Genomic DNA, 92,053 nt, shown 5'->3' on the forward strand with positions numbered 1-92,053 from the left:
GCTTCATTTTATCTCCTTCTCATCTCCTTGTATGCAATCACTCTGCCCTTTAAGCCTTTATTTTTGGTATTCATAGATATAAGGGACAAATTTAATCAAACCCGAATCAGATATTTTTTTGGTAATATTTTCGACCTTTTGGATCTCTTTTTGGGGCTGTTCTTTTGGCTCATAGGTGGTTGCATAGATTTGTTTGAGGATTTGGATTTTTTCTGCAGGTGTTTTGGCTGTTTTGATTTTTTCTAAAATCAAAGCCGATTTGACAACAGATTTCTGTCCCAAAAAGCCCACAGGAATCATTTTAACATTTGTTTCTTTGAGCCTAGAATCGATCTCTCTGAGCTCGCTTTGACAATGGGGACACATTGGATCTGAAACAATATAAGTGAGCTTGGTCACGCCCTTTGTTGTAGATGGCAAGAAAATTGCATAATCATCAGGGATCGTATCAAACAACGCATTGAGCTTGGCACTATTTTTCTGCTGTGAATTATAAGACTGCGTATCTTCATATATTTTATTGACCAAAGCAGTATCTTTTTTTTCATTACTAAAAAACACATTACTCAAACCGATGATGATATTACCATCTTTGCTAGTAAAAATAGGGATTTGATACTTGCTATCAGGGTCTTGGATAATAGCGATTTTGAGTTCGGGATTGGATTGCAAGGCTTCTATTTTAAGCACAGAAACCTTTTTGCCCGTCTGTTTTTGGACAATATTGATAATATTTTGTTCCACGCCTGCTTGCGCGATTCCAAAGGCGAGCAAAGCCGATAATACAGCAAACACGATTCTTTTCATAGTTTCTCCTAACAAATCAGATAAAATTGCATTTTATAGAAACTTTGTCAATCAAATATGATGCAAGGAGTAATTATTGGGCTATTTCGCTATTTTTTTCAGCATATTTTTGGGGCTTTGTCCGCTTATTTATCTGCTTTGGCGCTTAGCAATGGGGCAATATGGAGCAGCCCCCATTGAGGTGATATTGCATTTTTTGGGGCTTTGGGGGATTTATTTTTTGTTAGGGATTTTGGTCGCACTAGGCCTTGGGGGATTATTAGGACAATATAAAAAATACAGAAAAAAACATACCCAAAAGCCCAAGGCGCACGCAAAAACTCTCTCTTATATCGCTAAAATCTTGGGACTTTATGGGCTTTTTTACACAAGTGGGCATATATTTTTTTATGTAGTTTTTATACAAGGACTCCAATGGGGGCATATCATCAATGAACTTTTGAATAGGATTTATTTATTTTTAGGGCTGATGGGCTTTTTGTGTCTTGTTGTTTTGGGGATTTTCTCGATTTTTTTCTCTCGTTTATTTCGCTATGTATCGCCTTTATTTTATCTGGCCGGACTCTTAGGGAGTATCCATTATCTCATCGGTCAAAAAATCCCCTCCCCCTCTTCTTATGCTATTTTTCTAGTATTTTTTGCCTTTGTTTGTGTTAAGCTTTTAGAAAAAAATAAGGACAAACAATGATTATTATCCCCGCAAGACTTGATTCTACGCGTTTCCCTCGCAAAATCTTAGCACCTATCCAAGGTGTCCCTATGGTTGTTGCCACAGCGCGCAATGCCCAAAAAGTCGATGAAACTATCGTTGCTTGCGATAGCCAAGAAGTCCTTGAAATCTGTCAAAAACACAACATCAAAGCTATCCTCACAGACACAACACACACAAGTGGGACAGATCGCTGCGCCCAAGCAGCCAAAAAGCTAAACTTACCCCCTGATGCAATCATCATCAATGTCCAAGCTGATGAACCATTTTTAGAAACTTCAGTTATCGCACTACTCAAAGAAAAAATGCGTCATGCCCCTTTTATGGGGACTTGTGCTAAGGCTATCGATACAACCCAAATCGCCAATCCCAATCTTGTCAAAGTCGTCTGTGCGCGCTCTTTTGAAGCGATTTATTTCTCAAGACTCCCTATCCCCTATAGCCGCGATGGACTAGAAAATCCCTTACTCAAAGACCACCCCTATTACGGACACATAGGTATCTATGGCTTCCATACACAGAGTTTAGAAGAATTCTGCTCCTTAGAGAAAAGCCCCCTAGAAGATATCGAAAAGCTCGAACAACTCCGAGCTATCTACCACCAAAAGCCTATTTTTGTCTGTATCACAGAAAGCAAAAGTATCGGAATTGACACCCCTGAAGACCTCCAAAACGCTCTAAAATCTACCTTGCAAACTCCACAGAACGGCTCTCACGGATCACATTGATTTTGATTTCACCCGGATATTGCAAAGAAGTTTCAACTTCCTTGGCGATATCGCGTGCAAGCACGATACTTTGAGCGTCATCAACCAAATCAGCACGCACAATCACACGCACTTCTCTACCTGCATTGATTGCATAAGCTTGCTTGACACCCATTTTATCCATCGCAATGCGCTCGAGTTCTTGCATACGATTCAAAAAGCTCTCTAGCACCTCTCGCCTAGCCCCTGGACGCGCTGCTGAGAGCGTATCAGCTGTGCATACAGCAGCTGCCTCAATGCTCTGAATATCTTCATCGCCGTGGTGTGCCATGATTGCATTGATAACAGCGGGGTGCTCTTTATAGCGCCTACAGACTTCTGCTCCCAAATGCACATGATTGCCCCCTGATTCTTGCGTGAGCGCTTTGCCTATATCGTGTAAAAGCCCTGCACGTCTAGCAAGCTTCTCATCTCCGCCCAACTCCCCTGCAATCACCCCTGCTAGATTGGCCACTTCGATAGAATGCCCCAAGGCATTTTGCCCAAAGCTCGCACGATATTTCATCTTGCCTACAAGCTTTTTGAGCTCAGGGTGCATATAGCCTAGTCCAAGATCTAAAATCGTATTTTCTCCATCTTGGAGGATTTTTTCTTCCATTTCTGCATAAACTCTCTCATAAACCTCTTCGATTCTAGCAGGCTGGATACGCCCGTCCTCGACTAAAAGCTCGATAGTCCTAGTCGCAATTGCTCGCCTATAGAGATTGAAACTGCTTAAAATAATTGTGCCTGGGGTGTCATCGATGATAACATCAACACCACTAATCATTTCAAGTGCCTTGATATTTCTCCCCTCTTTACCGATAATCCTGCCTTTGAGCTCATCATCAGGCAAATGCACGACATTGATCAAACGCTCAGTAGCAAACTCCCCTGCAAACCTCGTGGTAGCTTGTGCGATGATGTAATTAGCGCGTTTGAGTGCTTCTTCTCTGGCTTCGTGTTCATATCTTCGGATCAAGGCTGATTTTTGTGCGATGAGCTCATCTTGGAGATATTCTAAAATCAAAGCCTTGGCTTCTTCTTTGGTATAGCCTGTGTATTCAGTGAGTGTATTGAGGGCTTTTTGCTTGATATTTTGGTATTCTTTGATGAGTTTATTTTGTGCTTCATACTCTAAAAATAGCTGATTTTTGAGGTCTGAAACTTTTTGCTTTTCTTCTTCAAGAAAGCCGATTTCTCGCTCAATTTTTTGCTGCATTCTATCTTCTTGCACCCGCAAGGTCGTGCATTTATCTTGATATTCTTTTTGTGTTTTTGAAGCTTGGGATTCATACTTTTTTTTCAGCTCTAATTCTAGCTCTTTGATTCTGATTTGTTCGCTTTTTAGGAGTGTCTGGGCTTCATATTCGATCGCTTGGGCTTTGGCTTTTGCTTGTTCGATGATGATATTTGCATTGGTGTTAAAGATCTTTTTAGAGATAAAAAAAACACTAACCCCTACCATCAAACCAAATATTATACACCCTATCACTAAGTATTCTATCATCAAACCCTCTTTTTACAATACAACGACTATGGATAAATTTATCGCCTAAAATATCGTGGCTTTGGGTGATGATATTTCTAGCTACCATCACCTTTTTACTCAAAAAAATCATATGCGGGCGATAAGAGAGTGTCTGGAAAAACCGATCATACATTCCCTTGCCAAACCCCACGCGCCTAAAACTCCTATCGATTCCTAAAACTGGGATAATTGCTGTGTCAATTTTTGCCCAATAAAATAAAGATTTTTCAGCTTCTAAAATATTATATTGATTCTTATGCAAAGGCATCCGAAATGCTACCATTTTAAAACTAACTCCATTTATATGGGGGACAAATATCCGTATGCCCCTGCGGGATTTGAGCCAATAAATCAAAGGATAAATATTGACCTCAGTATCCATCGGGCAATAAAGCAAAATATTTTTACTCCCCAAGGCTAGGAGCTCTTTTTTTAAGAGTCTTACAATCTTTTTATCAGCAAAATCTATCCTTTTAGCTGCCAAAGGACGCAAAAGATGTCTTTTGCAAATTTCACGAAATTGTGCTTTTATCCTCACTCCTTAATCTCTCTTTATGTATAATAAAGTATTTTAAATCGTTAGAACTTACAAAAGGGTAATTATGAAATATTTCTATGGGCTTATGGTGTGTTTGGTGCTTTTTTGGGGCTGTTCTGCAGGGGGTGGGCATAAAAACCAGACCCAATACACCTTCAGTGATTCAAAAGGGCAGACCTTTAAATTCTGGAGTGATTTTGAGAATTTAGAGCTTGCAGATAAAAGCAACGATCCCCAAGATGATGGGAAAATTATTTTATTGATGTTTTTAGACTTACAATCCCAAGACTCCAAAGATTATATTTTAAATATCGACCATCTTTTGCTGACTTTCCCTCAAATCCATATCTTTGGAATCCTCACAAAGCCCTATCCTAAAGAACAAATCACTGCTTATATCGCAGAAAATCAAGTCAATTTCCCCTTGCTCTATCCTAGCGATTCTAAAAATATGCTCCAAGATTTCATACGCCAATCTGAAAAATCCCAAGACCAAACCCCAAACCCCCAAGCAGACTCCAATATCTCCCCTGAAATCCCTTATTTTGTCCTCTATGGCAAACACGGGAAAAAATATCAAACTTACTCAGGTATCGTGATGGAAGAGATGTTTGCACACGATATCAGCACCCTACTCAAAGCACACTAAAGGCAAGTATGATGTTTGAAATCTTTAAAAAAACTGCCCAAAATATCTCCTCGCTTATTGGGACAAAAGCCCCGACCATAGACAAAGATTGCCTAGAAACAGCACTCATAGAAGCCGATATTGACTATGCAATCATCGACTCCCTCCTAGCCCACCTCCCCCAAACTATCAAGAGAAATCAGCTAGAAGTCGCTTTGGAGCGATTTTTTAGAGGTGAAAGCTATTATGATAAAGTCGTGCTCAAGCCGATTGCAATCAAGCCACTTGTAGAGCTCATCATCGGTGTCAATGGAGCGGGCAAAACTACCACAATTGCCAAACTTGCCAAAAGATATATCACACAAGGCAAAAAAGTCCTTTTAGGGGCTGGGGATACATTTAGGGCTGCAGCTACTGAGCAACTCAAGCTCTGGAGTGCCAAGCTAGGCACAGATATTATCACCACACAGCACGGAGGCGATCCTAGTGCCCTTGCATTTGACACAATCCAAGCAGGTATCGCCCGAGGGGTCGATCACATCATCATCGACACTGCTGGCAGACTCCATAACCAGACCAATCTCAAAAATGAACTAGTAAAAATCTCACAAGTATGCTCCAAAGCGCTCAACCACCAAGAATTCCGAAAAATCCTAATTCTCGATGGCACGCAAGGAAGCTCTGCAATCACGCAAGCAAAGGTATTCCACGAAAATATCCATATTGATGGCATCATCATCACCAAATTAGATGGCACAAGCAAAGGTGGGGCGATTTTGAGTATTATTCATGAGCTCAAACTCCCTATTTTGTTTCTTGGTATCGGAGAAAAGGCCGATGATTTGGTGCCTTTTGATGAAAATTCCTTTATCCAAAGTCTTTTAGATTCGATTTTTGAGTGATTGATGGCAAAAAAACCGATAACACTTTTTGAGTGCCAACATTGTGGATTCCAAAGCTCTAAATGGCTAGGTAAATGCAGTAGTTGTGGGGCGTGGGAGAGTTTAGTAGAGCTCAATGGCCATCAAATCCAATCCCTCAAAGATACCAAAACCCTGCATACAAGCACTCTAGCAACCCCTATCACAGCCATCAAGCACGAAAGTATCATCAAATTCTCCTCCACGCAAGAAGAGTTTGACATTGTCCTTGGTGGGGGGATTGCAGCTGGGGGGCTCTATCTGATTGGAGGGAGTCCGGGTGTAGGGAAATCTACATTATTACTCAAAGTCGCTGGAGGGCTTGCTAAAGAGGGCAAAAAGGTGCTTTATGTCAGTGGTGAGGAGAGCGCTGGACAGATCAAGCTCAGAGCCCAAAGGCTTGATTGCGTAGAAGACAATCTCTTTTTACTCAATGAAATCGACCTCAACTCCATCAAAGCCAACCTCACCACAAAAGCCTATGCTGTGTGTATCATCGATTCTATCCAAACAATCTACTCCCCTCAAATCACCTCAGCCCCTGGCTCAATCTCGCAAGTGCGTGAAATCACATTTGAACTGATGCGTTTAGCCAAAGAATACAATATCGCTATATTTATCATCGGCCATATCACCAAAGAAGGGTCGATTGCAGGCCCTAGAGTGCTTGAACATATGGTCGATACGGTATTGTATTTTGAGGGCGATCCGAGTCGAGAGCTCCGAATGCTCAGAGGCTTTAAAAATCGCTTTGGCACGACAAGTGAAGTAGGGATATTTGAAATGCAAGATACGGGGCTTATCAGCGCTAAAAATGCCTCTAAAATGTTTTTTTCACACAAGCAAGCTATGGCCGGAAGTGCTATCACTGTGGTCTTAGAGGGCTCTAGGGCTTTGGTGCTTGAAATACAGGCTTTAGTGAGTGAAATCAGCTTTGGCACGCCCAAGCGATCGGCCACAGGCTTTGATACCAATCGCTTGAGTATGCTCCTAGCCCTCTTAGAAAAAAAGATCGAAATCCCACTCAAAGGCTATGATGTTTTTGTCAATGTGACAGGAGGTATCAAAATCACAGAAACAAGCGCAGACCTCGCAGTGATTGCTAGTATCCTCTCTAGCTTCAAAAATCGCCCCTTATCCAACAAAACTGCTTTTATCGGAGAAGTGAGCCTTACAGGAGATATCAGAGAAGTGAGTAATATCGATCTCAGACTCAAAGAAATGGAAAGCTATGGATTTGAAAAAGCAATCCTCCCCAAAAAACCCAACACAAAAAGCCCCATCAAATGCTTTGAAGCCACAGAAGTAACAAAAATCCTAGATTGGATGTGAGCCTTTTAAATTCTATCCCATATCCCCACACAAGGCAAACAAAAGAATCCAACAAGCACATAACCCAATAACTTCAGTCACAATCGCTTGTGTTTTATCTTTTGTAAAATCCTCTCACTCAAAGCTTGCGGAGTCAGCCCCAAATGCTCTTCTACCATCGCAGTATTGCCGTGCAAAATATAGCTATCAGGGATTTCAAAGCTCTCCATATCAAGCCTTAGTCCCATCTCCATTGCGTATTCAAGCAGCGCTGATGTGACACCATTGATTTTATAGCTATCACTAAAGACAAAAATAAACCGATACGCAGCAAGAATTTCACTCAAATCTTTATCCAAAGGCTTGAGAAAGCGCAAATCAAGCAACCCACAAGACAAGCCCTCTGCTGCAAGCAACTCCTGCACACCATGAGCCCGACCCACGCCATTACCATAGCCCACTAAAAGAATCTCTTCCCCCTCTTTTAATAGCTCAGACTTACCGATAACAAACCCTCCATCAGCAAAGACCCCCTCTTTGAGCGCAAACTTCCCTCTAGGGTATCGAAAAGCACAAGGGGACTGATCCCAGCTAATAGCAAAATCAATCGCGCTTTTTAAAGAAGCATTATCCCTAGGGGCAAAAAGAACCATATGCGGGACAGAGCGCAGATAAGACAAATCTAGCAAGCCCTGATGGGTTTCCCCATCTTCCCCTACAATCCCAGCCCTATCGATAGCAAATCGCACAGGCAAGGACATAATCCCCACATCATGGACTATCTGATCATAGGCGCGTTGCAAAAAAGTCGAATAAATACTCACAAAAGGCTTAAAACCCTCCTTTGCCATCGCTGCCATCGAAGTCACAGCATGCTGTTCAGCGATAGCCACATCCCAAAAACGTTCCGGATACTCATCGATCAAAGCCCCCAAGCCCGTACCACCTGGCATTGCTGCTGTCACACCGACAATTTTTTTGTCTTGACTTGCGCGCTCTAAAAGCACTTGAGAATACACATCAGTGGGGCTCTGGATACTGCTTGTCTTTTTGGACTGCCCTGTATGGATATCAAAAGGTCCGACCCCGTGCCATTTTTCATATTTGCCCTCAGCAATCTCATAGCCCTTGCCCTTGGTGGTTTGCGCGTGGATAATGACTGGCTCTCTCATATCTCTAGCTAGCTTGAGTGAATGCATGATTCCCTCAAGATCGTGCCCATCAATCGGGCCTATATAATTGATCCCCATTTCTTCAAACAAAATCCCTGGTGTGATGAGCTTGAAAGATTCTTCAAAACGTTTGGCGATATAAGAAGCACTATCGGGCATTTTGCCTAAGATTTTTTTGATTCTGTCTTTGAGAGATTGATACAAAGGCCCTGCAATCAGATGAGAAAGGTATTTACTGATAGCACCAATGGGTTTAGCGATACTCATTTCATTGTCATTGAGGAGAATAATCATCGGATATTTTCTATCGCCTAGTTCATTGAGAGCTTCATAGACTAGCCCTGCGCTCATACTCCCATCACCGATCAATGCAATCGGTATGCCTGATTTCCCCTCCAAAGCAAAAGCTTTAGCAACCCCCACGCCAATAGAAATAGAAGTGGAGCTATGCCCAGCGACAAAATAATCATAAGGGGATTCAGAGGGCTTGATAAACCCACTCAGCCCGCCAAACTGCCTGAGTGTATCAAAAGCCTCCCATCTGCCCGTAACTAGCTTATGCGCATAAGCTTGATGGCTCACATCATAGATAAAAGGATTTTCTCTGCAATCAAACACTGCATGCATTGCTACAATCAGCTCCACAGCCCCCAAAGTAGAGCTCAAATGCCCCCCATTGACACTCACGACCTCTAAAATCCTCTTGCGTATATCCTCGCAAACTTGGCGTAAATCAGTAATATCTCGCCCCATAAGACTCTGATATTTTGGCGATACACAGAGTTCCATTTCAGGCCTTTAGATTGTCTAAAACACTTTGTTTGAGGGTCTTGTATCGTGCCATCAGACTCCCATCTATCGTGCCATTATCACACACCACAACCACACCTCCTTTAGTGATGGCCCCATCAGCTTCAATCTTGATTTTAGGGGTGTCTTTGAGATTTTCGACCAGATAGGGATAGTCCATTGTATTGACCTTGATATGGATATCTGTCGCTTCCATCACTTGGGATAAAAGCTCCTTAGAGAGAGCAAAAGCAATCTTTTGGCTATCAGCTTCTACTTCTTTGATGATGACTTCTTTGGCAATATCAAGCGCGATCGCACTCAGCTCCTTTTCAAGCTTTTCAAAGTTTTTTTGAGATTTTTGCATTTCTTTATCAAATGTAACCATCGAGTGCACAAGGTTTGTCTTTTCTTTTTCCACACTAGCAAGTAACTCTTTTTTTGTCTTTTCCTCGCCCTCCTTAAGGCCATCTTTATAAGCCTCATTGCGTGCAGTATTGACCCGCTCTTCCATTTCGATTTGTTGCTTTTCAAATTGTATCTGGAGCTTGGCTAGATTGCTAGAGAGTTCATCAGTCTTTTGGAGCAGCCGTTCGATAAGGTCTTTTTCAAGCGAGGGGGCAATGGCTGCAGAAGTGGGTTTATTTTCTGTAAAATCTTGCACAGGCAGGGGCATATCTTTTGGTGCATAGACCTCTTCTTTGAAATCCCCATCAAGGTTTTTAGCGATGGATTTGAATTCATATTTTTGCACATTATGCTTGGGTAATTCAGATTTTACAATCAGATTTTCTTCTTCAAAATTACTCAACGACATCCTCCTCCTCGCCGATTTGTATCAAGCCCCTATCAGAAAGGGATTGCACAACTTCAACAATTTTTCTCTGAGCACCCTCAACATCTTTGACTTTCACAGCACCCAAAAACTGCATTTCTTCGACAAACTGCTCACTCGCACGCGTAGACATATTATCCAAAAATTTCTGTTTCAAGTCATCAGGAGAAGATTTGAGCGCTAAAATCAAGTCTTTTTTGTCTGCGATTTTTAAGATTTCACGGATAGCATTTTTATCAAGCTTAGAAATATCTTCAAAAGTAAACATCATCTCTTTGATTTCATTGGCCAGCTGCTCATCGATTTGTTCGATATAAGTGATAGTAGCTCGCGCAGCCTTTTGTCCCAATCGATTAAACATTTCAGCAACTGCCCTAGGGCCACCGACTTCGACTTTATAGCTTGTGAGGGATTCTAGTTTGTTTTCTAAGACCGTAGAAACTCGCTTGACAACATTGGGTGAAATATCTCCAAGATTTGCCATTCTGATAGAAATCTCAGCACGCATATCATCTTGAAAATATCCCAAAGTTTCTGCTGCGCTTGAAGAATCCATATGTGCTAGAATCAATGCGATGGTCTGGGGGTGTTCATTGACGATAAAATCTGCAAGCTGCTGGGGTCTGACTTTCATCAAATACGAGAAATTTTTAGTCGATTGCACGCTTTTGCCCAGCTTGTCTAGCACCTTTTTAGCCTCTTCAGGCCCTAAAGTCTTATTCAATAGCTCCCGTGCATAGTCCAAGCCCCCGCTATTGATGTATTGGTTGGATTGAAAGATCGCATAAAATTCCTCCAAAACAGCCCCGCCAATCGCTTTATCCGTGCCATTGAGCTGCATGATTTGCTTGCTGATTTCTGTAATGCTCTCAATATCTAGATGTCTGAAAACCTCGCTTGTCCCCTCCTCGCCGACTTGTATCAGCAAAATTGCGATTTTTTCTGCCATCGATAGCTCATCATATTGAGCCCTTTGCTTTGCAGTAAGTTTTGTAGCCATCGCTCGCTCCTATGTCCTGCCCTCAGGCAGTATCTCATCTTTGACTAAAGTTTTAAACAAAGCAGCTATCTCTTCAGGCTTTTCTTCAATATTTGCTTTGATTTTTTCTAGCAACACATCATATTTTACTTCATCTTCGTTGAAATTACTCCCAATCCCTAGCTGGTCTTCGACTCGCTTACGCATTTCACTGAATTTATTGAGATCTGTGTCATCTTCATCATTGATTTCAAACAAAGATTCCACCTTGTCTTCTTGCACCTCCTGCACCTCAAGCATACGCTCAGCAAAAGGCGAGATAACCTTTTTGTAAAAAATAAATATCACCACAACCACAAGCAAATATTTCAAAAGCGGCATGAAAGGGCCTAAATATTTTTCCACACTCAAAGAAAACTTATCAAAAGCACTCATTGGGGCATAACTCTGAGCTTTTGCATCAAACTCAAAATTACTCACCGTTACATTATCCCCGCGACTTTGATTATAACCAATAGCTTGTTTGACTAAGGCATCGATTTTTTGCATTTCATCTTCGCTCAAAGGAACATATTGGATCGTTTCTCCATCGCCTTGTGTGTCCTTTTTGTATCGCCCATCGACCACAACAGCTGCACTCAAGCGAGAGAGCACGCCAAATTCCCCTTTGATTTCACTGATAGTCTTGCCGACTTCATAATTGGTGGTATTTTGTGATTTTTCATATTTTTCTTTGAGCTTATCATCATCAAGCCCTTGGACAGGCCCTATGTTACTCACAGCCCCAGGAACACCACCTATTTGCTTGGGCTGGGCTCCCTCGCGCTTTTCCTCAAGATTTTGCTCACTGCGGACAACATTATTGGGGTCATAGGTTTCTTGGGTGCTTTTTTTCTGACTGAAATCAAAATCAGCATTGATACGCGCAACCACCTTATCAGGGCCCCCGACAATGGGCGAGAGGATATTGACAATTTTATTTTCTAAGATATTTTCAAAGTTCTGCTTGTATTTGAGCTGTGTGGCCGCAATCTCTTTGGAAGTGCTGAAATCATCGCCCTCACCAAGTGGCTCACCATTTTCATTGACAAGCTTGACATTATCTGGCGTGAGCTTGCTGACAGAAGCAGCTACAAGGTTTTTGATTCCAACAATTTGGGCTGGCAATAGGCGTTTATCGGGTTTGATTTTTAGCATTACTGAAGCTGTGGGCGCTACTTCTTTGCTCACAAAAACACTATCTTTGGGGATAGCAATATGCACATTGGCCTTGTCTATGGGATTAAGACTCTCAATCGTCCTAGAAAGCTCGCCCTCAGTCGCACGAATCAGTTTGATATTTTGGTCAAAATCAGTCGCCCCAAAGTCTTTCACATCAAAGATTTCAAAACCTACTTTGCTTGTCTTGGGGATACCTTGGGAAGCCAATGCAATGCGCTCTTCATAAACACGATCTTTAGGGATTAAAATCGTATCATCTTTGGGAACTTTATAAGGGATTTGATTTTGCTGGAGATATTGCAAGACTAGGGCATTATCGCTAGGATTCATGCCCTCAAACAAAACCCCATAGCCACTGCTGTATTTATCGCCTTTGAGTGGGAAAATCAACAAAAACATAATAAAAGTTACAATCAAAATAACAGAGGCAATGATGACAATTTTTTGCTTTTTATTGAACCGAGCAAAAAGGGTGGCAACTTGCTGAAATAGGGCTTTGATATCCAAACTCAATCCTCTGAAATTTTATTTTGACTTTTTATGTCAGAAAGTATTGCATTTTTGTTGCAAAAACTCTTCGAGTAATGCCAACACTCGTGTATTCTGCTCTTGTGTGCCGATAGTGATCCTAACAGCATTGATACCATAAGACCTAAGATCCCGCACGATCACGCCTCTTTGCAAGAGCCAATGGGATATCTGCGTGCTAGGATTTGTATCATTTAAGATATAAGTGATAAAGTTTGTCCAAGATGGGATAAAAGCAATATTATGCTTTTGGGCAAAGCCCTCATATCGGATCATTTCTTTGGCATTATTCTGGATACAAGCTTGCACAAAATCTTCATCTTTGAGTGCTTCAACAGCCCCAAGCAAGCTCAAAACCCCGATATTAAAAGGCGGGCGCACCTTATGCAAAGCCTTGATAATCCCCTCTGGGGCCACCCCATAGCCCACGCGCATTCCACCTAATCCATAGGCTTTAGAAAAAGTTCCCAAATAAATCACATTTTCAAAACGTTCTAAAAGCTCTTTTGGGGCTATGGCCTTGCTTTTGTCTTTGAAGCAAGCAAATTCTTGATACGCCCCATCAATAATGACCAATGTATCAGGGTGGGTTTGGGAGATAAATTCAAACACATCACTTTTATCCAAACACTCACCCAAGGGGTTATTAGGCAGACACAAAAATACTATATCAGGCTGGTATTGGGCATAGAGCTGCTTGAATTCTAAAATTTCATGGCTATGGCTGGGAGTCTTGATAATCTCTGCTCCAACTTGTTTGGCATAGATTTCATACATCGCAAAAGTCGTTTTTGCCATCAAGACCCTGCTATTGCCCTTAGCGCATTTAGCGTGGATACAAAACTCGATCACCTGATCGCTCCCTGAACCAATAATAATATTGCTTGGAGCAAGATGATATTTTTGTGCTAACCCCTCTTTGAGCTCAAACATCGAATCATCTGGATAATAGCTCGCCATTTTGGCGTTTTGAGCGATAGCTGCACTGACCTTTGGTGAGCAGCCATAGGGATTTTCATTGCTCCCTAGTTTGATGATCTCACTAGGAGAAATCCCAAATTCCCTAACCACAAGCTCAATAGGCTTCCCTGCCTCATACACAACTAGTTCGTCCAACTCTGGATTAAAATTCATTCAAGCCTTCTTCATAAATCTATTTTGCATAAATTGTATCTAAATTCACATAAAAATTAAAATTTTTCAAGCAAGATAAAAAGATCCCCCTAAAACCTATATAACCCAAACACCCCACTGCCATCGCGCCTAAGCCCTCCCAAGCCTTATAGAGGGCTTAATAGCAGCTTTGAGAGTCAAGAGGTCTTAAAAAACAATCCATACAGCCCAAGAGATAAAAAGCACAAAAATCCTCCGAGCAAAAATCCTCCCAAAACATCAGTAGGGAAATGCACACCCAAATAAACACGAGCATACATCATCAGCAAAATAAACAACAAACACAAAAGCCCCACAAGCACCTTCAGCCATATTTTTTGCGAACCCATCACAACAAAAAGCAAGCCAATCAATCCATAAAAAAGAGCTGAGCCCAATGAGTGCCCAGAGGGATAGCTATAGCCAGAAGCTTCAATGAGCCACTCATACGCAGGCGGGCGCGGGCGATGGATTATTTCTTTTAAGGCCTTAAGCAGCACCCCTCCAATCACCATACTCCCGCCAAACCACGCACCCAAAAGAAATCTACGTCGATAAAACAATCCCCCCACTACCAAAAGAGTCATCACCAATATCAGCTTTGTTGAGCCAAGATGTGTGAGTAGCTTTAAAATCGATGTCTTTAATGGGTCCATACCCCCTCGGACAGAGGCTATCACAGAAGTATCTAGCAGCCCCACCCAAGTAGCCCCACCAAAAACTGCAGCCATCTCCCATAAAAATAACACCAACAGCACGCCACTAATCCCTAGCAATACATAAGATTTTTTAGCCATCAAAACCCTCCTTATCGAGCAAATTTACAGACACAAATCAAGATCGCAATGTATAAGCGATAGGGATTTTGATTCTAACGCGTTGTTTGGGTAATGGAAAGTCTTTAGAAGCACTCAGCACAGCCTTGAGCGCGTTGTCATTGAGTATATCACCTGCAGTGCTTTGAATAATTTTTAGTCCTTGCATACTGCCATCTTCATTGAGTATAAATTCAATGATTACTTCGCCCTCTAAGCCCCTAATTCTAGCGATTCTAGGGTATTTATTTTTCTTACTGATAGCTGATTGGATTTTAGCTAAAAATTCATCACTCACACCCTCATTATAAGCTAAAGCCTCAGCTTGCGCCCCCTCTGAAGTGGTGTTAGAGGCTTCTTGCTTTTCATCAGGAGTATCTTGCTGACTGACTTCTTTGACATCTTCTTCGGGCTTGACTTCAGGCTCTTCTTTGACAGGTTTAGGAGCAGGCTTTTTGGGTGTGGGTTTTGGTTTTGGCTTGGGTTTTGGTTTGGTCTTTGGCTTGGGAGCAGCTGTTGAATGCGTCTTTTGCACTGCAGAGGTGTCAATACTTGCCAAACTCATCGTGACTTGATTGACTCCGTTTTGCTTGACTTCCATACTCTTGAGCGATCCAAAAATCAAGGCAATCGCTACCAAATGGATCGCAGCAGAAATCAAAAATCCCATTTTAGAGGGAGATTTAATTTGTTTTTGTAGATATTGCAAAATTTTCATGATTCTTTTCTTTCAGTAAATCTATAATCTTTACAAAAGTCTCAAATTTTGAATCTTTATCACTCTTGAGCTCAATGAGTGTCTTAGCATCCGTGCTATCCACCAAAGATTTGAGCTCTTCTAGTGTGGTGGGCTTATCATCGACATAGATTTGATTTTGGGCATCGACAACGATGGATACTTTTTTGTCATCATTTTGTTTTTGTGCAGAGTTTGCCTCAGGCAAATCAATAGAGATTTTGCCCTGTGCGATAAAAGTAGAAATACTCAAAACAATTGCTAGCAACACTAGCATAATATCAATAAAGGGGACAATATTTAAGCCCTCACCTTTTTTTATTTTCATTTTTTCAGTGCCTTATAACGATTTGCAATCACATCAGCCTTCCGCAACAATGCATTATAAATCATCAGTGTTGGAATAGCCACCACCAAGCCTAGCGCTGTAGCTTTCAGGGCTAAAGACAGACCCACCATAATTGTCTTAGCGTCCATTCCTCCACTCATACCCATATCATAAAAGGTAATCATGATTCCAATAACAGTCCCCAAAAGTCCTACATATGGGGCATTAGAATAGATAATATAGAGTGTGGTGAGGTTTTTGGTCAAATCCATCTCTAGCACATCAACATCTTTGTATTGACTCACATCTACCCGCCAATAAAACAAAATGCGCTCTATCGTAAACCAAATAGCCAAAAAGCTCATAAACCCCAAGACTATAAACACCAAATGATCGATTTGTGATTTTAAAAACTCCATTTTTGCTCCAAACTCCTCTGTATTTTGATCGCCTAAACCCTATCTGAAAGCTCCTTTAGCAAGCCTTAGTCAAACAAGTCCAAACTCTTGACCAAGCCCACTATGCAGAGAATCAAGCATTATTCAGGCATTATTATATAATGATTGATATAAAATTCAATGTTTTATTATATCACTTTAATAATAGTTGTCAATATTACAAATAATAATTTTTATCCTTTTTATACTATTTTATGCTGTTTGCTCAGATCCAACCCCTCTCAAAATCCAACAAAACAACACAAAAACCATTATTTTTAGCCCACTATCACCGCTCCATTTGTATGCAAAATCTTGTTTGATTTTCAGACAAACTTTGATAAAATAGCCCCAAGACTTTAAATAGACTAAATTCCATCAGACAAAGACAGCAAGTATGCACACAAAAGATTTAGACCCTACGATAAGATTTTCGGTATCTTTACAACAAAATTTGCTCGATGAGCTCGATAACCAAATCATCAAAAATGGCTACTCCTCTCGCTCAGAGCTAGTGCGAGATATGATCCGTGAAAGGCTTGTAGAAGATGGCTGGGAAAATCAAACACTCGATGCAGGGATCGCTGTTTTAGTCATCATCTATGACCACCACCAAAGAGAGCTCAATCAAAGAATGATCGATGTCCAACACCATAGCACGACAACGATTTTATGCAATACCCACGTCCATATCGATGATTGCAATTGCCTTGAAACCATTATTCTCAAAGGTCACCCCCTTGATATCCAGAGATTGAGCCTAGAAATAGGGGGCTTGCGGGGTGTGAAATTTGCCAAACTGACTAAGGCTTCAAGCTTTGATAAAGACAAATAACTGATGAATATAGCCATTTACGGGGGGAGTTTCGACCCTCCCCATATCGCCCATATCCAAATTATCCAGACTGTGCTCTTAAAAGTCCCTATCGATAAACTCATTGTCATTGTGGCCTATCAAAATCCTTTTAAAAACCCTTGTTTGTTTCAAGCCCAAGAGCGTTATGCGTGGATGTGTGAGCTATGCTCCCATTTGCCTAAAGTCATCGTGAGCGATATGGAAATCACACAAAAAAAGCCGATTCCTAGCATACAAAGTGTCCTAGAAATCCAAAAAAAGTTCGCACCCAAAAAAATTTACTTCATCATCGGTGAAGACAATATCCCCCATTTACACAAATGGCACCAATACCAAAAGCTCCAAAATCTAGTAGAATTTATCATCATTGAGCGCGAGGGCTACCAAGAACAATCCCCAAAAGACCAGCAAACCCTCTCGCTCCCAAACCTCACATACAAAATCTCTTCAAGCGAAATCAGAAAAAGTCTTTATGCCAAAAAACTCCCTGAAAATCTGCCTGAAAAGATCCGATCACAAGTCATCTATGCATACCATACCCAACCATCAACCCACCTAAGGAGATCGCCATTGACACCAACACAAACACCTAAAATCAACCAAAGAATCCAGCATATCATTGACTTGCTGGATGCAAAAAAGGCACAAGATATTGAAGTTTTTGACCTCAAAGACAAAGACTACATTGTCGATTATGTCATCATCACCACCGCAATGGCAGGGAAACATTCTTACTCCTTGCTTGATATGCTAAAAACTGAGCTTAAGGCTGAAGGCGAGGTATTTTACAGCACCGATGAAGAGAGCGAGGATTGGCTGATTGCTGATTTGGGCGATGTGATGATCCATATTTTTACACAAAACCATCGGAGAAAATTCAATCTCGAAGAGTTTTTGTCCCAGTTATTGGCCCAAAACCCCTCACAAGCAAAAGCCTCCCACCCACTATGAGAATAGATCTCCACAACCACACCACTCTATGCCACCACGCACAAGGCTCTATCGACGCCTATATCCTCAAAGCCATTGAATTGGGGATCGATATTTATGGATTCTCTTGCCACGCACCCATGGATTTTGACCCCAAATACAGAATGCACCTCACAGAACTCCCCTTATATTGCCAGCTCATCACGCAAGCCCAAAAGACCTATCAAGACCAAATTCAGATTCTTTTAGGGCTTGAAGTTGATTTTATCAATGGCAAACAAGACCTCCTAGAACCCAGTGTTTTGGACTGCCCTTGTGATTATCTCATTGGTTCTGTGCATTTTTTAGACACTTGGGGGTTTGATAATCCTGAGTTCATAGCCCAATACGCACAAAGAGATCTCAAAGACTGCTGGGAACAATATCTCAAAGCCATAGAAAATATGGCACAGAGTGGGTATTTTCAGGTTGTGGGGCATTTTGATTTACTCAAAATCTTTGGCCATCGCCCCCCTTTGGATATGACCCCGCATATCCAAAAAACACTCCAAGCCATCAAAGACAATCACATGGCACTTGAAATCAACGCCGCAGGCTTAAGAAAGCCCATCAAAGAGCAATATCCTAGCTTTGAAATCCTCCAATATGCGCACAAAATCGACCTCCCCATTACCTTTGGAAGCGACGCCCATAGTTTGGATCAAGTCGGCTTTGGCTATGATGATTGTGTGCAAATTGCGCAAAAAATCGGCTACAAACAAGCTGTATTTTTCAAAGACAAAATACCCCACTACACACCATTTTGAGAAAAAATCTCAAGAATTCGTTCAACATTTTAAATAACTTTAGTGTTTAGATTTGTAACAAAAATAGTTTTTTATCCAAGATAACAAATTTTTTTTCTACTTTTAATCATTTTAGCAATACAATACCACCAACGAATTACAACTTCTAAAACCACAACAGGAACGGTAAAAGATGGAACCTATGTTGATGCATCCCTACTTCGGTGTTTTCATACTCTTTATTTTCACTTTCCTTGCTTTCAATACCACTTTGAGAATCCAACGTTTTTTAAGCAGAAAAATGGCAGATAAAAGGAACGAAAAACTCAAACTTTCAGCCTATGAATGTGGCCCTTTACCCATCAAACAAGCCAACAAAATCTCCCATCAATTCTATGTGATGGCAATGCTGTTTATTCTTTTTGATATTGAAATTATTTTTATGTTTCCTTGGGCAGTGATTTTTAAAAGTCTAGGAATTTTTGGCTTTGTTGAGATGTTGAGCTTTATAGCATTTTTAGCCATTGGCTTTATCTATGCTTGGAAAAGGGGGGCTTTATCGTGGCAAAGCATCAAGTGAGTTATCTCAAAAATTCTGGTCTGCCTATTGCTCTGACTACTATCGATAACCTCCTAAACTGGGGGAGAAGTAACTCTTTGTGGCCGCTGACTTATGGGCTGGCGTGTTGCGCGATTGAGATGATGGCTACAGGGGGATCGCGATTTGATTTTGATCGCTTTGGAACGATATTTCGCGCTTCTCCAAGACAATCTGATGTGATGATTATCGCAGGGACTGTGACCAAAAAGCACGCTGAATTCACACGACGGCTTTATGACCAAATGCCTGAGCCAAAATGGGTGATTTCTATGGGAAGTTGTGCAAACACAGGTGGAATGTTTAATACCTATGCCACGGTGCAAGGGGTGGATCGGATCATACCTGTAGATATCTATCTCCCTGGCTGTGCCCCGCGCCCTGAAACGCTCCAATACGCCCTGATGGTATTGCAAAAAAAGATACGCAAGCAAAAGGCTTTTCATAAAACCCCTCCCAAACGTCTGATATAAAGGAACTCTATGGTAAGGCAACAAAAAACAGGTTTGGATATCCAAAAAAAAGTCTATCATACAGACAAATTTTACCAACCCCAGCAAACCCCCAAAACACCTCTTTGGGGGACGCCTTATGAAGTGATCTACAACCACCTCTCCTATGGATACCCCATCTCTGCTTATCTTGAGCACACAACAGGAGTGTTTTGGATTGAAACATCTGACCTCCTCCCTATCGCCCAAAGGCTGAAAGCCTTGGGTTATGATATCTTGAGTGAAATGAGTGCGATTGATATGCTCGCTATTGATGGGCGTTTTGAGATGTTTTATCAATTCCTCTCCACATATCCCAACTATGCAGACAAAAGACGCATACGCCTCAAATGCTACCTCAAGCCAGATACACACCTCCCATCAATCAGCAGTCTTTATCGCTGTGCGCTATGGAGTGAGCGGGAGGCTTATGATATGTTTGGCATTATCTTTGATGGTCACCCCCATCTCAATCGTATCTTAATGCCTCAAGATTGGGTCGGACACCCTCTTTTGAAATCCTACCCCCTCAAGGGCGATGAAAACGCTGCTTGGTATGAAGTCGATAAAATCTTTGGCAAAGAATATCGCGATATCATCGGACCTGAACAAAGAGATAGTGCTCGTGTTGATGAAAAAGACACATTTAACTTCGCTAGAATCGGTCAAGAAAAGCAAAAAGGCACGCAAGAGCCGCTTGGACTCGATGATTCCAAACATAATCGAGCATTGTTTGTCAAAAATCTCAATGTAAAAGAGCCCAAAATGCTCAAAGAAAGGCGTTGAAATGTTGCAAACCTACACCAAACTCAAACCACAATTTGAAAACATCATATTTGAGCAAGATGACAGCAAAATGATTATCAACTTTGGCCCCCAACACCCCTCATCACACGGCCAGCTGCGCTTGATACTTGAACTTGATGGTGAAAAAATTATCAAAGCAACGCCTGATATTGGCTACTTACATCGTGGGATCGAAAAACTAGCTGAAAATATGATTTATAATGAATTCATGCCCACAACCGACCGACTTGACTACACGGCTGCAGCGAGCAACAACTATGCCTTTGCCCACGCTGTAGAAACGCTTTTAGACATAGAAATCCCGTGCAGAGCACAAGTAATCCGCACAATGATTTTAGAGCTCAATCGTATCATCTCGCATATATTTTTTATCGGTGTGCACGCTATGGATGTGGGGGCATTATCGATGTTTTTGTATTGTTTTAAGACTCGAGAATATGGACTGGATCTGATGGAAGAGTATTGTGGTGCGCGACTCACGCACAATGCAATACGCATTGGGGGCGTGCCTTTAGATCTCCCCTCTCAATGGTGTGCGCATCTGCAAAAATTTATCCAAGAAACATATGAAACCATTAATTTGATTGAGGGCTTGCTTGATGGAAATCGCATTTGGAAAGCGCGGCTTGAAAATGTCGGGACAATCTCACAAGAAATGGCAAGGGATTGGGGTATGAGCGGGATTATGCTGCGTGCAACAGGGATAGCTTATGATATCCGCAAAGAAGAGCCTTATGAGCTTTATTCTGAGCTAGATTTTGATATCCCTATCACTGATAGCGGGGACTGCTATGGCAGATATCGGCTGTATATGCTAGAAATCAGAGAGTCGATTAAGATTTTGCAACAACTCATCAAACTCTATCCGCAAACCACAAGCGAGCTGATGGCAAAAGCCCCTGATTATATCTCTGCCCCCAAAGAAGATATCATGACACAAAACTATGCATTGATGCAGCATTTTGTCCTTGTTACCCAAGGAATGCGCCCCCCTAAAGGCGAGGTATACGCCCCTACAGAATCCCCCAAAGGCGAGTTAGGGTTTTTTATCCACTCTGAGGGCGCTCCTTATCCCCATCGTGTCAAGATCAAAGCCCCTAGCTTCTATCATGTGGGGGCATTGCAAGATTTGCTTGTAGGGCATTATCTAGCCGATGCTATCACGATTATTGGCTCTACGAACGCTGTGTTTGGGGAGGTGGATCGATGAAAAGATTTGATTTGCGCCATCTCAAAAGCGATTTTTATACGCGTATGGGTGAAATCATCGACACAGACCTGCAAAATGGCGAGGTGGGGATATTTCTTTTTGAAGTGGGAGCATTTGAAAATATCCCCAAAAGTGCAGAATTTATCAAAAATCGTGGTGATGAGCTGATGAATTCTATCCGATTCAATCAAGTAGACTGGACACTTGTGGTAAAAAAAAGGAGTTAAAATGCACCCTTTTCCCTACGCACTACCCCCTCAAGACTTCCCAAAACAAGTAGCAAATGATACGCTCAAAGCATTTATTGGCTGGGACGGGGTCGTGCTGTTAGATGAAAATACAGATATTTTAGATATGCTCAAAAACTATGCCTACCAATATCAGTGCTATTCCCAAGCTTGTGGGCGATGCACACCAGGAAAATATGGGGGCAGGGTTCTTTATGAGCTCCTTGAATCGATCCAAAATAATCCCCAATCTCCATCTGATGATCTCATCAAACTCCAAGAGGTGTGCGAGCTGATGATGGCTACAAGCAAATGCGAAATTGGCAAGACAACGCCCAAACCCATCATACAAATGCTCCAAACAAGAAGAGAGATTTTTACCCAACCCTCCTTATTCAAATCCCATCAGTGCTATATCCCCAAAATCACTGCACCTTGCACAGACGCCTGCCCCTCTCATGTCAATATCCCTGCTTATATCGAGGGTGTGCGGGATATGCTTTTTACTGATTCTCTGCAAGCAACCAGAGGCTCTATGCCTTTAGCCCAAGTGTGTGGGAGAGTATGCCCCCACCCTTGTGAAAGCGCTTGCCGCCGCTCTATCTTAGATGAACCCATCAGCATTATGGAACTCAAACGCATTGGGGCTGATTATGAATACAATATGCACTTGCCCTATCAACACCCCAAAACGCCAAAGCCCATCAACGCAGATACAAAAGTAGCCATCATAGGGGCAGGGCCGGGGGGCTTGAGCGCGGCGTATTATCTGGCTTTAGAGGGAGTGCGTGTCGATGTGTTTGAAGCGCTGCCTGTTTTAGGGGGCGAAGTGGCTGTGGGAGTCCCTGATTATCGAATGCCCATTACCCATTACAATCACGATATTGATATGCTCAAAACCCTTGGCGTATGCTTTTATACCAATAGCCCTATGGATTCTGCTTCAATGCTAGCGCTCCAAAAAGACTATCAAGCCATCGTTCTAGCTACTGGGGCTAGAATCTCTAAGACACTCGGGATTGCTAGTGAAGACCCCCATTTACAGGGCTATATCCCTGCGATTGCCTTGATGGATACTATCAATCTTGCACAAAAATTTAACATCGGCACACTTCCTGATATCAAAGGCAAAGATGTCATCTGCGTCGGTGGAGGATTTACTTCGATGGATGTTGTGCGCTGTGCTGTGAGATTGGGGGCAAAATCTGTCACAATGCTTTATCGGCGCGATGAAGCCAATCTCATCAAAAACACTTCCCACGAAGAATACCACGAGAGCCTAGAAGAGGGCGTGCGTTTTGAATTTCTTGCTGCGATTGAGCAAATATATGCACAAGATGGGCGTATCACAGCTGTAGAAATCTCAAACTTTGAGCTCAAAAAAAGCCCCGCTGCGCCCAAAGGAGAATTGATTAAAATTGAGGGCAAAAGCACCAAGCTCCCTTGTGATATCCTTATCCCTGCTATCTCCCAAACCCCCGACCTCTCCTATCTCCCCAAGCAATGGGGCATACAAACAAACAAAAAAGGGGGCATACAAACACAAGAAGGCACTTTTCAAACCAACCAAAAAGGCGTATTTGCCTGTGGGGATTGCGTGAGCGGGCCTTTGACTATTGTCAATGCTGTAGGGCAAGGCAAGCGCGTTGCTAGTGTCATCAAACGTTGGATCCAAACACAAGAAGTGTGTTTGAGTGATGAGGAAAAAATGGAAGATTTTTTGAAAAAAATCGGTGTTTTTGATGCTAATGAGAGTGTGTCAGGCTGGCTGGGAGGTATTTTACGCACAGAAAGCAAAAAAGCTCCCCCTCAAGAAAGAAAAAATAGCTTTCTTGAAGTCAATGCAGGTCTTAGCAATCAAGAAGCACTCCAAGAAGCCCAAAGATGTATGCGATGCTATTATATCGCTATGGCGGTGGTGTGATGGAAATCTATATCAATGATCAAAAATTATCTTTTCTCCCAGGGGAGAGTATCCTTGAAGTAGCAAGAAAACACCATATCTATATACCCACCTTATGCCATCTGCCTAAGCTCGCGCCAGTGGGGGCTTGCAGAATGTGTGTGGTCGAAGAAGACAATGGCAATATCATTGCCTCTTGCAAAAGCCCTGCACGCCCTAATATCAGAGTCCATACCCATACCCCAAAACTCCAAAAATATCGCCAAGAAATCATGCAATTTCTATGTATCAACCACCCCCTAGAGTGCGGCGTTTGTGATAAAAGCGGCGAGTGCGAGCTCCAAGACAAAGTCCTAGAAACCAAAATCCCCCTCCAGACTTTCAGCGCAGAACAAAGAGAAGATGAACTCTTAGTGTTTCAAAACAAAATCTATGATGAAAGCTTGTGTATCTTGTGTGAGCGCTGTGCGAGGACTTGCAACCAAATTGTTGGCAATAACTACCTCAAAGTCATCACCGGAGGCTATCACTCAAAAATCGGTATCAATGCCCAAAATTACTGCGAAGACTGCGATGAATGCGTGAGTGTCTGCCCTACAGGGGCGATGATTTCACAGAGATTTCAATACAAATCCAATGCTTGGGAACTAGAAAAAACTGCAAGCAGCTGCACAAATTGTGCGCTGGGGTGCTATATTGTCTATGAAGTCAAAAGCACTCAGCAAACGACCCATCTCAATCAAAATAAAAAAATCTATAGGAGCACGACACAAATGGAATTTACCCAACTCTGCCACTCAGGCAGACACCATTTCGCCCACGCACCCACTGCATATAAAGACGACAATGCCTTAAAAAGCGCAATCGATGCGTTCAAAAACGCTAAAGCTATCCGTATAGGCACACAAACTACCAACGAAGAAGCCCTGATTCTTAGCTTGCTGCAAGATAAGCTAGGGCTTGAGCTGTATTGTGAAGAAGCTAGAGTTTACCATCACTTCACCCATCGACTCAAATCAACCTCTCAATCCCCCATATATCGGACAAAAGACCTACTCAAAAATGCCGATGTCTGTATCAGTATCGCAAGCTTTATTTTTGATACAATGCCTGTGCTTAAAAGCCAAATTAGCAAGGCCATCACAACCCAAAACACTCAATACATTTACTTGCACCCTATTCCTGATATGCGCCTAAAAAAACACCAGCATATCCAATATGAAGTCAATACCGAACTAGGCGTGGTCGCCTTGATGTTAGCTAAGCTTGTGCCAGTCGAGGTTTTAGACACCAAAGACTCTGCTTTTATCCAAAATCTCGATATTGGCTATCTGAGCTCTGAATCTAATGTGGGCGAAGAAGAAATCAACGCACTAGCACAAACACTCAAAGAAGCAAAAAACCCTATTTTGCTAGTGGGCTCTGAATTATTCTACCACGCACACAGCCAAGAAATCGCTTATATGCTCGGTCTTATCGAAAAGCACAGCCCGCTCAAAATCATCACCCTCTCCCCATCGGGCAATGCCGTTGGTATCTCGCTTATCTGCAAGCTCTGTGAAGATAGCAACAAACAAGAGGGCGTGATAGGCTATAGAGAAAGAGGTGAGTATGCTCTCAATCCTGTCTATGATGACATTGCCTATAAAGACAATCCTGATTTTGCCCCCACAAGCCACTACACACTCCCTGCACTCACACAAATTGAGGGCAGTTTTGTCAATACAGACTACGCTCTCTTGCCTCTTGTGCCATCTCTCCCTTATGAGGGCTATGATCTTTGTGATATCGCCCAACACTTTGGACTCAAAGAAACTTATCTCATTGAACTCACACACAAGCTCCCCACACACAAAGGATTCAAAAATATCGCCTATGATGACCTACTCAATCATTTTGATAAAAATGGCACTGCTTTCCGTGGGTATGATCTTGACTTGATCCCTTGCACCACAGATACGCCCATCACCCTCACACCCATCGACTCCCTCCCTGAATCCAACGGCTCTATTCTCTATATCCCCGAGCTTTCGGGGAATTTTTTCACCCTTGAAACACCAAAAATATTCGGTTCCCATCAATTCAAAATTGCCAACAAACTCACCTCCCATCAAAAAATATCTTTCAAGCTCCATCACAAGACCTTTGTCTGCGAATTTATCGAGCAAGACTATCTCAAGGGAATGGTAGCAATTTTTGAAAGTGCAAAATTTTTTATCACAACACACAATTATCCCTATGAAAAAATCACTCCCAAACCTTTGGAGCTGTTATGATCAAGATAAAAATAAACCATCAAGAAATCCAATGCCATGAGGGGCAAAGCGTCCTTGAAGCTGCTAGAAGTAACAATATCTATATCCCAGCAATCTGCTATCTCACAGGCTGTTCGCCCACGGTTGCGTGCAAAATGTGTATGGCTGAGATGGACGGCAAACGCATTTACACTTGCAACACCAAAGTCAAAGAAAACGCCACTATCCTCACCCAAACTCCTGAAATATTGAGCGAACGCAAAGCTATCATGCAAACTTATGGCGTAAACCACCCTTTAGAGTGCGGTGTCTGCGATAAAAGCGGCGAGTGCGAGCTCCAAGACCTTACCTTAAAAATGCGTGTCAATGTCCAACCCTTTAACGTGCAAGATGATGACAAAGAAGCCAAAACTTGGGCGCAAACCCTTTATGACCCCAATCTATGTATCATGTGCGAACGTTGTGTGACCACTTGTAAGGACAATATCGGGGATAATAATCTCAAAGCCATCAAAACAGACCTACACGCCCCCGATAAATTCAAAGATGATATGCCTAAAGACCCCTATAGCGTATGGAGCAGGAAACAAAAGGCCTTGATTGGCTATATCGGGGATAATCCTTGTTTGGATTGTGGTGAGTGCATTTCAGTATGCCCTGTGGGGGCATTGGGCTATAAAGATTTCAGTTACACAGCTAATGCGTGGGAACTCCAAAAAATCCCCTCCACTTGCCAGCACTGCCCTGCTGGCTGCTTTATTTCCTATGAAGTCAGACATCAAGATATTGCCGGAGAAGCAAAGAAAATCTATCGCGTGAGTAATAATTTCAATCACAACCCCATATGTGGGGCAGGCCGCTTTGTGTTTGATGTCAGTTCAAGCACGCAAGGCAGCTCCAATATCACAGAAGCTATCAATGCAATCAAAAACGCTAAAGCTGTCCGCATTGGTGGGGATCTCACCAATGAAGAAGCCTATCTCATTGAGGGCTTGCGCCAAAAATTGGGCTTTAAGCTTTATTGCGAAGAAACCAGACTTTTTCAAGAATTTGCACGCATTTTAGGGCAAAAACAGACTTATGATCTCACACATATCAAAAGCTCGGACCTCATCATCACACTTGGTTGTGGAGTCAAGACAGAAAATCCCTTGGTACGCTATGCTATCAACAACGCACTCAAGCTCAACAAAAACACTTCTCTCATCTATGCCCACCCCATCAAAGACACTCTGATTACAAAGCTCAGTAGAAGCGTCTTCAGCATTGCTTATGCCCCAAAAGCTGATGAAATCATGCTAGCTATGATACTCACAGCCCTAGGAGTTAATCCCGATAATGCCCTATCTTCTGTGTATGCAAGTCAAAAAACTCTGTATCAAACCACCACCAAAGAGGTCAAAAAAACCCTCCCCCAAGAAAATTCTCAAGAAAACTCCCAAGAACCCAAAGAAATCACAGAAAAAATTGAAGAAACCATCGAAATACCCTATTATGAGATATTTGAACAAGCAGGACTTGAATATGCAGTCTATGAAAAACTCACTGCAATGCTCACAAATGCTACTGCGCCCATCTTACTCATCGGTCAAGATATTTACAAACACAAAAGAGCTAAAAATATCGCTGCACTGCTTGCTTATTTAGAAAAGACCACTCCAATCAAAATTATTCTTATCCCCCCTCAGACTAATTCTGTAGGGATCTCCCTACTCTGCACACTCGATACAGATCTAAAAACCTATCCAGACCAAGATATTGTAGGTATCCGTTGCAAAGGCGGCTATAGCATTGATTCAGACAAATACAACGCCAAAGATGGCTCAAAAGAAAATGTAGATTTTATCCTTCCTGCGCTCAATCAGCTCGAGGGGACTTTGAGTAACTTCGAATACAAACTCTTACCCCTAAAGCCTGCCCTCCCCTACACAGGATATGACCTCAGTGATATTGCTAGGGCTTTTGGTTTTTATGGAGAATCTTTGGTCGATTATACCCATCTCCTCCCCCAAGACCTCGGCTATCAAAATATCCCCTATGATGCACTCAATAGCTTTTATACACGCAGTGGTGAAGACAAAAGAGGCTATCACATCACCCCCAATCAAGCGCCCCTAGCCCAGTCCATCACCCCCATAGAGCCAATCACGCCCCAAGATTTCAACGCCTATCTTAAATATCCCCAAGCACAATTCTCCGCCATCACAAGCAGCAGCCACAATCTCCAAACTCAAATCGGTATCTACACCTCCAAAAACAACCTCGATACCCTCAAGCTATCTCAAGGAGATACCATCACCCTCACAAAAGGCGTGCGAGAAATTAAAGGCCGCGTTTATTTGGACTATGATTTGGAGCAAGATATTTTTGTGATTTCTCCTTGCTTGGATACACAAAATATTTTTGAAAATGAAATTTTTGAAAATCTCACCTTGAAGGGAGCTTTATGAGTGCATTTGTCATTGAAACCTTAATCAAAATCTTAGTTTTAGTCTTGGTTTTTTCGTTTTTAGGAGCATTTGCCACTTACTTAGAAAGGAAAGTTCTGGCCTTTTTCCAGCGCCGATTAGGTCCTGTCTATGTCGGGCCTTGGGGGCTTTTGCAAGTGATTGCTGATGGGATCAAACTTTTTAGCAAAGAAGATGTCCTGCCCCAAAATGCCAACAAAATCATCTTCACTTTTGCCCCCATTATCGCTATGATGAGTGCTTTTATCTCGATGGCTCCTATCCCGTTTTTTGGCGATTTCACACTCTTTGGCCATACCATCAAGCCCATTATTTCTGATATCAATGTTGGGCTTTTGTTTTTCTTAGCCGTAGGGTCTGTGGGGATTTATGCGCCCTTATTAGCAGGGCTTGCTTCAGGGAGCAAGTATTCTTTGATTGGGGCAGCAAGAGCTGCAATCCAGCTTTTGAGCTTTGAGGTAGTCAGCACAATCACTATTTTAGCACCCTTAATGCTTGTGGGCTCTCTTTCTTTGGTTGCAATCAATGACTACCAAGCAGGGGGCGTGACCCATTGGCTAGTATTCAAGCAGCCGCTAGCTTTTGTGTTATTTTTGATTGCGAGCTATGCAGAGCTCAATCGCACGCCCTTTGACCTCTTAGAGCACGAAGCTGAGATTGTAGCAGGCTATGCCACTGAATATAGTGGATTGAAATGGGGTATGTTTTTCTTGGCTGAATATGCCCATTTATTTGCGTTTTGCTTTGTGATTGCATTGATATTTTTAGGGGGTTATAACCCCTTATGGTTTATCCCTGGAGGGATTGCTATCATCTTAAAAGTCTGCTTTTTTGTGTTTTTAGCCATGTGGGCACGGGCGACCTTTGCGCATGTCCGGCCTGATCAACTCATGCAGATGTGCTGGAAAATCATGATGCCCCTAGCACTACTCAATGTCGCCATCACAGGCGTTATCATCTTGCTTTAGGAGGAACTTATGGCAACGCAAAACTACAAATGGTTCCAAGCCCCCAAAAGCCCTGAAAGCCCCCAAGGGAAGTTTTTAAAGACAACAAAAACGATTTTTGGACTCGATTTATTCAAGGGCTTAGGACTCACACTCAAAGAATTTTTTAGCCCAAAAGTCACGGTGCAATACCCCCTAGAAGAGCTCCCCTTAAGCCCTAGGTATCGTGCTGTGCATAATCTGCAAAGACTCTTAGAATCAGGCGAAGAGCGCTGCATTGGCTGTGGGCTGTGCGAAAAAATATGCACGAGCAATTGTATCCGTATCATCACACACAAAGGCGAAGATGGCAGAAAAAAAATTGATGACTACACGATCAATTTAGGGCGCTGTATCTATTGTGGGCTGTGTGCAGAGGTCTGCCCTGAGCTAGCTATTGTGATGGGAGATCGGTTTGAAAACGCTAGCGAACAAAGGGCACACTTTGGGTGCAAAGAAGACTTTTTGAAAGACACACAAGAAGCCCAAAACCATACCCAACAAGAATTTCAAGGCTTTGGCTCTGTGAGCTTGGACGCAGATACAAAGATCAAAAAAACCCCTTTGGATTATTAGGAGGCATTTATGTTTGCTGTGGTAGCTTTTTATTTGTTTGCAGCATTGAGTTTGGCAATGTTTCTTGTGGTAGTCACGACTAAAAATGTCCTATACGCACTCACAGCACTTGCGTGTGGCATGATTTTTATATCAGCTTTTTTCTTTCTACTAGGAGCAGACTTCATGGGGGTCGTTCAGATTGCTGTGTATGCAGGGGCTGTGGTCGTGATGTATGCTTTTGGTATGATGTTTTTTGATAGCACTCAAGATGTGCTCGAACGCAAGCACTCCAATAAAATTTTATGCTTACTAGTTTTTGGTATTGCTATTATCTTGACTCTTATTTTTGGTGCGCCTTTTATCTCAGAGTATTGGGGCAATCTAGCTGTTGAGCCATCTTTGGCTTTCAATGATAAAATGAGTAATATCGAAATGATGGGCTATGTGCTTTTTACCAAATATCTGATCCCTTTTGAAGTCGCTGCTGTCATGCTTTTAGCTGCGATGATAGGTGGGGTGGCTATGGGTATCAGAAAAGTCTGCTACCCCTCTGAAGAGAAGCAAACAAAGGAGGAATTATGATTGGTTTGGGGCATTATTTGACACTTTCTGGACTGATGTTTTGTATCGGTCTAGCAGGGGTTTTAAGACGCAAAAATATTTTAATGCTGTTTTTTTCTACCGAAATCATGCTCAATGCACTCAACATTGGCTTGATTGCTATTGGCAATTTTATGGGCAATATGAACGGACAGATTTTTGCTCTTTTTGTCATTGCGATTGCTGCGAGCGAAGTGGCGATTGGCTTGGGGCTTGTCATTATGTGGTTTAAGAAATACAAAACCCTTGATATCGATAATCTCAGCACTATGAAAGGCTAAGATATGTATTTTTTATCTGATTCTCATTATATTCTTCTGATGTGTTTGGTGCTATTTTCTCCCTTATTTGGGGCTATCTATGCAGGTTTTTGGGGGAGCAAGGCAAAAGCAGGGCATATAGGCGTCTTCAATTCCTTGCTTTTACTCATATCTTTTGGCGCTGGAGTGATTTTATTCATCGCTGCAACCCATGGCGTGCGTCTTGAGCTGACTTTGATGGACTGGCTAGTTTTAGGGGATTTCAATAGCCATTTTTCCTTTATGCTTGATAGTGTATCAGCGACAATGATTTTGGTGGTGAGTCTTGTGTCTTTGCTCGTGCATGTCTATTCGATCGGCTATATGGAAAATGACTCTGGCTACAATCGCTATTTTAGCTATCTCTCAGGCTTTGTATTTTCAATGCTGCTTTTGGTGATGAGTGATAATTTTTTGGGATTATTTATCGGCTGGGAGGGCGTGGGGCTGTGCTCTTATTTGCTGATTGGCTTTTGGTATCACAAAAATAGCGCTAACAACGCCTCTATCGAAGCTTTTATCATCAATCGAATCGCTGATTTGGGTATGCTGCTAGGGATTATCATGATTTATTGGGTATTTGGCACGCTCAAATACACAGAAGTCTTTGAAATGCTGCAAAATATGCAAATACCACAATATGATTTATATATCATCGGGATTTTGCTTTTCATCGGGGCAATGGGTAAATCAGCGCAATTCCCCTTGCACACTTGGCTTGCTAATGCGATGGAGGGTCCCACGCCTGTATCAGCACTTATCCATGCAGCAACAATGGTAACTGCAGGAGTATATCTTGTCATCAGGGCTAATCCTCTTTATAGTATCTTGCCTGACTTGGGCTATTTTATCGCTTGTCTTGGGGCTTTTGTGGCTGTGTTTGGTGCGAGTATGGCGCTTGTTCATTGCGATCTCAAAAGGATCATTGCCTACTCTACGCTCTCTCAGTTGGGCTATATGTTTGTCGCAGCAGGCATTGGGGCTTATTGGGTAGCGCTTTTCCATCTTTTTACCCACGCATTTTTTAAGTCGCTCTTATTTTTGGGTGCAGGAAATATCATGCACGCAATGGAAGACAAACTCGATATCACCAAAATGGGCGCACTCAAAACACCCCTTAAAGTCACTTGCGTGATGATGATTATCGCTTCAGCAGCTCTTTGTGGTATCTATCCTTTTGCGGGATTTTTCTCAAAAGACAAGATTTTAGAGGTAGCTTTTGGCGGGGGGCATTACATCTTATGGCTATTGCTACTCATTGGTGCGGGTATGACAGCTTTTTATAGCTTCAGACTCATTGTGCTTGTATTTTTCACCCCTAAAATCCATACCATAGCCCACCCCCACGAAGCAAGACCTTTAATGCTCTATGCAATGGCACCTCTAGCGCTTTTAGCTATCATCGCTGGATTTTTTGAAGAAAATTTCGCCCATTTCATCACACAAAGCATTGTTTCAATCCAAAGCTTTCACGCCCCTGTGGGTATCTTGATTGCTATCACAACCATCATCACACTCATCAGCATCATCTATGCAATTTTTAAATATAAAAATGGCTTCAAAGCCAAACAATCAGGCTTCTTGCATAGACTTTTATCCAACCAATACTATATCCCTGAGCTCTACAAAAAAGTCTTGATTACCCCTTATGGCTATTTGTGTGAATTTTTATGGAAAAAGGTAGAAATCAAAATTATCGATGCGAGCGTCGATAGCATTGGTAAGCTACTCATCTGGCTCAGCAAACTGCTCCAATTTATCCAAAATGGTAACCTCACAAGCTCCTTGCGCTTGATGAGCTTTGGTATTTTTGTGATGCTCGTGTTTGCAATCATTGGATTCTGGAGGTAATTATGGAATATCTACTCAGTATCGTTATTTTTTTTCCAGCATTGGCCTCTGTGTTTGTATTCATTATGGATAACAATGTTGCTAAACCCTATGGTATCACGATTGGTCTTATCGAGCTCATCTTAGTAGCGGCCTTATGGATGGGCTTTGATTATTCTAATGCGGGCATGCAGTTTGAGAATACTTTTGCGCTGATTCCTGATTATGGGATCAACTATCATGTAGGCATTGATGGTATCTCGCTTTTTTTATTGGTCTTAAATGCCTTCATCATTTTCTTAGCCACTATTTATTTGAACCAGCCCAATGACAAAAACTACCTTGTTGTCTGCTTACTGCTTTTAGAGAGTATTTTGATGGGAGTGTTTGCGTCATTAAATGTGGTGCTGTTTTATATTTTCTGGGAGATTTCATTGATCCCGATTCTTTATATGATCGGAGCGTGGGGGACGGGTGAGAAAATCTATGCAGCATTGAAATTTTTCTTATATACCTTTTTTGCCTCGCTGATTATGTTTATTGGGATTTTGTATTTTGGCTATCTTTATTTCATCACTATGGGCTCATGGAGTTTTGATATTTTAGATTGGTATCATCTTGCCCTCCCATTTAATATCCAACTATGGCTATTTTTAGCGTTTTTTATCAGTATCGCAGTCAAAATCCCCATTTTTCCCTTCCATACTTGGCTCCCCCACGCCTATGGAGATGCGCCCACGCTAGGGTCTGTTGTCTTGGCTTCTGTGTTGTTGAAAATGGGAACTTATGCATTGGTGCGATTTTCGCTCCCACTTTTCCCTGACGCAAGCTATGCGCTTGTAGTCCCTATAGCGATTTTAGCGCTGTTTATGATTATCTATGGAGGTATGCTCGCTTTTGCCCAGACAGATATGAAACAAGTGGTCGCTTATAGCTCTATCTCACACATGGGAGTGGCTGTCATTGGAATCTTTGCGCTCAATTTAGAGGGCATTGGTGGCTCGGTGTTTGCGATGGTGGGGCATGGAATCGTGAGTGGCGCGCTGTTCATGCTTGTTGGTATGATTTATCATAGAAGAAAAACAAGGCAAATTGCAGAATTTGGCGGGCTCGCACAAGTCATGCCTAATTTTGCTGCTGTCTTTGCTATCGTGATGATGGCAAATGTGGGCTTGCCCTTGACCGTGGGCTTTGTGGGCGAATTTTTTAGCTTACTAGGATTTTTCAAAGCCCACCCACTCATCACACTCATCGCTGGGACAAGTATCATCATCTCAGCGATTTATATGCTCAATCTTTACAAAAAAGTCTTTTTAGGCAAAGCGCCAAATGCCAAAAACCTCCTACTCAACGATTTATGTGCAAGAGAGATAAGTGTAATGCTCCCTTTTGTCTTTGTCATTATCTTTTTAGGTATCTATCCCAAGCCCCTCTTGACCCCGATCCAAAACAGCACCCAACAACTCCTAGAAACCATGCACAACCGAGCCATCAAAAAAGAAACTAAAATCTATCTAAAAAATCCACCGCCCCCGCTTGAGGTGATACCACACACAAGCCAATCCCCCAAACCAATCAAAGAGGTATGATATGCTAGAAAATTTCTATATCCCTTTTGCTGACTTGAAGCTCCATACTATTTTGCCTATGTTTATCGTTATTTTTGGAGCTATCTGTATTCTCAGTGCTAATGCCTTCACGCTCAAGTTTTCGCGCAGTCTTAATGTCGCATTGTGTATGCTTTTTATTGTCATTGATTTGGCATTTGTCTTAGGACTTAGCGGCTTTGATCTGGGCTTTTTTGGTATCCTTAGGCTCGATGGTATCTCTATTTTAACCCAAATCATCATCTTGATTGCCAGCTTGTTTTTTATCTTTTTAGCAATCTCAAAGGAGCGATACGCCGAGTTTCAGACGCCTGAATTCTACCCACTCTATCTATTCATGACAGCAGGCTTTCAGTTCATGGTTTCAAGCGATAATCTGATTTTTATCTTGCTAGGGCTTGAAATCGCCTCGCTTTCTTTGTGCGTGCTCATCGCTTTTAATGACGAAAACACGGGCATAGAAGCAGCGATTAAATATTTTGTGATGGGTGTTTTAGCAAGTGCGTTTTATGTGATGGGGGCAATGCTTTTATATTTAGCTACAGGGAGTGTAGAAATCCATAATATCGCTGCGGCCATCTATCAAAATAACTTTGAACCTATCTTGGTGCTGATTGCTGGATTGATTTTTATGATTGGGGCGATTGGCTTTAAAGTTTCTTTAGTGCCTTTCCATACTTGGATGCCTGATGTCTATGAGGGCAGCAACCCTGTGCTAGCAGGATATATTTCTATTATTCCTAAAATAGCTGGTTTTGCCATTGCCATTAGGATTTTTGATATCTTTATCAAATCTGATATCCCTTGGATAGAAAACTTGCTTTATGCCCTAGTTGTCATCACCATCACTCTCCCTAATATCATGGCCTTCATGCAAGAAGACATCAAGCGCATGCTCTCTTTTAGCTCGATTTCCCACTCAGGCTTTGCGCTCGCTTGTATCTTCATCAACACCACCCAAAGTCAAAACGCAATGTTTGTCTATTGGTTTATGTTTTTATTCACCAATGTAGGCTCCTTTGCTATTCTTTGGCTGTGTAAAAACAAACAAAAGCTCTGGCACTCCCATTATGACCACCCTTATTCAAAGTTTCAAGGGCTTGTGAGGGTCTATCCATTGATGGCAATTTTGCTAGCAATTTTTATGTTTAGCCTTGCGGGCATACCTCCTTTTGCAGTATTTTGGGGCAAAATGCTCGCTGTGAGTGCAGCAATCAATGCAGGTTATATCTACCTCGCACTCATCATGATGCTCAATAGCGCGATTGCTGCTTATTATTATCTCAAATTGATTGTGTTTATGTTTCTCAAAGACCCCCTCATCAAGCAAGAAAATGCAGAGGTCTATATGGAAAATGCCACCTATTCTATCAAAGGCGTGATTGCCATCGCAGCGACTATTTGCTGTCTTTCCATTTTTGTGGTTCAGTTTTTGCTTGATATCACCTCAAAATACATTATCAATAACGTTTATTGATATTTTTGGAGCTGTGATTGAATACTTCCAAAATATTTTTGTTTGTTTTGTTGATCTCAAATCTTGCATATGCCTTTGAGATCACCATCAATTATGGCAAAGAAAATTCAAAAAACTTCTCCGTTCTCAATCTCAAACACTCCAAGCCCTTTTTGTGTCAGATAAGGTCCATGACTGCTGAAAAACCCATGGTCGAATGCGTGATCGATGCAATCCCTGCTGAGGGTTTCACCCCAACAAAAACAATATTTTTTGATTTCTACTATCAAATGATAGACCAAAAATTCCATCTCTACATCAAGCCCAAAAAAAATCTCAAACTCTACCCAATCCCCCATGATCTCAAACCCCCCATACCCCTGATACAAGACCGACCACAATACGCGCAAGCGTGGCAAATTATCGGCTATGAAGACCAGATTCCATTTCTCTCCCACCAGCAAAGCAAAGGGCTCAATTTCCCCATACTCATAGAAGACGCCCAAACTCCCTATATCCCCGAGCTTGATATCAACAACAAACCCCTGCACTACGCCAAGGGAGCAGACTTTGAAGCATACATGAAAATCAAAGCCTTAATCAAAAACAAATCCTACTTTGAAGCCATCAATGCCATCAATGAAACGCTCAGGCACTATCCTGACACATTGTTTAAAAAAGACCTTTATTTCTACCAAATCATTGCACTCTCTAACATCGACCCCAAAGAACAAGACGCCACAATCGAGCTTGCCACCCATTGGATCAAGCAATACCCCGATGATCCTGCAATCCCCCAAGTCCTCTACCTCTTAGCCAAGGCTTATGCAGGGATTTTTTATTATTCTGAATCCCAGCACTACTACAAACGCATTATCGCTGAATACCCACAAGACCGATACGCCCCCCTTGCAAAAATGCAATTAGCGATTGAATTTTCAGGGAGTGGGGATATTGGTTTGGCTGCGATTTTGTTTCAAGAAGCTTACGCACAAGCCAAAGACCTCCCCAGTGCTAGCGAAATCGCGCTTGCTTGGGCTGAATTTGAAGTCAAAAAGCAAAATAATGCCAACGCAATTGAGTTAATAAACAAAGTCCTCAAGGTCTATCCCCAATTCTTTGCCCTTGACCCAAAAAGAACCGATGAAGCCATCAACTTTTTTAGCAAGCACCATCTACTCAAAAGTGCTGCTGCTATCGCACAAAGCCTGCTTGATCACACAAAAGAACCACAAGTCCAAGAACAAATAGGCTATGTGTTGGGCGATTTGTATGCCAAAGCAGGTGAATTTGACAAAGCCCATCAAGCCAACCTCAACTACATCGCCACCCAACCCCCCATGCATAAAGAAAAAGAGGTCAAAAGCCGTGATGATGCGATTTTGTTTGATCTCTCTGGGAGCGATACAGAAAAGCTCAAGCGCTATGATTATATTATTCAAAAATACCCCCGCACCCAAGAAGCCCTCAAAGCCCAGACCCTCAAAGCTGAGCTCTTACTCACAAACAAGCAATACACACAAGTCCTCCAGATGAGAGATTCCCTCCCGCAAAACTCCCCCTCTGTGCAAAAAGCCCTCAATGCCCTCATCAAAGAACATTTGAAAAACAATGACTGCAAAAATGCTAATATCTATCTGGTGCAAACCACACAATACGACCTCACCACAGAAGAAAGACTCAAGGCATTTGACTGCCTCTATAGTGCTTCTTTGAATAAAAACGCACAAATCATCGCTACGCATATGGCCAAAGAAGCCAAGACCCCTGAGCAAAAACTGCCTTGGCTCTATCGTGATGGTAAAAATTTCTACCAACTAGGCGATTATAAAACCTCCTTGCTCGCAGCCCAAGATGCCTTTTCCCTTGCTATTGCTAGCAAAAAGCCTGCTTATTATGACATTGGATTTATTGTATTTGCCGATCTTGCCTATCTCAAAAACAAACAAGAAGCACTCAAAATCTCTGCAAAACTCCAAGAGCTCCTCCCCAATGACCCAAAGATGATTAAAGTATATGCAACCCTCCTTGAGTGGGAAACTCAAGCCAAAAATGACACCACAATCCAAATCTATGCTAAAAACATCATCGCACTGCAAGAACGCTACCAACTCAATACCTATACCCCCTATGCTGAATTTGAACTCATCAACGCACTCATACGCACCCACAATCCCCAAGAAGCACTCACCCAAACCAACGCTTTATTGCATAAAAACCTTACAGATGAGCAAAAACAAAAAGCTCTCTACACCAAAGCCTCGATACAAAATCTCCAAAACAACCCACAAGAAGCACAAAAATCTTTTGAACAATGCCTCAATATCCAAGCAGAGGGCCCGTGGAAAAACCTCTGCACACAAGGGCTAGAGCTACTCAAACAATAACACAAGGGAGCAAATTATGATTGATTTTAGTATTTTTAGAGAATATGATATTCGCGGTATTTATGGGCAAAACCTCACGCAAGATATTGTATTTGGTATCGGGGTAGCGCTCGGAGAAATCATCAAAGCAAGCAGCCCCATAGACAACAATCAAAACGATTCTATGCATATCGTCATCGGCTATGATGCCCGCACGCACTCTCCCACGCTCTATCAATGGCTCAAAGAGGGGCTAGGGAAAAGTGGAGTCAAGGTCTATCATATCGGTATGGTCCCCACACCTGTAGCATATTTTGCTACCCATGTGCCAATTGATGGAATCTGTGCTTATCATTCTGTGATGATTACAGGCTCGCACAATCCCCCGCAATACAATGGCTTCAAAATCACCCTCAATCGCAAGCCTTTTTATGGCGCGAGTATCCAAGCGCTCGGAGCAAAACTTGCGCAAACGCCCATCTCTTTTACGCCCTCCCACACTCAAGACACATCTATCAATGCACTCAAAGTCTATCACGAATACTTGACCACACATTTTGCAAAACTCAAAAATTTCCCCTACCCTATCGCACTCGATTATGGAAACGGCGTGGGTGCACTCGGTTTAGAAGCCATCTTAGATAAGCTAGCTATCCCCCACCACTCGCTATTTCATGAGCCCAATGGTCACTTCCCCAACCACCACCCAGACCCCAGCGAAGAAGCCAATCTCACTGACCTCAAAAACTATATGGAACAGCACAATATCCCCATAGGACTAGCCTTTGATGGTGATGCTGATAGGATCGCGCTCCTCACTTCCAAACATAGCTATAAAGGCGATGAGCTAGCGATTCTCTTTGCTAAAAATCTCGCACAAAATGGCACCCCACCTCTAGTGATTGGCGAAGTGAAATGCTCGCAAGCAATGTATGAATATATCAACAAAATTGGCAAAAGCATTATGTATAAAACTGGCCATAGCAATCTCAAGGTCAAGCTCAAAGAAACAGGGGCGCACTTGGCTGCTGAAATGAGCGGGCATATGTTTTTCAATGATCGATATTTTGGCTATGATGATGCGATATATGCGGGATTGCGAGCTTTGGAGCTATTTTTAGAAGAAACACCTCAGGCCATTGAAGCTGCGATTGCAAACTTGCCTGTGTTTTATTCCACACCAGAGGAGAAAATCCCCACTTCTGAAGAAGATAAATTCACCATAATCCAAAGACTCCACACGCTCTTACAAACCCCGCCCGCAGACTTCCCTGCTATCTCTGAAATCATCAGCATTGATGGCGTGCGCGTTGTATTCAAAGATGGCTGGGGCTTGGTGAGGGCTAGCAATACAACGCCTGTTTTGGTGACTCGATTTGAAGCCAAAGACCCAAAAAACGCACAACTTTATAAAACCAAACTCCTAGAATTGATAGAGCATATCAAATCTGAGCTATAAATCGCCCCAAAGCTCCCTTTATCTCGCTAGCATTTTTAAAGAGTCCTTGAGTGCTCTTGCCTTTATTATGCGCTCAGCCCTTAAATAGGGGGCTATCATTTTCCCATACGCTATTTCGTGCCATTATTCCTATACCACTATTCCCGTGCCATCATTCCCACTCGATAGTCCCTGGTGGTTTAGAGGTGATATCATACACCACGCGATTGATACCACTGACTTCATTGATAATGCGTGAAGAGATACTTTCTAGTAGCGTATGTGGGAGATGTGCAAAGCTCGCAGTCATACCATCTACAGCGATAACTGCACGCACACAAATCGTGTTATCATATGTGCGATTATCTCCCATCACGCCAACGGATTTGACATTTAAAAGCACACAAAAAGCCTGCCATACCCGATCATAATAGCCACTTTTATGCAGTTCATCAAGAAATATCCCATCAGCCTTTCTGAGTAATTCCAAATCCTCTCTCCCCACAGCCCCCATAATCCGAATCGCAAGCCCTGGTCCAGGAAATGGGTGGCGCATGAGCATGGACTCAGGCATACCTAGCTCCCTACCAAGGCTACGCACTTCATCTTTAAAAAGCTCTCTGAGTGGCTCAATGAGCTCAAAACGCATCCACTCAGGAAGCCCGCCTACATTGTGATGGGATTTGATTGTTTTAGAAGGTCCCTTCACGCTCACAGACTCGATCACATCAGGATAAAGCGTGCCTTGTGCTAAAAACTTGATATCGCCATTGTTGTGGTGCTTTTTGGCTTCGCTCTCAAAAACTTCGATAAAAGTTTCACCAATAATTTTACGCTTTTTCTCAGGGTCTTTAATGCCATCAAGACGGCTCAAAAACAGCTCACTAGCATCCACTACAATCAAAGACATACCAAGATTTTTTTGAAACATCTCCTCGACCATCTCGCGTTCTTTAGCCCTCAAAAGCCCGTGATCGACAAAAATAGGGATAAGATTTTCTCCAATCGCACGATGTAATAAAAGCGCGACAACCGAAGAATCCACACCCCCACTCACACCACAAAGAACCTTAGCACCTTGGATCTTTTGGCGCAAGTGAGTGATTTCGTTTTGAGCAAAATGGCGCATGTTCCAATCTGAAGACGCGCCACAAATTTTAATGGCAAAGTTTTCTAATATCTTGCCTCCATATTCACTTTGCACGACCTCTGGGTGGAACTGCAAGGCATATATCTGCTGATGGGGGTGCGCGATGGCACAATAATGCGTGTTCCCGCTCCGAGCTAGCTCCACAAACCCCTCTGGAATCGTGCTCACTTGATCAGAATGGCTCATCCAAACAACACTCAAATCCCCCACTCCCTCAAAAATCTCACAAGCTTGCTTGCCCCCATCTTGCGCTGTTTTATCCTCTGATAAAACAAGCTCTAAAGTCGCTTTACCAAATTCTTGGGCTAAGGCTGGGATCACACTCCCACCAAAAGTATCTGCGATATACTGCATGCCATAGCAGATACCTAGCACAGGGATATTGAGAGCAAAAATCCCCCCATCAGGTCTTGGCGCTCCCTCTTCATAAACACTCGCAGGCCCACCACTTAAAATAATGCCCTTAGGGGCTTTGTGTTTGATAGAAGCTAATGGCTCAAAATACGGCACAATCTCAGTATAAACACCATACTCACGCAATCGCCGTGCAATCAATTGCGTATATTGACTCCCAAAATCTAATACCAAAATTTCAACCCTATCCATAAAAAACCTTTTATTTTATTTTTGACAATCGTTCATGCAATCATAACAAAATTTTTAGCCATTGCTTTGAATCCTCTACCACACATATCTCCACCCCCCTCTAGCTACGCACAATTTCTACCACGCCCCCCCTACCACACACACCCTATATCACGCCCCTATCATCGCACGCGCCTTGCCTTAAAATAACAGCTTGGGGTTTGATTCCCTTTGTATCCAACAGACCCCTTTAAACAAATAATATTTTAATTATCATCATAATAAGAATCATAATTGTATCCTATAGATTGATTGGCTATAATGCCCCATATTCCAATGTCGCAAGGAGAAAGCCAATGCATTTCAAGACCCCTAATCTCTCTCAAGCCCTACTGCATATGAGTCTGATAATCGGAAGTTTAGAGGGTGTAGAGATCCAAAGGAATCGTGCCTCCGCAGATGAAACCCCCCACGCCCAAAACCCCACTTATCAAGTCATTGATGTGAGTAAAACAGGTCTAAACCACCTCACTCTCTCCACACAAGAGAGCTTTAAAATCAACGCCAAAGGGAATATTTTATACGCCACAGAACCTGACACAAAAATGTTCCCTAATGATAATGACACAAACTCCATCAAAGAATTTACCTTTAAAATCCCTAAAATCTACTTCCAAGAGCTCGATACAGAAGCTCTTAAAAAGACTATTCTCCCATTTTTAAATCTTAATTCCAAATCCACACTACCCACGCCCACCATCAAAGACCCCCTCAAGGGCTTTAGTGGGGAGTGCCAAAACTCTACGTGTGTCTTTAGCAACGATACGCAAGGAAAAAAGCTAGAAAAAGAATCGCTCACTGCCTTTGGGCAAGGCAAAGACAGCTATGGTATCAATATTACGGCCGATCTTGTGCCACCTGCACCTTTTACATATGCCTATAAAACCATAAATACCCTCACATTTACAAGTATCGGTGGAGAAGAGTCCTATAGCTTGGGCGCAAGAAATCAGGGCATTGTCAATACCAATCGCTTGATAGCCATAGGCGGGAAAGGCGAATTTGCCACAGGCTTTCTCAACGAATACCACACCAATGCAAGCAATCTCATCGCCATTGGAGGGCAAGATAAGGGAGTGGGTTTTAGAAATCAATCCTTGCTTAAAGCCAATATCATCACAGCAGTGGGTGGGGGTAAGGAATTTTCTTATGGACTCCATAATCTTAGAACGATAGAAAGCAATGTCCTTCTTGCCCTTGGAGGCGATACTCTCAATGGAGCAGGTGTGTATAATCAAGGCAATCTCAAAACAGATTTTCTGATTCTTTTAAAGATTCAAAACAAACAAATAGCCCTCATCAATGAAAGATCGGGCAAAATCCAAACAAAGGTGCTTTATATCGTTGGCAATGGGGGCTATGAGCCATTGCGTAACTCTGAGGGGGCGACACTACAAGCGCAAGATATTTACTTGCGTGGTATCCACGCACTTTGGAACGCTGGGACAATCAGTGCGCGTAATCTTTTTATCACTGATATTTCTAGCACCAATGGAGGTATCACACTTGATAGCACACAGCCCTCTTCTCTTGTATTTTCCATCGATAAATGGCAAGATACAAAGCCCTATCTCCAAATCAATTATGCGAGCTTGACTCTCAATCAAGACACTTCTTTGCAAATACATTTTTCTGATAAAAGCACGCTTGCTAGCAATCTTGCTTATGACAAAATCTACCGACTCATCGCCATAAATGGCAATGGGAGTATCATAGACAATCGGACAGATAAGACTATCCATACTTCTGGACTCACACAAAAGCCCAAAACCAAAGTCACCCAAAAAGAGATTTTGTTTGTATTCACACAAGATCCCAACAAAGACCCCTTCCCAACAAACAACAAAACCAAGCACACAGCCAGCCCAAATACCTCGCTCCAAGAAAAAGAAAATGGAAGAGAAGACTTCAAAGCACAAATAGGCGCCCTCTCTCCAAATGCCCTAAAAATCATCACTTCTCTCCAAGAGAGCCATCGTTCAGGGGGGAATTTCCAACAAGTAGCGCTCAATGAGGGATTGCAAAACTTTCAATCCAACCCCGCATTATTGCAAACTCTTATCCAAGAAACAGACAAAACATTGGAGCAAAAATCCACCCCTGTGGGGATATTTTCTCAAAAAACTATCGATTATCTCAACCACCAAGTCACAGACAGAATCCAAACGCTTAGTTTTGAAAACAAAATCTCAAGCGCAGCCTTCAGGCAATGGATACGCAAATATGCGATGGCAAGCAATGATGATAGAGCAATCATTATCCCCCCAACAAAAGACAACAACGCATATTGGGCGCATATCGGTGGGGCGTATTATCAAAACTCTTCAGCCTCCCCCCTGCCCTCAAGCACCACCTCTATCAACATCAGCACAGGCTATGACAGGACACTTGACATCAATGAAAACGCCGATATACTTATTGGCACACTCTTTAACTATGCCAAAAATTTCTACCATCAAAACAATCAAAAAGAAAACTTTGATGTCTATGCACTCGGGAGCTATACCCATCTTGATACCAAAAACCACGAACTCCAATGGACTCTCTCAATCGCACAGCTTTTAGGCAGCGGGAAAATCCACAATCCCACCATCGGTATCCTAGAAGAGCACTATGACAACCAAAACACAGCTCTCAACTCCCAAATACTCTATAAATACAAAATCAAGCTAGGCAAATCCCATACAATCAAACCACTGATTTTAGGGAATTACAGCTTTTTATACACACCAAGTGTTGGCTCACAAACTTTCTTTTTTGACAAATCTTATGACCATATTTTTGCCTTAGGGGCAGGGGGTGAGTGGCAATTAGATTTTGCAAGTAGCAAGCATAGTTTTGAATTTTTAGGGCGCTATCATATCCAAGACATCACACAAAGCAGATCGATTGCCTTTAGAGGTTCTCAAACCTTCATCAACTATGACCTCAACCCCTCACGCACTTGGTTTAGGCTCGGCTATAGCACTAAAGTCCGACTCACTACAGCTTTAAGCTTGAATCTATCTGTGATGGGCGATGTGAGTATAGCAGCTGATTTTTTAGGGACAGGGAACTTGGGACTGCGTTATATCTGGTAGAATCAATCCAAAATAAGAAATCATCAAAATAAAAAGATAAAAGAGAGAGAAAATAAAAGGGAAAAAAAGGGAAAGCAAGAGTGATGGGGCAAGCCCCTCCCCATCACAGATTTTTATTCATCATCAGTAGCATAGCCATCAGTGGCGTGAGCTTTGAGATATTGGAGGATTGTATCAGCTTCTGCATCTGTAGGCATCGCAAAAGCTCTCATTGTCGTAAATAGCCCGTCCCACTCAGTCATCGTGTGCTCTTTAGGAGCGTGCGCAGCGTGGCACATCGAGCAAGTGTCATAATACAGAAACTCTGCGTCTGCCCAAGCCTCGGCTTGGTTTTTGTTGAGCTCTTTTTTAGGGAGGGCTACTTCAAGAGTATCTGAGCTGACTCCATCATTTTTGAGCGTGATAAAAGGGAGTTCAAGATTTTTAGTGCCATAAAGGGTTTTTTTATCCCCTGTTTTGAGATAGCCCTTGACTTTGATGATGATCTTCCCATCTACCTCACCGACCTCTTCACCTGGTGTGCCTCTAGCGATTGTGCCGACAATCGTTTTCCCATCTTTGGCATACGCATTGGTATTATCCATCACATACAGAGTCTGTGCATACAAAGAATATGACAATATCATAAGAGTTAAAGCAAATTTTTTCATCATTACGCTCCTATAATTTCAGGGACTGAAACTGATTTATATGGTTTGATAGCCTCATCTTTACCAAGCTTTTTGATAGCGACTAAGGCTGTATTGACTGAAGTGGCCTGTGCCATTTGGCTCGTAGGGCGCGAAGAGGTCAAGACATTAACGTGCCCAGCGTTGCATCGGGGTTTTTTAGATTTCAGATCTTCAGGATCATACCACGCCCCCTCTTGGATAGCCACAACACCTTGTCGGATATTATCTGTCACAAATGCCCCTGCAAGCAAGCGCCCCCTAGCATTGAATACCTCGACAATCTCTCCGTGCTTGATACCTAGATTTTGTGCATCTTGGGTATTGATCATCACAGGCTCACGGCCTTGTATTTTATAGACATCGCGCACCCAAGTATTATCAAGCTGAGAATGCACGCGATATCTGGGGTGTGGGGAGAGCAGATGGAAGGGATAATGTTTAGCTTCTTTGCCCCCTAGCCACTCAGCAGGCTCAAACCAAGTTGGATACCCCTTGAAATCAGGGAGATTATACGCAGCAAATTTTTCAGAATAAATCTGAATTTTTCCACTCTCAGTAGCAAGCTTATTAGCGATAGGATCAGCTCTGAACTCACTATGGCGCACATATTTTCTCGCATCTTCAGGAATATCAAATTCTACATAGCCATCTTTCCAGAATTGATCAAACTCTTTAAACGCAGGGCCATCACTTTTTTCATAAAAGCCCTTGATCCATTCCATATAGGTTTTGCCCCCTGTGTAGCGCTTTTCGACCTTTTCTCCTCCGAGCCTAGAGGCTAGAAGTCTGAAAATCTCAAAATCATCTTTGGATTCATACACAGGCTCAATCACCTTTTTCATCGCATAAATGACATTTCTAGAATAAGTCCCCCCTGAGGTGATATCATCTCTCTCTAGCGTGCAAGTAGAGGGGAAAACAATATCGGCCATCTTCGCCAAAGGCGTCCACCAAGGCTCGTGTATCACGACAGTATCCACGCTCCTCAAGGCTTCAATCAGTTCATTGGTATTGGGATGGTGTCCCAACAAAGACGCCCCACACACATAAACCATATCGATTTTGGGGAATTTGATCTTTTTGCCTTTGAAATTAATCTCTTTGCCCGGATTGAGTATGGCCTCTGAAATCCTAGAAGCAGGAATTGATCCCTCGACGCGATTTCTGCCTTGAGAGAGCCCAGGGGTAGTGCGATAGCCCGAATACGCTTGCCCGCCACCACCATAATGCATCGAAAAGCCAAATCCCCCGCCAGGGAGTCCGATCTGACCGATCATACTTGCAAGAGCAATCAACGCCCAATCAGCCTGCTCGCCGTGCTGCGCTCTTTGCATTGCCCAATTGCCCGCTAAAAAGGTGCGTGTAGAAACAAACAAATCAGCCAATTCTTTGATTTTAGAAGCGGGTATTTCAGTGATTTTTGCTGCCCACTCAGGCGTTTTAGGCGTTTTGTCCTCTGCTTGACCGAGCAAATAAGGCAAAAACTTATCAAAGCCATCTGTGTATGTCCCGATAAATTTTTTATCATATTTGCCAGAAGTATATAGATATTGCATCATCGCAAGCATGAGTGCCACATCTGTGTTGGGTCGGATTTTTATCCATTCTGCGCCAAACATCTGAGCAGTTTCGGTATAAATCGGATCGATGGATATGAATTTAATCCCTGCTTGTTTGTATTTAGGATAGTAGTCATCATTGACATGATTGGGGACAACATAATCAATGCGATTGCATTTAAACAAATCTGTCCCCCACATCACATAAACCTTGCAATGTGCAATCATCTCTTCGTGCGCAGTCTGCAGAGAATACACCTCCATATCCCCCATAATCGTTGGATTGACTCGCCCAGCAGCTCCATTGCTATACTCGCCATCTGTCCCCACAGCTCCCCCTAAAGTTGTGTTGAAAAACCGACCTGCTACGATATTAGAATTATGCAATCTGCCTACATGCCCCCAACCACCATAGCTACCATTATAGATATTCTCTCTGGGGATTTCTTTGAGTTTTTGAGCGACTAAATCCAATGCCTTATCCCAGCTCACACGCACAAACTCTTCTTTGCCTCGCATATTCTTGTGGTTTTTTTTCCCCTCTAGGTAGCTCTTTCGCACGCAAGGGTATTTGACTCGCGTGTCTGAATACACCCTATCAATCATTGCTTTGATCATAATCGATGGATTTGCGTCCGTTTTTTGAGGGATAATGTCTTTGATGATACCATCTTCGACCTTGGCAACAAAAGGGCCAAAGTGAGTCGCATGGGGGATCATCTGAGTTTTTTTAAACACTCCGACAGCACCCAAGGGAGAAGATGATAAGACGCTCAAAGACGCCAAACCTGCTGTTCCTTTTAACATATTTCGTCTTGAAATAGCCATAGAATCTCCTTGAATTGTTTTTTCAGTCAAGCGACTCATTTTATCTATAATTTGATTCAAGAAAAATTAAGAATGGTTATATAAAAAAATATAGAATCCCATTAAGAAAAAAATTTATTATTTTAAGAGCTGTGTGTGGAAAAATTAGTCTGTATTTTGTTGAAAAATCATCTTCCCTAGCGGCAAATCCAAAAACTTTGCGACAACTTGGCATTTGATTTTAAAAAGTAAAAAGATTCTTGAGTCCTTGATGGATTCTAAGCACTCAAAATTACCCATGCCTTTAGCCAAAATCACATCAGCACGATCAAAGGCACTTTGGGCTAAAGGATTAGCTAGCTCATAGATAAAACCAGGGCTAGGCACACCACTATCTAAAACCTCACAAAGTTCAAATATCCTATTTGCTGCGTGTATAGAGAGGTCTTTTAAGGTGATGTCATTGATAATCGGTGCGCCACGGACAAAATACACAATCTTTAATTCAGGATAGAGGGCTTTGAGTGTTTCTATCAGTAACTCATCAAAGAGATTTTCCCCCGCATTATCCCCGATATATACCAAACTTTTTGCACTCTCTATGCAAGCAGCAAAGCTCTCTAGATCAAAACGGGCAAAATCAAGGCAATCCATATCAAAAGCATACTGATGGATATCAAAATGCGTCGCACTGCCATAATCGATGACATTTCCGAGTGCTGCGGCCTTGAGCGCCCATACTAGTCTTGAAAGAGGCGTAGGGAAATGGGGGAGATTTTGGCGCATTTGGTCTGTGATCTGCCTTGCTTTTTGGATACAAGCTGCCTTGATAGACTGATAAATATCGGGGTTTTGGGTGAGTGAAGCAATGGTGCTATAGACATCGATAGCGACTCTTGGAGGGGGTGCTAGCACTCCAGAAGCCCTAGAAAGCAAAACATCGACTGCCTGCGTGGTCGCTTGTATCACAGATTGAGTTTCTGGAGCTTCTGGAGCTTCTGGAGTTTTTAGAGCTCCCTGAGTTTCTTGAGTGAGCTTGAGGGCTTGGCAGGCTTGGGCTTGAAGACACTCAAGACATTCTTTGTGTATATGCATATGATCTGCTCCCTTAAATGCGAGTGCCTTTGGTGTATGTGGGTCGGCGTATGGGTTGGTGTATGGGTTGGTTTTTGTGGGCTTGGCTCACTCTTGATTGTGCCTATTCCCGCTGAGTCCAGATACTTTGCCCCACATCAAGCGATATTTGCGCTTCATGAATTCAATCTCTTCGCGCGCATACTGGAGCTCACTCCGCATTGTTTCAATGAGTTTTTTGTCATCTTCATAGACTTCTTGCATGGATATCAAGGCATCTTTGAGAAAAACATTTTCATTTTTAAAAGCACTGATTGTTTCATCTTTAGCTGCAATCACCTTATCGTGGAGTCCTAGAATTGTATTGATTGTTTTTTCTACAAACATCGGATCGAGTGCGTTCCCGCTCATATCAGCAGACACAAGATTATTCTCAACGCGCTTAATGATCGCATCAGCCCCACTGCTTGCATCAACAAAAAGCTCTCCATTTTGTGCCCGACCCTTGATGGCACCCTCTTCTATTAGCTTTAAAATCTTTTTTTCTTCCATACCCGAGAGTTTGACAAACTCCTCAAGGCTTAGCCAAGTCACATTAGAAGATGTTTTGCCCTGCACGATCCCACCTTTTTTAATTATTCTGCATGCCCGCTATCAAAAATCATGAATTGGAATCTTTGTGCGATCATTTCTGCGCGTTTGAGTATCTGCATTTTTGGCTCTGGCTCAAAAAGTGTTTCCAAGCTTTCATTAAAAAGCTCCAACCATCGCCCGAAAAACTCTCGCGGAAAAGGCGGCAGATCCAAATGCGCTTTCATCGGCTGACCCTTATAATCCCCCTCGCCCAAAAGCATTCCATACCAAAAATTCGCTATCTTGATTTTGTGTGCCTTCCATTCTTCCTCGCCCGTCCCCACTCGCTGATTAAACAACGCACCTAAGCCACTTTTATCAGTTCTAATTTTCCCATAAAAAATATCCATAAGCTTATCGATGGATTCAGTATTGATTTGTTTATATTTCATCTTTTTCCTTTTTTAAATATTAAGCCATATATTGAAATATGGCTTAATATTTAACCCCGATCCAAAATCAAGACAGCATTTTACCCTATCATAGCAAAACTTACATTTGTAAAGTATTTAATATACACACTAACTCCCCCCGATATGCCCCATATGATGGATATGACCTTAAGCCCCACGCAGTCTTTTGATGGATTGTTTCAAGCAATCAACCAAATACTCAATATCCTCCAAAGAGTGCGTATAATGCAAGCTCACTCGCAACCAACCGGGCTTGGATTTGAGGGCTTGTGAATTCAAATCCTTCATCTCAAGCAAATCATGCCCATAAGGCCCTGCACAACTACAGCCTGCGCGAGTTTGTATCGCATGAGTCTGACTCAAGCTATAAGCAAGGTCATAGGGCGAAACCCCACCAACATTAAAAGACACAATCCCTAGCCGCTCTGCACTCAAATTCCCATAAACTCGGAGTGCAGGGATAGAGGCCAATTCGTGTAAAAGCGTTTGGGTCAAGATATGCTCCCTGCGTCTGATGGCATTTAAAGAATATGCATCGCGCAGCATATATGCAAGCGCACTCCGATACATCTGCAACAGCCCTAAAGTCCCTGCTTCTTCCCTTGTCTGTATATCTTGAATATATTCTTGTGTCTTGCGATTGACATATTTGACCACCCCTCCACCACTAAAGCTTGGGGGCAAACTCGTATCTATCAGGTCCTTTCTAATCCCTAGCAGCCCGCTCCCCCCCACGCCGCCTAAAAGCTTATGGCTAGAAAGAAAGCAAGCATCAAACAAACTCGCATTGATATTCATATAAGCTGAAGAACTCGCCATATCCAAAGCCAAGATCGCACCATATTGCCTACAGAGCGCACTGAGCTTTTCACAAGGTGAGAGCACACCTGTTACATTAGAAGCCACGCTAAAAGACGCATATGCCCCCCTATGGGACTGCAAGCACCTCTCAAACTCTTGGATATCGAGCAATCCCTCTGCGTTTAAAGGGATTCTTTGCACTGCGCACAACCCCTCTCTAAAGCTGATTTCATTGGAGTGGTGCTCATAAGGCCCGACAAAAACTTTAGGCAAGGATTTTAAGGTCTTTGTCTGCAAAAAAAGCTGCTTTGTCTTAGGGGGGATATAGATACCCATGATTTCTTGAAATTTTTTGATTGCTGCTGTCGCTCCAAATCCTGTAGCCAATAGAGCAAAATCCTCCCCCAGCCCCAAGCTCTTTTTGACCACCTCCTTGCTACGTTCATAAACTGCACACATCAAAGAGGCGTGTGTCGAGGCTTCAGAATGTGCGTTTGCATAATAAGGTAGCAGCTTTTTTACCCTTTGTTCAATCAGTATGCTTGCTAGTCCTGAAGCTGTCCAATCAAAATATCTCGTATTTTTTTTCAGAACAATACTCGCCCTCAGCTGCTCTAGCTTGTCTGTATCCTCACGCAAAAGTGGGGCAAAAAACTCCTCCAAAAGTCTGTTTTTATGCAACATCTAAAGACCTCTAAGCCAAATAGGGCCAGTGCAAAGGCGCACCCCCAAGGATATGGAAATGCAAATGGGGGACTTCTTGCCCTCCATCTTTCCCGATATTAGTTATCAAGCGATAGCCACTATCTTTGATACCTAACTCCTCAACCACCTCCAAGATAAAATCACTCATCTCAGCCATCAAATCAGGTGTAACTGCGTTGAAATCTTTGATACATTGCTTGGGGATAGCTAAGACATGGATAGGGGCTTTAGGGGCTATATCGTGGAAAGCTAGGAATTTTGAATTTTCTAAAACTTTTTTGCATGGAAGCTCTCCAGCGACAATTTTTTCAAATATATTCACTCTTTCCTCCTTGGATTTTTTAAAATTATATCGACTTATAAAGTTATTTTGACTAAAATCACACGAGTTGATATGATTTTGAATAAACTTGATTAGGGATATACTTTGAATACACTCATACAAAAACTACACAATGCCAAAAACTCTCAAGAACTCGAATCAATTCGCTTAGAAGCCTTAGGGAAAAAGGGGCTCATCACGCAGAAATTCTCTGAACTCAAAGCCCTAGAGGGCGAGGAAAAAAGACAATTTGCCCAAACTATCAATACCCTCAAACAAGAATTTGAAACCCTCCATAATGCCAAAAAACTAGAGCTACAAACCCAAGAACTCCAAGAAAGTCTCAAGCAAGAAAAAATAGATGTCAGTCTTTTTACTTCCCGCTCCCATCGCAGTTTGGGACACCCCATCAGCTATACCAAAGACAGAATCATCGATTATTTTATGCAATTAGGCTATGAGCTACGCACAGGGCCTTTGATCGAGGATGATTTCCATAATTTTAGTGCACTCAATCTCCCTGAATACCACCCTGCAAGAGATATGCAAGATACTTTTTATTTCAAAGATAATATGCTTTTACGCACGCACACCTCCCCTGTGCAAATCCGCACAATGCAAGAGCAAACCCCACCCATTAAGATGATCTGCCCTGGTCCTACTTTTAGGCGAGATTATGACCTCACGCACACTCCGATGTTCCATCAAGTAGAGGGACTTGTTGTCGATAAGGGCAATCAAGCAAGTTTTGCGAACTTAAAATTCACTCTTGAAGACTTTTTGAAATATATATTTGGTGATGTCAAAGTCAGATTTCGTTCGAGCTTTTTCCCTTTCACTGAACCAAGTGCTGAAGCAGACATTAGTTGCGTATTTTGCGCAGGCAAGGGCTGTAGAGTATGCTCAGATACTGGCTGGCTTGAAGTGCTTGGCTGTGGGGTGGTCGATGAATATGTGTTTGAAGCAGTGGGTTATAAAAATGTGAGTGGATATGCCTTTGGTATGGGGATTGAACGGCTTGCTATGCTCACTTGTGGGGTCGGTGATTTGCGGAGTTTTTTTGAAACAGATTTAAGAGTATTGGAGCAGTTCTAATGATAGTCACTAGCCATTTATTATCCAAATTTATCAACATCGCCCATATCGATACACACAGACTCTGCTCAGAGCTAAGCAATATCGGACTTGAAGTAGAATCTTGCAAGCAAATCAGTCTGCCTAAAAAAGTCGTAGTCGGTAAGATTATCGAGAAAAGACCCCACCCCGATGCTGACAAACTCAGTGTCTGCGAAGTCGATATCGGCCCTCAAACACTCCAAATCGTATGTGGGGCTAAAAATGTCGCTAAAGACCAGTATGTCCCCATCGCACTAGAAGGCGCTATTCTCCCGTATGGCAAAGGTGGAGATCTCACGATCACACAAACCAATCTAAGAGGGGTCGATAGCTTTGGTATGATTTGTTCGAGCACAGAGCTAGGACTTCCTAAAATCAATGATGGGATTATGGTGCTTGATACAAGCATTGGCATACTCGAATTAGGCAAAGAACTCAAAGATTACCCGATATTCAATACCCAAATCATCGAGATTTCTCTGACTCCCAATCGAGGGGATTGTCTGTGTGTGCTAGGGATTGCTAGAGAGATTAGCTGTATTTTTGATGTCAATATCAAAAGCTATAAAGAGATTGATTCAGGGGTCGCACTCGGTGTGGGACGGATATTGCAGGTATTCACAGAGGGCAAAATCCACTCTTCTATGCTCTATAAAGCCATAGAAGTCAAGCAAATACACACGCCCTTAGAAATCCAGCTATCACTAGCTTTTAATGGCACGCTCAAAGAAGACCCTATCCAAAATTTCCTCGAATTCAGCACGCACATGACAGGCGTGATCCTCAATGCCTATGCCCTAGACAATCTCAAGATGGCCTCTAGCTCCAAGGGCACAGAAATTTCACTCACCATCAAAAAGGACAAAAACGGCTTTGAGAGCGTTTTCACAGACAAAAAAATCTCTATCATCGGAGTGGGGAACCAAATCCAGCAAGAATTCAACATATTCCCCAAAACACTCATCATCGAAGCTAGCTATATCGACCCTACCATCATCTCTAAGCTCCTCCACCAACACAACATTCCCACAGACAAAGCCCTGACCTATCGCACCACAAGAGGCAGCAATTCCCAGCTAGATACAGGCATGAACTACTTGTGTAAGCTATTTTCAGACTCCACAAAATGCCTCATCTACTCAGGGAGTCAAGAAATCAAGCAAAACTATGAAGACACCATCATCAACACCACTTTCAATGCCATCTCTGATATCATCGGAAAACCCATCGAAAAAGAAGAAATTGCTAGCATACTCAAACGACTCAATTTCACCATCAAAGCCACTTGCGATGATAACTTTTTCACCATCATACCCCCCTCATACCGCCACGATATCAAGACCAAGCAAGACGCAGCCGAAGAGTTTTTGCGGATATATGGGATTGAAAATATCCCCTCCCTCCCCCATCATTGCGATGAAAAACCCCAATCAAACCCCGAATACATGCAGTATAAAAACCAACGCAATATCGCCCAAAGAGCCTTGAGTATGGGCTTTATAGAAACAATACATTATCTATTCTATCAAAAAGAAAGACTCCAATACCTAGGCTACCCCACGCTCAAAGACACACTCGAGCTCATCAACCCCATCAATTCAGAGCTCAACACCTTACGCACCTCTCTAATCCCCTCAATGCTAGATTCTATCGTGCGTAACAAAAATTTTGGCTACAAAAGCATACAGCTATTTGAAATCGGCAGTGTCTATGACGCCAACAGAGAAGAAAAAACAAAAATTGCCTTTGTCGCAAGCGGTCTCAAAGCCCAAGAATCCTATCCCAACCCCAAGGGCATACGATGGGATTTTTATACCTTTGCCCAAAGTATCTCCGATATTATCGGGGCTTTCAAACTCCAAGCAACCTCTCCAAAACACGCAAACAAAACCTTGCACCCCTATCAAAGTGCTGCCCTCATCATTGAGGGTCAAGAAGTCGGCATTATTAGCAAACTCAACCCCATACTTGAAAAAGAAATGGATATTGATACAAGCTTTTATTGTGAAATAGACCTAGATGCCCTCTCTCAAAAACACACCATCGCTAAAGATTTTTCCAAATACCCTTTGAGTCAAAGAGATCTCACGATTATCATTGATAAAAATATCCCTTTTGAAGCAATCAATCAGCAAATACAAGACAAAAATATCCCCCATCTCAAAGCAATCTATCCACTCGACACCTACCAAGAATCCCCCCAATCTAGCCATATCGCCCTTTCTATCCGCCTTTATATCCAAGCAATGGATAGAACATTAAAAGAAGAAGAACTCGCACACACCACCCAAGAAGTCCTCACAACACTCGCAGAAGCCTTTGACGCCAAACTCAAGGAATAATAATGAGAACAACACATATCGCCCCAATTTCAAGGCTTGAAATGGAGCTAGATGACATCGCTTCTGATAAATCCATCTCACACCGATGTGCGATCTTTGCCCTCTTGTGTAACAAACCCTCATACATCAAAAACTACCTCTTAGGTCAAGACACATTATGCACACTCCATATCGCCCAACAACTGGGATTGCAGGTAGAAAAGGCAAACGATGGAGCGATGAAATTTATCCCACCACATGCCATCAAAGAGCCTGATGATGTGCTTGATTGCGGGAATGCAGGGACAGCTATTCGCCTTTATACTGGGCTATTGAGCGCCCAAGAGGGGTATTTTGTCCTCACAGGAGATCCCTATCTTCGAGTGCGCCCCATGCAACGCGTTATCAAGCCTCTCAAAGACATCGGCGCACAAATCATCGCCAGAGAGGCGGACACACTTGCCCCTTTGAGTATCAAAGGCAAGCAACTCCACGCCTTCAACTATCAAAGCCCCATCGCCTCTGCGCAAGTTAAAAGTGCGATGATTCTAGCTGCGCTCGGTGGAGATGGTCTTTCTAGATATTCAGAACCTGCTTGCAGTCGGGATCACACAGAAAATATGCTCAAAGGCATGGACGCCCCTATTACTTGCACGCCAAAACATATCCAAATCGCCCCCTTAAGTGCCCCACTCACGCCTTTAGACATCAACATACCTGCTGATCCCTCCAGTGCGTTTTTCTTCGCTCTAGCAGCTGCGATTATCCCTCAAAGCAAAGTCTTACTCAAAAATATCTTACTCAACCCCACGCGCATAGAGGCCTTTGAAATCCTCAAAAAAATGGGAACAAAAATAGAATACACCATCACACACCAAGCCTATGAAACCATAGGAGATATTTACATCGAGCAAAAACCACTGCAAGCCATCACAATCACAGAAAATATCGCTTGGCTCATCGATGAACTGCCCGCACTTGCAATTGCAATGGCTATGGCTCAGGGCAAAAGCAGCGTCAAAAACGCCAAAGAACTCCGTGTCAAAGAATCAGACAGAATCCACTCCACGATCTCCAATCTAGCAAAAATGGGGATAGAGTGCCAAGAATATGAAGATGGCTATCAGATCCATGGAGGGGAATTAAAACCTTGTGTGATTGACAGTTTTGGCGATCATCGCATTGCCATGAGCTTTGCAATAGCAGGGCTTGTGTGTGGCGCACAGATCAAAGATTCTGATTGTATTGATGTTTCATTTCCAAATTTTTTAGATATTCTTGAGAGAATTACAACGATTCAAAACCAATAAATATATGCATTTAAGGATAAATCATGAAAATAAAAATGGCTAAAAATTATGGCTTTTGCTTTGGCGTTAAACGTGCTATCCAAATCGCAGAAAAAACAAAAGATAGTATCACATTTGGCCCCCTCATACACAACCCCAAAGAAATCTCACGACTCCAATTTAAGTTTGGCGTCAAGGTCGAAGAAAATACCCAAGCCATCTCCAATGGACAAAATGTCATCATCAGAACACATGGTATCACAAAATCTGACCTCCAAACTCTTAAAGACAAAAATGTCCAAATCACAGACGCAACCTGCCCTTATGTCACCAAACCCCAGCAAATCGTAGAATCCATGAGTAAAGAGGGCTATCAAATCGTTATCTTTGGGGACAAGACCCACCCTGAAGTCAAAGGCGTGATGAGCTATGCGACCACCCCACCCCTAGTAGTCGGCTCGCTCGAAGAAATCCAAGCAGCTAAAATCAAGAAAAAAGTAGCCCTAGTTTCCCAAACAACCAAACAAGCCCAAAACCTCCTCCAAATCGCCTCATATCTCATCACACATTGCTCAGAAACAAGGATTTTCAACACAATCTGCAATGCCACTTTTGACAATCAAGAATCAGCCCGTGAGCTGAGCGAAGAAGTCGATGTGATGGTGATTGTAGGGGGTAAATCCTCTTCAAATACCAAGCAACTCCTCAATATTGCCCTACAAAACTGCCCTGATAGCTACCTAGTCGAAGATGAAAATGATGTGCAACTCCAATGGTTTGAGGGCAAAAACCTCTGTGGTATCACTGCTGGGGCTTCTACACCTGATTGGATTATCGATAAAGTCAAGGAAAAAATTTTATCCATTTGAGTTGATAATCCTTGCATTAATTTTATCCCTTTAAAAGGAAACGCAAGCTAAAATACTAAAAATCAAATTTTAAAGGCAGCAGATGAAAGTGGTTTTAGAAAATCTGGAAGACTTCAATGAAAGCGAGGACTTTGCAACACTTTTGGCAGAAAGTGAGAAATCTTATAATAGTGGTGTCATCAAAGAGGGGGTGATTGTATCCATAAATAGCGAATATGCGATGGTCGATGTGGGAGAGAAAATTGAAGGCAGACTCAGTATCTCTGAAATCAAAAACGCAGAAGATGTGCTTTTGTTCCAAGCAGGCGATAAAATCGAAGTCTATGTATCTCGCGGGCGAGGTGAGCGCCCTAGCGTGTCTTATAAAAAAGCTATCCATAGCAAAAAAATACAAGAAAAAATCAAAGAGCTAGGAGAAGACTATAAAGACAAGGTGATTGAGGGCAAAATCACTAAGAAAAATAAAGGTGGCTATATCGTTGAAGCTGATGGGATTGAATATTTTATGCCTAAATTCAATGCTTCTTTGCGAGAAGATGGAAAAAATATCGATAAAAAAATCAAAGCCTGCATTATCAATATTCGCCCTGAAGACAGCTCGATTATTATTTCTAGGAAACGATTTTTTGAGCTTGATGACAAAAACCAATCTGAGGGCTCTAAAAGGCTTGTCGAATCAGGGCAGATCCATCAAGGCGTGATTAAAAACATCACCACATTTGGTATGTTTGTAGAAATACAAGGCGTTGAGGGGCTTGTGCATTACACTGAAATCAGCCACAAAGGCCCCATCAATCCATCTAAATACTACAAAGAGGGCGATCAAGTCCACGTCAAAGCCATTGCTTATGATGAAGCCAAAAGGCGACTTTCTCTCTCCATCAAAGCCATCGGCGAAGACCCTTGGAAAGAGATCCAAAAAGAGCTCAAAACAGGCTATGCTATCAAAGTAACTGTTAGCAACATTGAGCCTTATGGCGTATTTGTCGATATCGGAAATGATATTGAGGGCTTTTTGCATATCTCTGAAATCTCTTGGGACAAAGACATCAAACACCCTCAAGATTACCTCAGCATTGGGCAAGAAATCGATGTAGAAGTCATTGAAATTGATTCCCAAAATAGGCGTTTGCGCGTTTCTTTGAAAAAACTCCTCGACAAGCCTTTCAATGAATTTGCCAAAAACCACAAAGCAGGCGAGATCATCAAAGGCAAAGTCGCTACCTTAACAGACTTTGGCGCTTTCATCAACTTTGGTGGGGTCGATGGGCTTTTACACAATGAAGATGCCTTCTGGGATAAAAACAAAAAGTGCAAAGATTTACTCAAAGTCGGCGATAGTATCGAAGTCAAAATCATCAAAATTGACAAAGAAAATGAAAGAATCTCTTTGAGTATCAAAGATTTCAGCCCATCTCCTGCTGAAGAATTTGCGCAACAATACAATATCGATGACATTGTCAAGGGCAATGTGATTGATATCAAAGATTTTGGCGTATTCATCAAAGTAGGCAATATGGACGCACTCATCAAGACAGAAGACCTCCCTCCCATCAAAAAAGAAGAGCTCCAGATTGGCGATGAAATCCAAGGCGTTGTGGCCTCTATTGATAAGCTCAACAACAAAGTGCGCGTATCCATCAAAAGACTAGAGCGCCAAAAAGAAAAAGAAGATCTCAAAGCTTTCAATTCTGATAATGACAAAATGACACTAGGTGATCTCATCAAAGACAGAATATAGACTGATTGATAATTATGAAGGCAAAAATACTATTGGGTTTTCTTTTAGTAGTGATTTTTGCCTTGTCTGCTTATATCCTTTTTATCTATTCAAGACATATCCCCAAAAATACTATCAGTATCGAACATATCCGGCCAGAGGTGGCACGCAAAGAAGTGCAGCACGAAACAATGTGGCTACAAACCTTGCAAAAACAATCCCAAAACTACTCCTACCCTGCCACAGAGCTCAAAATCGGACTCAAGTTCAAAGACCCCCACGATAAAACCACGTCCAATCGGCTCATTATCGATCATTTAGATGATTATAAATTCTTTTGTCTGAACGAAGTTTTAAAACAAGAGCATATTGAATTTGCCTATTCTCAGACCAAAAATGCCACACAAATCATTATTTTTCTCCCCGAGGGTGCGAGAAAAAATCAAATCTTAGAAGATCTTAAATATTATGAGATACAATATAAACTCCAATAGTTTAGGGAGAACACTATGCATAAAATAATCGTTTGCGACCATATACACCAAAAAGGTCTTGACCTACTTGCCCAGCAAGATGATATCGAGATGGAAAACCTCGCTCATCTTAGCAAAGATGAGCTACTCACACATCTCAAAAAGGCCGATGTGATCATCACAAGAAGCTCTACTAATGTCGATGGAAAGCTTTTAGCTGCTGTGGGCGATCTCAAAGCTATCATCAGAGCAGGCGTGGGCGTGGATAATATCGATATTGATGGCTGCTCACGCAAAGGGATTGTCGTGATGAATGTCCCTACAGCAAATACTATCGCAGCTGTAGAGCTCACAATGACCCATATCCTCAATGCTGTGAGAAATCTCCCTGGCGCAGATACGCAGCTCCGTTTAGAGAGGAAATGGAAACGCGAGGATTGGTATGGCACAGAACTCAAAGGCAAGAAACTAGGGATCATAGGCTTTGGCAATATCGGCTCAAGGGTCGGAATACGCGCTAAGGCTTTTGAGATGGAAGTGATTGCTTATGACCCTTATATTTTCGCTTCTAAGGCTACTAATCTTGGTATCACCTACACACAAAACCTAGAAGATATTCTAAAATGCGATATCATCACAATCCACACTCCCAAAAACGAAGAAACCAAAAATATCATCGCAGCCAAAGAAATTGCACAAATGAAAGATGGTGTGATTTTAATCAATTGTGCAAGAGGTGGGCTCTATAATGAAAATGACCTCTATGCAGCACTCAAAAGTGGCAAGGTGCGTTGGGCAGGTATCGATGTATTCAGCAAAGAACCTAGCACAGACAGCCAGCTCCTAGAGCTTGAAAACATCTATGTCACCCCACATATCGGTGCAAACACGCTCGAATCCCAAGAACAAATCGCACTCCAAGCCGCGCAAGCTGCCCTAGAGGCTGCTAGGGGAGCGGGTTTCCCTAATGCGCTCAACCTCCCTGTCAAAGAATCCGAACTACCCAAAGGGACAAAAGCCTATCTCGAACTATCCCAGAAATTGGGCTTTTTCTGTGCGCAAGCCAACAAAGGCGTCATCACAGCTTTGAACTTGAGCCTTGAGGGTGAGATCACGCAATATGCTGATTCATTGATGGCGTTTGCATTGGTAGGGGTCTTGAAGTCTTCATTGGGTGAAAAAATCAACTACATCAACGCACAATTCATCGCCAAAGAAAGAGGGATCGAAATCTCTACAAACACAAAAGAAAACTCCACTGCATACAAAAACCTCATCACCATCACACTCATCACCGATAAAGAATCATTGAGTGCTAGTGGGACGGTGTTTGAAGAAAATATTGTCCGTTTCACCAATATCAATGGCTTCAATGTCGATATAGCACCCAAGGGCAAAATGATACTTTTCAAAAATACCGATATCCCCGGTGTGATAGGCAATGTAGGCAATATCTTAGCCAAACACAATATCAATATCGCTGATTTCAGGCTCGGGAGAAACGCCCACAAAGAAGCCCTAGCACTCATCATCATAGACAATCAAATCTCTGAAGCGACCATCAAAGAGCTAGAAAATATCCCTGCTTGTATCAGTATCAGAAATGTCACCATCTAGCTAGCCACCCACTCAGATTAAAGACAAAAGTTATTAGGGACAAAAGGGGCTAAAGGCAAAAGAGAGTGCAAGCAAGCTATGAGGGGGAATTGCACTCGCTTAAGTTAATTTTTGAAAATTTTAAAGTATAATCACAAATTCAATTCTAAAGACAAGGTAATACGATGGCACGAAAATGTTTTATCACAGGCAAAGGTCCGATGGTAGGGAATCATGTAAGTCACGCAAACAACAAAAACAAAAGACGCTCACTCCCTAATCTCAGAAATATCAAAATCAAGCTCGAAGATGGCTCTTCAGTGAGAATCAAAGTAGCAGCTTCCACACTCAGAACGATGAAAAAGAAATCTTAAGGCTAGGATAACAATGCCTTGCTTGCCAAACTAAAAGAAATTATCCATTGGGGGACAAACTCTAAACCCGATGTTGATTTAAACCCCGAGCTATACGAACAACTCAAAGCCTTTAGACTCCCTTTTATCTTGATTCAAGTCTTTATCTTGATTGGGACTTTGGGCTATCTCATCTTAGAAAATTACACACTCATACAGGCTTTTTTTCAAGCTTCCTATACCTTCACAAATACTGGTTTTGGTGCTTTAAATGAAAAGGATTTCGGTCCGATTGCAATCATTTTTACTACATTTCTAACGCTCTCAGGGGCAAGCGTGATCACTTTTAGTGTCGCTTATATCATCAGTATCATCAACAACGGAACTCTAACACGGCTCATCAAGGAGAAAAAAATGGTCAATAAAATAGCCCGATTGCGCAACCATTATGTGATTTGCTACCACAATGAATACACCATTGAACTCAGCAAACAATTCAGAGATGCCCAGATACCCTTTGTTGTCATCGACAACAATCCAGATTTTGAAAAAGAAGCCACCAAGCACAAATATCCCTACTATATCATCGGCGATCCCCATACCAACATCGCTATGCTCAAAACCCACCTCTCTAGCGCTAAAGGCATTGTTACCTTCTCCAAAACGCCATCAGATAATATCGCGCTCATCGTGTCTGTGCGGCTTTTTGAAAAAGAGCTCAATCGCAAGCCCTACTACATCATCTCCAGCGCTGATACAGAAGAAGATGTCGAGAAACTCAAAAAACTAGGCTCTGATACCGTGGTTTCGCCCACAAAGCTAATGGCCCAAAGGATCAGTGCGATGGCGATTCGCCCTGATATGGAGAACCTCTTGGAGCGATTTGTGTATAAAAAAGACACACCCTTAGACCTTGAAGAAGTGATTGTCCCTAAATACAGCTGGCTTGTGCTCCGTAAGCTCAAAGAAGCCCATTTCAGAGAAATCACAAAAATATCCATCATCGGTATCACCCAAAAAGATGGCAAATATATTCCAATGCCCGATGGTGATGCGATCATTGCTAGTGAGGCCAAACTCCTAATGATAGGCACTGCTAAGGGTATCTTAGAAACCAAACGTTTCATCACCAAAAAGCAAAAACCCAAAGAAATGGATTATGTATAATACAAGGAGTGCCAATGAAAACTTTGAAAACTTTTGAAATTTTCCCCATTAAAGGTGGTATCAGTGCGCCCAAGGGCTTTTGGGCTGATGGGATTTCTGCAGGGCTTAAAGGAAAAGATAGCAATGGGCTTGAGCGCCTTGATGTCGCATTTATCTCTATGGAGCCCCCTTGTATCGCCCATACCCTATTCACTGCCAACAAATTCCAAGCTGCTCCTATCAAGCATTTCAAACAATACATTGAGGGCAAAAGCAGCAACTTTGTCCTCATCAATACCAAAAATGCCAACGCACTCACAGGCAAGGAGGGAGTCAAAGATATTTGTGAGCTTCTAAAAACTCTCCAAGCCATGCACCCTTTTATCCAAAACCCCATTATGTGTAGCACAGGAGTCATCGGCACGCCCCTCCCTAAGGAAAAAATCGCCCATAGTTTCTCTAAAATCACTCCAAAACCCCAAGACCAAGATGCGCATACACGCGCTGCACAAGCAATCATGACTACAGATTCCTTCCATAAAGAAATTGCCCTTGCTATCAAGCTCAATGATGGGAGAGTCTTCCATATCGGAGCGATGGCAAAAGGAGCAGGCATGATCGAGCCAAGCCTAGCTACAATGCTTTGCTTCATCACCACAGACGCCCAAGTCCCCCAAGAAAAAGCTAAAGAGCTTTTAAAACAATGCGCGCACAGCACTTTCAATGCTATCAGTGTCGATGGGGACACAAGCACAAATGATACAATCATGCTTTTTGCTAATGGAGAGAGTGGCGTTTATGATGAAAGGGCTTTTGTTGAGGGGCTCAAAATGGTCATGCATAAACTTGCTACAGATATTGTCCGCGATGGAGAGGGGGCGAGCAAGCTTGTGGCCTTTGAAGTCAGGGGGGCAAAAGATGAAGCTGAAGCTATCAAGGCTGCTAAGGCATTGAGTAATTCTCTTTTGGTCAAAACTGCTATTTTTGGAGGCGATCCCAACTGGGGGCGTATCGCCTCTACAATCGGATCTTGTGGCGTGAGCGCTGATGAAGAGAGCTTAAAAATCTCTATTGGTGGTGTGGTGGTGTATGAGGAAGGCAAGATATTATTTGATACACAAACAGAAAAAAAGGCCGCTGCAATGATGCAAAATGATTCATTTGCCATTGAGTGCGATTTGGGGCAAGGTGAGGGGAGATTTCGGACTTATGGCTGCGACTTAGGACATCGCTATGTCACAATCAACGCCGATTATCGGAGCTAAAATCAAAGCTTGTTTTAAACTTTGATTATTGCTTCAAGTTCAAGAGAGTATTGAGAATTTGATCGGAGGTTGTTACGGCTTTAGAGTTTGCTTGAAAGCCCCTTTGGACAACGATGAGCTGGGTGAGAGAGCGGCTCAAATCCACATTACTCATCTCAAGCTTAGAGCCAGACACTCCTCCGCGCCTACCTGTATTAGCCGCCCCAATCATTGCTTGCCCTGAGTTCCCTGTCTGAGAAAATACATTCCCTCCCTCTGATTGCAAGCCCGTGTTGTTTGCAAAATTTGCAAGCGCTACTTGAGCGAGTGCGAGGCTTTTGCCATTGCTAAAAGCCCCTAAAAGCGATCCATTAGAGTCAAATCGCACATCCATCAAATCCCCTGCTTGATAGCCATCTTGGTTGATCGCATAGGTTTCTGAAATCTTATCGACACTCGTAAGCCCTCCAAAGCCCCCACTCACACCAAAATTCAAATCAATCCTTTGGGGAGCATTGGAGCCGTTTTTAGGGTCAAACTGCAGCACAGGAGGGTTCATACCCGCCAAAGAGCCATCGCTATTGAATCGCAATCGCCCACCCTCAAAGATATTAGGCCGCATGGGAGAAGCTCCATAAATCTCTGCAGGCTCTGGCACAATCGCCCTGAAATTCCACTCTGCCCCACCACTTTTATAAAATTCCAAGCGCAAAGTATGTTTTGTCCCCAAGCTGTCGATGATATCAATGCTTGTGCTATGGATAGCGTGTGCGATTTTTGAACTGCTAGTTGCCACACCCCCCTCAATCAAAGAAGCCGTATTGAGAGCCTTCATCGTGTCTTTAAATAAAACATTGTTGGTAACATTATCTGAAGCATAGCTGCTGACAAAAATATTTAAATTCTGCTTGTTTTCATCGCCATTGTCTTTGTTGGCTATCTCAAACATACCATATTGATTCACGGTGACAGACACCGAAGCTGTCGTATCGCTATAATACATCATCGGATCTTTGATCATATTTGCATCATATTGCATCAATGCCCGCAAATCTTCAGTCGTCCTGAACTGCCCTGTAGCCGAATCAGGGCTGACAGACTTGGTATAGCGGTATCTAAAAGATGTGATATCAGCATCGCCTTCAACAAAGTTAGAAAATGCCCCTGTCCCTGAAGCAGTGATTCTGATATTTTTTACCTTTTCATCGCCATCAAGCTCGTTTTTATTCTCCAAACGCAGCATATTTTCATCGACATAAGCCTCAACGCCTGTCTTGTCTTTGAGCGCATTGATAGCATTTTGCGCAGCAATCAAGCTAGAAATCCCGCTCACGCCCGAATCATTGGTAAAAGATATTTGTGTGTCATTGAGCCCGATGGTATTGACTTGATTGGAAGCAAAGATTTCATTTTTCATCTCTGCAGTTTTATAACTGATCCAAATCCCCTGATTCTCACTCAAAGAAAACGCATCGCCATCTTGATTGAAAAGTGCCCCCACATCTTCTGCCATCTGCGTGAGATTAGTCTTTGAGTCATACATCGGATTGACCCCATCAGCAGGCGTTTTCACAGAAGAATCCAGCGCAAAAATACTCCCTGTCTGATCGACATGCCTGCCTGCGTTCAGATTGGCCCGCATTGAAATTTCTGAGCTAGCCCTCGCTGGCATTACCATACCCGGATCAATGCGTATATTTTCCAATGGCCCTGTATTATCGACCTTGAAAAAATCCGAATCACTCATTTTAGAGGCATTTTCCATATCATTTCTGACCCAGCCTTGGACGACATACCCCCCTGTGGTCACGAGATTGCCATCAGAGTCAAACAAAAACTCGCCATTGCGTGTGAAATTCCTTGTAGTCCCCCTATCAGGGCTTATCACAAAAAATCCCTCACCCTCAATCGCTAAATCTGTCTTGACATCAGTGTTTTGTGTATTCCCTTGCGAAAAAACCTTTGAAGTCGCATCTACAGCCACACCCAAACCAACTGAAAAATCATTTTGCCCCCCTAAGCCATTTTTATAAGGAGAAGTGGCAATCAGTTTGATTTGTGAAAGCATATCCACAAATGAAGCCCTCGAATACTTGAAACCCACGGTATTCACATTTGCAATATTATTGCTCTCTATATCAAGTGCTATTTGGTGAGCTTGCATCCCACTCACACCAGACCACATAGACCTAAGCATACAAAAATCCTTTGTGTTTTTTATGGAATCAAAGCAATAAGTGTGCCAAATATTCAGAAAATTTTCAGACCCAACCACCCAAAAGGCGATAAAGGTGATAAAAGTAGTAAAAGCAGTAAAGAGCGATAGAGAGTGCTAGAAAAGCACAATGCTAGAGAGATGGCAAAAGCTAGCCCTTGCCCTTGCCCTTGATGGGGCGATATGTCGATTGGATTAAATCAATCCAATCAGTATCTAGCAAGAATAAGTAGAGATGAATTCAAAGGGGTGGGGTCTGCCCTCCCAAGGCCAAATCTCTGTTTCAAACTTAAAGCTCTTATAAACTTGTATGAATTCTTCGGTAAATACACCACCCTCTTTGAGATATTTCCTATCAGCGAGCATTTCTTCTATCGCCGTTCTGAGTGTATGGGGCATTTGCTTGATACCTTTTTCTCTGATTTCATCTAAAGTCAGTTCAAACAAATCAATATCCATCGGCTCTCCTGGGTGGGTCTTTAGAGAAATCCCATCTAGCCCTGCCATCAATATCGAAGAAAATGCTAAATAAGGATTGGCCGAGCTATCGGGGAATCGAAACTCCAAGCGCGCACTCTTTTGTGAGATCCCATAAGGTATCCGCACACTAGCACTTCTATTTTGTGCTGAATAAGTCAGAATAGAGGGTGCTTCAAAACCAGGGATCAGCCTTTTATAGGAGTTGGTAGAGGCATTGGTAAATGCTGCGACACTTCTAGCGTGCTTCAACACCCCGCCCAAAAAATATAGCGCCACATCGCTCAAGCCCTGATACTTGTCCCCACCAAAGAGGTTTTTGCCATCTTTCCAAATGCTGATATGTGTATGCATACCACTGCCATTATCGCCAAACAAAGGCTTAGGCATAAAGGTCGCTGTTTTGCCATTGAGATGGGCAACCATTTTGACTACATATTTGAGCTTTTGGACATTATCGGCTGCTTCGACCAAATCGCCAAATTTAATCCCCACTTCCCCCTGCCCTTGGGCGACTTCGTGATGGACTACAAAAGTTTCTAAACCAACTTGATTGAGGACTTTGACAATCTCTGCACGCAAATCCATCATCGAATCCACTGGTGGCACGGGAAAATACCCGCCTTTTGTGCCTGGTCTATGCCCTGAATTGATCCCGCCCTCAAAGCTCCTATCTCGATTCCACTCGCCCTCCTCGCTATCGATCTCATAATATTGACAATTCACAGCGTCTTTGATCTTGATAGAATCAAAAATAAAAAATTCATTTTCTGGACCAATATAGACCATATCGCCAAGCCCACTCTCTTGGAGATGGGAAAGCGCTTTTTTAGCCAAACTTCGGGGGCATTTTTCATAAGGCTGATTTTTATAAATATCCCACACATCACAAAACACAACAATCGTTGTATCAGCTGTAAAAGGGTCGATAAAATACCTCACAGGATCTGGAAGCAAAATCATATCAGAATGCTGAATCGGCTGCCAAGCCTTGATAGAGCTCGCGTCAAAGGGAATCCCATCTTGAAAGCTCTCTTGTGTGATCGCACTCAAAGAATAAGCCATATGATGCCACACCCCCTTGACATCTGTGAATCTAAAATCCACAAACTCCACTTCATTTGCCTTGCAAAAATCAAAAAACTCTTTGATACACTCTAGCCGATCACTCTTTGGGGTTCCCATCGTATTTCCTTTCATAAACAAATAGATTTTTGGATCTCATTATTTTATCATTGTATAGCTAAAAAATAACCAATCCCCCAACAGCCCCCTATTTTGGCATATCTCAAGAGCAAACTTGCGGCTATTGGCTCAGATATGTGATTTTTGCTGCCAAAGGCGCACGCAAGCAGAGATACTAAAGCAAATCAAAAAATAAACCAAAGCCAAAAAGCCAAAAATAATAAACACATCAACACTCGCAGTGTATTTTCCCAATATCACCTGCCCTGCACGCGTGAATTCGACAATCCCTAGCCCTGCTAAAAATGAGCTGTCTTTGATGGTAGTGACAATCTGAGAGAGGAGCGAGGGGATAATATTACGGAAACATTGGGGCAAGATGATATAAATCAATGTCTGCCAAAAGCTAAAGCCTTGAGCTTGTGCGGCTTCAAACTGACCTTTGGGGATAGAGTTTAGCCCTCCGCGCACAATCTCTGCCATCACAGAAGATGTGTATAGAAAAAAGGCTATGCCGCCTTTGATGGTGAGCGTGAGATCAGGTATCAAAAACACACATACAAACATCCATAGCAACAACGGCGTGTTTCTAAAAATCTCGATATAAGCCCCTGCAATTTTTTGAGCCAATCCGAAAACAAACCTACCTCCATAGTTTCTCAAAACGCCCAAAAAAGACCCAAAAACAATCGAACAAGCCACCACGCACACAGAAAGCCAGAGCGTGACCCCAAGACCTTGGAGAAAATATTTCAGATTATCGGGGGTAAAGATTGCTAAAAAATTTTGCCAAAACATCGCTCCCCTCCCTTATCTGATGAGTTCTTTTGACTTGAGACTATCTTCATAGAATCGCGCAAACTTTGCCAAAGGAAAGCATAAGAGAAAATACAAAAGACCACAAAGCATATACGCTGGCGCATAATTGAGCGAATTAGAAGCATAAGAATCTGCTGAATACATCAAATCAGCCCCTGCAATGATGGATAAAACAGAGGTGTTTTTGATGAGATTGACAGCTTGATTGGTCAATGGAGGTAAGATAATCTTGATGGTTTGGGGCAGAATAATATAAGCCATTTTTTGGGCATAAGTAAAGCCTTGGGCTTGGGCAGCTTCAAACTGACCTTTTGCAATCGAAGTAATCCCTGTCCGAATCACCTCAGAAACATAAGCCCCGTGATAAAGCCCCACGCCCAAAACACCGATAGTAAAGACATCAAGCACCACGCCCAAGATAGGCAAACCATTATAGAGAAAAAACACCTGTATCACCAAAGGCGTATTTTGGAAAAATTCTACATAAATGCGCGCAAATGCCCTAAAAATACCGATACTCGAAGTCGAAAGCAGACCAAAAATCACCCCCAAGCACAAAGCCAAACACAAGCCCAAAATCACCACGCCAATAGTCATCAAAAACCCATCAACAAACAAATGCCAATGGGCAAACAAATCCTCCCACCTCCAAAGAGCAAACAAACTATTTCCGTCCATTATCTGCCCTTATTGCAATCCCCATTTTTTAATCAACGCCTCTAAAGTCCCATCTTGTTTCTTTTCATTGATGATTTTATCGACAAAATGGAGCAGGTCTGTGTGGGATTTTTTGATAGCAATGCCATAGTCTTGTGGGGCAAATTTATCTGGAAGTATCTCTGTGCTCGCGTCTAAATAACCATACAAAATCGAACGATCCACACTAAATGCATCGATCCGATTAGAATCTAAAGCTGCTTTGATATCAGGATAAGTCGCATATTCAGAAAATTTCACTTTGATACCTAGCTCTTGGGCTCTTTGGGTGATCGCTTGCTGAGAAGTGGCTGATTGCGCAACGCCTATAGTAGCGCCGTTCATATCAGCAAGACTTTTATAGCCCTTTGTTTTCTTGACTAAAAGCCCCACAGCATCGGTATAATAAGGTGTTGAAAAATCATAAATCCTCTTTCTTTCAGACGTGATAGTAAAAGTCGCAATCACCATATCCAAAGAGCCATTATCAAGCAAAGGCCCGCGCGTTTTAGCCGTAACAGGGACAAGTTCTAAGGCATTTTCATCACCAAAAAGCGCCTTTGCTAACATCTTTGCTATATCGATTTCAAAGCCATTGATTTGCCCTGTCTTGGTATCTCTTAGACCAAAATGTGGCACATCATCTTTGACCCCTACAATCAGCTTGCCCCGCTTTTGGATCATACTCAAATCCCCGCCTTTATCAGCCCCTCCTCCTCCTGAAGAGCAAGCCACAACTAGAACTGCAAACACTGCACCTAGCAAACTGATGATTAACTTTTTCATTGTTTTCCTTTGTGATAGATTGATTTATTTGATAATCTTACTCAAAAACATCTTCGCCCGCTCTTGGGTGGGGCTATCAAAAAAGGCTTGGGGCGTGTTTTCTTCGATAATCTGCCCATCGTCCATAAAAATCACCCGATCTGCCACCTCTCTAGCAAAGCCCATTTCATGCGTCACCACAACCATTGTAGTGTTTTTCTGCCCAGAGATTTCCTTCATCACATCAAGCACCTCTTGAACCGTTTCAGGGTCAAGGGCTGAAGTGGGCTCATCAAACAAAATAATCTTTTTTTGCGTGCATAGCACCCTTGCGATAGCGACCCTTTGCTGCTGCCCTCCAGAGAGCGTGTTGGGATAAGCGTCTGCTTTTGACTTCAGACCCACAACATCTAAATATTTATAAGCCAAAGCAAGCGCTTCATCTTTGGATTTTTTCTGGATTTTCATAGGAGCGAGGATAAGGTTTTGCAAGACGCTCATATGGGGGTATAGATTGAAAGATTGGAATACCATCGAGCATTTTTTGCGTGCGATTTCAAGCTTGGTTTTATGCGTGAGCTCGATTTCATCGATAAAAATATGCCCTGCGCTGATTTCTTCTAATCCGTTCATACACCGAATCATCGTGCTTTTACCCGACCCGCTCGGCCCAAGTATCACCACTCTCTCCCCTTCTTGGATCTCAAGATTGATGTTTTTTAACACATGATGGTCACCAAAATATTTATGCACACGATCAAGTTTAATCACTCAAAGCCTTTGTTGCAATTATTAAAATTTATTTTTCATCATATCATTTCAGGGCGATTTTTATCACAAATTTTATACCCCCCACACCCCCATAGGATACTTTTTGTAACACCCCCTATCACCACCCCTTTACACAAACTCTCTAATTTTGGTCTGTTTTGGGCGTATGGGTCATTTGATAAAGAAGCGTGCAACCCAAAAGAGCGATCAAAGCAATAGGAACCATCGCATAAGTAAAGCTCCCTGTAAAGCTTCTGATGATACCAATCAGAGTAGAGCCGATGAAGCCTGCTAGATTGCCGATAGCATTGATTTCAGCAAGCCCAAAGGCAACCAAGCCAGCAGGGAGATATTCACTACACAGCGCCCAAAAAGGCCCTTTAAACATATAAGTCGCACTCACAGCCACAACCAAGCACACCATCACCAAAAACGCGTGACTAAAAACAAAAGCCATCACAACAAGAAAAATACTCACGCACAACAAAGGGATTTGCGTATGATACACACGCTCGCCCTTAGTGTCTGAAGACCTACCCCATACAATCATCAGCACACACGCCACCCCAAAAGGAATCGCGTTCAATACGCCCATCGCAATCCCTGAAAACCCTAAAGAATTAAGAATTGATGGCTGCCAAATCGCAAGGCATTGCGAAGCCCCCGACGCCCCTGCATAAATCACAGCAAGAGCAAGGATTTTTTTATTGAATAGACTTTTGAAGCTAGCAGATCTGATGCTTCCCTTGGGCTGAGAATACAGCTCAGAGGCAAGCCACTGCTTTTGGGTGTTTGTGAGCCATTTGGCCTCTTGGGGTTTATTGGGGAGTAAGAAAAAAACCAAAACACCCAAAATAATCGCTGGTATCCCCTCAAGAATAAAGAGCAGCTGCCAATCTCTCAGACCCAACAGCCCATCTAGCTGCATGATACTTGCTGAAATCGGTGAGCCAATGAAGCTTGAAAGGGGCACAGAAACCATAAAAATCGCAATGATATTCGCGCGATATTTAGGAGGGAACCAATGAGTGATATACAAAATAATCCCTGGGAAAAACCCCGCTTCTGCGATACCTAAAAGCAATCGTATCAGATAAAACGACTTCTCCCCACTCACCAACGCCCCACACACTGAAACAATCCCCCAAGTCACCATAATCCGACTAATCCAAACCTTAGCCCCGACTTTTTCTAAAAACATATTGCTAGGGATCTCAAACAGCACATAAGTGATATAAAATAACCCCGCACCAAAGCCAAACGCTGCCATACTGATATGCAGATCCATATGCATACTCTGCATAGCAAACCCCACATTGACCCGATCAATAAACGCAATCAAATAGCCTAGCACCAATAGCGGGAGCAAACGATAAGAAATTTTTGTAATCGTGGCATTTTGTGAGTCCATATTCAAATCTCCTGATTCTTTTTATATCTAAAATATAAAATACTTGATAAAAATTATATATAAATCTACATATGACACACCATTGATTGCATAATAATCAACATATAATCACCCCCCCCCTCGCACAAGCACTCAAATCTGTCAGATACTTACAAGGCAAAATAAGCTATGATAAAATTTAAAACTTTGAGATAAAAACTTAAGAAACAGAAAAGAAAGGTAAATCATGCGCGTTTCTAAAATACAATCGATTGAGCCAGATGTTGTAGATTTAGTCAGCACTTGGCTCAAATCTTATGGTCTTCCCTATCAGCTAGAGCAAGGGCATATGGGTGATGAAATAGAAAATGCGCTCAAAAGCTATTATTCTAAAGGGGGGGGGGCGGTGGTAATCGCGTTGATGTCAAGCTCCTACTCGAAAACAAAAAAGACCTAAAACACTATCCTATCTTGATCGAATGCAAAGGTTATAAAGACAAACTCATCAAACTCAATCAAGATGGGCAAGTTGATAACAAAACAAACAAAAACGAACCCAACTTTGCAAACATCAAATCATACGCCCTCAATGGCGCTGTGCATTATGCCAATGCCTTACTCCACTACACAAAATATACAGATATCATAGCCATAGGGATCACAGGGAGTAAAGATCTCAACGGCAAAATAGAACCTCAAATCGCAGTTTATTGGGTATCAGCAAAAAACTATGGCCTAGGGCAAGAAGTGGATAAATACTCGGATTTGTCCTTTCTGAAAAAAGAAAATTTTGAAGATTTTATAGCAAAATGTCAAAATTTAGACCTAGAGCCCGAAGAGCGCGAAAAGCTCAAGGCAAAAAGAGAGCAAGAGATAGACGCCAGTCTGATAAAACTCAATAACGATATCTATAAAACCGAACAAGGTCTGGGAGAAAAGGAGCGTATCTATCTAGTGGCTGCGTCTATTATGGCAACTCTTGGGGTCCCAGGAAAGCTCGCACCCCTTGAAAAATCAAAACTCGAATCATCACAAGAGCTAGGCAATAAAGATGGAGATATTATCCTTCAAAAAATCAAAGCCTTTTTAAACGAAAAACAATTACCAGCTGATAAAAAAGATATGATCGCTAGAACATTGGAAACCCCTCTCACTAGGGCTAATATCAATGAAGCTCAAAACGGAGAGAGCCAGCTCAAAAGAGTTTTTACAAAAATCGTAGATGACTTGGGTATCTACTATAAAATCGGCTTGACAACAGATTTTGCTGGCAAGCTTTTTAATGAAATGTATAGTTGGCTGGGCTTTGCTCAAGACAAACTCAATGACATAGTCCTCACGCCCTCTTATGTCGCTAGGCTTTTAGTCAAGCTCGCAAGGGTCAATAGGGATTCTTATGTATGGGACTTTGCGACTGGGTCAGCGGGGCTTTTGGTCGCAGCAATGCATGAAATGCTCCTAGACGCCAAAGAAAATATCAAATCCCCCGACGCCCTCAATGAAAAATCCCTCAAAATCAAAGCCGAGCAGCTCTTAGGTCTTGAGATCATCGAAGAAGTCTATATGCTCGCTATTTTAAATATGATCATGATGGGAGATGGCAGCTCAAATATCTTGAATCAAAATTCATTGAATTTCAATGGAAATTATAGCCTTGGGAGGACTGATAGCTTTCCTGCTGATGCTTTTGTGCTCAATCCTCCTTATTCAGCTGATGGCAATGGTATGGTCTTTGTGCAAAAGGCTCTTTCGATGATGCATAAAGGCTATGGCGCCATCATTATCCAAGCCTCTGCAGGCTCTGGAAAAGCCAAAGAATACAATCAAAAAATCCTAAAAACAAACACGCTCCTAGCGAGTATCAAAATGCCCCCCGATCTATTTTTAGGCAAATCAAGTGTCCAAACTTATATCTATGTCTTCAAAATCGGCGAAGCGCACCAAAAAGAAGACACGGTCAAATTCATCGATTTCTCCAATGACGGCTACACGCGCTCAAATAGAAAAAAATCAAGCTGCAACCTCAGAGATACAGACAACGCAAAAGGCCGCTATGAAGAGCTATTCAAGCTCGTTCGCTACGGCAAAAAGAGCTTAAATATTTTTAGCGAAAAAGAATATTTTGAAGGCACAATCGACCCAAACAACGGAAACGACTGGAACCAAAGCGCCCCCATAGACACAAAGCCAAGTTTAGAAGACTTCAAAAAAACCGTGGGAGATTACCTCGCGTGGGAAGTGTCTAACATACTCAAAAATCAAAAAGATAGCTCGGGAAAGTAACTTCCCCACTCAACGAAAAACTAAACAATGTCGAGTGGGGTGAATATAGAGTTGGGGATTTGTTTGAAATAACCACAGGCTCTTTACTAAAAACCAACATCAATGTTGGTGCAATCCCTAGAGTTTCTGTTAGAAATGTTGACAATGGTATTTTAGGGTATTTTGATACAGAATCGATTGAAGAAGCTCGCCATAATGAAAATTATATTTCTGTAAATTTCTTTGGAAATGCATTTTATCAACCTTATAAATCAAGTTTAGAGATGAAAGTTCATTGCCTTAAATTAAAGGATAGAGATTTTACGCAAAATTCGGGATTATTTGTCACTTCGATGTTAAATAAAACTTTTATAAATGAATCCTTTTCTTACGGCAATCAACTATCGAGTAGTGATTTAAAAAACAATAGCTTACATATCCAACTTCCAACAAAAAACAACGCAATTGATTTTGAATTTATGGAAAGTTTTATAAGCGAACTCGAAGAGGAGCGCATAAGCGAACTCGAAGAGGAGCGCATAAGCGAACTTGCCGCTTACCTCAAGGCAAGCGGCCTAGATAGCTATGAACTATCTAGCGAAGAACAAAAGGCATTGGCCGACTTTAGCAGTTCAGATATTGGGAGCGAAAATTCAATTTGGCAAGAATTCAGACTAGGTGATATGTTTGAAATAGTAGGAACAAAATCTCTCGATAGTAATGCAATTGAATTCGAGAGAATTGGAATAAATTTTATTGGAAGAACTTTTGAAGACAATGGTATTCAAGGTAAAATATCAAAACAGAATTTTGAACCAAATGAACCATTTACAATTACTGCAACTGTTATAGGAAATTACAAATATGTAAAATATCAAGAAGAACCATATTATTGTTCTCAAAATATAAATAAAATTACTCCAAAATCAAATTTTACAAGATGGAATAAATTTATTGCTTATTTCGTTGTCGCTAATATTCAAAAATTTGTTTCTATTTATGATGGTCAACAAGGTGGTTACAAATTAGATGACATAAAGGGACATTTAATTAAGCTCCCAACCAAAAACAACGCAATCGACTATCAACTGATGGAAACACTGATTGCAGCGATCCAAAAGCTAGTTATCAAAGATGTGGTGCTCTATAGTCAAGAAAAAATCCAAGCAACCCGAGCTTGTATCACAAAATCTCAAAGATAAATCCCCTCTCTTAGGCGCGCCCTAAGAAGCTCTAAAGACATCATATTTTGCAAAAATACCAAAAATAGGCTATTCTAACAAATCCAAAACCACCTAGAGAGGGACAATGATACAGCTAGCCTTTGAAGCGCCTTTGCGATTTCTCTTGCTGCGGACTGATAGACTCGGCGATGTAGCGCTCACGATCCAATGCGCCCAAGCGATCAAGACTGCTTATCCCAATAGCTTTGTCTGCTTTGGTCTGCAGAGCTACACAGCCCCCCTTTTGGCGAATAATCCCTTTTTAGACGCTATCATACTCACAGATACTTGCACTCAAAAAGAGCTTGTAGCAAAGATCAAAGCCCAGCATTTTGATGTAAGCGTTTCATTTTTTGCTTCAAAAATAGCTTGCTATGTCCCGTTTTTAGCCAAAATCCCTATCCGTATTGGCCCTTTTTCTAAGCTGCGAGCATTGCTATTCACGCATAAAATCATTCAAAAGCGCTCTTTAAGCAAGCAAAACGAAGCGCAATACAACCTAGACCTACTCAAAATCCTAGGCTGCAAGACAACATATTTCCCAAAAATCTATCTCACAGCCCAAGAAAAAGCCCAAGCCCAAGCTTATCTAAAGGCCAAATTCAGCACACAAGCATATCGATTCATTTTACTACACCCCGGTAGTGGGGGCTCTTCAAAAGACTGGCCGATAAGAAATTATCTCACACTCGCTGAGCAAATCCTCAAAAACAATCTCGCTCAAGTCCTCATCAGTGGCTCTTTAAAGGAGCTAGAAACTTATAAAAATATGCTCGCAGATTTTCCCTTGCTGCAAAAAAATCATTTTTTTGAATCCCCCAAGCCTTTGAGAGAATTTTTAGCCATCATTGCTGAAGCGGTCTTGTTTTTAAGCAATGGCACTGGTCCCTTGCATTGCGCGATAGCACTCAATGTCCCATCTATCGGATTCCATACACTCATGCGCTCTTGCAAGCCCGATAGATGGGGACCCTTCGCCCAAGACCCAAGCCTACATACCGTATTAACCCCCCATACTCCCACAGGAGAAAAGCTCCCTGAGTGCAAGACTTGCAGCACCAAATGCCCCTTTTATCTGTGTATGGATACGATCAGTGTCAAAGAAGTTTATCAAACCATCACGCACAAATACGCTCACGCGCTCACGCCCCCAACTCCCCTACCTACACCACCTACACCACTTGCGCCCAAAGCCCCTAGCCTTAAAGAAGCCAAAATTTGTGAGGAAAGTTGATGTTTCAAAGTCCATTTTTATACAATCTCAAAGGGATTAGCTATCTTTTGCCCCAACCTCTAGTGCGATTCAAGCTCTTATCCCAGCTAAAATCTCTCCAAAATCTCACAGATGACGCACTGAATAATCTCAAAGACAAAATCTCTTATTACTGCGATTTTGCGCCCACAAAGCTCCAAGCCACTGCCAATCCCTCGCGTTATGAGCTGCTCCAAAGGGGGTCGAGATATTTTTTTGATGCGTATGAATACATCAGACTTTTCCCAAAAGATTTGATTTATGACCTAGAATATGGCGATGTCAATTATAATCTTCTCACCCCTGCCCTATGCAAATCCCGCCCCATCAAAGAAAATTCAAGCTTTAATGTGCTTTTGAATTTAGACAAACTCAGACATTTCAAATTCTTCACCACCGCGCCAAAAATCCCTTATGAGCACAAACAAGATATTTTATTTTTCCGCGGGGCGTGCTATCAGCCCCATAGACAAGAATTCATGCAAAAATATTTCAAACATCCATTATGCGACTTAGGCCATGTAGGCAAGCCAATATCTGGCCTAGTCCAGTGGCAAAAAGACAAAATCACAATCCCCCAGCACATGGCCTATAAATTTATCCTCTCGCTTGAGGGCAATGATGTAGCGAGTAATCTCAAGTGGATCATGAGCTCAAATTCACTAGCCCTAATGCCAAAGCCCAAATTTGAAACTTGGTTCATGGAGGGGCGATTGATACCCAACTATCACTATATCCAAATCGCATCTGATTATAGCGACACAATCGAACGCCTTGAGTATTTTATCACCCACCCCAAAGAAGCTAAGGCAATCATTGCTAATGCCAATGCCTATATCAAGCAATTCTTAGACAAAAAGACACAAGACCTCATCGCTATTTTGGTGCTGCGTAAATATTTTTATCTCACAGGGCAAATAGAAGTCAGCAAGCTTGAAAAAGAGCTATTTTCCTAAGCTGATAAAATCTAAAAAATCTCAAGATACTTTTAAGCCCGAAATTTTTGACCACCTTGATTGTGCCGTTTGTCCTCAATAGCTAGGCTGACAAATATCCCAACAAAAAGCAAAAAGAAATTACCCTCCACAAACGCGCTCATCGGCTCATTGCCTATACCCCCTATGATATAAAGTATCAACACGCCAAAAACACAAGCGCCGAGTAATTGTAGTCTTTCAGAAGCCTTTTTGATCCCTTTGAGAAAAAATATCCCCACGCTCAACCACACACCCACCAACGCAATCAATCCTAAAATCCCCTTGCGCGCGAGCGTATTAAACACCTCACTATGGAGTCGCTGATAGCAATCACGCCTTTGATACTCTCCACTGGGGTATTTGAGCTCACAAAGACTTTTTGGGTTCAGTCCGATAATTGGTGAGATTTTAAAGGCGTTCCAAGACTCTCGCCACATCTGAAACCTCAGCCCTATGCTATTATCAGCTAGCAAGGGATTATCAGGGCTAGCCATCGGCATTGCAGCGATGGATTCAGGAGCGACATCTAGGTATTGTTCGTATTTTTTTATATCTGTTTTGGCTTCGTGGAATCGCAATAAAGAGGCCTTGACCTTAGGCGCGAGTGCTAGGACAGCCAAACAAGCAAGCAAAAGCACCGCAGCCCTCTTCCATATGACTGATTTCTTGCATACCACTGAGTTTTTGCATACCATTGCATTCTTGTCTTGACACATCAATATCAAGCAAAATATTCCCACACAAGCCACAAAAAAGGCAATCATAATCCCCCTAGACTCTGTATAAATAATTGTCAGCACACTCAAAATAAAACCAAAACCAAAAATAATCCTCTCTTTGAGGGCAATCTCTTGCTTGAGATAATAAGCCCATACGCATAGCCCTATCGCAGCGCTCAAATCAGCAAACTCAAAAATACCTGCAAATCCATCGACGCGCCCAAGGTCTAAAATATTTTTTTGGACAAAGCCAATAACGCCATTGACATACGCACCCAAACAAATAGCATAAAAAATCATTTGCAAACGCAAACGCACGGATAGCCCCACCATCAATACCAAAATCCCCGCACCCATTGCATAAGATATGGGGAGATTAAACGATCGGAAACGATCATAAGCAAAGCCGCCATTGACAAATAAATTTGGCAATATAGTCAGAAAAACTGCCAGAAAAAAATAAGCAATCCATTGCACGCCCTTAGGCACTCTTGTCCAAGTGATACGCCCAAAGATCCAAAAACAAAGCAAAATCAAAAAAAATACTGGCACAAGCCCTTGAGAAGAATAACGCGATGAAGAAAAGATAAAAAGCAAGCAGACTAAGAGGTTCAAGACCGCACTCAATCTCTCTTGAGAGCGGTGTATCGGTGTGTCAGACAACTACCTATCCTTGATTTTTAGTTCTGCGATGAGTTGGGCATATCGTTCATATTCGGTTTTTTTGAGGTATCGCAAAAGATGTTTTCTTTTACCCACTAGCTTGAGAAGTCCTAGCCTGCTAGAGTGGTCTTTGGGATTGTCTCTAAGATGAGCTGTGAGCTCTGTTATCCGCACACTCATCAGTGCGATCTGCACTTCAGAAGAACCTGTGTCCTTGTCATTTCGAGAAAATTTCGCAATAATCTCTTGTTTTTTCGCCGTATCTAAAGCCATAATGACCTCCTGAATGGTAATTTTAAAGACGCGATTATATATCAAAAAAGCAAAGTTTTACATTAAAGATTGTAGAATCACCATAATTTTTAGTTTCTAATCCAAAGGCATAAAAGGTATATTGCAAGTGGCTTCCCAAAGACAAAAAAACGCCATCAGAAAGGCAATCCCGTTTTTTCGCGGACTCACACAATCCAAAGATTTGAGTGTGGTCGCTTTTGTGATTGCGATTTTAGCCATTATTATTGTGCCACTCCCACCTTTTTTGCTCGATTTTCTCTTGATTGTATCGATCGCCCTCTCAATCCTCATTATACTCATTGGGCTTTATATCAGCAAACCAACAGATTTTTCGGCTTTCCCGACATTGCTTTTAATCGTTACGCTCTATCGCCTAGCGCTCAATGTCGCTACAACTAGAATGATTTTGACAGAGGGCTATAAAGGCCCTGAATCTGTCAGTGACATCATTGCAGCATTTGGCGAGTTTAGCGTTGGGGGAAATTATGTGATTGGGACAATTGTCTTTACGATTCTTGTGCTTGTCAATCTCTTAGTCGTTACCAACGGCTCAACGCGTGTCACAGAGGTGCGCGCGAGATTTGCCCTTGATGCAATGCCCGGTAAGCAAATGGCTATTGATGCAGATTTGAACTCAGGGCTTATTGATAACGAAGAGGCCAAAAGGCGACGTGAAGCCCTCACACAAGAGGCTGACTTTTATGGCGCAATGGATGGGGCGAGCAAATTTGTCAAAGGCGATGCGATCGCTTCGATCATCATCACACTCATCAATATCATTGGGGGCTTTTTAGTAGGGGTATTCCAAAGGGATATGAGCGTGGCTTTTAGTGCTTCGACTTTCACGATTCTGACTATCGGTGATGGGCTAGTAGGGCAGATCCCCGCACTCATCATCGCTACAGCTACAGGTATCGTAGCCACTCGCACCACTCAAGGCGAAGAAGAAAATTTTGCCTCCAAGCTCATCACCCAGCTCACAGACAAAAGCAAAACGCTCATTATCGTAGGCTCTATACTGCTTTTATTTGCCACCGTGCCTGGGTTGCCGACTTTTTCACTTGGCTTTGTGGGCTGCTTGTTTTTGTTTATCGCTTGGATCATCTCTAGGGGGGATAAGAAAAACTTTTTTGCCATATTTGAAAAATGGCTAGGTCAAAAAATGGACTTAGATCTCTCTAGCCCCTCAAATGACACAACAAACCCCGATACAAGCACGCACGCCCCGATAAACAAACAGCAAAAAACTCCTGAAGAAATCAAAAAAGAAGAAGAAAAAGCTATTGATGAAGTCCTAAAAATCGAGCTTTTAGAGCTCGCATTGGGCTATCAGCTCATTGGACTAGCAGACATCAAGCAAGGCGGGGATTTGCTTGAGCGCGTGCGGGGTATTCGAAAAAAAATCGCTGGGGATTATGGGTTTTTAATGCCCCAAATCCGCATACGCGATAATCTCCAGCTCCCACCGACACATTATGAAATCAAGCTAAAAGGCATTGTCATTGGTGAGGGCAGTGTCATGCCCGATAAATTCTTAGCTATGAATACAGGCTTTGTAGGCAAAGAAATTGATGGTATCCCCACTAAAGAGCCTGCTTTTGGAATGGACGCGCTCTGGATTGAGCCCAAAGACAAAGAAGAAGCAATCATGCAAGGCTATACAATCATCGACCCCTCCACGGTGATTGCTACGCATATGAGTGAGCTTGTCAAGAGCTATGCTGAAGAATTCATCACAAAAGATGAAGTCAAATCCTTGATGGATAGACTCTCTGCTGATTACCCCGCTATCATCGAAGAAGCCAAAAAAATCCCCACAGGTGTGATCCGTTCTGTCCTCCAAGAGCTTTTACACGAGAAAATCCCTATTCGCGATATGCTCACTATCTTAGAAACCATCACAGATATTGCGCCTTTAGTGCAAAATGATGTCGCTATCATCACAGAACAAGTGCGCGCCAAGCTTGCGCGCGTCATTACAAATATCTTTAAATCCGAAGATGGCAGCCTCAAGCTCCTCACCCTCGCGACCAACGCCGAACAATACCTCCTAGGCAAGCTCAAAGAACAGCCCTCTGGCAAGACGCTCTTACTCAATGCTAATGAAATGCAAAAGCTCATCGAAGCCATCTCTGAAGAATCCATGAAAGTCCTCCAAAAAGGAATCGCCCCCGTGATTCTCATCGTAGATCCCGAGCTCAGACGCCCATTAGCCAATAAAATGGAACAATTCAAGCTTGACCTCATTGTCTTAAGCCACGCTGAATTAGATACCAACGCTAAATATGAAGTATTGGGCAATATCAATATCAATTTTAAGGAATAAAATGCAAGTCCACCACCTATCCCATATCGACCTTGATGGCTATGGCTGTCAGCTCATATCGCGACATTTTTTCAAAAACATCCATTTTTATAACGCCAACTATGGCAAAGAAGTGCTAGCAAGAATCCACGCAATCTTAAACAACATCAACAACTGCGCACAATCCAAGCTCGAAGACAAATTCCATTGCAAATCACATAGCAAATTTTTAATCCTCATCAGCGACCTCAATCTCTCCCCCACAGAATCCAAATACCTCCAAGAGCGTGTCGATGGAATGCGCCTAGAGGGCAAAGACATTGAAATCAGCTTGCTAGACCACCATATCAGCGGGGAAGAATCTGCTAAAACCTATCATTGGTATTATCTGGATACCCACAGGTGCGCTAGCAAAATCACCTATGACACCCTCATGCAAAACTACCCTCTCATCAACCCCGATGACAAGCAATGGCTAGGGCGTATGACTGAAATGATCAATTCTGTAGATATTTGGAAGGAAAACGGCTTTGGCTTTGAATTTGGCAAGGTGGCTATGAGTATGATCGCTACTTCTAATGAACTCAATCGCTTTATGTTTGATACCCAACACAGAGATTATAAACTCTATTTACTCAAGCAAGCCAGAGAATTTTTAGAGCAAGAAAATGGCGAAGTTTTGTTTGATAATGCGATTTTTCGACTCAAGAAACTAGCCCTTGGCGGCGATCCTGATAAGGCCACGATGGATAATATCGCCTCCCACGCACAAGTGCGCCTGCTTTCAGAGAAAAAGGCTGAATGCACTTTATTTTATGGCGATAAAAGGGGCTTTTTGAGCTATTCGATGGGAGGGATTAGCGTGCTAGCGAATTTATTTTTGACTAAAAATCCTGAATTTGACTTTTATATCGATGTGGGGTCTAGGGGAAATGTGAGCTTGCGGGCTAATGGCAAATGTGATGTGAGCGCTTTGAGTAAAGAGCTTTTCAATGGTGGAGGGCATAAAAACGCCGCAGGAGGGAAAATAGATGGCTTCAAAGAGAGCTTTTTGTATGCAGATATCAAAAATCAAGTGGAGCAGATTTTAAAACACTAAAACAAGGAAAATACAATGAAACAAACAATAGACACAATCGAATTCCAAGAGCTTGCTTTAGAAATCATCGATATGCTAGGGGTTGCCTTGCATTTTGCTGGGGTCAAGACTGAAAATATCCCACAAGCTATCGATGCATATCTTGAAGAGATAGACACTATCGATGGAGAGCAAACCTATGGACAAAAAGAAATCATTGCAGTGATTGAGGGCTTGCGCACTAAAAAAGGGTTTTTGTTCTCTTGACTCTAGCAAGAAAAGAGCAAACTAGCTATAATCACACGCACAAATCCCCTCAAATCTCTAGTTTCTAGCTTGCCTTTGAGATGGGGGCAAATATCTTTTAGGGGTCATAAAGGGGATTTTAAGTTTTAAGGGCAAAAGGATTTGATGATGACAGAAAGCACTAAAAATCTTAAGGGGGGGGGGGCGAGAGAGTAGTTTGATGGAGCAGCAAGTCGCTCCTGTATTAGCACTCATTGTGCCTTGCTATAATGAAGAAAGCTTGATTTTATCAAGCCTGCAAACCTTATATGATAAGCTAGACTCCCTCAAAGACCAAAACATTATCGCCACACAAAGCTTCATTATCTGCATTGATGATGGCAGCACAGACCAAAGCCCCGTGATTTTACAAGATTTCGCACACCACCACCCCTTTTGCACACTCATCAAGCTCGCCAAAAACTATGGCCATCAAAATGCCTTGCTCGCAGGACTCAAATACGCACACAAACGATGTGATTGCTGTATCAGTATCGATGGAGATCTCCAACAAGACATAGACAAAATCCCTGAATTTATCGCTAAATACTCTCAAGGCGCACAAATCGTGCTAGGAATCCGTAACGACAGAAAAACTGATGGTTTTTTCAAGAAATGGAGCGCTTATGGGTTTTATACGATGATGCAACTTTTAGGCACACCCACTATCAAAAACCACGCCGACTACAGACTTTTAGGTAGCAAGGCTTTGGAGAGATTGATGGTTTTTAAAGAAAGCAATCTTTTTTTGCGTGGGTTGATTTTAGAGCTAGGAGCGCAAGTAGAATCTGTGTATTTTGATGTCAAACCACGCACAGCAGGAGAGTCTAAATACTCTCTAAAAAAAATGCTCGCCTTAGCCATCAATGGTATCACTAGCTTTAGTATCCGACCACTCCATTGTATCAGCATTGGAGGTGGGATAGTGTTTTTTGTGAGTTTTTTGCTGGGTGTGTATAGTTTTTATATCGCCCTTTTCACAGACCAAGCCCTCCCTGGTTGGGCTTCTATCGCCCTGCCCTTATATTTTTTGGGCGGGATACAGCTCCTAGCCTTAGGCGTGATCGGAGAATACATCGGCAAAATCTATGCAGAAACCAAGCAACGCCCACCCTATCTCATAGACTCCATCACTGCCTCTAACTCACAACGCCCCCTTTCTCTTCTCCAAAATATTCCAAATACCAAAGACACTCAAAATATCAAAGATACCCAAAACACCAAGGACACCCATGCAAGCAAATAAATACCTTCCTCATGCATTACTAGCTCTCTTGATAGCCCTCTATGGACTGGGTATCATATGGGGCAGTGATTTTTCTGTCATTGATGACCATACTTTGAGTGTTTTTACCCTTATGCACCACCCGATTCCGTTTTTTATCGCTCCAGAGATTGGGCGCTTTTACCCGCTCAATGCCCAAGAATGGAATCTCATCGCCCCCATATTTGGCACAACTCCAAAGGTTTTTTATATTTTTAATGCTTTGATGATGGTGCTTGTGAGCCTTTGTGTCCTTGCGATTTTAAGGCTCTGGCTGCCTTTGCGCTCTGGCTTTGTCTATCTTTTTGCGCTCTTTGTGCTTCTTATTTCTCCTAACTTTGCTACAGCATTTTTACGACTTTTTGTGCCTGAGAAGATGGAAATAGTATTCTTGAGTCTTTTTATGCTCTCTTATACACTTTTTTGTCATAAACAAAAGCCCATCTATGCTTGCATAGGCGTATTGATGGGCTTTATAGCGATGTTTTATAAAGAAACAGCTTTTATTTTAATAGGCGTATTTGCATTATTCCATTTTTTATTTGCTTATAAAACCTCCTCAAAAGCCTCCAAAATCTTTGATATTTCCTTGCTATTTGTAAGTGCTATTTGGCTATGCATTTATCTTGGAATCATCTGGTCTGCTAAAAACAATAGCAGCTTTTATGGAGCAAGCCCTCTTGATACTCTCACAACACTAGCAAAAGTCACATTTTCTTATATCTTTGATCCCATTATTCTCATTGCTCCTTTAAGTTTTATTTCCCTCAAGCTATGGCTTGTGCTCAAAAATAAAGCAAGCTTCCACCCCGTTTTTGACGCAGCACTCATCGCAGGGCTTGTTTTTATGTTCGCTTATCTCAAGCTCGGTATTGCCAACTACCACTACCCTCTCCCTACTTATATTTTCTTCCTCGTGCCCTTGGTGGCATATTTCATCGAGTATTTCAAATATAAGTTTGTTAAAATCCTCTTTGCCCTCTGTATCTTTCTCTATGGAATCAGCACCTTGCCAAGCTTCATATATACCTTTGCGCATTATAAATTTGTCCCTCAAAATTTTCAATCCACCCTAAGCTTTCTCACAGATTACACACGCACGCACAATGGCACAACAATATATCTACAAGGGGTCAATAGAGCTTCGGGCACAGAAGTTTATACAAGCTTTATTCGATGGCTCAAATTTTATGGAGCCAAAGACTTTGATTTTGCCTCAGACCTCCCCATCGACAACCCACTTTTAAGCGCCCCTGATCCTACAAGCCCCTATACATTATTCCAAAACAATCTTATCTCCAAGCCCAAAACAGGGGATCTGCTGATACTCACCCCTTATAGCGATGATGCCTTCTATCCTACGATAAAAGCCCTCAAACAAAAAAACTACCCCCTATTATTCCTCGCACACAAAGGCTGGAATATCCCTAAAATAGGTATCAAAAATATTGCCAAATATTTCTACAATCACTTCTATCCACAAAACACTATCGGGGTCAATCACAATAACTTTGGTCTGCCCTTGTATTTTTATGTCTATGAAGTCCGTTAATTCGCTTCTGCGCTATCTCTTGGTTGGCGGGGTGAATACAGCTTTGGGCTTTGGAGTGATTTTTGCCCTAATGTATGTGGGTTGGGGAGCAGAATTGGCTAATCTGCTTGGCTATATCTGCGGTCTTATCTGTTCTTATTTATTAAATAAAACTTTTACCTTTAAATCTAAAAATCCCCACAAAAGAGATTTTTTACGCTTCTTACTCGCTATGGGTATTGCTTATGGGGTCAATCTACTCATCTTGTTGGTCTGCTATCGCCTTTTACATATCAACGCCTATCTTTCCCAAATCATCGCAGGGGTTGCTTATACTTTAAGTGGATATTGTCTGAGTAAATTTTGGGCATTTAAAAGCTTATAATAAAATACAAAAAACACTTAAAGGTATCAGATGAAAAAAAACTTTTACTCTATATTGCTGCTTTTGTTTGCTATCACAGGCTGCGCGAGCTATACCATCACGCCCCAAAACATCACGCGCTATGACAAAGGCGTTGAGATTTTAGACTCCATCAAGCCAAGCTCCAAAGTCCAAATTGAAATTTCTCAAAGCCATCTTGGAGGGATCTCCCACCCACCCCTTGTTGTCTATGTGGGCGCGCAGATTTTAGAGGGCAATGAAGTGATTTTAGACACAGACAATATCTCTGCTTCTCAAAATAACCAACCCCTCCCTATCCTCACTTACGCACAAATTCTCAAATCCAGCTATGATTTCAGCGATATTTTACAAGACTTTGGTATCCCCACACCCCCCTCCTCAGTCTCTACGACCAATATCATCACGCCTATTTTTTACTATGGTCGCGGGGGCTTTTTGGCCTATAATATGCTCTTCAATCCCTTTCTTATCGATGATTCTCAAACCCAGCAAATGATCCAAGAACAAAGAGAAGCACGCAAGATTATGGCAACAAACTACCTACGCAAAACAACCTTGAGTGTAGAGATCAAAGCCAAGGGAGGTTTCATCGCAATCGATACAAAAAAAATCCACACAGGGACACTAGAACTCAAAGTATCCTTAGGCAAAGATGTGCATCGCTTTGATATCAATATCCAAAAAAACTAGCCCTTAAGGCTTCTTTTTGGGTCTATGGGGGACTTTCCAAAACACATAAATCACCTTGATGAGTATCGTAAAAATAACGCCCTCAAAAATCGCAGCTAACAAAAATGAATAATAAGTATTCTGATCCATCGCCCCAAGCTGCAGACCCAGCGCTGCTGTAGCAACCAAAAATGTCAAGGGCATCGAATCGCTCAAGGCAAACAGCACGGTATTTTTAGCATTTTTGAAATATTTCCTAAAAGCAATGGTCGCAGACACTAGGCGCAAAGAAATCATTCCCACCACGATAAAAGCCCCATGAGCTAGCAAACTCGGAGTATGCAACACCAAAGACAAATCCAGAGTAGAACCCACGTGCACAAAAAATAACGGCACAAAAAAGCCAAACCCAATATCATTGAGCTTATGGACCAATTCGTGTTTATACGGGAAAAAAGTCGCTACCACCATACCTGCTAAAAACGCTCCCAAAACAATCTCCAACCCCAGCCACATCACAATCACAATCAATCCAAAAAACAACATCATACTGAAACGAATATCTTGGTTGTTTTCATCATTATAAGGCATGATAAATAGCTTGAGATTTGGAAACCACCAAAACAATATCTTGCCTAACTGGAACAACCCCACAATCACAAGCAAAAACAACAACAACACAGCCAAGGTCTTATAAAGCTCTATCGTCAATCCATAAGAATACGAGCCGTTAATAATCACCAAAACAGCGATACTGACAAGCTCTCCGATAATACCAATCTTTAAAGCAAGATCCAACCAAGGCATATTTTTGCCATAATCTTTAATAAGCGCCATAATCATTCCCAAGCTCATCACAGGAAATGCTGCAATGTAGATTGGAGGGAGCTTGAGGATAAGGACTGCTGAAGTCGCTACGACATACAAAACAAGAAAATACATACCTGCTTTTTTTAAAAATTCCTTACCTAACTGCTTGAACCCACGCAAATCCACTTCCATACCGCACAAAAACATCAAAAACAAAAACCCCACTTCTGCAACGATTGTCAGCCCTTCAGAGTGCTTGAAAATACCAAAATAATAGCCCAACGCCCCCAAAACAATCTCGACTACAACAATGGGGATCTTAGTCAGCTTGCTCACATAAGGGGCGATGAGGATTAAAATCGCAATGATTGCAAAGGTGAATAAACTAGCCATCACACACCACCCTCTCTAAGCCCCAAGGCCTCTAAAATCGCCCGAGGATACAGCGCATATTCTAGCTGATGGATTCTGTTTTCAAACGATTCAAAACTCTCGCCTGCTATTTTAGGAACACTCTCTTGTAAAATCAGCGCACCTCCATCTAAAACCTCATTGACCCAATGCACGCTCACTCCCCCAAAATCCTCAGCACTCTCATAGCTATCTCGTATTGCTTGTGCGCCTTTGTGTCTAGGGAGCAAGGAGGGGTGGATATTGATACAGCGATGTTTCTGGGTAAAAACAGGAGTCAAGACCCGCATGAACCCCGCTAACACGACCAACACAGGACAATACCCCTCCACAAGCCCACTCAAAGCCCGATCAAAATCCTCCCTACAGCTAAAATCTTTATGCGATAAGACCTCACATTTTATACCCAAAGACTCGCAGCGTTTGATACCATAGGCTGCGGGGTTGTTGGTGATACAAGCTAGGATTTTGAGCTGGACTTTTTGTGTGTCATGCAAATAATATCGGTCATGCAAGCTTTCGATGATATTTTGCATATTGCTCCCATTGCCACTGAATAAAACCACCAATCCCAACTCTTCCAATCCATATCCCTTATCAGCAAGTTTTTGATGTGTTATTTTATCATAAAAGTCTTTGGGCACTTGCGCGCATTGCCCCATAAGCCTCTCTTGGCTTTTATGGCTCTTTTCTATGATAATCCCCGCTTTTTCCCCCACTTTTTGATTCTAATGTGATAGCAGATATCACCATCGATTTATCCAAAGCCTTAACCATATCATAGATAGTCAAAAGCCCAATACTCACGCTCATCAAAGCCTCCATCTCCACGCCCGTCTTGCCTTGAGTCTTGACAGAAGCATACAAAGTAAAGGTATGACACTCCCTGTCTTCATCGATACGCACATCGACTCCAGAGAGAAACAAAGGGTGGCACATAGGTATCAGTTCGCTTGTTTTCTTAGCCCCCATAATCGCTGCGATAATCGCTGTTTGCAAAACAGGGCCTTTGTGTGCTTTCTGTTCGATCACTGCTTGAAAAGCTTGGGCGTTCATTGTGATTTTTCCACTCGCACAAGCGATACGATCTGTAGGGCTTTTAGCACCTACATCGACCATTGTTGGGTGGTTTTGTGCGTTCAAATGGCTGAGTTTCATCGATAGCCTTATGTGTTGGTATGTGAAATGTATTTTACTATGTTTGAGATGATGTTTGAGATAAAGATTGCAGATAAAAAACTGAGTGCCCCAATCAAAGACACTCAGCAAAGAAAGTTCTACAAAAAATCCAGGAGTTTAGAAACAAACCGTTTTACTTGCTTCCGTTTATCTGATATAATAATTTATGTCAGATGATTTATTTTATCATAAAAGATTTTATAAATAATATATCAATACAAATATTTCAATATGAAAATTATTTATTACTATTTGTAACATTTTGCCTTTGTTACTTGGGCTATCACCCAAATAGCACACCCCTCCAGACAAAATTTATCAGCAATCTGTGTTAAAATCACAAAAAGGATATAACGATGAAAAATTTTTGCCTTGTTATCCCCATCGCCAAAAAAGACCTACACGCACTTAAAGCTTGCGTTGATTCTCTACTCACTCACATCTATATCAGCAAAGATATAGCTACATATTTGACCCCCCCCCCCCCGATACACCTTTACATTTGATAACAAACAAGATCAATACATCATCGACCCTCAAGTCCTCTCACAGCTCAAAACACGCTCCTGCACCCCTCTAACCCCAAACCCCCATACCCACAGAAAACTCAAGCCATCTGATATCTACATCATCGCCCACCAAGACTGCCAAGCCCAAATCTCCTCTATAAGTCCCCATATCCATTTTGTTGATGAAAATAAAGAATTTGGCACGCTCAATTACCAGCACATTTTTAATTTATTAGACAAATTCCATATCAACACGCAATACACGGGCTGGTTTTTCCAGCAATTTTTGAAAATGAGTTTTTATCAGATCGCCCCGAGTGATATTTATATGAGCTTTGATGCTGATTGCTTTCTCATCAGAGATCTTGTGATTGACAATATATTTTTCAATGTCCTTGATGGCAATCTGCCCTCCAATCACCCTTATATCGCTACCAACAAAATACTTTTAGAACTGCCTAATTTTCATCATATGCAATTCATGAGTGAATTCATGATATTCCAATCCCCCATACTCAAAGAGCTGATTGCGCGTATGGAGCAAAACAAGCATAATTTTTTTGAAAATATCCTACGCATCATAGGTCAAGACCCACTTGGACTAAGCTTTTCGGAGTTTGAGTGCTATGCAAACTACTGCTTAGCACATCAAAAAGGGGGCTATCACCTTAGGCAACTGCCTGTTTTAAGAATTGGCGGGAGATTTTTTGAGTCCATTGATCAAGTAGATAATCAGGTCTTAAAAGACTTTGCCAAGCATTATTATATGCTGCAATTCAACCATTGGGACAAGCTCTCCCCATATGCCAAATGGATACAAAACAAAACTTTACGAAAAATACTAGGTGTCAAAAATCTGCTACGGATCTATCACAAGACAGGGCAATACAAAAGAGATTTTTGAATCTATTTTTCACATCTCACACCCCCCCTCAAAGCACTCACACCCTTAGCCTAAACCTCTTTTTTAAAAACCAAGCCCACTCAAAAAGTTTTTAATGCAGCAATGCATCAGAATCGATATTTTTAATCATTCACCCATCACTCCCCCCCCTCAGTCAAATTGGATACAATCTTAAGATACATAGATACGACATTAGAGGCCAGCAAGCACATTGCTTTATTTGCCACAGCTTTTATCTTAGCTAAGCCTGCGATATTGTTTGTTTTCTCTTTCAAAAAAAAAGGGGGGGGGGGGTTAACCACCCCTAACACAATGGGTGGGTGGGTCAAGACCTTAGCCCCGAAAAAAAACTCTTTTTTCGGCAAACAAGGAGGGGAAGCTCGCTTTCCTCCCCTATCTATTTTCATTGGGATTTTTGCAAATCCTAAGACCTACTCTTTCAATTTAAGAAGCTAAAAAGGCTTTTTATTTCTCTTTTTTAAAAATACTTTTTTAATTTCAAAAAAGGGGTTTATCCTCCCCTGCCCCCTCCTTTACCCCGAAAAAACTCTTTTTTTCGGCAAACAAGGAGGGGAAGCTCGCTTTCTCCCCTATTTAATTTCATTGGGATTTCTTTATGAAATCCTAAGACCACTACAGAGAGCTAAGCCCTCTTGCGCTCCTAAAGGATAGAGTTATGATAAGCAAAGCTTCTCATCAACTCATTTTTAGAGGTTCGCACTACTGTAGTCTTAAATCTGTCTTTTTGCACCACGCAAGGGCGAGCGAACACGCAGCAATCCGAGGTTTTCTATCCTTGCATTTTTGTATTTCGCCTTTGCGTGCAGGGGCAAAGGGGTTTTTAAGGGGATTTAGGGGGCGCAAAGCTCAAGTCAGCCCCCTTTAGCCCCTTAATGCGTAAGCAAAAGGATTTTGCAATCCAAAAGAGTTTTTTCGGGGTTAAGGTCTTGACCCACCCACCCATTGTGTTAGGGGTGGTTAAACCCCTTTTTTGATTTAAAGAAAACAAAAGTCTTTTTGAAATTAAAGAATAAAAGAGCTTTTGAATTAAGAGCAAGACCTTGGCATTATTGTTATTTAATACGATTTAAAGTTGATTTAAAAGGTGTTTTTAGAGCTTTAAAAGATGGTTTGAAGAATAGTTAGTTTCAGTTA

General features: G+C 42.2%; 80 protein-coding genes and 2 pseudogenes (1 of these 82 cut by a window edge). 49 read left to right on the plus strand and 33 right to left on the minus strand.

Features of this window, described 5'->3' with window-relative positions; translation table 11 throughout:
- Window positions 1-7, minus strand: the start of a protein-coding gene (locus BKH46_RS04315) for a UPF0323 family lipoprotein (protein WP_095225610.1). 611 nt of this gene lie to the left of the window's left edge; only the first 7 of its 618 coding nucleotides appear in the window; the start codon lies at window positions 5-7; its stop codon lies off the left edge, out of view.
- A gap of 50 nt (window positions 8-57) precedes the next feature.
- Window positions 58-807, minus strand: coding sequence for a disulfide isomerase (locus BKH46_RS04320; RefSeq protein WP_095225611.1), 750 nt, complete (start codon window positions 805-807; stop codon window positions 58-60).
- A 76-nt stretch (window positions 808-883) separates the two neighbouring features.
- Here BKH46_RS04320 and BKH46_RS04325 point away from each other — a divergent pair, with 76 nt between their 5' ends.
- Both BKH46_RS04325 and kdsB read left to right on the plus strand, forming a co-directional pair.
- The gene (locus tag BKH46_RS04325; protein WP_095225612.1) at window positions 884-1,495 is read left to right on the plus strand and encodes a hypothetical protein; all 612 of its coding nucleotides are present in this window, start codon (window positions 884-886) and stop codon (window positions 1,493-1,495) included.
- Complete coding sequence (gene kdsB, locus BKH46_RS04330; RefSeq protein ID WP_095225613.1) at window positions 1,492-2,244, plus strand: 3-deoxy-manno-octulosonate cytidylyltransferase; 753 nt, start codon at window positions 1,492-1,494, stop codon at window positions 2,242-2,244. The genes BKH46_RS04325 and kdsB overlap by 4 nt, the downstream gene beginning before the upstream one ends.
- Here the strand turns inward: kdsB and rny are convergent.
- Entirely contained in the window at window positions 2,201-3,772 is a 1,572-nt protein-coding gene (rny, locus tag BKH46_RS04335) for a ribonuclease Y (protein WP_095225614.1), read from the minus strand. The genes kdsB and rny overlap by 44 nt on opposite strands.
- Window positions 3,717-4,331 carry a 5-formyltetrahydrofolate cyclo-ligase gene (locus tag BKH46_RS04340; RefSeq protein ID WP_095225615.1) on the minus strand — a complete coding sequence of 205 codons (615 nt, stop codon included), beginning with the start codon at window positions 4,329-4,331 and terminating at the stop codon, window positions 3,717-3,719. The genes rny and BKH46_RS04340 overlap by 56 nt, the downstream gene beginning before the upstream one ends.
- A gap of 64 nt (window positions 4,332-4,395) precedes the next feature.
- On the opposite strand from BKH46_RS04340, the gene BKH46_RS04345 reads away from it, so the two are divergent.
- Genes BKH46_RS04345 through radA form a run of 3 tightly spaced genes read left to right on the plus strand, consistent with a single transcriptional unit; the run spans window position 4,396 to window position 7,211 of the window.
- A complete protein-coding gene (locus tag BKH46_RS04345) occupies window positions 4,396-4,980 on the plus strand; it encodes a hypothetical protein (RefSeq protein WP_095225616.1) in 585 nt (194 codons plus the stop codon).
- Window positions 4,981-4,991: 11 nt separating this feature from the next.
- The gene (gene ftsY, locus BKH46_RS04350) at window positions 4,992-5,861 is read left to right on the plus strand and encodes a signal recognition particle-docking protein FtsY (RefSeq protein ID WP_095225617.1); all 870 of its coding nucleotides are present in this window, start codon (window positions 4,992-4,994) and stop codon (window positions 5,859-5,861) included.
- 3 nt (window positions 5,862-5,864) lie between these two features.
- The gene (radA, locus tag BKH46_RS04355) at window positions 5,865-7,211 is read left to right on the plus strand and encodes a DNA repair protein RadA (RefSeq protein WP_095225618.1); all 1,347 of its coding nucleotides are present in this window, start codon (window positions 5,865-5,867) and stop codon (window positions 7,209-7,211) included.
- A gap of 77 nt (window positions 7,212-7,288) precedes the next feature.
- On the opposite strand, the gene dxs is transcribed toward radA, so the two are convergent.
- The 9 genes from dxs to exbB form a co-directional block, all read right to left on the minus strand.
- Complete coding sequence (gene dxs / locus BKH46_RS04360) at window positions 7,289-9,115, minus strand: 1-deoxy-D-xylulose-5-phosphate synthase (protein WP_095225687.1); 1,827 nt, start codon at window positions 9,113-9,115, stop codon at window positions 7,289-7,291.
- A 37-nt stretch (window positions 9,116-9,152) separates the two neighbouring features.
- Window positions 9,153-9,968 carry a flagellar assembly protein FliH gene (gene fliH, locus BKH46_RS04365; RefSeq protein WP_172402558.1) on the minus strand — a complete coding sequence of 272 codons (816 nt, stop codon included), beginning with the start codon at window positions 9,966-9,968 and terminating at the stop codon, window positions 9,153-9,155.
- Window positions 9,955-10,986, minus strand: coding sequence for a flagellar motor switch protein FliG (gene fliG / locus BKH46_RS04370; protein WP_095225619.1), 1,032 nt, complete (start codon window positions 10,984-10,986; stop codon window positions 9,955-9,957). The genes fliH and fliG overlap by 14 nt, the downstream gene beginning before the upstream one ends.
- Window positions 10,987-10,995: 9 nt before the next feature.
- On the minus strand, window positions 10,996-12,693 hold the full coding sequence (gene fliF, locus BKH46_RS04375; RefSeq protein ID WP_095225620.1) for a flagellar basal-body MS-ring/collar protein FliF: 1,698 nt from the start codon (window positions 12,691-12,693) through the stop codon (window positions 10,996-10,998).
- 36 nt (window positions 12,694-12,729) lie between these two features.
- Window positions 12,730-13,848 carry a histidinol-phosphate transaminase gene (gene hisC, locus BKH46_RS04380; protein WP_095225621.1) on the minus strand — a complete coding sequence of 373 codons (1,119 nt, stop codon included), beginning with the start codon at window positions 13,846-13,848 and terminating at the stop codon, window positions 12,730-12,732.
- A gap of 176 nt (window positions 13,849-14,024) precedes the next feature.
- Window positions 14,025-14,663 (minus strand): phosphatase PAP2 family protein, encoded by a 639-nt coding sequence (locus tag BKH46_RS04385; protein WP_095225622.1) that lies wholly within the window; start codon window positions 14,661-14,663, stop codon window positions 14,025-14,027.
- Window positions 14,664-14,700: 37 nt separating this feature from the next.
- A complete protein-coding gene (locus tag BKH46_RS04390; protein ID WP_095225623.1) occupies window positions 14,701-15,399 on the minus strand; it encodes an energy transducer TonB in 699 nt (232 codons plus the stop codon).
- Window positions 15,365-15,745 (minus strand): TonB system transport protein ExbD, encoded by a 381-nt coding sequence (gene exbD / locus BKH46_RS04395; RefSeq protein ID WP_095225624.1) that lies wholly within the window; start codon window positions 15,743-15,745, stop codon window positions 15,365-15,367. Before exbD ends, BKH46_RS04390 begins: the two co-directional genes overlap by 35 nt.
- Window positions 15,742-16,164, minus strand: a complete 423-nt coding sequence (gene exbB / locus BKH46_RS04400; RefSeq protein WP_095225625.1) for a TonB-system energizer ExbB — start codon at window positions 16,162-16,164, stop codon at window positions 15,742-15,744. The genes exbD and exbB overlap by 4 nt, the downstream gene beginning before the upstream one ends.
- Window positions 16,165-16,579: 415 nt before the next feature.
- Here exbB and nikR point away from each other — a divergent pair, with 415 nt between their 5' ends.
- From nikR to BKH46_RS04500, 20 genes and pseudogenes are all read left to right on the plus strand, one after another.
- Window positions 16,580-17,017, plus strand: coding sequence for a nickel-responsive transcriptional regulator NikR (nikR, locus tag BKH46_RS04405; protein WP_095225626.1), 438 nt, complete (start codon window positions 16,580-16,582; stop codon window positions 17,015-17,017).
- Between the two features lie 3 nt (window positions 17,018-17,020).
- Complete coding sequence (gene nadD / locus BKH46_RS04410; protein WP_095225627.1) at window positions 17,021-17,989, plus strand: nicotinate (nicotinamide) nucleotide adenylyltransferase; 969 nt, start codon at window positions 17,021-17,023, stop codon at window positions 17,987-17,989.
- Window positions 17,986-18,774: a histidinol-phosphatase gene (locus tag BKH46_RS04415; protein ID WP_095225628.1), complete on the plus strand. Its 789-nt coding sequence runs from the start codon at window positions 17,986-17,988 to the stop codon at window positions 18,772-18,774. Before nadD ends, BKH46_RS04415 begins: the two co-directional genes overlap by 4 nt.
- Window positions 18,775-18,946: 172 nt before the next feature.
- Window positions 18,947-19,333: an NAD(P)H-quinone oxidoreductase subunit 3 gene (locus tag BKH46_RS04420; RefSeq protein ID WP_095225629.1), complete on the plus strand. Its 387-nt coding sequence runs from the start codon at window positions 18,947-18,949 to the stop codon at window positions 19,331-19,333.
- Window positions 19,315-19,824, plus strand: a complete 510-nt coding sequence (locus BKH46_RS04425) for an NADH-quinone oxidoreductase subunit B (protein ID WP_095225630.1) — start codon at window positions 19,315-19,317, stop codon at window positions 19,822-19,824. Before BKH46_RS04420 ends, BKH46_RS04425 begins: the two co-directional genes overlap by 19 nt.
- Before the next feature lie 9 nt (window positions 19,825-19,833).
- On the plus strand, window positions 19,834-20,628 hold the full coding sequence (locus BKH46_RS04430; protein WP_095225631.1) for an NADH-quinone oxidoreductase subunit C: 795 nt from the start codon (window positions 19,834-19,836) through the stop codon (window positions 20,626-20,628).
- A gap of 1 nt (window position 20,629) precedes the next feature.
- The gene (nuoD, locus tag BKH46_RS04435; RefSeq protein WP_095225632.1) at window positions 20,630-21,859 is read left to right on the plus strand and encodes an NADH dehydrogenase (quinone) subunit D; all 1,230 of its coding nucleotides are present in this window, start codon (window positions 20,630-20,632) and stop codon (window positions 21,857-21,859) included.
- Window positions 21,856-22,086, plus strand: coding sequence for an NADH-ubiquinone oxidoreductase subunit E family protein (locus BKH46_RS04440; protein ID WP_095225633.1), 231 nt, complete (start codon window positions 21,856-21,858; stop codon window positions 22,084-22,086). Before nuoD ends, BKH46_RS04440 begins: the two co-directional genes overlap by 4 nt.
- A gap of 1 nt (window position 22,087) precedes the next feature.
- The gene (locus tag BKH46_RS04445; protein ID WP_095225634.1) at window positions 22,088-24,010 is read left to right on the plus strand and encodes an FAD-dependent oxidoreductase; all 1,923 of its coding nucleotides are present in this window, start codon (window positions 22,088-22,090) and stop codon (window positions 24,008-24,010) included.
- Window positions 23,980-26,265, plus strand: a complete 2,286-nt coding sequence (locus BKH46_RS04450; RefSeq protein ID WP_172402559.1) for a 2Fe-2S iron-sulfur cluster-binding protein — start codon at window positions 23,980-23,982, stop codon at window positions 26,263-26,265. Before BKH46_RS04445 ends, BKH46_RS04450 begins: the two co-directional genes overlap by 31 nt.
- On the plus strand, window positions 26,262-28,694 hold the full coding sequence (locus BKH46_RS04455) for an NADH-quinone oxidoreductase subunit G (RefSeq protein ID WP_095225636.1): 2,433 nt from the start codon (window positions 26,262-26,264) through the stop codon (window positions 28,692-28,694). Before BKH46_RS04450 ends, BKH46_RS04455 begins: the two co-directional genes overlap by 4 nt.
- The gene (gene nuoH, locus BKH46_RS04460; protein ID WP_095225637.1) at window positions 28,691-29,680 is read left to right on the plus strand and encodes an NADH-quinone oxidoreductase subunit NuoH; all 990 of its coding nucleotides are present in this window, start codon (window positions 28,691-28,693) and stop codon (window positions 29,678-29,680) included. The genes BKH46_RS04455 and nuoH overlap by 4 nt, the downstream gene beginning before the upstream one ends.
- Before the next feature lie 9 nt (window positions 29,681-29,689).
- A pseudogene (gene nuoI / locus BKH46_RS04465) lies at window positions 29,690-30,271 on the plus strand (NADH-quinone oxidoreductase subunit NuoI); the annotation flags it as partial.
- A 12-nt stretch (window positions 30,272-30,283) separates the two neighbouring features.
- Entirely contained in the window at window positions 30,284-30,838 is a 555-nt protein-coding gene (locus BKH46_RS04470; RefSeq protein ID WP_095225639.1) for an NADH-quinone oxidoreductase subunit J, read from the plus strand.
- Entirely contained in the window at window positions 30,835-31,137 is a 303-nt protein-coding gene (nuoK, locus tag BKH46_RS04475; RefSeq protein ID WP_095225640.1) for an NADH-quinone oxidoreductase subunit NuoK, read from the plus strand. The genes BKH46_RS04470 and nuoK overlap by 4 nt, the downstream gene beginning before the upstream one ends.
- A gap of 3 nt (window positions 31,138-31,140) precedes the next feature.
- Window positions 31,141-33,006, plus strand: coding sequence for an NADH-quinone oxidoreductase subunit L (gene nuoL / locus BKH46_RS04480; protein WP_095225641.1), 1,866 nt, complete (start codon window positions 31,141-31,143; stop codon window positions 33,004-33,006).
- 2 nt (window positions 33,007-33,008) lie between these two features.
- Complete coding sequence (locus tag BKH46_RS04485) at window positions 33,009-34,574, plus strand: NADH-quinone oxidoreductase subunit M (protein WP_095225642.1); 1,566 nt, start codon at window positions 33,009-33,011, stop codon at window positions 34,572-34,574.
- Between the two features lies 1 nt (window position 34,575).
- Window positions 34,576-36,069, plus strand: coding sequence for an NADH-quinone oxidoreductase subunit NuoN (gene nuoN / locus BKH46_RS04490; protein WP_095225643.1), 1,494 nt, complete (start codon window positions 34,576-34,578; stop codon window positions 36,067-36,069).
- Between the two features lie 17 nt (window positions 36,070-36,086).
- On the plus strand, window positions 36,087-38,435 hold the full coding sequence (locus tag BKH46_RS04495; RefSeq protein ID WP_095225644.1) for a flagellar protein: 2,349 nt from the start codon (window positions 36,087-36,089) through the stop codon (window positions 38,433-38,435).
- Between the two features lie 16 nt (window positions 38,436-38,451).
- Window positions 38,452-39,873: a phosphomannomutase/phosphoglucomutase gene (locus tag BKH46_RS04500; protein ID WP_172402560.1), complete on the plus strand. Its 1,422-nt coding sequence runs from the start codon at window positions 38,452-38,454 to the stop codon at window positions 39,871-39,873.
- A gap of 151 nt (window positions 39,874-40,024) precedes the next feature.
- Here BKH46_RS04500 and guaA read toward each other — a convergent pair whose 3' ends face one another.
- Window positions 40,025-41,608 carry a glutamine-hydrolyzing GMP synthase gene (gene guaA / locus BKH46_RS04505; RefSeq protein ID WP_095225646.1) on the minus strand — a complete coding sequence of 528 codons (1,584 nt, stop codon included), beginning with the start codon at window positions 41,606-41,608 and terminating at the stop codon, window positions 40,025-40,027.
- A 335-nt stretch (window positions 41,609-41,943) separates the two neighbouring features.
- Between guaA and BKH46_RS04510 the strand changes: the two genes are divergently transcribed.
- The gene (locus tag BKH46_RS04510; RefSeq protein ID WP_095225647.1) at window positions 41,944-44,727 is read left to right on the plus strand and encodes an autotransporter domain-containing protein; all 2,784 of its coding nucleotides are present in this window, start codon (window positions 41,944-41,946) and stop codon (window positions 44,725-44,727) included.
- A 113-nt stretch (window positions 44,728-44,840) separates the two neighbouring features.
- Here the strand turns inward: BKH46_RS04510 and BKH46_RS04515 are convergent, their stop codons facing one another.
- The 7 genes from BKH46_RS04515 to BKH46_RS04545 all read right to left on the minus strand — a co-directional run bounded on the left by BKH46_RS04515 (window position 44,841) and on the right by BKH46_RS04545 (window position 51,712).
- Window positions 44,841-45,377 (minus strand): hypothetical protein, encoded by a 537-nt coding sequence (locus tag BKH46_RS04515; protein WP_095225689.1) that lies wholly within the window; start codon window positions 45,375-45,377, stop codon window positions 44,841-44,843.
- 2 nt (window positions 45,378-45,379) lie between these two features.
- The gene (locus BKH46_RS04520; RefSeq protein ID WP_095225648.1) at window positions 45,380-47,785 is read right to left on the minus strand and encodes a molybdopterin guanine dinucleotide-containing S/N-oxide reductase; all 2,406 of its coding nucleotides are present in this window, start codon (window positions 47,783-47,785) and stop codon (window positions 45,380-45,382) included.
- A 144-nt stretch (window positions 47,786-47,929) separates the two neighbouring features.
- Window positions 47,930-48,859 (minus strand): ARMT1-like domain-containing protein, encoded by a 930-nt coding sequence (locus tag BKH46_RS04525; protein ID WP_095225649.1) that lies wholly within the window; start codon window positions 48,857-48,859, stop codon window positions 47,930-47,932.
- A gap of 87 nt (window positions 48,860-48,946) precedes the next feature.
- A complete protein-coding gene (locus BKH46_RS04530) occupies window positions 48,947-49,456 on the minus strand; it encodes a DUF3972 domain-containing protein (RefSeq protein ID WP_275542176.1) in 510 nt (169 codons plus the stop codon).
- Window positions 49,457-49,473: 17 nt separating this feature from the next.
- A complete protein-coding gene (locus BKH46_RS04535; RefSeq protein ID WP_095225650.1) occupies window positions 49,474-49,863 on the minus strand; it encodes a group III truncated hemoglobin in 390 nt (129 codons plus the stop codon).
- Between the two features lie 168 nt (window positions 49,864-50,031).
- A complete protein-coding gene (locus BKH46_RS04540) occupies window positions 50,032-51,369 on the minus strand; it encodes an aminotransferase class V-fold PLP-dependent enzyme (protein WP_095225651.1) in 1,338 nt (445 codons plus the stop codon).
- 10 nt (window positions 51,370-51,379) lie between these two features.
- The gene (locus BKH46_RS04545; RefSeq protein ID WP_095225652.1) at window positions 51,380-51,712 is read right to left on the minus strand and encodes a histidine triad nucleotide-binding protein; all 333 of its coding nucleotides are present in this window, start codon (window positions 51,710-51,712) and stop codon (window positions 51,380-51,382) included.
- 105 nt (window positions 51,713-51,817) lie between these two features.
- On the opposite strand from BKH46_RS04545, the gene pheS reads away from it, so the two are divergent.
- The 10 genes from pheS (at window position 51,818) to argJ (ending at window position 63,860) form a co-directional block, all read left to right on the plus strand.
- Window positions 51,818-52,807 (plus strand): phenylalanine--tRNA ligase subunit alpha, encoded by a 990-nt coding sequence (gene pheS / locus BKH46_RS04550; RefSeq protein ID WP_095225653.1) that lies wholly within the window; start codon window positions 51,818-51,820, stop codon window positions 52,805-52,807.
- The gene (pheT, locus tag BKH46_RS04555) at window positions 52,807-55,170 is read left to right on the plus strand and encodes a phenylalanine--tRNA ligase subunit beta (protein ID WP_095225654.1); all 2,364 of its coding nucleotides are present in this window, start codon (window positions 52,807-52,809) and stop codon (window positions 55,168-55,170) included. Before pheS ends, pheT begins: the two co-directional genes overlap by 1 nt.
- Window positions 55,171-55,172: 2 nt before the next feature.
- On the plus strand, window positions 55,173-56,459 hold the full coding sequence (aroA, locus tag BKH46_RS04560) for a 3-phosphoshikimate 1-carboxyvinyltransferase (RefSeq protein ID WP_095225655.1): 1,287 nt from the start codon (window positions 55,173-55,175) through the stop codon (window positions 56,457-56,459).
- Window positions 56,460-56,482: 23 nt separating this feature from the next.
- A complete protein-coding gene (locus tag BKH46_RS04565) occupies window positions 56,483-57,307 on the plus strand; it encodes a 4-hydroxy-3-methylbut-2-enyl diphosphate reductase (protein ID WP_095225656.1) in 825 nt (274 codons plus the stop codon).
- 82 nt (window positions 57,308-57,389) lie between these two features.
- The gene (locus tag BKH46_RS04570) at window positions 57,390-59,048 is read left to right on the plus strand and encodes a 30S ribosomal protein S1 (RefSeq protein WP_095225657.1); all 1,659 of its coding nucleotides are present in this window, start codon (window positions 57,390-57,392) and stop codon (window positions 59,046-59,048) included.
- 14 nt (window positions 59,049-59,062) lie between these two features.
- The gene (locus tag BKH46_RS04575) at window positions 59,063-59,521 is read left to right on the plus strand and encodes a hypothetical protein (protein ID WP_095225658.1); all 459 of its coding nucleotides are present in this window, start codon (window positions 59,063-59,065) and stop codon (window positions 59,519-59,521) included.
- 15 nt (window positions 59,522-59,536) lie between these two features.
- Window positions 59,537-61,117, plus strand: a complete 1,581-nt coding sequence (gene serA / locus BKH46_RS04580; protein WP_095225659.1) for a phosphoglycerate dehydrogenase — start codon at window positions 59,537-59,539, stop codon at window positions 61,115-61,117.
- Between the two features lie 164 nt (window positions 61,118-61,281).
- Window positions 61,282-61,470 carry a 50S ribosomal protein L28 gene (gene rpmB, locus BKH46_RS04585; RefSeq protein ID WP_095225660.1) on the plus strand — a complete coding sequence of 63 codons (189 nt, stop codon included), beginning with the start codon at window positions 61,282-61,284 and terminating at the stop codon, window positions 61,468-61,470.
- Window positions 61,471-61,488: 18 nt separating this feature from the next.
- Window positions 61,489-62,616 carry an NAD-binding protein gene (locus tag BKH46_RS04590; protein ID WP_095225661.1) on the plus strand — a complete coding sequence of 376 codons (1,128 nt, stop codon included), beginning with the start codon at window positions 61,489-61,491 and terminating at the stop codon, window positions 62,614-62,616.
- A gap of 14 nt (window positions 62,617-62,630) precedes the next feature.
- The gene (argJ, locus tag BKH46_RS04595; protein ID WP_095225662.1) at window positions 62,631-63,860 is read left to right on the plus strand and encodes a bifunctional glutamate N-acetyltransferase/amino-acid acetyltransferase ArgJ; all 1,230 of its coding nucleotides are present in this window, start codon (window positions 62,631-62,633) and stop codon (window positions 63,858-63,860) included.
- A 25-nt stretch (window positions 63,861-63,885) separates the two neighbouring features.
- Here the strand turns inward: argJ and flgE are convergent, their stop codons facing one another.
- The 7 genes from flgE to BKH46_RS04630 all read right to left on the minus strand — a co-directional run bounded on the left by flgE (window position 63,886) and on the right by BKH46_RS04630 (window position 72,178).
- Window positions 63,886-66,036: a flagellar hook protein FlgE gene (flgE, locus tag BKH46_RS04600; RefSeq protein WP_095225663.1), complete on the minus strand. Its 2,151-nt coding sequence runs from the start codon at window positions 66,034-66,036 to the stop codon at window positions 63,886-63,888.
- 234 nt (window positions 66,037-66,270) lie between these two features.
- Complete coding sequence (gene glnA, locus BKH46_RS04605; protein ID WP_095225664.1) at window positions 66,271-67,716, minus strand: type I glutamate--ammonia ligase; 1,446 nt, start codon at window positions 67,714-67,716, stop codon at window positions 66,271-66,273.
- Window positions 67,717-67,845: 129 nt separating this feature from the next.
- Window positions 67,846-68,514, minus strand: coding sequence for an amino acid ABC transporter permease (locus BKH46_RS04610; RefSeq protein ID WP_095225665.1), 669 nt, complete (start codon window positions 68,512-68,514; stop codon window positions 67,846-67,848).
- A 12-nt stretch (window positions 68,515-68,526) separates the two neighbouring features.
- Window positions 68,527-69,213, minus strand: coding sequence for an amino acid ABC transporter permease (locus BKH46_RS04615; RefSeq protein ID WP_095225666.1), 687 nt, complete (start codon window positions 69,211-69,213; stop codon window positions 68,527-68,529).
- 9 nt (window positions 69,214-69,222) lie between these two features.
- Window positions 69,223-70,017 carry a transporter substrate-binding domain-containing protein gene (locus BKH46_RS04620; protein WP_095225667.1) on the minus strand — a complete coding sequence of 265 codons (795 nt, stop codon included), beginning with the start codon at window positions 70,015-70,017 and terminating at the stop codon, window positions 69,223-69,225.
- 24 nt (window positions 70,018-70,041) lie between these two features.
- The gene (locus BKH46_RS04625) at window positions 70,042-70,767 is read right to left on the minus strand and encodes an amino acid ABC transporter ATP-binding protein (protein WP_095225668.1); all 726 of its coding nucleotides are present in this window, start codon (window positions 70,765-70,767) and stop codon (window positions 70,042-70,044) included.
- A 142-nt stretch (window positions 70,768-70,909) separates the two neighbouring features.
- A complete protein-coding gene (locus BKH46_RS04630; protein ID WP_095225669.1) occupies window positions 70,910-72,178 on the minus strand; it encodes an MFS transporter in 1,269 nt (422 codons plus the stop codon).
- 226 nt (window positions 72,179-72,404) lie between these two features.
- On the opposite strand from BKH46_RS04630, the pseudogene BKH46_RS04635 reads away from it, so the two are divergent.
- The 4 genes and pseudogenes from BKH46_RS04635 (at window position 72,405) to BKH46_RS04650 (ending at window position 77,850) form a co-directional block, all read left to right on the plus strand.
- Window positions 72,405-74,440 (plus strand): annotated as a pseudogene (locus tag BKH46_RS04635) (N-6 DNA methylase).
- A 59-nt stretch (window positions 74,441-74,499) separates the two neighbouring features.
- A complete protein-coding gene (locus BKH46_RS09665; RefSeq protein ID WP_095225670.1) occupies window positions 74,500-75,621 on the plus strand; it encodes a restriction endonuclease subunit S in 1,122 nt (373 codons plus the stop codon).
- A gap of 106 nt (window positions 75,622-75,727) precedes the next feature.
- Window positions 75,728-76,876: a glycosyltransferase family 9 protein gene (locus tag BKH46_RS04645; protein ID WP_095225671.1), complete on the plus strand. Its 1,149-nt coding sequence runs from the start codon at window positions 75,728-75,730 to the stop codon at window positions 76,874-76,876.
- Window positions 76,876-77,850 (plus strand): glycosyl transferase family 90, encoded by a 975-nt coding sequence (locus BKH46_RS04650; RefSeq protein WP_095225672.1) that lies wholly within the window; start codon window positions 76,876-76,878, stop codon window positions 77,848-77,850. Before BKH46_RS04645 ends, BKH46_RS04650 begins: the two co-directional genes overlap by 1 nt.
- A gap of 32 nt (window positions 77,851-77,882) precedes the next feature.
- Here BKH46_RS04650 and BKH46_RS04655 read toward each other — a convergent pair whose 3' ends face one another.
- On the minus strand, window positions 77,883-79,253 hold the full coding sequence (locus BKH46_RS04655) for an O-antigen ligase family protein (protein ID WP_095225673.1): 1,371 nt from the start codon (window positions 79,251-79,253) through the stop codon (window positions 77,883-77,885).
- The gene (gene rpsO, locus BKH46_RS04660; RefSeq protein ID WP_095225674.1) at window positions 79,254-79,526 is read right to left on the minus strand and encodes a 30S ribosomal protein S15; all 273 of its coding nucleotides are present in this window, start codon (window positions 79,524-79,526) and stop codon (window positions 79,254-79,256) included. It lies immediately after the preceding gene.
- 127 nt (window positions 79,527-79,653) lie between these two features.
- Here rpsO and flhA point away from each other — a divergent pair, with 127 nt between their 5' ends.
- The 7 genes from flhA (at window position 79,654) to BKH46_RS04695 (ending at window position 87,106) form a co-directional block, all read left to right on the plus strand.
- Window positions 79,654-81,873 carry a flagellar biosynthesis protein FlhA gene (gene flhA, locus BKH46_RS04665; protein ID WP_095225691.1) on the plus strand — a complete coding sequence of 740 codons (2,220 nt, stop codon included), beginning with the start codon at window positions 79,654-79,656 and terminating at the stop codon, window positions 81,871-81,873.
- A 1-nt stretch (window position 81,874) separates the two neighbouring features.
- Window positions 81,875-82,951, plus strand: a complete 1,077-nt coding sequence (locus BKH46_RS04670) for a DHHA1 domain-containing protein (protein WP_095225675.1) — start codon at window positions 81,875-81,877, stop codon at window positions 82,949-82,951.
- Window positions 82,952-82,966: 15 nt separating this feature from the next.
- Window positions 82,967-83,197, plus strand: a complete 231-nt coding sequence (locus tag BKH46_RS04675; RefSeq protein ID WP_095225676.1) for a hypothetical protein — start codon at window positions 82,967-82,969, stop codon at window positions 83,195-83,197.
- A gap of 199 nt (window positions 83,198-83,396) precedes the next feature.
- Window positions 83,397-84,461 carry a glycosyltransferase family 2 protein gene (locus BKH46_RS04680; RefSeq protein WP_095225677.1) on the plus strand — a complete coding sequence of 355 codons (1,065 nt, stop codon included), beginning with the start codon at window positions 83,397-83,399 and terminating at the stop codon, window positions 84,459-84,461.
- Window positions 84,448-86,031 carry a hypothetical protein gene (locus BKH46_RS04685; RefSeq protein ID WP_095225678.1) on the plus strand — a complete coding sequence of 528 codons (1,584 nt, stop codon included), beginning with the start codon at window positions 84,448-84,450 and terminating at the stop codon, window positions 86,029-86,031. The genes BKH46_RS04680 and BKH46_RS04685 overlap by 14 nt, the downstream gene beginning before the upstream one ends.
- On the plus strand, window positions 86,018-86,395 hold the full coding sequence (locus BKH46_RS04690; protein ID WP_095225679.1) for a GtrA family protein: 378 nt from the start codon (window positions 86,018-86,020) through the stop codon (window positions 86,393-86,395). Before BKH46_RS04685 ends, BKH46_RS04690 begins: the two co-directional genes overlap by 14 nt.
- A 30-nt stretch (window positions 86,396-86,425) precedes the next feature.
- On the plus strand, window positions 86,426-87,106 hold the full coding sequence (locus tag BKH46_RS04695) for a hypothetical protein (protein ID WP_095225680.1): 681 nt from the start codon (window positions 86,426-86,428) through the stop codon (window positions 87,104-87,106).
- Between the two features lie 3 nt (window positions 87,107-87,109).
- On the opposite strand, the gene BKH46_RS04700 is transcribed toward BKH46_RS04695, so the two are convergent.
- Genes BKH46_RS04700 through moaC form a run of 3 tightly spaced genes read right to left on the minus strand, consistent with a single transcriptional unit; the run spans window position 87,110 to window position 89,464 of the window.
- Window positions 87,110-88,291 carry a cation:proton antiporter gene (locus BKH46_RS04700; RefSeq protein WP_172402561.1) on the minus strand — a complete coding sequence of 394 codons (1,182 nt, stop codon included), beginning with the start codon at window positions 88,289-88,291 and terminating at the stop codon, window positions 87,110-87,112.
- Complete coding sequence (gene purN, locus BKH46_RS04705; protein WP_095225692.1) at window positions 88,288-88,968, minus strand: phosphoribosylglycinamide formyltransferase; 681 nt, start codon at window positions 88,966-88,968, stop codon at window positions 88,288-88,290. Before purN ends, BKH46_RS04700 begins: the two co-directional genes overlap by 4 nt.
- A gap of 16 nt (window positions 88,969-88,984) precedes the next feature.
- Window positions 88,985-89,464 (minus strand): cyclic pyranopterin monophosphate synthase MoaC, encoded by a 480-nt coding sequence (gene moaC, locus BKH46_RS04710; RefSeq protein WP_095225682.1) that lies wholly within the window; start codon window positions 89,462-89,464, stop codon window positions 88,985-88,987.
- Between the two features lie 750 nt (window positions 89,465-90,214).
- On the opposite strand from moaC, the gene BKH46_RS04715 reads away from it, so the two are divergent.
- Both BKH46_RS04715 and BKH46_RS09395 read left to right on the plus strand, forming a co-directional pair.
- Window positions 90,215-90,898: a DUF6492 family protein gene (locus tag BKH46_RS04715; protein ID WP_343286592.1), complete on the plus strand. Its 684-nt coding sequence runs from the start codon at window positions 90,215-90,217 to the stop codon at window positions 90,896-90,898.
- Window positions 90,899-91,574: 676 nt separating this feature from the next.
- Complete coding sequence (locus BKH46_RS09395) at window positions 91,575-91,784, plus strand: hypothetical protein (RefSeq protein ID WP_143428910.1); 210 nt, start codon at window positions 91,575-91,577, stop codon at window positions 91,782-91,784.
- The last annotated feature ends 269 nt before the right edge of the window (window positions 91,785-92,053 follow it).

This window comes from Helicobacter sp. 12S02634-8 (assembly GCF_002272865.1).
Taxonomy (GTDB): Bacteria; Campylobacterota; Campylobacteria; order Campylobacterales; family Helicobacteraceae; genus Helicobacter_J.

Excerpts from the sequence above, each read along its gene's own strand:
- BKH46_RS04320 (WP_095225611.1), bottom strand. The coding sequence starts at position 807 with ATGAAAAGAATCGTGTTTGCTGTATTATCGGCTTTGCTCGCCTTTGGA.
- kdsB (WP_095225613.1), top strand. The coding sequence starts at position 1,492 with ATGATTATTATCCCCGCAAGACTTGATTCTACGCGTTTCCCTCGCAAA.
- rny (WP_095225614.1), bottom strand. The coding sequence starts at position 3,772 with ATGATAGAATACTTAGTGATAGGGTGTATAATATTTGGTTTGATGGTA.
- BKH46_RS04345 (WP_095225616.1), top strand. The coding sequence starts at position 4,396 with ATGAAATATTTCTATGGGCTTATGGTGTGTTTGGTGCTTTTTTGGGGC.
- ftsY (WP_095225617.1), top strand. The coding sequence starts at position 4,992 with ATGTTTGAAATCTTTAAAAAAACTGCCCAAAATATCTCCTCGCTTATT.
- radA (WP_095225618.1), top strand. The coding sequence starts at position 5,865 with ATGGCAAAAAAACCGATAACACTTTTTGAGTGCCAACATTGTGGATTC.
- dxs (WP_095225687.1), bottom strand. The coding sequence starts at position 9,115 with ATGGGGCGAGATATTACTGATTTACGCCAAGTTTGCGAGGATATACGC.
- fliH (WP_172402558.1), bottom strand. The coding sequence starts at position 9,968 with ATGTCGTTGAGTAATTTTGAAGAAGAAAATCTGATTGTAAAATCTGAA.
- fliG (WP_095225619.1), bottom strand. The coding sequence starts at position 10,986 with ATGGCTACAAAACTTACTGCAAAGCAAAGGGCTCAATATGATGAGCTA.
- hisC (WP_095225621.1), bottom strand. The coding sequence starts at position 13,848 with ATGAATTTTAATCCAGAGTTGGACGAACTAGTTGTGTATGAGGCAGGG.
- BKH46_RS04385 (WP_095225622.1), bottom strand. The coding sequence starts at position 14,663 with ATGGCTAAAAAATCTTATGTATTGCTAGGGATTAGTGGCGTGCTGTTG.
- BKH46_RS04390 (WP_095225623.1), bottom strand. The coding sequence starts at position 15,399 with ATGAAAATTTTGCAATATCTACAAAAACAAATTAAATCTCCCTCTAAA.
- exbD (WP_095225624.1), bottom strand. The coding sequence starts at position 15,745 with ATGAAAATAAAAAAAGGTGAGGGCTTAAATATTGTCCCCTTTATTGAT.
- exbB (WP_095225625.1), bottom strand. The coding sequence starts at position 16,164 with ATGGAGTTTTTAAAATCACAAATCGATCATTTGGTGTTTATAGTCTTG.
- nikR (WP_095225626.1), top strand. The coding sequence starts at position 16,580 with ATGCACACAAAAGATTTAGACCCTACGATAAGATTTTCGGTATCTTTA.
- nadD (WP_095225627.1), top strand. The coding sequence starts at position 17,021 with ATGAATATAGCCATTTACGGGGGGAGTTTCGACCCTCCCCATATCGCC.
- BKH46_RS04415 (WP_095225628.1), top strand. The coding sequence starts at position 17,986 with ATGAGAATAGATCTCCACAACCACACCACTCTATGCCACCACGCACAA.
- BKH46_RS04420 (WP_095225629.1), top strand. The coding sequence starts at position 18,947 with ATGGAACCTATGTTGATGCATCCCTACTTCGGTGTTTTCATACTCTTT.
- BKH46_RS04430 (WP_095225631.1), top strand. The coding sequence starts at position 19,834 with ATGGTAAGGCAACAAAAAACAGGTTTGGATATCCAAAAAAAAGTCTAT.
- nuoD (WP_095225632.1), top strand. The coding sequence starts at position 20,630 with ATGTTGCAAACCTACACCAAACTCAAACCACAATTTGAAAACATCATA.
- BKH46_RS04440 (WP_095225633.1), top strand. The coding sequence starts at position 21,856 with ATGAAAAGATTTGATTTGCGCCATCTCAAAAGCGATTTTTATACGCGT.
- BKH46_RS04445 (WP_095225634.1), top strand. The coding sequence starts at position 22,088 with ATGCACCCTTTTCCCTACGCACTACCCCCTCAAGACTTCCCAAAACAA.
- BKH46_RS04450 (WP_172402559.1), top strand. The coding sequence starts at position 23,980 with ATGCTATTATATCGCTATGGCGGTGGTGTGATGGAAATCTATATCAAT.
- BKH46_RS04455 (WP_095225636.1), top strand. The coding sequence starts at position 26,262 with ATGATCAAGATAAAAATAAACCATCAAGAAATCCAATGCCATGAGGGG.
- nuoH (WP_095225637.1), top strand. The coding sequence starts at position 28,691 with ATGAGTGCATTTGTCATTGAAACCTTAATCAAAATCTTAGTTTTAGTC.
- BKH46_RS04470 (WP_095225639.1), top strand. The coding sequence starts at position 30,284 with ATGTTTGCTGTGGTAGCTTTTTATTTGTTTGCAGCATTGAGTTTGGCA.
- nuoK (WP_095225640.1), top strand. The coding sequence starts at position 30,835 with ATGATTGGTTTGGGGCATTATTTGACACTTTCTGGACTGATGTTTTGT.
- nuoL (WP_095225641.1), top strand. The coding sequence starts at position 31,141 with ATGTATTTTTTATCTGATTCTCATTATATTCTTCTGATGTGTTTGGTG.
- BKH46_RS04485 (WP_095225642.1), top strand. The coding sequence starts at position 33,009 with ATGGAATATCTACTCAGTATCGTTATTTTTTTTCCAGCATTGGCCTCT.
- nuoN (WP_095225643.1), top strand. The coding sequence starts at position 34,576 with ATGCTAGAAAATTTCTATATCCCTTTTGCTGACTTGAAGCTCCATACT.
- BKH46_RS04500 (WP_172402560.1), top strand. The coding sequence starts at position 38,452 with ATGATTGATTTTAGTATTTTTAGAGAATATGATATTCGCGGTATTTAT.
- guaA (WP_095225646.1), bottom strand. The coding sequence starts at position 41,608 with ATGGATAGGGTTGAAATTTTGGTATTAGATTTTGGGAGTCAATATACG.
- BKH46_RS04510 (WP_095225647.1), top strand. The coding sequence starts at position 41,944 with ATGCATTTCAAGACCCCTAATCTCTCTCAAGCCCTACTGCATATGAGT.
- BKH46_RS04515 (WP_095225689.1), bottom strand. The coding sequence starts at position 45,377 with ATGAAAAAATTTGCTTTAACTCTTATGATATTGTCATATTCTTTGTAT.
- BKH46_RS04520 (WP_095225648.1), bottom strand. The coding sequence starts at position 47,785 with ATGGCTATTTCAAGACGAAATATGTTAAAAGGAACAGCAGGTTTGGCG.
- BKH46_RS04525 (WP_095225649.1), bottom strand. The coding sequence starts at position 48,859 with ATGCATATACACAAAGAATGTCTTGAGTGTCTTCAAGCCCAAGCCTGC.
- BKH46_RS04535 (WP_095225650.1), bottom strand. The coding sequence starts at position 49,863 with ATGAAATATAAACAAATCAATACTGAATCCATCGATAAGCTTATGGAT.
- BKH46_RS04540 (WP_095225651.1), bottom strand. The coding sequence starts at position 51,369 with ATGTTGCATAAAAACAGACTTTTGGAGGAGTTTTTTGCCCCACTTTTG.
- pheT (WP_095225654.1), top strand. The coding sequence starts at position 52,807 with ATGATAGTCACTAGCCATTTATTATCCAAATTTATCAACATCGCCCAT.
- aroA (WP_095225655.1), top strand. The coding sequence starts at position 55,173 with ATGAGAACAACACATATCGCCCCAATTTCAAGGCTTGAAATGGAGCTA.
- BKH46_RS04565 (WP_095225656.1), top strand. The coding sequence starts at position 56,483 with ATGAAAATAAAAATGGCTAAAAATTATGGCTTTTGCTTTGGCGTTAAA.
- BKH46_RS04570 (WP_095225657.1), top strand. The coding sequence starts at position 57,390 with ATGAAAGTGGTTTTAGAAAATCTGGAAGACTTCAATGAAAGCGAGGAC.
- BKH46_RS04575 (WP_095225658.1), top strand. The coding sequence starts at position 59,063 with ATGAAGGCAAAAATACTATTGGGTTTTCTTTTAGTAGTGATTTTTGCC.
- serA (WP_095225659.1), top strand. The coding sequence starts at position 59,537 with ATGCATAAAATAATCGTTTGCGACCATATACACCAAAAAGGTCTTGAC.
- rpmB (WP_095225660.1), top strand. The coding sequence starts at position 61,282 with ATGGCACGAAAATGTTTTATCACAGGCAAAGGTCCGATGGTAGGGAAT.
- argJ (WP_095225662.1), top strand. The coding sequence starts at position 62,631 with ATGAAAACTTTGAAAACTTTTGAAATTTTCCCCATTAAAGGTGGTATC.
- flgE (WP_095225663.1), bottom strand. The coding sequence starts at position 66,036 with ATGCTTAGGTCTATGTGGTCTGGTGTGAGTGGGATGCAAGCTCACCAA.
- glnA (WP_095225664.1), bottom strand. The coding sequence starts at position 67,716 with ATGGGAACCCCAAAGAGTGATCGGCTAGAGTGTATCAAAGAGTTTTTT.
- BKH46_RS04610 (WP_095225665.1), bottom strand. The coding sequence starts at position 68,514 with ATGTTTTGGCAAAATTTTTTAGCAATCTTTACCCCCGATAATCTGAAA.
- BKH46_RS04615 (WP_095225666.1), bottom strand. The coding sequence starts at position 69,213 with ATGGACGGAAATAGTTTGTTTGCTCTTTGGAGGTGGGAGGATTTGTTT.
- BKH46_RS04620 (WP_095225667.1), bottom strand. The coding sequence starts at position 70,017 with ATGAAAAAGTTAATCATCAGTTTGCTAGGTGCAGTGTTTGCAGTTCTA.
- BKH46_RS04630 (WP_095225669.1), bottom strand. The coding sequence starts at position 72,178 with ATGGACTCACAAAATGCCACGATTACAAAAATTTCTTATCGTTTGCTC.
- BKH46_RS04645 (WP_095225671.1), top strand. The coding sequence starts at position 75,728 with ATGATACAGCTAGCCTTTGAAGCGCCTTTGCGATTTCTCTTGCTGCGG.
- BKH46_RS04650 (WP_095225672.1), top strand. The coding sequence starts at position 76,876 with ATGTTTCAAAGTCCATTTTTATACAATCTCAAAGGGATTAGCTATCTT.
- rpsO (WP_095225674.1), bottom strand. The coding sequence starts at position 79,526 with ATGGCTTTAGATACGGCGAAAAAACAAGAGATTATTGCGAAATTTTCT.
- BKH46_RS04670 (WP_095225675.1), top strand. The coding sequence starts at position 81,875 with ATGCAAGTCCACCACCTATCCCATATCGACCTTGATGGCTATGGCTGT.
- BKH46_RS04675 (WP_095225676.1), top strand. The coding sequence starts at position 82,967 with ATGAAACAAACAATAGACACAATCGAATTCCAAGAGCTTGCTTTAGAA.
- BKH46_RS04680 (WP_095225677.1), top strand. The coding sequence starts at position 83,397 with ATGGAGCAGCAAGTCGCTCCTGTATTAGCACTCATTGTGCCTTGCTAT.
- BKH46_RS04685 (WP_095225678.1), top strand. The coding sequence starts at position 84,448 with ATGCAAGCAAATAAATACCTTCCTCATGCATTACTAGCTCTCTTGATA.
- BKH46_RS04690 (WP_095225679.1), top strand. The coding sequence starts at position 86,018 with ATGAAGTCCGTTAATTCGCTTCTGCGCTATCTCTTGGTTGGCGGGGTG.
- BKH46_RS04695 (WP_095225680.1), top strand. The coding sequence starts at position 86,426 with ATGAAAAAAAACTTTTACTCTATATTGCTGCTTTTGTTTGCTATCACA.
- purN (WP_095225692.1), bottom strand. The coding sequence starts at position 88,968 with ATGGGGCAATGCGCGCAAGTGCCCAAAGACTTTTATGATAAAATAACA.
- moaC (WP_095225682.1), bottom strand. The coding sequence starts at position 89,464 with ATGAAACTCAGCCATTTGAACGCACAAAACCACCCAACAATGGTCGAT.
- BKH46_RS09395 (WP_143428910.1), top strand. The coding sequence starts at position 91,575 with ATGATAAGCAAAGCTTCTCATCAACTCATTTTTAGAGGTTCGCACTAC.